82 protein-coding genes and 1 pseudogene (1 of these 83 cut by a window edge) are annotated in these 82,523 nt (G+C 67.1%); 30 read left to right on the top strand and 53 right to left on the bottom strand.

Features of this window, described 5'->3' with window-relative positions:
* A partial coding sequence (locus BMW75_RS02470) for a dihydrodipicolinate synthase family protein (protein ID WP_175493068.1) occupies positions 1-476 on the bottom strand: 476 nt, incomplete at its 3' end.
* A gap of 243 nt (positions 477-719) precedes the next feature.
* Between BMW75_RS02470 and garD the strand changes: the two genes are divergently transcribed.
* From garD to BMW75_RS02450, 4 genes are all read left to right on the top strand, one after another.
* Positions 720-2,288, top strand: coding sequence for a galactarate dehydratase (gene garD / locus BMW75_RS02465; protein WP_092576210.1), 1,569 nt, complete (start codon positions 720-722; stop codon positions 2,286-2,288).
* A gap of 60 nt (positions 2,289-2,348) precedes the next feature.
* Complete coding sequence (locus BMW75_RS02460; RefSeq protein WP_076520763.1) at positions 2,349-3,398, top strand: SMP-30/gluconolactonase/LRE family protein; 1,050 nt, start codon at positions 2,349-2,351, stop codon at positions 3,396-3,398.
* Between the two features lie 71 nt (positions 3,399-3,469).
* Positions 3,470-4,447: a Bug family tripartite tricarboxylate transporter substrate binding protein gene (locus BMW75_RS02455; protein ID WP_092576207.1), complete on the top strand. Its 978-nt coding sequence runs from the start codon at positions 3,470-3,472 to the stop codon at positions 4,445-4,447.
* Positions 4,448-4,596: 149 nt separating this feature from the next.
* Positions 4,597-4,950: a hypothetical protein gene (locus tag BMW75_RS02450; protein ID WP_254791921.1), complete on the top strand. Its 354-nt coding sequence runs from the start codon at positions 4,597-4,599 to the stop codon at positions 4,948-4,950.
* Between the two features lie 26 nt (positions 4,951-4,976).
* On the opposite strand, the gene BMW75_RS02445 is transcribed toward BMW75_RS02450, so the two are convergent.
* The 14 genes from BMW75_RS02445 to BMW75_RS02380 form a co-directional block, all read right to left on the bottom strand.
* Positions 4,977-6,476 (bottom strand): aldehyde dehydrogenase, encoded by a 1,500-nt coding sequence (locus BMW75_RS02445; RefSeq protein WP_092576205.1) that lies wholly within the window; start codon positions 6,474-6,476, stop codon positions 4,977-4,979.
* Positions 6,473-7,723 carry a Zn-dependent hydrolase gene (locus BMW75_RS02440; RefSeq protein ID WP_092576202.1) on the bottom strand — a complete coding sequence of 417 codons (1,251 nt, stop codon included), beginning with the start codon at positions 7,721-7,723 and terminating at the stop codon, positions 6,473-6,475. Before BMW75_RS02440 ends, BMW75_RS02445 begins: the two co-directional genes overlap by 4 nt.
* A gap of 18 nt (positions 7,724-7,741) precedes the next feature.
* Positions 7,742-9,454, bottom strand: a complete 1,713-nt coding sequence (locus BMW75_RS02435; RefSeq protein ID WP_092576201.1) for a thiamine pyrophosphate-binding protein — start codon at positions 9,452-9,454, stop codon at positions 7,742-7,744.
* Positions 9,451-10,380 (bottom strand): HpcH/HpaI aldolase/citrate lyase family protein, encoded by a 930-nt coding sequence (locus tag BMW75_RS02430; protein WP_092576198.1) that lies wholly within the window; start codon positions 10,378-10,380, stop codon positions 9,451-9,453. Before BMW75_RS02430 ends, BMW75_RS02435 begins: the two co-directional genes overlap by 4 nt.
* Positions 10,377-11,660: a TRAP transporter large permease gene (locus tag BMW75_RS02425; protein WP_092576195.1), complete on the bottom strand. Its 1,284-nt coding sequence runs from the start codon at positions 11,658-11,660 to the stop codon at positions 10,377-10,379. Before BMW75_RS02425 ends, BMW75_RS02430 begins: the two co-directional genes overlap by 4 nt.
* A 2-nt stretch (positions 11,661-11,662) precedes the next feature.
* A complete protein-coding gene (locus BMW75_RS02420) occupies positions 11,663-12,139 on the bottom strand; it encodes a TRAP transporter small permease (RefSeq protein ID WP_092576192.1) in 477 nt (158 codons plus the stop codon).
* The gene (locus BMW75_RS02415) at positions 12,139-13,134 is read right to left on the bottom strand and encodes a TRAP transporter substrate-binding protein (protein WP_092576189.1); all 996 of its coding nucleotides are present in this window, start codon (positions 13,132-13,134) and stop codon (positions 12,139-12,141) included. The genes BMW75_RS02420 and BMW75_RS02415 overlap by 1 nt, the downstream gene beginning before the upstream one ends.
* A gap of 67 nt (positions 13,135-13,201) precedes the next feature.
* Complete coding sequence (locus tag BMW75_RS02410; RefSeq protein ID WP_092576186.1) at positions 13,202-14,335, bottom strand: lactonase family protein; 1,134 nt, start codon at positions 14,333-14,335, stop codon at positions 13,202-13,204.
* Positions 14,332-15,144, bottom strand: a complete 813-nt coding sequence (locus tag BMW75_RS02405) for an ATP-binding cassette domain-containing protein (RefSeq protein ID WP_092576183.1) — start codon at positions 15,142-15,144, stop codon at positions 14,332-14,334. Before BMW75_RS02405 ends, BMW75_RS02410 begins: the two co-directional genes overlap by 4 nt.
* A complete protein-coding gene (locus BMW75_RS02400) occupies positions 15,141-16,139 on the bottom strand; it encodes an ABC transporter ATP-binding protein (protein ID WP_092576181.1) in 999 nt (332 codons plus the stop codon). The genes BMW75_RS02405 and BMW75_RS02400 overlap by 4 nt, the downstream gene beginning before the upstream one ends.
* 4 nt (positions 16,140-16,143) lie before the next feature.
* Entirely contained in the window at positions 16,144-17,013 is an 870-nt protein-coding gene (locus tag BMW75_RS02395) for an ABC transporter permease (protein WP_092576178.1), read from the bottom strand.
* Positions 17,010-17,927: an ABC transporter permease gene (locus BMW75_RS02390; RefSeq protein ID WP_076520778.1), complete on the bottom strand. Its 918-nt coding sequence runs from the start codon at positions 17,925-17,927 to the stop codon at positions 17,010-17,012. The genes BMW75_RS02395 and BMW75_RS02390 overlap by 4 nt, the downstream gene beginning before the upstream one ends.
* A 105-nt stretch (positions 17,928-18,032) precedes the next feature.
* Positions 18,033-19,538 carry an ABC transporter substrate-binding protein gene (locus tag BMW75_RS02385; RefSeq protein WP_092576176.1) on the bottom strand — a complete coding sequence of 502 codons (1,506 nt, stop codon included), beginning with the start codon at positions 19,536-19,538 and terminating at the stop codon, positions 18,033-18,035.
* Positions 19,539-19,744: 206 nt separating this feature from the next.
* Positions 19,745-20,479, bottom strand: coding sequence for a FadR/GntR family transcriptional regulator (locus BMW75_RS02380; RefSeq protein ID WP_092576173.1), 735 nt, complete (start codon positions 20,477-20,479; stop codon positions 19,745-19,747).
* A gap of 289 nt (positions 20,480-20,768) precedes the next feature.
* On the opposite strand from BMW75_RS02380, the gene BMW75_RS02375 reads away from it, so the two are divergent.
* Entirely contained in the window at positions 20,769-21,365 is a 597-nt protein-coding gene (locus tag BMW75_RS02375; RefSeq protein WP_092576171.1) for a DUF4202 domain-containing protein, read from the top strand.
* Between the two features lie 84 nt (positions 21,366-21,449).
* Here BMW75_RS02375 and BMW75_RS02370 read toward each other — a convergent pair whose 3' ends face one another.
* The 7 genes from BMW75_RS02370 to BMW75_RS02340 all read right to left on the bottom strand — a co-directional run bounded on the left by BMW75_RS02370 (position 21,450) and on the right by BMW75_RS02340 (position 28,058).
* A complete protein-coding gene (locus tag BMW75_RS02370) occupies positions 21,450-22,106 on the bottom strand; it encodes a ProQ/FinO family protein (RefSeq protein ID WP_254791920.1) in 657 nt (218 codons plus the stop codon).
* A gap of 113 nt (positions 22,107-22,219) precedes the next feature.
* On the bottom strand, positions 22,220-23,683 hold the full coding sequence (locus tag BMW75_RS02365; protein WP_092576165.1) for a hypothetical protein: 1,464 nt from the start codon (positions 23,681-23,683) through the stop codon (positions 22,220-22,222).
* A 218-nt stretch (positions 23,684-23,901) separates the two neighbouring features.
* A complete protein-coding gene (locus BMW75_RS02360; RefSeq protein WP_076520784.1) occupies positions 23,902-24,123 on the bottom strand; it encodes a hypothetical protein in 222 nt (73 codons plus the stop codon).
* Between the two features lie 8 nt (positions 24,124-24,131).
* Positions 24,132-24,521: a hypothetical protein gene (locus BMW75_RS02355; protein ID WP_175493067.1), complete on the bottom strand. Its 390-nt coding sequence runs from the start codon at positions 24,519-24,521 to the stop codon at positions 24,132-24,134.
* Positions 24,522-24,675: 154 nt separating this feature from the next.
* Positions 24,676-25,482 carry a 4-hydroxy-2-oxoheptanedioate aldolase gene (gene hpaI, locus BMW75_RS02350; RefSeq protein WP_092576159.1) on the bottom strand — a complete coding sequence of 269 codons (807 nt, stop codon included), beginning with the start codon at positions 25,480-25,482 and terminating at the stop codon, positions 24,676-24,678.
* Positions 25,483-25,505: 23 nt separating this feature from the next.
* Positions 25,506-27,029 (bottom strand): UxaA family hydrolase, encoded by a 1,524-nt coding sequence (locus tag BMW75_RS02345; RefSeq protein ID WP_092576156.1) that lies wholly within the window; start codon positions 27,027-27,029, stop codon positions 25,506-25,508.
* A gap of 6 nt (positions 27,030-27,035) precedes the next feature.
* Positions 27,036-28,058 carry a tripartite tricarboxylate transporter substrate binding protein gene (locus tag BMW75_RS02340; protein WP_092576153.1) on the bottom strand — a complete coding sequence of 341 codons (1,023 nt, stop codon included), beginning with the start codon at positions 28,056-28,058 and terminating at the stop codon, positions 27,036-27,038.
* Positions 28,059-28,203: 145 nt separating this feature from the next.
* Here BMW75_RS02340 and BMW75_RS02335 point away from each other — a divergent pair, with 145 nt between their 5' ends.
* Positions 28,204-29,142 (top strand): LysR substrate-binding domain-containing protein, encoded by a 939-nt coding sequence (locus tag BMW75_RS02335; RefSeq protein WP_076520789.1) that lies wholly within the window; start codon positions 28,204-28,206, stop codon positions 29,140-29,142.
* A 24-nt stretch (positions 29,143-29,166) separates the two neighbouring features.
* On the opposite strand, the gene BMW75_RS02330 is transcribed toward BMW75_RS02335, so the two are convergent.
* The 8 genes from BMW75_RS02330 to BMW75_RS02295 form a co-directional block, all read right to left on the bottom strand.
* Positions 29,167-30,195, bottom strand: coding sequence for a metal ABC transporter solute-binding protein, Zn/Mn family (locus BMW75_RS02330; protein WP_092576151.1), 1,029 nt, complete (start codon positions 30,193-30,195; stop codon positions 29,167-29,169).
* On the bottom strand, positions 30,192-31,097 hold the full coding sequence (locus BMW75_RS02325) for a metal ABC transporter permease (RefSeq protein WP_076520791.1): 906 nt from the start codon (positions 31,095-31,097) through the stop codon (positions 30,192-30,194). Before BMW75_RS02325 ends, BMW75_RS02330 begins: the two co-directional genes overlap by 4 nt.
* Entirely contained in the window at positions 31,094-31,864 is a 771-nt protein-coding gene (locus BMW75_RS02320; protein WP_092576148.1) for a metal ABC transporter ATP-binding protein, read from the bottom strand. The genes BMW75_RS02325 and BMW75_RS02320 overlap by 4 nt, the downstream gene beginning before the upstream one ends.
* Positions 31,861-32,811 (bottom strand): metal ABC transporter solute-binding protein, Zn/Mn family, encoded by a 951-nt coding sequence (locus tag BMW75_RS02315; protein WP_217646920.1) that lies wholly within the window; start codon positions 32,809-32,811, stop codon positions 31,861-31,863. The genes BMW75_RS02320 and BMW75_RS02315 overlap by 4 nt, the downstream gene beginning before the upstream one ends.
* A gap of 65 nt (positions 32,812-32,876) precedes the next feature.
* Positions 32,877-33,497 carry a DUF6162 family protein gene (locus BMW75_RS02310; RefSeq protein WP_092576145.1) on the bottom strand — a complete coding sequence of 207 codons (621 nt, stop codon included), beginning with the start codon at positions 33,495-33,497 and terminating at the stop codon, positions 32,877-32,879.
* A gap of 19 nt (positions 33,498-33,516) precedes the next feature.
* A complete protein-coding gene (locus BMW75_RS02305; RefSeq protein WP_092576142.1) occupies positions 33,517-33,843 on the bottom strand; it encodes a hypothetical protein in 327 nt (108 codons plus the stop codon).
* Positions 33,840-34,379, bottom strand: a complete 540-nt coding sequence (locus tag BMW75_RS02300) for a thiamine pyrophosphate-binding protein (RefSeq protein WP_092576139.1) — start codon at positions 34,377-34,379, stop codon at positions 33,840-33,842. The genes BMW75_RS02305 and BMW75_RS02300 overlap by 4 nt, the downstream gene beginning before the upstream one ends.
* On the bottom strand, positions 34,376-35,551 hold the full coding sequence (locus tag BMW75_RS02295) for a PepSY-associated TM helix domain-containing protein (protein ID WP_092576136.1): 1,176 nt from the start codon (positions 35,549-35,551) through the stop codon (positions 34,376-34,378). Before BMW75_RS02295 ends, BMW75_RS02300 begins: the two co-directional genes overlap by 4 nt.
* A 212-nt stretch (positions 35,552-35,763) precedes the next feature.
* On the opposite strand from BMW75_RS02295, the gene BMW75_RS02290 reads away from it, so the two are divergent.
* The 3 genes from BMW75_RS02290 to BMW75_RS02280 all read left to right on the top strand — a co-directional run bounded on the left by BMW75_RS02290 (position 35,764) and on the right by BMW75_RS02280 (position 38,042).
* Complete coding sequence (locus tag BMW75_RS02290) at positions 35,764-36,261, top strand: DUF2946 family protein (RefSeq protein ID WP_092576134.1); 498 nt, start codon at positions 35,764-35,766, stop codon at positions 36,259-36,261.
* Between the two features lie 72 nt (positions 36,262-36,333).
* Positions 36,334-37,740 carry a PepSY-associated TM helix domain-containing protein gene (locus tag BMW75_RS02285; protein WP_092576131.1) on the top strand — a complete coding sequence of 469 codons (1,407 nt, stop codon included), beginning with the start codon at positions 36,334-36,336 and terminating at the stop codon, positions 37,738-37,740.
* Between the two features lie 95 nt (positions 37,741-37,835).
* Positions 37,836-38,042: a hypothetical protein gene (locus BMW75_RS02280; protein WP_139208471.1), complete on the top strand. Its 207-nt coding sequence runs from the start codon at positions 37,836-37,838 to the stop codon at positions 38,040-38,042.
* A gap of 42 nt (positions 38,043-38,084) precedes the next feature.
* On the opposite strand, the gene BMW75_RS02275 is transcribed toward BMW75_RS02280, so the two are convergent.
* Together BMW75_RS02275 and ppk2 are read right to left on the bottom strand one after the other, a co-directional pair.
* The gene (locus BMW75_RS02275; RefSeq protein WP_092576127.1) at positions 38,085-38,339 is read right to left on the bottom strand and encodes a hypothetical protein; all 255 of its coding nucleotides are present in this window, start codon (positions 38,337-38,339) and stop codon (positions 38,085-38,087) included.
* A gap of 17 nt (positions 38,340-38,356) precedes the next feature.
* Positions 38,357-39,178: a polyphosphate kinase 2 gene (ppk2, locus tag BMW75_RS02270; protein WP_371466531.1), complete on the bottom strand. Its 822-nt coding sequence runs from the start codon at positions 39,176-39,178 to the stop codon at positions 38,357-38,359.
* A gap of 236 nt (positions 39,179-39,414) precedes the next feature.
* On the opposite strand from ppk2, the gene BMW75_RS02265 reads away from it, so the two are divergent.
* From BMW75_RS02265 to BMW75_RS02235, 7 genes are all read left to right on the top strand, one after another.
* Positions 39,415-39,663 (top strand): hypothetical protein, encoded by a 249-nt coding sequence (locus tag BMW75_RS02265; protein ID WP_092576122.1) that lies wholly within the window; start codon positions 39,415-39,417, stop codon positions 39,661-39,663.
* Between the two features lie 19 nt (positions 39,664-39,682).
* A complete protein-coding gene (locus BMW75_RS02260; RefSeq protein ID WP_076520804.1) occupies positions 39,683-40,075 on the top strand; it encodes a PRC-barrel domain-containing protein in 393 nt (130 codons plus the stop codon).
* A gap of 11 nt (positions 40,076-40,086) precedes the next feature.
* Positions 40,087-40,365 (top strand): hypothetical protein, encoded by a 279-nt coding sequence (locus tag BMW75_RS02255; RefSeq protein ID WP_175493066.1) that lies wholly within the window; start codon positions 40,087-40,089, stop codon positions 40,363-40,365.
* Between the two features lie 25 nt (positions 40,366-40,390).
* Complete coding sequence (locus BMW75_RS02250) at positions 40,391-41,359, top strand: non-homologous end joining protein Ku (protein WP_092576120.1); 969 nt, start codon at positions 40,391-40,393, stop codon at positions 41,357-41,359.
* Between the two features lie 2 nt (positions 41,360-41,361).
* Positions 41,362-43,905, top strand: a complete 2,544-nt coding sequence (gene ligD, locus BMW75_RS02245) for a DNA ligase D (protein ID WP_092576117.1) — start codon at positions 41,362-41,364, stop codon at positions 43,903-43,905.
* A 132-nt stretch (positions 43,906-44,037) separates the two neighbouring features.
* Positions 44,038-44,586 carry a cytochrome b gene (locus tag BMW75_RS02240; RefSeq protein ID WP_254791918.1) on the top strand — a complete coding sequence of 183 codons (549 nt, stop codon included), beginning with the start codon at positions 44,038-44,040 and terminating at the stop codon, positions 44,584-44,586.
* A 33-nt stretch (positions 44,587-44,619) separates the two neighbouring features.
* The gene (locus tag BMW75_RS02235; RefSeq protein WP_092576113.1) at positions 44,620-44,859 is read left to right on the top strand and encodes a hypothetical protein; all 240 of its coding nucleotides are present in this window, start codon (positions 44,620-44,622) and stop codon (positions 44,857-44,859) included.
* A gap of 46 nt (positions 44,860-44,905) precedes the next feature.
* Here the strand turns inward: BMW75_RS02235 and BMW75_RS02230 are convergent, their stop codons facing one another.
* Positions 44,906-45,118, bottom strand: a complete 213-nt coding sequence (locus BMW75_RS02230; protein WP_139208469.1) for a hypothetical protein — start codon at positions 45,116-45,118, stop codon at positions 44,906-44,908.
* Between the two features lie 266 nt (positions 45,119-45,384).
* Between BMW75_RS02230 and BMW75_RS02225 the strand changes: the two genes are divergently transcribed.
* Positions 45,385-46,824, top strand: coding sequence for an NAD-dependent succinate-semialdehyde dehydrogenase (locus BMW75_RS02225; RefSeq protein WP_092576111.1), 1,440 nt, complete (start codon positions 45,385-45,387; stop codon positions 46,822-46,824).
* Between the two features lie 281 nt (positions 46,825-47,105).
* Positions 47,106-47,678: a class I SAM-dependent methyltransferase gene (locus BMW75_RS02220; RefSeq protein WP_254791917.1), complete on the top strand. Its 573-nt coding sequence runs from the start codon at positions 47,106-47,108 to the stop codon at positions 47,676-47,678.
* 178 nt (positions 47,679-47,856) lie between these two features.
* On the opposite strand, the gene BMW75_RS02215 is transcribed toward BMW75_RS02220, so the two are convergent.
* On the bottom strand, positions 47,857-48,588 hold the full coding sequence (locus BMW75_RS02215) for a carbonic anhydrase family protein (protein ID WP_092576319.1): 732 nt from the start codon (positions 48,586-48,588) through the stop codon (positions 47,857-47,859).
* Positions 48,589-48,908: 320 nt separating this feature from the next.
* On the opposite strand from BMW75_RS02215, the gene BMW75_RS02210 reads away from it, so the two are divergent.
* From BMW75_RS02210 to ribA, 8 genes are all read left to right on the top strand, one after another.
* Complete coding sequence (locus tag BMW75_RS02210) at positions 48,909-49,142, top strand: LapA family protein (protein ID WP_092576106.1); 234 nt, start codon at positions 48,909-48,911, stop codon at positions 49,140-49,142.
* Positions 49,143-49,218: 76 nt separating this feature from the next.
* Positions 49,219-49,647: a hypothetical protein gene (locus tag BMW75_RS02205; RefSeq protein WP_092576103.1), complete on the top strand. Its 429-nt coding sequence runs from the start codon at positions 49,219-49,221 to the stop codon at positions 49,645-49,647.
* A gap of 37 nt (positions 49,648-49,684) precedes the next feature.
* Positions 49,685-50,182: an outer membrane lipoprotein gene (locus BMW75_RS02200; protein WP_076520816.1), complete on the top strand. Its 498-nt coding sequence runs from the start codon at positions 49,685-49,687 to the stop codon at positions 50,180-50,182.
* A gap of 154 nt (positions 50,183-50,336) precedes the next feature.
* Entirely contained in the window at positions 50,337-51,470 is a 1,134-nt protein-coding gene (locus BMW75_RS02195; protein WP_092576100.1) for a Fic family protein, read from the top strand.
* 54 nt (positions 51,471-51,524) lie between these two features.
* Positions 51,525-52,181 (top strand): response regulator, encoded by a 657-nt coding sequence (locus BMW75_RS02190; protein ID WP_092576099.1) that lies wholly within the window; start codon positions 51,525-51,527, stop codon positions 52,179-52,181.
* Between the two features lies 1 nt (position 52,182).
* Positions 52,183-53,589, top strand: coding sequence for an ATP-binding protein (locus BMW75_RS02185; protein WP_092576096.1), 1,407 nt, complete (start codon positions 52,183-52,185; stop codon positions 53,587-53,589).
* Between the two features lie 75 nt (positions 53,590-53,664).
* Positions 53,665-54,084, top strand: a complete 420-nt coding sequence (locus tag BMW75_RS02180; protein WP_092576093.1) for a YgiW/YdeI family stress tolerance OB fold protein — start codon at positions 53,665-53,667, stop codon at positions 54,082-54,084.
* Positions 54,085-54,339: 255 nt separating this feature from the next.
* Positions 54,340-54,921, top strand: a complete 582-nt coding sequence (ribA, locus tag BMW75_RS02175; protein WP_369825620.1) for a GTP cyclohydrolase II RibA — start codon at positions 54,340-54,342, stop codon at positions 54,919-54,921.
* 75 nt (positions 54,922-54,996) lie between these two features.
* Here ribA and folE2 read toward each other — a convergent pair whose 3' ends face one another.
* Positions 54,997-55,896: a GTP cyclohydrolase FolE2 gene (folE2, locus tag BMW75_RS02170; RefSeq protein ID WP_092576088.1), complete on the bottom strand. Its 900-nt coding sequence runs from the start codon at positions 55,894-55,896 to the stop codon at positions 54,997-54,999.
* A gap of 60 nt (positions 55,897-55,956) precedes the next feature.
* On the bottom strand, positions 55,957-57,129 hold the full coding sequence (zigA, locus tag BMW75_RS02165) for a zinc metallochaperone GTPase ZigA (RefSeq protein ID WP_305781737.1): 1,173 nt from the start codon (positions 57,127-57,129) through the stop codon (positions 55,957-55,959).
* Positions 57,130-57,160: 31 nt separating this feature from the next.
* Between zigA and BMW75_RS02160 the strand changes: the two genes are divergently transcribed.
* A complete protein-coding gene (locus BMW75_RS02160; protein ID WP_092576313.1) occupies positions 57,161-57,379 on the top strand; it encodes a hypothetical protein in 219 nt (72 codons plus the stop codon).
* A 204-nt stretch (positions 57,380-57,583) separates the two neighbouring features.
* Here BMW75_RS02160 and BMW75_RS29830 read toward each other — a convergent pair whose 3' ends face one another.
* The 5 genes and pseudogenes from BMW75_RS29830 to BMW75_RS02145 all read right to left on the bottom strand — a co-directional run bounded on the left by BMW75_RS29830 (position 57,584) and on the right by BMW75_RS02145 (position 64,296).
* The gene (locus tag BMW75_RS29830; RefSeq protein WP_256381711.1) at positions 57,584-57,718 is read right to left on the bottom strand and encodes a hypothetical protein; all 135 of its coding nucleotides are present in this window, start codon (positions 57,716-57,718) and stop codon (positions 57,584-57,586) included.
* 318 nt (positions 57,719-58,036) lie between these two features.
* Positions 58,037-58,283, bottom strand: a pseudogene (locus BMW75_RS29650) (IS3 family transposase); the annotation flags it as partial.
* A gap of 7 nt (positions 58,284-58,290) precedes the next feature.
* Entirely contained in the window at positions 58,291-59,772 is a 1,482-nt protein-coding gene (locus BMW75_RS02155) for a lipase/acyltransferase domain-containing protein (protein ID WP_092576085.1), read from the bottom strand.
* Positions 59,773-59,781: 9 nt separating this feature from the next.
* Positions 59,782-63,438: a CHAT domain-containing protein gene (locus BMW75_RS02150; RefSeq protein WP_175493065.1), complete on the bottom strand. Its 3,657-nt coding sequence runs from the start codon at positions 63,436-63,438 to the stop codon at positions 59,782-59,784.
* 582 nt (positions 63,439-64,020) lie between these two features.
* Positions 64,021-64,296, bottom strand: a complete 276-nt coding sequence (locus BMW75_RS02145) for an H-NS histone family protein (protein WP_092576080.1) — start codon at positions 64,294-64,296, stop codon at positions 64,021-64,023.
* Between the two features lie 94 nt (positions 64,297-64,390).
* Between BMW75_RS02145 and BMW75_RS02140 the strand changes: the two genes are divergently transcribed.
* Complete coding sequence (locus BMW75_RS02140; protein ID WP_092576077.1) at positions 64,391-65,371, top strand: helix-turn-helix transcriptional regulator; 981 nt, start codon at positions 64,391-64,393, stop codon at positions 65,369-65,371.
* 17 nt (positions 65,372-65,388) lie between these two features.
* On the opposite strand, the gene BMW75_RS02135 is transcribed toward BMW75_RS02140, so the two are convergent.
* From BMW75_RS02135 to BMW75_RS02080, 12 genes are all read right to left on the bottom strand, one after another.
* On the bottom strand, positions 65,389-66,372 hold the full coding sequence (locus tag BMW75_RS02135; RefSeq protein ID WP_076520836.1) for a hypothetical protein: 984 nt from the start codon (positions 66,370-66,372) through the stop codon (positions 65,389-65,391).
* Positions 66,373-66,381: 9 nt separating this feature from the next.
* Positions 66,382-67,164, bottom strand: a complete 783-nt coding sequence (locus tag BMW75_RS02130) for a bestrophin-like domain (protein WP_092576075.1) — start codon at positions 67,162-67,164, stop codon at positions 66,382-66,384.
* 67 nt (positions 67,165-67,231) lie between these two features.
* Complete coding sequence (locus BMW75_RS02125) at positions 67,232-69,739, bottom strand: fused MFS/spermidine synthase (protein ID WP_254791916.1); 2,508 nt, start codon at positions 69,737-69,739, stop codon at positions 67,232-67,234.
* 85 nt (positions 69,740-69,824) lie between these two features.
* Entirely contained in the window at positions 69,825-71,447 is a 1,623-nt protein-coding gene (locus tag BMW75_RS02120) for an arylsulfatase (RefSeq protein ID WP_092576070.1), read from the bottom strand.
* A 46-nt stretch (positions 71,448-71,493) separates the two neighbouring features.
* Positions 71,494-72,522: an HAD family hydrolase gene (locus BMW75_RS02115; RefSeq protein ID WP_076520840.1), complete on the bottom strand. Its 1,029-nt coding sequence runs from the start codon at positions 72,520-72,522 to the stop codon at positions 71,494-71,496.
* Complete coding sequence (locus BMW75_RS02110; RefSeq protein WP_254791915.1) at positions 72,522-73,916, bottom strand: hypothetical protein; 1,395 nt, start codon at positions 73,914-73,916, stop codon at positions 72,522-72,524. Before BMW75_RS02110 ends, BMW75_RS02115 begins: the two co-directional genes overlap by 1 nt.
* Complete coding sequence (locus tag BMW75_RS02105) at positions 73,913-75,421, bottom strand: VWA domain-containing protein (protein WP_092576067.1); 1,509 nt, start codon at positions 75,419-75,421, stop codon at positions 73,913-73,915. The genes BMW75_RS02110 and BMW75_RS02105 overlap by 4 nt, the downstream gene beginning before the upstream one ends.
* Positions 75,412-76,413, bottom strand: a complete 1,002-nt coding sequence (locus BMW75_RS02100) for a vWA domain-containing protein (protein ID WP_092576065.1) — start codon at positions 76,411-76,413, stop codon at positions 75,412-75,414. The genes BMW75_RS02105 and BMW75_RS02100 overlap by 10 nt, the downstream gene beginning before the upstream one ends.
* Entirely contained in the window at positions 76,400-76,891 is a 492-nt protein-coding gene (locus BMW75_RS02095) for a DUF4381 domain-containing protein (protein WP_092576062.1), read from the bottom strand. The genes BMW75_RS02100 and BMW75_RS02095 overlap by 14 nt, the downstream gene beginning before the upstream one ends.
* Positions 76,888-77,823, bottom strand: a complete 936-nt coding sequence (locus tag BMW75_RS02090; RefSeq protein ID WP_076520844.1) for a DUF58 domain-containing protein — start codon at positions 77,821-77,823, stop codon at positions 76,888-76,890. Before BMW75_RS02090 ends, BMW75_RS02095 begins: the two co-directional genes overlap by 4 nt.
* A 23-nt stretch (positions 77,824-77,846) precedes the next feature.
* Positions 77,847-78,806, bottom strand: a complete 960-nt coding sequence (locus BMW75_RS02085; RefSeq protein ID WP_092576060.1) for an AAA family ATPase — start codon at positions 78,804-78,806, stop codon at positions 77,847-77,849.
* A 45-nt stretch (positions 78,807-78,851) separates the two neighbouring features.
* A complete protein-coding gene (locus BMW75_RS02080; RefSeq protein WP_092576057.1) occupies positions 78,852-79,994 on the bottom strand; it encodes a formylglycine-generating enzyme family protein in 1,143 nt (380 codons plus the stop codon).
* A gap of 520 nt (positions 79,995-80,514) precedes the next feature.
* Between BMW75_RS02080 and BMW75_RS02075 the strand changes: the two genes are divergently transcribed.
* Positions 80,515-81,756 (top strand): urea ABC transporter substrate-binding protein, encoded by a 1,242-nt coding sequence (locus tag BMW75_RS02075; protein WP_092576052.1) that lies wholly within the window; start codon positions 80,515-80,517, stop codon positions 81,754-81,756.
* Between the two features lie 7 nt (positions 81,757-81,763).
* On the top strand, positions 81,764-82,523 hold the 5' portion of the coding sequence (locus tag BMW75_RS02070; RefSeq protein WP_076520848.1) for an ABC transporter permease subunit. It continues 110 nt past the right edge of the window; 760 of the gene's 870 nt are visible here — the first part of the coding sequence; the start codon lies at positions 81,764-81,766; its stop codon lies beyond the right edge, outside the window.

Genomic DNA, 82,523 nt, shown 5'->3' with positions numbered 1-82,523 from the left:
TCGGCCAGGCGAGCCAGGCTGTCGGCCGACAGGCGCGACTGGGCGCGGTTGTAGACGATGACGCCGATGTTGACGGACTTGCAGACCTGCTCGACGTGGGCGGCGATGCCGTCCTGCGAGGCTTCGGTCAGGTAGTGGGGCAGCAGCAGCACGCCCTTGGCGCCCTGGCGCTCGGCTTCCTGGGCGTAGGCGATGGCGGTGCGGGTGGGGCCGCCGGCGCCGGCCAGGATGGGCACTTTGCCCTTGCAGGTCTGCACGGCGGTGCGGATGACGTCGGAATATTCCTGGGGCGCGAGCGAGAAGAACTCCCCGGTGCCGCCCGCGGCGAACAGGGCGGTGGCGCCGTAGGGGGCTAGCCATTCCAGGCGAGCCGCGTAGCTCTTGGCGTTGAAGTCGCCGTTCTGGTCGAAGTCGGTCACCGGGAAGGAAAGCAATCCTTCCGAAACAATGCCCTTGAGTTCCTGCGGAGTCGTCATGTTGCGCTCATCCCTAAATGGCCGTCGCAGGCGGGAGGGGGTGCTTGCGAACGGGATGCGGTGGTAAAAGGTGAGTCATCGTACAACATCAAATTGCCGGATTCAAGGCGTGTCCCCATGAGACGCACCGTTTACAAGGGGAAACCCGAAATTCCTTTCTGAAGGCTTTCAGCGATATTCTCTTGGTTGTACGATAACGTACGGTGTCCGCAGCGGGACATCCATCAGGCAAAAGGATTCAACATGCAGGTTGCAGTCGAGCAGGCGCCAGTGCTTATCAAGATTCACCCCGACGACAACGTCGCCATCGTGGCCAACGATGGCGGATTGCCCGCGGGAACCGTTCTGCCCGACGGGCTCCAGTTGGTCGACGCGGTGCCGCAAGGGCACAAGGTCGCTTTGGTCGACCTGGCTGAGGGCGACGCGGTGGTGCGCTACAACGTGGTGGTCGGCTACGCGGCCAAGGCCTTGCCGCGCGGCAGCTGGATCAACGAGCGCGTCACGACCATGCCGGCCGCACGCACGCTGGAAGACCTGCCGGTGTCCACCCGCGTGGCGCCGCTGCCTCCGCTGGAGGGCTACACCTTCCAGGGCTACCGCAACGCCGACGGCACGGTGGGCACGCGCAATATCCTGGCCATCAGCACCACGGTGCAGTGCGTGCAGGGCGTCGTGGAACACGCGGTCGCGCGCATCCGCCGCGAACTGCTGCCGCTGTACCCGAACGTGGACGACGTGGTGGGCATCGAGCATACCTACGGCTGCGGCGTGGCCATCGACGCGCCCGGCGCGGCCATTCCCATCCGCACGTTGCACAACATTGCCCGCAACCCGAATTTCGGCGGCACGTCCATGGTCGTCAGCCTGGGCTGCGAAAAACTGCAGCCCGAACGCCTGCTGGCGCCCAACGCCATTCCCATCCGGGCGGGCGATGGCATGGCCGGAGAGGGCGTGGACACCATCGTCCTGCAGGACGAAGAGAACATCGGCTTTGAATCGATGATCGCGCTCATCATGCGCACCGCCGAGCGCCATCTGCAAAAGCTCAACGCCCGCCAGCGCGAGACCTGCCCCGTGTCCGACCTGACCGTCGGCGTGCAATGTGGCGGCAGCGATGCGTTTTCCGGCGTGACGGCCAATCCGGCCGTGGGCTTTGCGACGGACCTGCTGGTGCGCGCCGGGGGCACCGTGATGTTCTCGGAGAACACCGAAGTGCGCGACGGCATCGACCAGCTCACCGCGCGCGCCGAAACGCCGGAAGTGGCCGAGGCGCTCATCCGCGAAATGGCCTGGTACGACGCCTACCTGCAGCGCGGCATGGCCGACCGCAGCGCCAACACCAGTCCGGGCAACAAGAAGGGCGGCCTGTCGAACATCGTCGAGAAGGCGATGGGCTCGATCGTGAAGTCCGGCTCTTCGCCGATCCATGGCGTGCTGTCGCCGGGCGACCGCCTGACGCGCAAGGGTTTGATCTTCGCGGCCACGCCCGCCAGCGATTTCATCTGCGGCACGCTGCAACTGGCGGCCGGCATGAACCTGCACATCTTCACCACCGGCCGCGGCACGCCCTATGGGCTGGCGCAGGTGCCGGTCATCAAAGTTGCCACGCGCTCGGCGCTGGCACGCCGCTGGCACGATCTGATGGACGTGGACGCCGGGGTCATCGCCACGGGCCAGGCCTCGATCGAACAAGTGGGCTGGCAGCTCTTCCAGATGATGCTGGACGTGGCCAGCGGCAAACAGCAGACCTGTGCGGAAAAACTCAAGCTGCACAACGCCCTGGCGCTGTTCAACCCCGGCCCCGTGACCTGATCGGGGCCCCTTCGATCCGCAGTGCCATCGCAGAATAAAACCACCGAGAGGAGACAGCCGATGGAAATTGACCCCAAAGTCCAGGCCGGCCGGCGCCGGCTGCTGGGCGCCGCGCTTGCGCTGGGACCCGCCAGCCTGGTCCAGGCGCAATCGTTCAGCTTCACCCCGCAGCAGCGGTATCCGGACCCGTCGGTGCGGATCCTGGATCCGGAATTCACCAAGTACCGCATCTACAGCAGCAGCGTCGAGCAACTGGCCACCGGCTTTCGCTGGCTGGAAGGCCCGGTCTGGTTCGGCGACGGGCGCTATCTGCTGGTCTCGGATATTCCCAATAACCGCATCCTGCGCTGGGACGAGACCACCGGCCAGGTCAGCGTGTTCCGCCACCCGTCCAATTTCAGCAATGGCCTTGCGCGCGACCGCCAGGGCCGGCTGCTGACCTGCGAACACCTCACCCGCCGCGTCACGCGCACGGAATACGACGGCAGCATCACCGTCCTGGCCGACCGCTTCGACGGCAAGCGTTTCAATTCGCCCAACGACATCGTCTGCCAGCGCAACGGCGCCATCTGGTTCACCGATCCCCCGTTCGGCATCGGCGGGCACTGGGAAGGCGAAAAGGCCACCCCGGAACTGCCGCTCTCGGTCTATCGCATCGATCCGGCCAACGGCCGGGTGACGCTGGCGATCGGCGACATGGCCGCGCCCAATGGCCTGTGCTTTTCGCCCGACGAAAAAGTGCTTTACGTGGTCGAGTCGCGCCACCAGCCCCACCGCGTGGTCTGGGCCTTCGACGTGGGCGCGGACGGCGCGCTGTCCAACAAGCGCCTGCACATCGATGCCCAGGGACCCGGCGCCCTGGACGGCATCAAGTGCGACGAGGCCGGCAATCTGTGGTGCGGCTGGGGCAGCAACGGCTCGCCCGACGCCAAGCCCGAGGAGCTGGACGGCGTGATGGTCTTCAACCCGGCCGGCAAACCCATCGGCCACATCCGGCTCCCGGAACGCTGCGCCAACCTGTGCTTCGGCGGCGCCAAGCGCAACCGCCTGTTCATGGCCAGCAGCCATTCGCTCTATGCCCTGTACGTGGAGACGCGCGGCGCGGCATAGGCATATCCCGACCGCGGCCTCACGCGGCCGCGGAACACTTCAGCACACATACCAAACCGTGTGGAGACAGCATGAACCCGAGCAAAAGACAGTTCCTGGGCAGCGCCGCCGCGCTTTGCCTGACGCCGCTGGTGCCAGCATGGGCCCAATCGGCCGAGTGGCCGACGCGCCCCGTGCGCATCGTCGTGCCTTACCCGCCCGGCGGTTCGTCGGACATCATCGCGCGCATCCTGGCGCCCCGGCTGTCCGAAGCGCTCAAGCAGACCGTGGTCGTCGAAAACAAGCCCGGCGCCAACGGCAACCTGGGCGCGGGATTGGTCGTGCAGTCGGCGCAGGAAGGCCACACGGTGTTGCTGTGCGACGTGGGCGCGCTGGCGATCAGCCCGTCCGTCTACACCAAGCTGACCTTTGACCCGTCCAAGGACCTGCGCGCGGTGGGCATGCTGGCCTACTCGCCGCACGTGCTGGCGGTGCATCCGGACGTGCCGGCCAAGACGTTGCAGGACCTGGTCGAGCTGTCCAAGAAAGAGCGCATCAACTTCGCGGTCACTGCCATCGGCAGCGCGCCGCACCTGGCCGCCGTGGCCGTCCAGCAGGCCACGGGCGCGCAATGGGAGTATGTGCCGTACAAGGGCGGCTCGCAGGCGGTCACCGACACCATCGGCGGCCAGACGCAGATCATCATGAACGGTCTGCTGGCCACGCTGCCGCACATCAAGTCCGGCAAACTGCGCGCCGTCGCCATTTCCAAGAGCGAACGCATGAAGCTGGTGCCGGACATCCCGACCATCTCGGAGCAGGGCGTCAAGGGCTTCGAATCGGGCACCTGGCAGGGCGTGATGGCGCCTTCCACCATGACCGACCCGGTGGCCACGCGCCTGTCCACACTGATGGCGCAGATCATCAGCGAGCCCGAAATCGCCGCGAAACTGAACGAGCAGGGCGCCGAGATCGTCACCAAGAGCCCGGCCGAGCTGGCGCAGTTCTTCAACGGCGAGCGTGCCCGCTGGGCCAAGGTCGTGGCCACCACGGACATCCGTCTGGATTGATTTCCGCGGCTTCGATACACGCTGCAACTCCCCCGCCTTGCGAGGGGCGGGGGAAGGGCGCACACTGGGAATGAACCGGCCCGATCCGGGCGGACCCGACCGTTGCGGCCGGCGCCGACCCGGCCGGGCCGTCCCGGTGGAGCCTGCCGATGAAATCCCTGGTCGCCCTGGCGGCGCTGTCGGCAGCGGTCTGGTGCCATCCCGCGATGGCGCGTGATGCGCTGCCTGCCGTTCCCCAACCACCCGCATCCGCGCGCACCGTGCCCGACACCTGCCTGGGCACGGACTGTCCGCGCATCGTGGATCCGGGCAAGCTCAACCGCGACTGCCTGGGCACGTCCTGCCCAGGGTCCCGATATCCATCTCCGGCCCAGGCCTCCCCAAGACCGCAGGACCAGCCGGGCTTGAAGGGCGCGCCCAAATCGTGGCTGCCCCCCATGCCGCCAAGGCCGGGTCAACCGCCCATCGGGCCCCTGACGCCGGCGCCGGCGCTGCCGCGGTAGGCGACCCGAGCCGGCAATGGTCCGGCTCAAACCGTCAGGCTGATCCAGGTCGTCTTCAGGTCCGAGTACTTGTCCAGCGCGTGCAGCGACTTGTCGCGGCCAAATCCCGACTGCTTGACGCCGCCGAACGGCACCGAGATGTCGCCGTCGGCGTAGCAGTTGACCCAGACCAGCCCCGCGCGCAGCCGGCGCGACAGGCGGTGGGCGCGTGACAGGTTGGCGGTCCACAGCCCCGCGCCCAGACCGTAGACCGAGTCGTTGGCCAGGCGGATGGCGTCGTCTTCCGACGTGAAGCGCTGGGCCGCCAGCACCGGGCCGAAGATCTCCTCGCGCACCAGCGAACTATCCTGGCCGGCGCAATCGAAGATGGTGGGCTCGATGTAGTAGCCGCCGGTCGCCGCCAATACCTGGCCGCCGCCCATCCGCAGGCTGGCGCCCTCGGCCTTGCCTGCGGCGATGCGGTCCAGCACGCCGCGCATCTGGCGTTCGTCGACCATGGCGCCCATGGCGGTCGCCGGGTCCAGCGGGTCGCCGGGCTGCAGGCCCGCCGCGAAGGCGGCAACCTTCTCCATGAAGGCATCGTAGATGCCGTCTTGCACATACAGGCGCGATCCCGCGATGCAGACTTCGCCCTGGTTCGAGAAGATCGCCAGCGCGGCCGCCTGTGCGGCCCGGTCCAGGTCGGGGCAGTCGTCGAAGACGATGTGCGGCGATTTGCCGCCGCATTCCAGCCACACGCGCTTCAGGTTCGACTGGCCCGAATACTCCATGAAGCGCTTGCCGGTGGCGGTGGACCCTGTGAACGCAATGCAATCGACGTCCGGATGCCGTCCCAGCGCCTGGCCGGCGACCGCGCCCAGGCCGGGCACGACGTTGAAGACACCGGGCGGAATGCCGGCCTCGCTGGCCAGCGCGGCCAGCCGGATCGCCGACAGCGAGGCCTGTTCGGCCGGCTTCAGGATCACGCTGTTGCCCGCGGCCAGCGCCGGAGCGACCTTCCAGGCCGCCATCATCAGCGGGTAGTTCCACGGCACCACCGCGGCCACGACGCCTAGCGCTTCGCGCGTGATCGTGGCCAGGGCGTCCGGCCCGGTGGGCGCGATCTCGTCGTAGATCTTGTCGATGGCCTCGGCGTACCAGGCGTAGCAGCGCGCGGTTTCCGGCAGGTCGAAGGCCAGCGCGTCGCGGATCGGCTTGCCCATGTCCAGCGTTTCCAGCAGGGCCAGTTCTTCCTGGTTCGCCTCGATCAGCGCGGCCAGGCGCAGCAGGCGTTCCTTGCGCTGGCGCGGGGCCAGCCCGCTCCAGACGCCTGCCTCGAAGGCCCGCCGGGCGGAATGGACCGCCCGGTCCACGTCGGCGGGGCCGCAGGCCGCCACGTCGGCCAGCCTGCGGCCGTCGATGGGGCTGGTGGCGGGGAGCGTGGCGCCGTCGGCGGCGTCGCAATAGGCGCCGTCGATATAGGCCTGGCCGCCGATGGCCAGGGACGCGGCGCGGTCGCGCCAATAGGTGGCGTCGCGGGCGCTCATGCGCGCACCTGCGCGTCGTTGGCGCGCGCCACCATGGCGTCGAGCAGCACGTTGCAGCCGGCTTCCAGATCGGCGGGCTTGGCGTCTTCGATCTCGTTGTGGCTCACGCCGTCCTTGCAGGGCACGAAGATCATGGCGGTGGGCGTGACGCTGGCCATGTAGACCGCGTCGTGGCCGGCGCCGGTCACGATGTCCATCGCGGGCAGGCCGCGGCGGGCCGCGCCGTCGCGCACCTTGCCCACCAGGTCCGGATCGAAGGGCGTGGGCGGGAAGTACTGCACCTGCTTGACGTCCACCGTCACGCCGTGGCGTTCGGCGACCTCGGCGCAGACGGCGAGCCAGCGTTCGTCCATGCCGGCCAGCGTGGCCTCGTCCTCGTGCCGCAGGTCGACCGTGAAGCGGACCTGGCCCGGGATGACGTTGCGCGAACCCGGATGGGCGTGGATCTCGCCCACCGTGCCGCGCCCGTGGGGCTGGTTGTCGTTGGCGATGCCCACCACGGCCTGCAGCAGGAAGCTGGCGGCATAGAGCGCGTCGCGGCGGATCGGCATCGGGGTCGGACCCGCGTGCATTTCCATGCCGGTCACGGACACGTCGTACCAGCGCACGCCGAGCGAGCCGGTCACCACGCCGACCACCTTTTCCTCGTGTTCCAGGATGGGGCCTTGTTCGATATGCGCCTCGAAATAGGCGCCCACTGGGCGGCCGCCGACGGGGTCGGCGCCGGCATAGCCGATGGCGGCCAGCTCGTCGGCCACCGACTTGCCGTCGTGGTCGCGCGCGGACAGGGCCACTTCCAGCGGGAATTTCCCGGCGAAAACGCCCGAGCCCATCATCACGGGCAGGAAGCGCGAGCCTTCCTCGTTGGTCCAGATGGCGACCTCGAGCGGCGCTTCGGTGACGACGCCGTGGTCGTTCAGGCTGCGCATGACCTCCAGGCCCGCCAGCACGCCGTAGCAGCCGTCGAACTTGCCGCCGGTGGGCTGGGTGTCGATATGGCTGCCGGTCATGACCGGGGGCAGCTCGTTGTTGCGGCCGGCACGGCGCGCGAAGATGTTGCCCACCTGGTCCACGCGCAGCGTCATGCCCGCCTCGCGCATCCACCCCGTGACCAAGTCGCGGCCCTGGCCGTCGAGCGCCGTCAGCGCCAGCCGGCAGTTGCCGCCCTTGGCCGTGGCGCCGATCCGGGCCAGGTCCATCAGCGACTGCCACAGCCGCTGTCCATTGATAGAAATCGTGGTCGTCATGTCAAAAGGTCCGTGTGTTCATTGGCCCGAGCGGGCGATGCGGGCTTGCGCGGCCTCGCGGATGCCCATGAGGGTTTCGCCGGGCGCGATGCCGTTGGCGTCGTAGCGGATCTCCAGCAGCGCGGGCAGGCTCTCGCGTTCGGCGAAAGCCAGCGCGCGCTCGAAGGCCGGGCCGAAGTCGGCGGTGTTCTCGACCGCCTCGCCGTAGCCGCCGTAGCCGCGGATGATCTGGGTGAAGTCGGGGTTCTCGAAGCCCAGCGCGATGGCGCGGGCGGGGAACTCGCGTTCCTGGTGGGCGCGGATCGTGCCCCAGATGCCGTTGTTGAAGACGAGCACGACCACGCCCAGGCGGTACTGCATGGCCACGCCCAGTTCCTGCATGTTCATCTGGAAGCAGCCGTCGCCCGCGTAGCAGACCGCGGCGCGCTGGCGGTCTTCGAGCTTGGCGGAAATCGCCGCCGGCAGCCCGTAGCCCATCGACCCGACGGTGGGCGTGAGGCTCGTGCCCGGGCCGGCGTAGCGGCGGTAGCGGTGCGGATACAGCGCGTAATTGCCCGCGCCCACGGTGACGCAGGCGTTCGCCGGCAGGTGCGCGTCCACGTAGGCGGCGGCCGCGTCCAGGCTCATCGGGCCGGGCGAGGGCAGCGGCGCCAGGCTGTCGACCAGCTCCTGATGCGCGGCGCGCACCTTGTCGCCGCGCGGCGCGGCATGGCCGGGCTCAAGGCCCGCCACGGCGGCGGCGAAGCTCGCCACGTCGGCCACGATGGCCTGCGTGGGCGAAAACACGCGGCCCAGTTCGGCGGCGTCGGGATACACGTGGATGAGCTTCTGGCGCGGCAGCGGGCTTTCGAGCAGGGTGTAGCCCTCGGTCGTGGCCTCGCCCAGCCGCGTGCCCACGGCCAGCACCAAGTCGGCGTCGCGCAGGCGCTGGCGCAGCGCGGGCGTCATGGCCCAGCCGACGTGGCCGGCGGCGTTGGGGTGGCGCTGATCGAAGCACTCCAGGCGGCGCCACGCGGTGCCCACGGGCAATTCGAAGCGTTCGGCGAAACCGGCGATCTGGTCGATGGACGCCTGGCGCCAGCCGTTGCCGCCCACGAGCAGGAAGGGCCGCTCGGCCGCGTCCAGCAGTTCGGCCATGCGCGCCAGGTCGGCGGCGCCGGGGTGGCTGTGCACGCGCGGATAGCGCGGCAGGTCGGCCACGCGGGCGCGGCCCCACAGCGTGTCTTCAGGCAGCGCCAGCACCACCGGGCCGGGACGGCCGCTGGTGGCCACGGCGAAGGCGCGCGAGATGAACTCGGGGATGCGGTCGGTGCGGTCGATCTGGGCGACCCACTTGGCCATCTGGCCGAACATCCGGCGGTAGTCGATCTCCTGGAAGGCCTCGCGCTCGATGAAGTCGTTGCCGACCTGGCCCACGAACAGGATCATCGGCGTGGAATCCTGGAACGCGGTGTGCACGCCGATGCTGGCGTTGGTGGCGCCCGGTCCGCGCGTGACAAAGCAGATGCCGGGTTCGCCGGTCAGCTTGCCGTAGGCCTCGGCCATGTAGGCCGCGCCGCTTTCCTGGCGGCAGACGATCGGCTCGATCGCGTCGGTGTGCTCGTTCAGCGCGTCGATGCAGGGCAGATAGCTCTCGCCGGGAATCATGAATACGCGGCGCGCGCCATGGATGCGCAACTGCTGCATCAGGATCTGACCGCCGTTGCGTTCGGGAATTGCTGCTGACGTCATGCGCAGTCTCCTAGTTGCAGGGCGGCCTGCGCGCGGCGCTCGGCGGCCCATTGTTCGAATTGTCGGTGGCGCGCCAGCAGGCGGCGCGCGGTGTTGTAGACGGGCGGGTCGATGCGCTCGGCGTCCTGGCGGCCGGCGCGCTGCGCCTCGAAGCGCGCCACGCAGTCCAGCGCGGCGGAGACCTCGGCGGGCGCGGGGGTGAACACGGCGTGGATCACGGGGATCTGTTCGGCCACGGTGGCGCACTTGGACTTCAGGCCGATCCGGCGCGCCCAGCGCACGTCGGCTTCCAGCGCCGGCAGGTCGCGGTAGTTGTAGGGGCAGTCGATCGGCACGCAGCCGGCAGCCGTGCAGTCCACCAGGAAGCGGGCGCGCAGGTGGTGCAGCTCGATGCCGTCCTTGCCGCGCTCCGCGCCCAGGCTCGCCGTCAGGTCTTCGGCCGCCAGCAGGCAGGCCGACACCCGCGGGCTGGCGGTCAGGATCTCGTAGGCGCGGTGCACGCCCAGGGCGGATTCCAGCGTGGGGACGATCTCGGTGCCGCCGGCGGGCAGGCCCAGCTCCGTTTCGAGCGCGGTGATGGCCTGGTCCAGCGCGGCGATCTGCGCGGCGCTTTCCGCATGCGGCAGAAAGACGGCGTCGGGCGCGCCGGGCATCACGCCCCGCAGGTCCGCCAGGCCGTCCTCTTCCAGCTTGTTGATGCGCACGGCCGCCACCACGCCCTGGGCGCGGCAGTCGGCGAACAGCGCGGCAATGCGCGGGCGCGCGGCCGGGCGTTCGGCCGGCGCGGTGAACTCTTCCAGGTCGGCGACCAGGGCGTCGGCGCCGCTGGCCAGGCCCGCGGCCTGGGCTGCGGCATCCATGCCAGGCACGAACATCCAGCTACGGCGCAGGGCCGCCGGACGGCGCAGGGAGGAAACAGGGGTCATTGCACGTGCCTCGGCAGGAACAGGACGAGTTCAGGGACAAAGGTCAGCAGCAGCATCACGGCCGTCATGGCCAGCATCATCCACGACAGCGGACGCAGCGTCTGCATCATGTTGATGCCGCCGATCTTGCAGGCCGCCATCAGGTCCACGCCCACCGGCGGCGTATTGGCGCCGATCGCCATGTTGATCGACAGCAGGATGCCGAAGTGGACCGGATCGATGTTGTAGTGGGCCAGCACCGGCATCACGACTGGCGCGACGATGATGATGACGGGGATCGCCTCCATGAAAGTGCCCAGCAGCAACAGCACCACCGTCAGCACCAGCAGCACGGCGACGCGGCTGTCGGTCCATTCGACCAGCAGCGTGGACAGCGCCTGCGGCACCTGTTCGGCCACCAGCACCCAGGCGAACAGCCCCGAGGCGCCGATGAGCAGCAGGATGGAGGCGCTGCTTTCGCCGGTGGACTTCAGGTTTTCCCACAGCGAGCGCAGGCTCAGCGTGCGGTACCAGAAAAAGCCGATCAGCACGGCGTAGAGGATGGCGCTGGACGCGGCCTCGGTGGCGGTGAAGATGCCGAAGCGGATGCCGCCGATGATCAGGACGGGCACCATCAGCGCCGGCAGGGCGTCGACCGCGGCGGCGCGCAGCTCTTCCCAGGAGAACGGCTGGCCGCCCGCCCAGTTGTGCTTGCGCGATTGCCAGATGGCCACGCCGATCAGCGACAGCCCCAGCAGGATGCCTGGGATGATGCCGGCCATGAACAGCTTGCCCACCGATGTGTCGGTGATGGTGCCGTAGACGATCAGCACGATGCTGGGCGGGATGATGGTGGACGTGGCGCCCGCGCTGCCCACCAGCGCGCACGAGAACCCCTTGTCGTAGCCGCTGCGCGCCATGGCCGGAAGCAGCAGGCTGCCGATGGCCACCACGTCGGCCACGCCGGATCCCGACAAGGCTCCGAACATCAGGCAGGCCAGCACCGCGACCACGGCCAGGCCGCCCTTGATGTCGCCCACGATGGCGGCGCACAGCCGCACGATGCGCTGGGTCAGCCCGGCGCCGTTCATGAGCTGGGCCGCCAGGATGAAGAGCGGAATCGCCAGCAGCGTGAAGCTGTCCAGCCCCACCACGTACTGCTGCGCCGCCACCATCAGCGGCGCGGCATCGTAGACCGCCAGATAGGCCAGGCAGGACAACACCAGGCCGAAGGCAATGGGCATGTCGATCAGCACCGTGATCGTGAACACGCCCATCAGAAAGAGAGCACCCGAAGACATCGTTATTCCTTTACGGCGGGAGCGGGAGTGAACAGTTGCGCAAGGTGCACCACGACGGTGACCGCGCAGGCGAACGGCAACGCCAGGTACACCGCGCCGGCGGACACGTCGAGCGCGGGCAGGGTCTGGTCCATCGTCAGCTCGGCCAGTTGCCAGCCGGCGTAGCCCAGCGCCACCAGGCCCACGATGATCAGCACCTGGTTCAGGCGTTCGAATGCGTCGAGCACGCGCGGATTGCGCACCACGAAGGGCAGCAGGCCGGCCATCAGGTGCGAACGCTCGAAGCTGCACACGACCCCGCCGACGAAGGCGGACCACACCAGCACCAGGCGCGGCAGCTCCTCGGCCCAGTGCGGCGTCGTGTGGGTGACGAAGCGGGAAAACACCACGTAGGTGATCAGGATCGCCAGCAAGGCCACCGCCAGGGCGGCGAAGGCCTTGCTGATGCCCGACAGGATGGCGGACAGTCGGTTGAGCATTACTTGGCCTCGCGGTACTTCTGGACCAGCGCCATCAGTTCGGGGCCGTAGGTGACCGAGTAGGTCTTCCAGACCGGCTCGACGGCGGCGGCGAAGGCGGCCTTGTCCACCTCGTTGACCTGCATGCCCTTGTCCTTGAGCTGGGCGACGAGCTGCTGGTCGCTGTCGCTGATCATCTTGCGCTGGGCATCGCGCCACTTGTCGGCGGCGGCCTGCACGATCTTCTTGTCGTCGGCGGAAATGCGGTTCCAGACCGGCTTGGAAATGATCAGGCTGGCGGGGCCCCAGACGTGGCCGGTCAGCGACAGGTACTTCTGCACTTCGAAAAAGGACGAGGTGTAGATGATCGACAGCGGGTTTTCCTGCGCGTCGAACACCTTCTGCTGCAGGGCGGAGTAGAGCTCGCCGAAGGCCAGCGGGGCGGGGTTGGCGCCCAGCGCGGTGAAGGTGTCCAGGCGCATCTTGTCCGGCGTCACGCGGGTCTTCAGGCCGGACAGATCGGCGGGCTTGCTCACCGCGCCGCGGTTGTTGGTGACGTGGCGAAAGCCGTTTTCCCACCACGAGATGATGGTCAGGTTCTTCTTGTCGGCCAGCTTGGCCAGCGCCGCGCCCAGGTCGCCGTCAAAGGCCTTGTAGGCCTGCTGGGACGTGGACCAGGTGTAGGGCAGCTCGACCACGCCGAACTTGGGCTCGATCGGCTGCAGCGAACCCGAGCCGATGATGGCGGCGCCCTGGCTGCCGATCTGCAGGCCTTCCAGCATGGTTTTTTCATTGCCGAGCTGGCCGCTGGGGAACAGCACGAAGTTGACGCGGCCGTTGGTCTTTTCCTTGACCTCGGCGGCAAAGCCTTCGGCGGCCTTGTTCCAGCTATGGCTGGGAGCCAGCACGTGGCCCAGCTTGATGTCCAGGGCGTGCGCGGAAAGCGGGGCGAGGGCGGCGCCGGCGAACAGGGCGGCGCCGAGCAGGGAAGCGAGTTTTCGGTGGGCGAAGGTCATGGCAAGGCTCCAGGATCGGAAGATCGGAAAAGGATGGTGGTGGAGGGTCGGCGGGGTGCGGCCCCGCTCAATACGATTGCCCCCGCATCGAGGCGGGGTGGCCGGGCAGCGCGACGCGCGTCCCGGTGTCGGACAGGCCGTTGTCTCCCACGGCCAGGACCTGCATGCTGGCGTCGAGGAAATTCCCGACGTACAGAAAGCGGCTATCGGGACTGAAGGCGACGCCCTCGGGCAGCGCGCCGACCTCGATGGCGCCGGCGCGCGTCACGCGCAGCCCGTCGATGCGCAACAGCACGATCTGCCCGCGCGGATGATGGAACCAGGCGCTGGACGGATTGTTCGAGCCCTGCACGATGGCGACCGCCGCGTAGCGCCCGTCCGGGCTGATGGCGATGCCCTCGGGGCCGTCCTCGACCATCACGCGGTCCACCACGCGCGGCGGCGTGCTGGAAAGGTCGACCACGCTGACCGAATCGGCGTGGCCGTCGGAAGCGGTGGCGCTGCCCATGTCGACCACCAGGGCCAGCGCGCCATCGGGCGACACCACGAGATTGAAGGGCACCAGGCCGGTGGTCAGGTCTTCGGACGGGTCGTGGGAAACGCGCGGCGTCGGGCCGCTTTCATCGATATGCAGCACGCCCAGCCGGTGCGTGTCGGTCTTGACCACGAAGGCGCGCCTGCCGTCCGCCGCAAAGGACACGGCGACCACTGCCGTGCCCATGTCGACCTCGCCGCACACGTCGGCCCGGCCGCCGGCCAGGCGCAGCACCGACACCGATCGGCCGGCCTTGTTGGCCACCAGCGCCAGCGTGCCGGCGCGGTTGATCGACAGCCCGGAGGGCTGCAGGCCCGCCTGCAGGGTCTGCACGACGGCGGGCGGCGTGACGGCCAGGTCGATCACGTGGACGTCGCGGCCGGGCGCGGGCTGCCAGCCATTGCCGTCCGCGTGGGGCAGCCATTCCATCGAGTCGGCGATCAGCGCCAACCGTTGGTCGGGCGCCACCGCCAGGTTGACCGGGGGGCCGAACAGCGAGTTCGGCAGCGCCAGCGTCGCGACAAGCGCCGGCGCCGCGGGGTCGGCGTTTGCGTCGAAGATGCTGAGCGTGTCTCGGCCGGGCGCCAGGAAGCGGATCTGGCCGTCGTCCCAGGTGACTTTCTCGTCGTTGCCGACCAAGAGGAAATGCGGGGTGCGCGCGTTCATGCGGCCAGCTCCTGGACTTGCGGCACGGCCAGCGTGGCGCCGATCAGCTGCCGGGTGTAGGGATGCTGGGGCGCGAAATAGACCTGGCCGGCGTCGCCGCGTTCGACCACGCGGCCGCCTTGCAGCACCACGATGTCGTCGGCGATGTGCTGCACCACGGCCAGGTTGTGGCTGATGAAGAGGTAGCCCAGGCCGCGCTCGCGCTGCAGGGCCATGAGCAGGTTCAGGATCTGCGCCTGCACCGACACGTCCAGGGCCGAGGTGGGCTCGTCGCAGATCAGCAGTTGCGGCTCCAGCATCAGGGCGCGGGCGATGGCCACGCGCTGGCGCTGCCCGCCGGAAAGCTCGCGGGGATAGCGGCCGGCAAAGGCCGGCACCAGGCCGACCGCGTCCATCATCCGGCGCACCGATGCGGCGCGCGAGGCCGCATCGCCGATGCCGTGCACGCGCAGCGGCGCGGTCAGGATCTCGCTGATGGTGCGCCGCGGGTTCAGCGACGAATAGGGGTCCTGGAACACCATCTGGATGCGGCGGGCGCGGGTGCGCGCGGGCATCGCGGCCAGCGGCCCGCCGTCCAGCAGCGCCTGGCCGCGCGTGGGCGCCAGCAGGCCCAGCATCAGCTTGGCGATGGTGGATTTGCCGCTGCCGGACTCGCCCACCAGGCCGACGGTGCGGCCGGGTGGCACGTGCAGGTCGATATCGTGCAGGATCCGGGGCGCCGGACGGCGCGAGAACAGGCTGGCGCGGGCGTACTGGAACGACAGCGCATTCAGGCTGATGCCGGTGTGGTGCGTGGCGGGCTGGCTCATGCGGGGACTCCATGGCGCAGGGCGCCGGGTTTCACGCACAGGCAGCGGTGGCCGTCCTGCGTCCGCTGCGGGAAGGGCTGCGCGCAGCGCGGTTCCGCGACCGGGCAGCGTTCCCGGAAGGCGCAGCCGGTGATCGGGGTGTCCAGGGAGGGCACCGCGCCGGAGATCGTGGCCAGGTCGGCCCGGGGCGTCGTGCGCCCGGGCTGTGGAATGCAGTTGAGCAGCATCGAGGTATACGGATGGCTGGGGCGCTCCAGCACCTCGCGCACCGTGCCGCCTTCGACGATGTCGCCGGCGTACATCACGATGACGTGGTCGGCGATGCGCGCCACCAGGCCCATGTCGTGCGAAATGAACACCATGCCCAGGCCGAATTCGGCCTGGATGTCGCGCAGCAGGTCCAGCAGCTCGGCCTGCACCGTGACATCCAGCGCCGTGGTGGGCTCGTCGGCGATCAGCAGGTCCGGGCCGCACATCAGCGCCATCGCGATCATCACGCGCTGGCGCAGGCCGCCGGACAGTTCGAACGGGTACTGGCGCATGCGCTCGCCGGGGTTGGCGATGCCGACGCGGCGCAGCAGGTACTCGGCGCGTTCGGCGGCTTCGCGCCGGCTGACGCGCTTGTGGCGGCGGAGCACGTCGATGAGCTGCGTGCCGATGTTGAACACCGGATTGAGCGACGTCATGGGGTCCTGGAAGATCATGGCGATGCGCGCGCCGCGCAGCTGCGCCAGCGCCGCCGGCGTCAATGCGGACAGGTCCTGGCCGGCGAACTCCAGCCGCGCCACGCGGCGCCGCGCCGCGGCCGGCAGCAGGTCCAGCAGGGCCAGCGCGGTCAGCGACTTGCCGCAGCCGGATTCGCCCACGATGCACAGCGTCTTGCCGCGTTCCAGGGTGAAGTCCACGGCGCGCACCACGTGCTTGGTGTGCGTGGGGGTGTGGATGTCGATGTGCAGGTCCTGGACCCGCAGCAGCGGAGCGTGGGTGGCGGTCATCGGGTCACCCCTTCTTCAGTTGGATGGCGCGCAGGCTTTCGCCGGCGCGGTTCACGCACAGCACCAGCAGGAACAGCACAACGCTGGGAATCACCACCAGCGATGGCTGGAACAGCATGTTTTCCTTGCCCTCGGCGATCATCAGTCCCAGCGAAGGCATCGGCGCCGGCACGCCCAGGCCCAGGAACGACAGGGAGGCTTCCAGCGTGATCGCCATCGCGGCGTCCACCGTGCCGATGATGAGCAGGTTGCCGACCAGATTGGGCAGGATGTCGCGCCAGATGATTTGCAGGTGCGAGCACCCCAGCAGGCGCGAGGCGGTGACGAACTCGGCATTGCGCAGTCCGGCCGCCATGGTGCGCGCGACCAGGGCGTAGCGTTCCCACAGCAGCAGGCCCAGCACCAGCACCACCACGGTGAGCGAGGCGCCCACCACCGACACCACGGCCAGCGCCACCAGGATGATGGGCAACGCCAGCCGCGCCGTGATCAGGAACGAGACGACGCGGTCCACCGCGCCGCCGAAGTAGCCGGCCATGACGCCCAGCGTGGTGCCGATCAGGCCGCCCATCAGCGCCACCGACAAGCCGATCAGCGCCGACACGCGCACGCCGTACAGGGCGCGCGCCAGCACGTCGCGGCCGAGCTGGTCGGTGCCCAGGATGTGGTTCCAGTCGCCGCCTTCGGCCCAGACCGGCTCCTGCAAGCGCGCCAGCAGGTCCTGCGAGTACGGGTCGTGCGGAATCAGGTAGGGGCCGATCAGGCCGGCCAGCACCAGCAGCGCCAGCGCGGCCAGGCCCGCGTTGCGGCCGAAGCGGGCCAGGCGCGCGCCGCGCGGGGCGGCGGGCAGGGGGGAGGCAAGGGTATTGCTCATGACGCGACTCGCACTCGGGGGTCCAGCCAACCGTTGATGAGGTCGGCCGCCAGGGTCAGGACGATGTAGATCAGCGCAAAGATCAGGATCAGCGCCTGCATCGTGGGGAAGTCGCCGCGCAGGATGGACGTCCAGGCCAGCAGGCCGGCGCCATTGATGGCGAAGACGGTTTCGATCACCACGGAGCCGGCCAGCAGCGTGCCCATCTGCGCGGCCGCCAGCGACACCAGCGGGCGCAGCGCATTGCGCAGGGCGTACTTGCCCACCACGCTTGCGCCGCCCAGGCCCATGGCCCGCGCGGTGCGGATGTAGTCGGTGGCCAGCACCGACTCCATCTCGGACTTCATCAGCCGCAGCATCGCCGGCATGGCGAACAGGCCCAGCGCCACGACCGGCATCACGTAATGCTTCCAGGTGTCGAAGCCGGACGCCGGCAGCCATTGGTTGCGCACGCTGAAGACGATGATCAGCAGGAACGCCAGGCAGAAGGGCGGCATCGCCTGCGCGCAGGCGGACAGCATCATCGTGGCCCGGTCGATCAGCGACCCCTTGCGCAGCCCGGCCAGCACGCCCAGCGGAATGGCCAGCAATAGCGCAAACGCCATTGCGGCCAGGCCCAGCTTGGCGGTCGCCGGGAAATGCTGCGCCAGCAGCTCGGCAACGGGCCGGCTGAAGTACAGGCTGTCGCCGAAGTCGCCGCGCACGACGCCGGCCAGCCAGCGTCCGTACTGCGTCAGGATGGGATCGTCAAAGCCGTGCAGTTGCGACAGGCGGGCGGCGTCGGCCGCGCTGCCTTCGCCGGCCAGGCGCGCGGCGGGGTTGCCGGACGCGAACACCAGCGAAAAGCTGATCAGCGACACGAACACCACCAACAAGGCGGCGACGAACAAGCGGCGGAACAGGAATGCAATCATGGGTCAACCTTTGTCCTCTGGCGCGGGCGCGCAGCGCTCCGCCCGGACGCACGGAACGTCCGGATCGGAAGGGGCTATGCGCGCCGGCGCGGCCGGCAGGCCGTATCAGTTCCAGGCGGCCTTGTAGAAGCGCGGGAACTCGTCGCCGTCGACCGAGAAGTTCAGGTCCTTGGCCTGCACGGCGTTGAGCGAGTGGTTCCACAGCGGTACCCAGTAGGCCTGTTCGGCCACGATCTTCAGGGCCGCCGCGTAGTTCTTCGCGCGCACGTCGCGGTCCACGGTGGTGTCCGCGGTTTGCAGGTGCTTGATGACCTCGGGGTTCCTGGCCTGGTCGTCCGGACCGCCGCGGAAGAAGTTGCTGGTGGACAGCGCGGCGTCGGCGATGCCGTAAGAGCCCCAGTTGGACGACAGCATGGCGATCTTGCCGTCGCGCCAGTTGGTCATGGCGGTGCCGTATTGCTGCTCGACCAGGTTGAGCTTGATGCCGGCCTTGGCCATCTGCGCGGCGGCGGCGTCCAGGATGGCGCGCGGCGGGGCGGAGATCACCAGGTCCAGCGTGACGCCGTTGGGATAGCCGGCCTGCGCCAGCAATTGTTTGGCGCGGGCGGGATCGAACTTGTAGGTCTGGACGTCGCTCGCGCAGCCGAACTGGGCCGGATTGCAGGCGGCGTTGATGACCTTGGATGCGCCGCCGACCAGCGCCTTGCGGATCGCTTCGCGGTCGATCGCGTAGTTGATCGCCTGGCGGACTTCCTGCTTGGCCAGCGGCGACTTGCCGTCGTCAAAACGCGGATTCAGCGAGATGTAGCTGATTCGCATGATGCTGCTGCTCTTGACCGTGACGGACGGCGTCTTTTCCATGCGCTTGGCCACGTCAGGCGGTACGCGCCAGATCCAGTCCAGGCCGCCCGACAGCAGCTCGGCGTATTGCGTGTTCGCGTCCGGCAGCACCCGCACGACCAGCGTCTTCACGGCGGGCTTGGGGCCGAAGTAATCCTCGTAGCGCTCGTAGACGTAGCGGCTGCCGGGCTGGCTTTCCACCAGGCGGTAGGGACCGGTGCCGATGGGCTTGGCGCCCATGTCGGACTGGTTGGCCTCGTAGTACTTGCGCGGGTAGATCGGCAGGTTCTCCGACAGCATTTCCAGCGCCAGCGGGTAGGGCGTCTTCATCTTGATGCGTACCGTGTCGTCCGACGCCTTCTCGGCCTTGGCGATCCACGCCACCTGGTTCTGGAAGCGCGCCTTGTAGCCTTCCGAGGACACCAGGTTCAGCGTGTACAGCACGTCGTCGATGGTCAGGAGCGATCCGTCGTGAAACTTCACGTCCTTGCGGATCGGCAGTTCGATGGTCGTGTCGTCGATGAACTTGTAGCCGGTCGCGATGGCCGGCCCGAATTCGCCCGTGTCCTGGTTTTTCTGCAGCAGCCCCGAGAAGACCATGCGCGCGAGCGCCAGGCCGGGACGGTCCGATTCCTTGTACGCGTCCAACGTGGCGGGCGCCGCGTCAAAGGCGATGTTGAGGGAGTTGTCAGCCTTGTTGGCCTGGGCGGCATGGGCGCCTAGCGCCAATAGCGCCGCGCTTACGAGCTTCACGGTACGGGTCAGCTGCATGTTTTCACCTTGATATGTTTTAAGTATGTGTCTGGGACTTCGGGGACTGCGGGGACTGCTGGGACTGCGGGTGCTGCAAATCGACAGGCAAGCCGCTCCCCTGGCCGCGGGCGGCGCCATCAGGCGCCGGCGGTGCATGCACGGTCGGTGGGGAGGTCGCCGGCGCGTTCGCGCGCCGGGCTGCACAGGGTTAGCGGGGCGTCAGGTCATCGCATTCCGACGCTGCCGAAGTCTTCCCGCAGGCGCGCCAGGATGCCGACCAGATGGTCATGCATGGCGTGTCGCGCGCGGATGGGATCACGGTCGACGATGGCCGCGAGAATGCGTTCATGTTCCTTCTGGGCTTCGATCCACACCTTGGTGGTCACGAAGTGTTCTTCCAGGCGATGGAATACCGGGCTCAGCGTGCTGAGATGCCAGATATGCGAAATGGCGGCCGCCAGCGCGGCGTTGCCGCAGGCCGCCGCGATCGCGCCGTGGAAGGCGCGGTCGTGGATGCTGGGCGATTCGGTCAGCGACATGCCTTCATGCGCGGCGCGGATCGCGGCAATCTGGGCGGGCGACGCCTTCTGCGCGGCCAGCGCGGCGCATTCGGGTTCGATCAGCAGGCGCGTCTCAAGCAGGTCGAAGGGGCCGATGTCGGTGGCTTCGACGCCATTGGCTTCAGGCGGCGCCTCGCGCGTTTCGCGGTACTGGCCGTCTTCCCGCGCCGGGCAGACGAACACGCCCGTTCCCACGCGCACCTCGACATAGCCTTGGATCTCAAGCGCAATCAGCGCTTCGCGCACGGACGCGCGGCTTACCTGGAGTTGCTCGGCCAGTTCACGCTCGGCGGGCAACCGGCCGCCCGCGGGGAAGTCGCCCGCCTTGATGCGCGCGGCGATCTGGTCGGCAATCATGCGGTAAAGGCGGGTGGAGGCGACGGCCTGCAGAGATGTCATTGTCTTTGGATGAGGTTGAACTGGGGTGTAGAGCGTAATGGGTTCCGGGCCTCGGTGTCTTGCACGGCATTGCAGGATCGGTAAGGTGCCTGGATGCCTGATGGTCCAGTGGTCAGGCCACTGGACGCAATGTACCGGACGAGAACGGCGTTGGGAACGGGGCAAATGCGCTTTTCGGCGGTTTTCAGGGAAAACCACTAGCGCCGAATCGGCCCCGGTATGATGAATTCCCTCCAACCACAGAACCCGCGAACGGCGGCGTTTCGCCGTCCCATTGGAAGCCCCACGCATGAGAGACCGCCTGCAACAGACCCTGCGCCGCTTTGACGACTACAACGCCGCCGATCCCAATGCATTCGAATGGGAAGGCCACGCCTGTCCGCAGGAGCTGTTTCTTGCGCAGAAGCTGCACGAATGGGTGATGAAGCTGGCGCCGGAGGCTTCCGAAGCGCTGATCCTGGCGTCGCGCTGCCAGCACATCGGCCGCTGGGAGATCGCGCGGGACAGCTATCCCGAAGGCCGCGTGGGCTACCTGACGTGGCGCAAGGCGCTGGCGCGGCATCACGCGCACATTGCGCAGGCCATCATGAAAGAGACCGGCTACGCACCCGAGGACTGCGAGCGCGTAACGGCGATCCTGATGAAGCAGGGGATCAAGCAGGATCCGGACGTGCAGGTGATGGAAAACGCGCTGTGCCTCGTGTTCCTGCAGTATCAGTACGAGGCCTTCCATCCGGCCCACAAGGACAAGATCGTCGAGATCCTGCGCAAATCCTTGTTGAAGATGGATGACGCGGGCCACCAGCAGGCGCTGACGCTGCCGTTTTCGACGGTGGGGATGGGATACCTCAAGCAGGCGATCGCCGCGGTCGAAGCCGGGCGCTAGACGCCGCACCCACGCAAACAGGCCTGCGGCAGGCCGGGATGCGATTCCCGGCCTGCCGCAGGCCTGTCTTGCCGTTGGACCGGCTTATTCGGCGGGTGCTTCAGGCGCCGTGTCAGCGGGCGCGGCGGTGGCGGGTGCCTCGTCGGTGGATGCCGGCGCTTCGGCCGCAGCCGCCTGGGCCTTCTTTTCGGCGCGCACGCGCGCGGCGTTGCGCGACGCATTGCGCGATGCCATGCGCTTGGCGTGACGGGCCTCGTTGGCCGTCACGGCGCCGGCGGGTTCGCCGTTCAGATCGACGCGCGGGGCGTTCTCGACCATGCTGGTCCAATAGCGGCGGCCATCGCACCAGGTCTTGACCGCTTCCTTGATCTGCGCCTCGTCGAGCTGCAATTGTTCGGCATGTTGCACCAGGTCCGCCAGCACGCCGAGCTTGAGCGGAAGCTTGGGCGCGGGGTTCTTGGGGAAGGCCTTGGGAAAGTGGCGCTGCAGGCGCGAGATCGCGACCACGACGGGGTCGACCGGCGTGTCGCGCTTTTCGGGGCGCGGGGCGCGCTGGCCCTTGTCGCCGCCTTGCGCGCGCTGGCTCTTGTCGCCCTTTTGCGGACGCGGACCCTTGGCGGCGCCCTGCGGGCGGCGCGGCTTGTCTGCGTCTTGCGGACGCGATTCTTTCTTGGAGCCCGCCTTGTCAGGCGACTGCTTGATGAGCAATTCCCGGATGGCGGCTAACTGTTCTAGTCCCATGTGCTACACAAAAAAAAGGTTGAAGCCGCGAGCGTGTCCGCTACGCCGCCAGTTGTCGGCCTTCCAGCACCGTTAATGCCGGTACGGCGCTGGATTTCCGCCCAGGAAAACCGCTACCCGGCAACGACCACGAGCAGCGCCAGCGACAGCAAAATGCCGAACGCGGCCAGGGCAAACGGCAGTAGTAGAACATACACGCCGCGTTCCTGCCCCCGGCCATGGGCCAGACCGGCCGCTATCGACATCCGGACCGGCGAAAAAATCCCCATGGACGTGCCCGATACATGCAGCAGCGCGGCCGCTGCCGGCACGCTCAGGCCGGCCTGAAGCGCTAATGATAGCTGGGACGGCATGAAGAGGCTGTTCGGCGCATTGCCGCTGTTGGCCAGGATGCCGAAGGCGCCGGCCAGGAGCGGCGTGATCAGGATAGTCCAGTCGCGCAGGCTGGAAAATAGGCCGTTGGCATAAGCCTGCGAGATGCCGGCGCCCGCCAGCGCCTCGGCCATCATGGCGAACAGAAAGACCGACAGCACGGCATGGCGCCCCGTCATCCAGGCGGCGCGCGCCTGCGCGGCGAGCGCGCCGCGACCGGACTGCCATGCCGCCATGACCAGCGCGCCGGCGATCAGCCAGCTGCCGGCATGCAGGAAGGGCATCCAGGCGGGCAGGTCCGCATACGGGCGCAGGTCGGCCAGGCCGGCAAGGCCGCGATTGAGCGCCGTCAACAGGCGCGTGGCCACCAACCACGCAATGAGGACGATGTAAGGCAGCGCGCGGCGCGCCGCGGCCAGCGCCTGCGCGAAGTCGGGCTTGCGGTCGGCCAGGAAGCGCAGCACGATCAGCGGGCCGTATGCCGCCAGCAGGGCCGTCTCCGGCCCCAGCAATGCCGTCGCAGCGGCCAGCGCGGCCAGGCTCGCGGCCATCCAGCCGGCTTCGCGCCCCAGTTCCGAGGCAGGCGCATGTATTCCCGCGCGCTGGGCGGTGCGCCAGTAAAGCGCCATCCAGACCAGCATCAGCAGCGTCACGGGCGCCATGCTGTAGAGCGCGAGCTGCGTCGGCGGAACGCGCGCATAAGCCGATGCGAGCAGCGTGCCGCTGCCCATTGCGCCCCAAGGGATCAGGGTCTGGCTGAGCAGCGCGAACACCATGGTGTCGCGCGGCTTCAGGTCGAGCGGGCGGATCAGCATGACGGTGCCCAGCATGCCCACGCCAAAGCCGGTCGCGGACTCGGCGAACGGCCCGACCAGGAAACAGGCAAAGAACAGCAGCCTGCGACGCGCGATCGGATCGGGCCGCGCCGCCTCGCCCGGCCCGCCTTGCGGCGCACGTCCTTGCGCCGCCATCTGCCAGAACAGCAGGCCGCCCAGAATGTAGGGGGTAATGATCCACCCGATCCAGAGCCCGCGTTTCAACGCCTGGGCGAGCTGGGGCAGGTCGAACGGCGCGGGCGCGGCGAACAGCGCCACGGGCAGGGTCGCCAACAGGCCCAGCACCGCCGCGATGGTCGTGTTGACGCGCCCGCTGGCGATCGCCGCGATCACGGTCAACGCGGGAAGGGACCACAGTAGAACCATCATGGAAGTGACGCCTGCATCGCGTTGGGTGGGTTGGCGGCGCAAAGCGTAGCAGTCTACGCCGAGCGCGGGCAGGCGGACAGGCGGATTGGCGGGAGGCGGGAGGCGGGATACGGGATGCGGGATGCGTGGGGCGCACGCAAGACTCGGACAAAAAAACGCCGGCTGGCGCTTGTGCGCGAGCCGGCGCGTTGTTGGGGGAAGGAAGCGCGGCGGGTTTCTTACTGATTGGCGCCGCGGATGTTGCCCGCGATACCGCCGGCAGCGCCGCCGATCGCGGCGCCAGTCCATGCGCTGCCGCCCGCGATGGCGGCAATGCCGGCGCCCGCCGCGGCGCCCATCAGGCCGCCCGTGACGGTGCCTTGCTGTTCCTTGGTCATGTTGGTGCAGGCGGCCAGCGATGCCATCGCGATGGCCACGCCTATCGTACGAATCGTTTTCATGGCGGCTCCTAGGGGGTACGTTTCGTCTTCGTGGCGGGCATGACGATCTCGAACCAGATGGTCTCCACGACGGGACGATCCAATTGGCCCGGATTGGCCGCGTACCAGCGGTCCAGCGTGTCGCGCACCGAGTCCAGCGTCTGGTTCTGAAGCCCCATGGAGAACTTCGGCACCAGGGTCTGGGAGTCCGGCACGGCCCGGCGCTGCTGATAGGCCCGTTCGACTTCGAGGACGTTCGCCATGCCCAGCAAATAGGCCTTTTTGAGGTTGGCGTCCGATTCGGTCCAATGCTTGCCGGTGATGATCGGGGCGGGTTCGGAGGGGGCGGCCGTGACAGCAGCCCCGAACAGCATCGAGACGGCCAGGGTTGCTGGGCCAAGCAGGTGTTTTACTCGCATCGCATCGCTCCTTTGGCGGAACAAAAGATAGAAAAACAACCTTCGCGCGCGATCCGGGCGGACGAATCGTGATGGCCGATCGAAAAGCGGTACTGATCAATTTATGCCTGAATGCCTGGGCGTGCAAGACCAGATTGCAGGCCGGCCGGGGGGCTCAGTACGCGGCGGACGCGGCCGGCGCGGGGTCGCCGGGACCGGACGACAGGAAGCTGGCCGCGAGCCGGCGCGCGCTGTTTGCGTACAGCAGCACGTCCACGCCCACCGCCACGAATGCGCATCCCAGCTCCAGGTAGCGGAGCGCGAGCGCGGGGTCGGACGTCAGCGTGCCGGCCGCCTTGCCGCGCGCGATGATGACACGCATGGCGCGTTCGATGGCCGCCTGCACCTCGGGATGGCCCGGCCGGCCCCGGTACCCCATCGAGGCCGCCAGGTCGGCGGGGCCGATGAACACGCCATCCACGCCCGGCACGTCGCAGATTGCCTCCAGGTTGGCCAGGGCCTGCACCGATTCCGCCTGCACCAGCAGGCAGACCTCGTCATCGGCGACCTCCAGGTAGTCCGCACGGGCGCTCCAGCGCGACGCGCGGCCCACCGCGCTGCCGACACCGCGCACGCCGTGCGGCGGGTAGCGCGTGGCGGCGACCAGCGCGCGCGCCTGCTCGGCGGTGTCCACCATCGGCACCAGCAGGTTCTTCGCGCCGATGTCCAGCATCTGCTTGATGAGGGCCGTTTCGCCGCTGACCACGCGCACCACGGGCTGCGAGCGGTAGGGCGCCACCGCCTGCAAGGCGGCGAGCGTGCCGCGCAGGTCATTGGGCGCGTGTTCGCCGTCGATGAGCAGCCAGTCAAAGCCCGCGGTCGCGGAGACCTCGGCCAGATAGGGATCGGCCATGGAGAGCCACAGGCCCACCTGGGGCTGGCCAGCGACCAGGGCTGATTTGAAGGAATTGTGTGCCGGCATGCGGGAGGGTTCCTGATGTGGGATCAACTGACGATGCCCAGGTGCCAGGGCACGAACTCGTGGTTGCCCAGGCCCAGCGCTTCGCTTTTGGTGGGCGCGCCCGAGGCGGCGCGCAGGATGTGGTCAAAGATGCGCTGCCCCATCTGCCCGATGTCCAGTTCGCCATCGAGCACGGCGCCGCAATTGATGTCCATGTCTTCGTGCAGCCGCGCGTACATCGCGCTGTTGCTCGCAAGCTTGAGCGTGGGCGCGGGCTTGGAGCCGAACATCGACCCGCGGCCCGTGGTAAAGCAGATCAGGTTGGCGCCGCTCGCGATCTGGCCGGTGACGGCCACCGGGTCGTAGCCCGGCGAATCCATGAAGACCAGGCCGGCACAGTCGATCGGTTCGGCGTATTCGTACACGGCCTGCAGCGGCGTGGTGCCGCCTTTCATGGCCGACCCCAGCGATTTTTCGAAGATGTTGGCCAGGCCGCCTTGCTGGTTGCCGTGGCCGACGACGCCGTTGAACTGCGCGTTCTGGCCCGCGGTGTAGGTCTCCCACCAGGCCAGCCGGTCCAGCAGCTTCTGGCCAACTTCCGGCGTGACGGCGCGGCGGGTCAGCATGTATTCCACGCCGTGGATTTCCGGCGTTTCCGACAGGATCGCCGTGCCGCCGTGGCGCACCAGGATATCCATGGCGGCGCCCAGCGCGGGATTGGCCGTAATGGCGGAATACCCGTCGGAGCCGCCGCACTCCAGGCCGATCTTCAGATGGCTCGCCGGCACGTTGCTGCGCCGGGCCGCATCGGCCTGCGGCAGCAGCTCCTCGATGGCGCGGATGCCGGCCTCGATCGTGGCGCGCGTGCCGCCCGTCTCCTGCATCACCAGCGTGCGCACGCGCGCGTCGTCCGCCAGGTGCTGCGATTCGATCAATGAAGCGACCTGGTTGCGCTCGCAGCCCAGTCCCACGATCAGCACGGCCGCCAGGTTGGGATGGCGCGCATAACCCGCCAGCGTGCGCCGCAGCACGTCGAAATGCTCGCTGGGCGAAGACATGCCGCAGCCGCTCGTCTGGGCGAACGCCGCCACCCCGTCCACGTTGGGATACGCAGCCAGGCGTTCGGGCGTGAAATGCTGCGCGATATGGTGGATCACCGTCGCCGAACAGTTGACCGAGGCCAGGATGCCGATGAAATTGCGCGTTCCCACCCGCCCGTCGGCCCGCACAAAGCCCTGGAACGTGGCACGCTCGGCTTCGGGCAGCAGCGCGACTGGCCGCGCGTCGCGGCAGAACGCCGGGTCGCGCTCGAAGTCCGCCAGCGCAAGGTTGTGCGCATGCACGTGGTCGCCCGCTTCGATATCGCGGGCCGCCACGCCGATGATGGCGTCGTACTTGCGCACCGGGGTGCCGGCCGGGATGCGGCAGGCGGCGATCTTGTGCCCGCCCGGCACCTGCGCCCGCACGCGCAGCCCCAGCGCCGGGATGTGCATGCCCAGCGCCAGGGCCTGCCTGGCGACCAGGACATTGTCGTTGGCGTGCAGCCGGATCAAAGGGTTGGAATTCACCGTGGATCAGCCTTTCTGCAGCATTTCTTTCAGTTTCAGGCGCGCGATCAGCGCGGTCTCCTGCTGGTAGACGGCGGCGATGTAGGCCTGGTAGTCGGGACCGTCCAGGTACATCACCGGCGCATCGATCCGGTCGGCCACCTGCTTGAAGGCGTCGCTCTTGACCGCGGTGCGGAACGCGTCGCGCAGCTTTTGCTCGACGGCGGGATCCAGGCCCTTGGGCGCGCCGATGCCGTTCGGCGCCTCGACCACCACGCCGTAGCCCAATTCCTTGAGGGTGGGCGTATCCGGAAAGCGCGCCGTGCGCGACTCGCCCCAGGTCGCCAGCAGGCGCAGCTTGCCGGATTCGACGTGCGGCGCCCACGAACTGGAATCGGCCAGCAGATCGATCTGGCCGCCCAGCACATCCTGCAGCGCCGCTGCGCCGCCCTTGTAGGCAATAGCGTTAAAGCGCACGCCCGCCGCCATGGCGAATTCCTCCATGCCGACATGGGTCGCGCCGCCGATACCGGCGTGTCCGTAGGTCAGCCTTCCGGGGTTGGCCTTGGCATGCGCCACGACGTCCTTCAAGGTCTTGAAGGGGGATGTGGCCAGCACGGCGATGCCGAAGGTCTGCCCGGAGGTCCGGGCCAGATAGGTGAGTTCGCTGCGGGGATCGAGCTGCAGCAGTCCCAATTGCGAAAAGCGCGTGACCGAGATCGGAATCTGGCCGATGGTGTAGCCGTCGGGCTGGGCCTGCGACAGCGACTTGGTGCCGATCATGCCCGAGGCGCCGGCGCGGTTCTCGACCACGATGGATTGGCCCAGGACGCCTGACGCGACCTGGCACAGGGCGCGCATGGACTGGTCGGCCGTGCCGCCGACCGGCCAGGGACAGATGAAAGTGATGGGCCGCTGCGGATAGCCGGCGGCGCGGGCCGCCAAGGGCGTCAGCAGGCCGACGGCGCCGGTGCCGGCCGCCGCGCCCAGGCATGCCGCGCTGGCCAGAAGCCTGCGCCTGCGCAGGTCAGGGGTGGGGATGTGCCTCATGGTTTGTCTCCGGGTGTCGTTGTTATGGGGCTCGCCGGCCAGGCTTCAGGGGCGGCCTGAACCTATTCTCGTGAGCTTAAACATAACAATCCAATAGAATTGGCTCATCGCTTGATAACCCTAATGGTATGTATCGGGAGCCTGCATGGCGCACCTGGACCGTGTGTTTCGCTCGAACCTCAAATTGCGGCATCTGCAGCTGGTCGTGGCGCTGGACGAATTCCGGCACTTGGGCAGGACGGCCGAGTTCATGGCCGTCAGCCAGCCGGCCGTCTCGCGCATGCTGTCCGAGGTCGAGTCCATGCTGGGCCTTTCGCTGTTCGAGCGGTCCGTGCGCGGCACGGAACCGACGGAAGCGGGCGCCGCGGTGGTGCGCTTTGCGCGCGGCGTGCTGGCGCAGTACGCGCGGACCCGCGATGAGATCGATGCGGCGGCCAGCGGTGCCGCTGGCAAGACGCGGGTAGGGGCGATGGCGGTCGCGCTGCCGGTGCTGCTGGCGCGCGCGGTGCAGGCCCTGAAGGCGCGTTCGGCGCGCGCGACCGTGCAGATCGAGGAGGGGGACCTGACCCACCTGCTGCCCAAGCTGCGGCTCGGCGAGCTGGACCTGTTCGTGGGCCGGCTGGAGCCAGGCTATGCGGCGCCCGACCTGCAGACCGAGGCCCTGTTCGAGGAACCGATGGTGGTTGTCGCCGCGCCGGGCAGCAAGCTGGCGGGCGCGGCCGCGCCGGCATGGGCGGACTTGGCGGCGATGCCCTGCGTAATGCCGCCGCCCTGGGCGTCGTTGCGGGTGAAGCTGGAGCAGCAGTTCCACCGCCATGGCCTGGAGCCGTCGCCCGACCTGATGGAGACCTCGTCCTATCTCGCCACGCTGACCTTCGTGCGCGAGCGCAACGCGGTCGGATTTCTGGCCCGGTCTGCCGCGCGCAGCTTTGAAAGCCAGGGGCTGTGCCGGATTCTGGATGTGCCGTTGACGTTGGGGCTTCCGCCCGTGGGGATCATCACGCTGCGCGAAGCCGGCTTGCCGGCGGGCAGCGCGCAGTTGATCGAATGCCTGAGGCAAGCCGCGGCGGACGGCGCCGGATAGCCCGGCGCGCGTCCGCCCATGGCGTCACTTGGACGCCGTGGCGGCGGCGGCCGGCGCCAGGGCCTGGAGCAGGCGCTGCGCGTTGTCCTGCAGGTCGGCAATGGGGTCGGCGCCCTCGGTGGCCAGGACCACCGCCTGCGCGCCGCCTGCCTCGATCGCCTGCCGCAGTTCCGGCGTGGGCTCGCGATGCAGCAGCGCGGCGGCGGCGCCATTGTCCTTGAGCTTGGCGGTCAGCTCCGCCAGCGCTTGCGGCGTCCAGTCCCTGTCGTCGCGGGCGTCGGTGTCGATGAGGTCCAGGTTGAATTCCGCAATCAGGTAGGGCAGGCGCTCGGACAGGCTGATCACCGCCACGTTCTCGGCCTGGGCAAGCCCGGCCTGGCTCTTGGCGTTCAGTTCGACCAGCGTGCGCTTGATCTGGGCCAGGTTGTCGGCGATGCGTTTTTCGTCAGCGGGCGACAGGCGTCCCAGGTCGGCGGCGACGATGTCGGCCATGCGTCCGAGGTTCACGATGCTCAGCCAGGGATAGGCGCTGAACTGGCCACCGGGCCGCGCATCGCGCTGCAGGGCGATGCCGTTGAGCGCGCCATCCAGCGGACGCGCGGCGTCGATCTCGATGATGCGGATGTTGGCGCGGCGGGCATTCGGGTAGAGCGGATCGTCGGGCCAGATCGAGCGCAGGCCTACCGCCGCGTCCGCCGAAGCCGCCGCCTTATGCAGGGCGGCGCCGCCGCGCCCGCTGAAATAGGACGACAGGCGCGTGGGCGGCAGATTGGCAGGGGCGGCCCGCTCGACGCGGATGTGGGTGTCGCGGGCGAGGTTGCTGGTCAGGGCAAACACCACCGGGTGCGCGGCCAGCACGGTGGCGGCGGCGGGCGTGGCCGCTGCGGCGGACCCGGCTGCCGGCGCCTGTGCCTGTGCCTGTGCCGCGCGCGCCGCACGGCCGGTCGTGGCGGCTTCCTGTGCGTGGGCCGTGAGGGCGGCGCCCAGGGTGGAGGCCACCGCCAGCGCCAGGGCGGCCCGGCGCAAGGTTACGTATCCCGACTTCACACTCATGCTGCATTTCCTTTCAGGCCCGGCACCAGGCTGCGCGCCAGGGCCGAGATGGCAAACAAAATTCCCGCGACCAGGATGATGGCCGCGCCCGAGGGCACCGGCAGTTCCAGCTCGATGGGCAACATGATGCCGGCCAGCGTGCTGATCATCGCGAACAGCACCGACATCGCGAAAAAGCCCTTGAGCGACTGCGCCAGCATCCGGGCCGCCGCCGCCGGAATCACCAGCAGCGCGCCGACCAGGATGGCGCCGATCACCTTGACCGAGGCCACGGTGACCAGGGTCACCAGGATCACGAACAGGTAGTCCATGGCCTTGACGGGCACGCCGCGCACGGCGGCGAGCTGCGGATTGAAGCTGGCCAGCATCAGGCGGTTGTAGTTCGGCAGGGCCAGCGCCAGCGCCAGCAGCGCCACGCACGTCAGGACCGAGAGGTCGTTGCTGTTGACCGTCAACACCGATCCGAACAGCACGTTCTCCAGGATGTGGATGTTGATGCGGCCGGACAGCACCAGCAGCAGGCTCGCGCCCAGCGCCAGCGATACCGACAGGAACACGCCGATCAGCGTGTCGGGCGTGAGGCGCGTGCGGTTGCTCAGGAAATTGAGCAGGATGCCGAAGATCAGGCAATAGCTGAACAGGCTGCCGTAGGGGCCGGTATAGGGCTCGCCCAGCAGGATGCCGATCGCCACGCCGGTCAGCGCGGCATGGCCCACGGCCTCCGAAAAGAAGGCAAAGCGCTTGACCACCACCAGCGTGCCCAGGCCGCCCAACACCGGCCCGATGATCAGGCCGGCCAGCAGGGCATTGACCACGAAGCCATAGGCCAGCGATCCGGGCAGCACGCCGGACTCGGCGGCGCTTTGCACCAGTTGGCGCAGGTTGTCGAACAGGGCGTTCATGCGGCGCGCTCCTGGGTCAGGCTGGCGACGCGCGGCCGCGTGGAGAAGAGGGCCAGCAGGCGGTCCGGCGTCAGCACCTGCGCGGGCGGGCCGTCGCAGAGCACCTGGCGGTTCAGGCCCGTGACGCGATCGGCCAGGCGACCGACCGCCTCCAGGTCGTGCTCGATCCACAGCACGGTCACGCGCTGGGCTCGCCAGCCGTCCAGCAGTTCCTCGAACACGCGCACGCCGGCTTCGTCGAGCGCGGACATCGGTTCGTCCAACACCACCAACGCCGGGCTGGGCACCAGACCCTGGGCCAGCAGCACGCGCTGGCGCTCGCCGCCGGACAGGGCGCCCATGCGCCGGTTGCGCTTGTCCTGCATGCCCACGCGCTCCAGCGCGTGGGTGATCTCGGCGGCGCGCGCGCGCGACAGGCCCAGGAACGCCGGCTTGCGCTGGCACATCGCGGCCATGAAATCGTTGACCGTCATGGGCAGGCCGCGGTCGAACTCCAGCGCCTGCGGGATATAGCCGATGATGCCAGGCCGCTCGCCCGGCCAGGCCACGCTGAGCTTGCCGCGATGCGGCATCTGGCCCAGCAGCGTCTTTACCAGCGAACTCTTGCCACCGCCATTGGGGCCGACCAGCGCATGCACGCTGCCCGCCGCCACGGTAAAGCCGACGTCGCTCAGGATGTCGGTGCGGCCCAGGGTGAGGCCGATTCGGTCGAAGGTCAGCGTCGGCCCCAGCGCGCCGGCCGAGTGGGCCGCGACGGGGCCGCTCACGCGCCGGCCTCTTCGATGGCGCGCACCACGGTGGCCAGGTTCTGCTTCATTTCCTTTTCAAACTGCTCGGGGCTGTACTCGCCGTACGAAATGTGAGACAGCGCATACAGCTTCACGCCCGTCTCGCGCTGGATTGTCTCCACGTACGAGGACGGGAAGTTCAGTTCCGAGAAAATCACCTTGACGTCCGCGGCGCGCAGTTGCTCGATCGTGCCCTTGAGCTGCGCGGGGCTGGGCTCGATGCCGTGCGCGGGTTCAACGACGGCCGTCACCTCCAGCCCGAACTCGCGCAGCAGGTAATCGTAGGCGCCGTGGATGGTCGCGACGCGCAGGTCCGCGTTGGGCGCCTTGGCAAGCTGGCCCAGCGCGTCGGCGCGCAGCTTGCGCAGGCGCTGGCCGTAGGCGCGCGCATTGGCGGTGTAGGCCTGCGCATTGGCCGGATCGATGCGGCCCAGTTCGCGGGCGATGGTGTTGATCTGCGCAATCGACGCCGTGATCGACAGGAACGTGTGCGGATTGACGACCTTGCCCGAATCGCCGCCGCGCGCGGCCATGCCCACGGCGGCCAGCAGCGGCACCTGCGCGTTCGCTTCGATCACCGGGATCTTCGGCTTTTCGCTGGCGGCGATCATGCGGTCGGCGAAGTCATCGTGGCCGATGCCATTGAGCACCACCACGTCCAGCGTCCCGATGCGCTTGATGTCCTCGGCGCGCGGCTCGTAGGCGTGGGGATTGAAGCCCACCGGAATCAGCGGCACCACGTCGGCCTTGTCGCCGACGATGTTGGCGACGTAGCTGTAATAGGGATGCAGCGTCACGCCGATCTTCAGGCGCTTGGCCTCGTCGGCGTGGGCGGGCGCGGCCAGCGCGCCGGCCAGCAGCGCCAGCGCGGCCAGCGGCGCGGCGCAGCGGCGCAGGATCAGGGACAAAGACGAAAAGGCAGACATAAATCCGTAGGCTCGGGTCGAAGGACGAAGGGCGAAAGGCGGAAGGCGGAAGGCGAGGAAAACGGTCAGGGCTTGTTCTGGCGGGTCACGCCGGCGTCGAACTGCGCGACCACCTGGCGCCAGCCGGCGGCGGCCAGGGCGGCGTCGTCGGCGGGGTCGGGCACGCGGGCCGCGGCATCGCGGGCCAGCCAGACGTCGGGCTGGGCATCGTCCGCCTTGCCGTGGTAGTGGCCATGGTCATGGCCATCCTTGCCGCCCGCGCCTTGCGCGCGCAGCAGGAACGATCCGGCCAGGGCGGCGTCAGCGGTCTGGCCCAGGTACATGGCGTGGCCGGCCTGGCGCTGCAGGCGCCAGGCATGTCCGCCGCGCGCCGCCGTGCTGTTGTCGGCGACAAAGGGAGGAAGCCCCTGCGCGGCCAGGTCGGCCACCGAAGGCAGGGGTTCGCCAGCCTGCACGGCGAACGCGATCTCGTCGTAGGCCACGCGCAGGTCCGCGTAGATGCCTTGTTCGGCGGGCGTCAGGTCGCGCCGCGCGTCGATCTGCGTGGCGGCAAGCGCGGCGCTTTCGGGCGGCGCTTCGCGCAGGCCGATGTAGCCGGCGGCGGCCGCAACGATGGCGAGGCAGGCGCCCAGCACCGCGAGCGTTTCGTGTCCGGCGCCCGCGGGGCGGATGACTTGGGTGTGCATGGTGCGGGAGGGCCGGGGCTTACTGGATGTCGACGTGGTCGATTTCGACGACGTGGCCGGGGCCGGCGTCGAACAGCACGTAGAACTCGCCGTCGGGCCGCTTGAAGGTCATCTTGGAGTCCGCGTCCAGCTTGCCCGGCACGAGGATCTGCTCGTCATAGGAGATCACGTCCATGGTGACGCCCGCGGCGCCGCTGCCGTCGGAGAACCCGCCGGTGCACTGGATCTGTTCCTTGCCCTCGGCCTTGCATTCGGCCATGGGGTTGTGCGCCAGGGCGCCGGCGCTGGCCGTCAGCAGCGCGCCGAGCAGGCCCGCGCGCAGGGCTTTCGCGAAAAATGCATTCATCGGGATGCTCCTTGTTTCTTCAGCCACTCGACCGTGGCGGGGGAGGCCGTGGCAATGGGCCAGGGCGCCTGATGCACCGAGCCGTCCCAGCCTTCCGCCGTGATCCAGAGATCGGCGTCCGGGGCGGTGCGCGGCGGAATCGGCACGGTGGCGAAGGCCCGGTGGGGACTGCCAAAGAAGATCGAACCGGCGGCGCGCAGGCTGCGCGGCTTGCCCACGCGCAGGTAGACCGCGCGGATCTGGTCCTGGCAGCCGGCGCACTGGGCCATCGTGAAAGTCTTGACCATGCCGGCCGGATCGGACTTGGGCGGTTCGACCTTCCATTCGGCGAACTGCAGTTTCCAGGGGCCCACTTGCACGTCGCCCGCAGGCCGCTGGCCCAGGCCCATCAGCCCGCGCGACAGCGCCAGGTTCTCGAAGTAGCTCGGGACGTACACGATGGGCACGATGAGCAGCAGCGCGCTCAGGTGGAAGCGCCAGCGGCGCCAGAAGCTGGGCTTGGGAGCGGCCGGAGCCAGGGTAGCGGTCTTGCTCATTCGGTCACCTCGCGTGCGGCGGCGCGGTCGGCGCGGGCAGGGCGCAGGGCCTTGGCCGTGGCCTGCGCGGTGCGCTTGGTCCAGATCAACAGGCCGCTGAGCGACATCATCGTCAGCAGCAGGCCAAAGAAGAACCACACCAGTTTCAGCCAGAAGCCGCCAAAGTCGCCGGTGTGCAGCGGGCGCATGGATTCGGTGAAGAACTCCAGGCCATTGCGGTCAGACAGGCGGCGCAACTCTTCGACCTTGCCGCTGTACGGATTGATCTTGGCGTACTGGAACATCAGCGGATAGGCGCCGCGGCCGGCAATCGTGATCGGGTCGTAAGCGTTGCCCGGGAAGAACACGTGCTGCGTCTCCAGGCCGGGCAGTTCGCGCTCGGCGACCGCGACGATCTCATCCAGCGGCAGGCGCTTGACGGTCTGGCCCGGGGTCACCGTGGGCACTTCGTCGCGCGCCACGACGGCGGGCACGCCCTGCGTGGAGATGGTCGTGGCCGTGTCGGCCAGGACTGCCTGCACCAGGAACCAGATTGCGCTGACCGAGATCAGCAGGATGAACCAGACGCTCCACAGGCCCGACAGGCGGTGGAAATCGCCCCAGAAGATCCGCGCGCCCTGGCCGACGCGCAGGCGCGGCTTCTGGAAATAGGCGCGCCAGAAACGCTTGTAGACGACCAGGCCGGTGACCAGCGAGGCCAGCATCGGCAGCGACAGCAGCGAGACCAGGTACCAGCCCCAGCTATAGCCATTGGTAAACGGGATCAGCAGCCAGCCGTGCAGCGCGCGCATGAACTGGCGCAGGTCGAAGCTCAGGGCAGGGCCTTGCACGGCGCCGGTGTAGGGGTTGACGTAGATGGACGTGAAGCGCGCGCCGGGATAGCCGACGTTGGCGGACAGGGCGAACTGGGATTCCTCGGGCCAGGACAGGCGCTGCACCGAGGCCTCGGGCTCCTGTTTGGCGATGGCGTCCATCAGGGCCTGGTAGCCCATGCGCGGGGTGTCCGCATCGGGCGCCTGCGCGCGCACGGCAGGATTGATGAGCCAGACGATTTCCTGGCTGATGACGGCGATGGTTCCGGTCGCACAGATGAAGAAGAGAAAAATCCAGATTGGCAAGGCGAGCCAACTGTGGACGAGAAACCATAATTTGGAGCGCGATGGCTTTGCCATTCAAAAGCTGTCCGGTGAGCGATGGGAGGGAGCTGGTCCCGTAGATCTGGACCCAATTAAGGGGCGTGTCAGCCGGAATTCTAGCAATAATCGTTCTCAATTGTCTTTCTTGCTTGCGGAGCCGGCGAGGCGCGGCGCAGGGCGGGCCGCCGCGGCGGGATGTATAAAATGCCGGTTCGGCGCCGGAATCGGCCGGCGCCCGGAACGATTGCATGCGCGCTCGACCCTCCTGTCCGCCTTTCCGCCTGGACTGCGCCGCCACGCTGGCGCGGCTGATGCTGCTGGTTCTGCTGGCGGCCCGGGCGTTCGTGCCCGTGGGGTATATGCCCGACGCGCAGGCGCTCAAGCAGGGCCGCCTGGCGTTGGGCTTCTGTTCGGCGGGCGGCGGGGCCTTTCCCGGCATGGCCGGTCTGGCCGCGCCGTCCGGGCAGGCTGACGGGCACGCCGAAGTCCACGCCGAAGCCCACGCCGACGGGCTCCACGGCCATTCGGGCCACCACGACCCGTCCCAGCACGTCGGCGCCGGACAGGAATGTCCCTTCGGACTCATCGCGCACCAGGCGCTGGACCTGCCCACCGCCGTCGCGCTGGCGCCCGTGCTGCTGCGCGGGTTCGTGCAGGCGCCCCGGGTGGCCAACAGCCCGCGCCCGCCCATGCCGGCCGCCGGCCCGCCGCTGGGCCAGCGCGCTCCCCCTCGAATCACCGGATGACCGCCGTCGCCGTGCGCCCCGCGCGCACGATCGCCGCCCCCCGCGGGCGGCCTCCGTTGTTTCGAGATCATCATGTCCACGCAAACCCTGGATAGTCCCGCCGCGTCCGCGCGGCCGCGGGCGGCGAGCGGCAGCGCGCTGCTCGCCCTCATCACCCGCCTGCATTTCTACGTCGGCCTGTTCGTCGGCCCGTTCATCCTCGTCGCGGCGGTGACCGGCACGCTGTTCGTGCTGACGCCGCAGCTCGAAAGCGTCATCTACGCCGACCAGCTTCGCACCACGTCCACCGGGACGGCGCGGCCGCTGGCGGACCAGGTCGAGGCCGCGCAGCGCCGCATCGGCCCCGGCCCGCGACTGTTCGCCGTGCGCCCCGCACCCGGGCCCGGCCAGACGACGCGCGTCATGTTCACGCAACCCGGCATGGGCGATTCCGAAAGCCGCGCCCTGTTCGTGGATCCCGTCACGCTGGAGATCAAGGGCGACATGACCGTCTACGGCACCAGCGGCACGCTGCCGTTCCGGACCAAGCTGGATTACTTGCACCGCAACCTGATGCTGGGCGCCGTGGGCCGCAATTACAGCGAACTGGCCGCCTCGTGGCTCTGGTTCGCCACGGTGGGCGGCATGGTGCTGTGGTTTGCCCGGCGCGGCCGCGACAAGGCGGCGGCCGCGCGCAGCCCGCGGCTGCGCGCCCGTCGCTGGCACGCACTGCTGGGGCTGTGGGTGGGAATCGGCCTGATGTTTTTCTCCGCCACCGGATTGACCTGGTCCAACTGGGCCGGCGGGCGCGTGGACCAATTGCGCGCGCAACTGGGGTGGATCACGCCATCGGTGTCGCTCAAGCTGCCGGGGGCCGGCGGCATGGCGATGGCGCCGGGCGGCGAGCACGCGCATCATCATGGCGGCCAGCATGACCCTGCCGCCATGGCGCCGGCCGCGAACAATGTGCCCGCGGGCTTTGACCGCGTGCTGCAGGCGGCGCGCGCCGGCGGCATCGACAGCAGCCAGCTCGAAATCCGGCCGCCGCGTGCGGACGGCCAGGCCTGGCTGGTGCGCGAGGTGGACCGCTCCTGGCCCACGCAGGTCGACACCATCGCCGTGGATCCTGCCAGCTACGCCATCACCAGCCGCGCGGACTTCGACACCTTTCCGCTGATCGCCAAGCTGATCCGGTGGGGCGTCGACATGCATATGGGCATTCTGTTCGGCTGGCCGAACCAACTGCTCATGGCGGCCCTCGGCATCGCGCTCACGGCCATGATCGTCCTGGGCTACCGGATGTGGTGGCTGCGCCGGCCGGCCCCGGGCGCGCCGGGGCAGACGCTCACGCAGGCGTGGCGCGAACTCTCCTGGCCAGGACGCATGACTGCCGTGGGCGTCGCGCTGGCGCTGGGCTGGTGCCTGCCCGTGCTGGGCGTGAGCCTCGCCGTTTTCCTGGCGGTGGACATCGTGCGTTGGATGGCCGCCAACCGTCATTGACGGACGAAAGGCAACTCAGGAACACGAGGGCAGGGCTTGGGCACGCTACTTGCTGAAGACAGGATGCAAGGTCATTTCTTGTCTTATGGAGAAGCATGATGGAAGAGTTCAAGTACATGTCCACCTCGGCTACCCCCTCGCAACTGAGCAGCGGCGAACGCCGTGCGCTGCGCACCCTTGCGGCGGCGCAGCAACTGCTGCATCCGGAGCGCCCGCCGGCCGTGGTGATGTCCTCTGTCGAGGCCGAGCTGGCCAAGTACGTGCGCGAAGCCTACCGCCCGCGTACCGCGTCCGTGTGGTAACGCCGCAGAGCAGGGCGCCGCTCGGAGGGGGCGGCGCCTGTTTCACTCGATCGGCGCCCGCATGACGAGCGCCGTGACGGTATGGTTCTTCCAGAACACCTGGTTGACCCGGGGCAGCAGTGCCTGCAGCGCCGGTTCCGTCGCGCCGTCAAAGGTGACCGCGACCGCGGGGCGTGCGCCTTCGCTGGGCACGCGCTTGAACCCGTCGGGGGACGGGAATCCATACTTCATCAGGAAGTTCCGGATGTCCTCGTCGGAAGTCGAATCTTCCACGGGGGTGAGTAGCAGGGCCGCCATCGCCATTCCTCCACAGGTCAGAACTTTTCCGGCACGTACCGGTACGGGTGATCGGGCTCCTGATACCCCTTGGCTTTCTGCCGCTTGGGCAGCTTGATCTTTTCCCTGGGGCCGGCCGTGTAAGGAATATGTTCGAGCAGATGGCTGATGATGTTCAGCCGGACCCGCTTTTTGTTGTCGGAGCGTCCCACGAACCAGGGCGCAATCGCGGTGTCGGACGCCTTGAACATGTCGTCGCGCGCGCGCGAGTAGTCGTACCAGCGGCTGTAGGAATCCAGATCCATCTTGGTCAGCTTCCAGGTCTTGCGCTCGTCCTCGATGCGGGCCTGCAGCCTGCGGGTCTGTTCGGCTTCGCTGACTTCCAGCCAGTACTTGAAAAGCAGGATGCCCGAATCGACCATCACGCGCTCGACCAGCGGTATGGCCTTCAGGAAGGCGTCGACCTGGGCCTGGGTGCAGAACCCCATGACCCGCTCGACGCCCGCCCGGTTGTACCAGCTGCGGTCGAAGATCACGACCTCTCCGGCCGCGGGCAGTTGCGGCAGGTAGCGCTGCATGTACATCTGGGATTTTTCGCGGTCGGTGGGGGCGGGCAGCGCCACCACCCGGAAGATGCGCGGGCTGACGCGCTCCGTGAGGGCCTTGATCGTGCCGCCTTTGCCGGCGCCGTCGCGCCCCTCGAACACGACGCATACCTTGGCGCCCGTGGCCACGACCCATTGCTGCAGCTTGACGAGTTCGACATGCAGCAGGGCCAGCTCTTTGTCGTACTCTTTTCGGGACAGGCTGGCGGATTCGGACGCATCGGGACGGGTTTTCTGCTTTTTCTTGTCGGCCATCATCGCTCTCCGGAAATCCCGCGTCACGGATGAAAGGCGCAGTCCTGCGCCACCCTGGACTTTGAATATATTGCTGATCGGCCCCCTTTTGGGAACGCGTTACCAATGGAATTACGGTGCCGGAACCCCCGCTTTCATGGGCAAGGCATCCGGACGCGCACGTGGCGGGCACGACACTTGCTGTGGGGATTGACGGCCACGTTCCGCTGGCCGCAGCCAACCCCGAGGTGAGAAAAATGGAACCGAAGAATTCCGTTGGGCAGGCACCTTCCCAAGACAACGCCGTCGAAGCGACCTCCACGCCCGATGATCTGCCGGTGCGCCCGGCAGACCACAAGGGCGCTCATGCGCCCGTCCGGCCGTCGGACGCCAGCGACAACGCGCAGGGCGAAGAAGTCAGTGACGAGGTCAGCGACGAGGATCTCGAACCCTCGGACGCCACCGCCGACGATCCCGTGCCCGGCGACGCCAAGCGCACTTCCTGATTTGCCAAGGAGATTCGCCATGATTGCAAAGACCGCAATGTTGGGTGTGGCCGCCGTGCTGGGCGCGGCCTGCGCCACGTCGCCGGCGTGGGCGCAGGGCGCCCCGCAGTCCGTGACCGAAGTCCGTGTCGATGTCGCCAAAGTCGAGGCGGGCTATCGCGCCTCGAAAATCATCGGGGCGACGGTCTACAACGGTAAGAAGGACAAGCTTGGCACCGTGGACGACCTGATCATGGGCCCGCCGGACTGGGCCCCGTACGCCGTGCTGTCGGTGGGCGGACTGCTGGGCGTGGGCAACCATCTTGTGACGGTGCCCCTGTCGAAGATGCAGGTGGCCGCGGACCAGCTTCAGCTTCCGGATGCGACCAAGGACACGCTCAAGGCGCTGCCCGAATTCAAATACGCGAAATGACAGGAGACGCCATGCAGACAGAACCCGTTGCCGCAACCCCCCAGGCCGAATCCCGTGCGCCGTCGCTCTTGCGCCAGCTTAAGGATATCGACGCGCGCCGGCCGGATTTTCCAGGCGAACATCTCATCGTGTTTGGCGCGGGCGTGCTGCTGATGCTGGCCGGCATGCGCAGCCGCACGGTCTTGCGCCGCACCGTGATCACGGCCGCAGGCACCGCGCTGGTGGGCCGCGCGGCCAGCGGAACCGGGGGCATCGCCCGCGTCGCCCGCCTGGTCAAGCGCCTGGGCTGAGCCGGGCATCCCGCAGGAGACAGCGATGGCAGCACGTACCATCTGGAAAGGGGCGATCTCCTTCGGACTCGTCCACATCCCCGTGGGCCTGCACACGGCCACGACCGAATCCGGCGTCGACTTCGACTGGCTGGACAAGCGATCAATGGATCCGGTCGGTTACAAGCGCATCAACAAGCGCACGGGCAAGGAGATCGACAAGGACAACATCGTCAAGGGGGTGGAGTACGAGGACGGCCAGTACGTCATCGTGTCGCCCGATGAAATCGCGGATGCCTATCCCCGGACCACCCAGACCATCGAGATCCAGCAGTTTGTCGACGCGCAAGGCGTGCCCTTTGTCTATCTGGAGCGTCCTTATTACGTGGCGCCCATCAACAAGGGCCACAAGGTGTATGCCTTGCTGCGCGACACGCTGGCCAAGACCGGCAAGATCGGGATCGCCAAAGTGGTCATCCAGACCAAACAGCACCTGGCGGCCCTGATTCCGTCGGGCGACGCGCTGGTGCTGAACCTGATGCGTTGGGGCGACGAGGTCAAGTCGCTGGACGGCCTGGACCTGCCCAAAGCCGGCGCCCGCAACATGACGCCCAGCGCCGCCGAGGTGAAGATGGCCAAGATGCTGGTGGACGATATGTCCGGCGAATGGGATCCGTCGCAATACAAGGACGAATTCAAGGCCGCGGTGATGGATCTGGTGGAAAAGAAGGCACGCGCCGGCAAGACCGAGACCGTCATCGAGCCGCAGGAGGAATCGCCTGCCTACGCTGACAACGTCATCGACCTCACCGAATTGCTGCAGCGCAGCCTGAAGGGCGGCAAGGGCGGCAAGGCGCCCGCCAGCGCCGCGAAGAAGGCCGCCAGAGCGCCCGCCAAAAAGACGACGGCCCGGGCCGCCGGCAAGACGGCGAGCAAAAGCGCCAGCAAGACCGCAGGCAAGACAGCAGGCAAGACAGCAGGCAAGGCAGCGAGCAAAACCCGCAAGGCGGCGTGACCATGGCCGACCCCCTGAAGAAGTACCGCGAAAAGCGCAACTTCAACGTGACCTCGGAGCCCGCCGGCGGGGGCGAAGAGAATGCGCAGGCACGCGCCTTCGTCGTCCAGAAACACTGGGCAAGCCGGCTGCACTACGACTTCCGCCTGGAACTGGACGGCGCGATGAAGAGCTGGGCCGTGCCCAAGGGGCCGTGCTACGACCCGGCCGTCAAGCGCATGGCCGTCCAGGTCGAGGACCATCCGATCGCCTACAACCAGTTCGAAGGGCAGATTCCCGAAGGCCAGTACGGGGCGGGCAAGGTCATCATCTGGGACGAGGGCCAGTGGATGCCGGTCGGGGATCCGCGCAAAGGCTATCGCGACGGTCACCTGAAGTTCGACCTGCAGGGCGTCAAGCTGCAGGGGCGGTGGGCCCTCATCCGGCTCAAGGGCAAGGAATCCGAGAAGCAGCCGCCCTGGCTGTTGATCAAGGACCGTGACGATTGGGCGCGGCCCGAGCGCGAGTTCAGCGTGGTGGATGAAATGCCCGACAGCGTCGTGCCGCTGCGGCAGGCGCGGCACGGCGCGCACGGCGAAGCGGCCGGGGCCGCTGAGGCCGCCGAGGCCGCCGAGGAGGGTACCGAGGGCGCCGCCGGCCGGCTGCCGGGCGTGGCCTCGGCGCTGCCCGAGCGGCTCAAGCCCCACCTTGCCACGCTCGTGGACGGCGTGCCGCGGCACGCCCCGGACTGGCTGTACGAGATGAAGTTCGACGGCTACCGGCTCCTCGTGCGGATAGAGGGCGACGACGTGCGCCTATATACCCGCAACGGCCACGATTGGAGCGCAAAGTTGCCGCATCTGGTCCTGGCGTTCAAGGCGCTGCCCGCGAAGTGGGCCTGGGTGGACGGCGAAATCGTGATGCTGGACCGCGATGGAATGCCGAATTTCCAGTCGCTGCAGAACGCCTTCGATGGCCAGCGCACGCAGGACATTGTTTTCTATGCCTTCGATCTGCCCTTCATCGGCTGCCGGGACCTGCGCCAGGAGCCGCTGGACGTGCGGCGCGCGCTGCTGCGGCAACTGATGGACACCGCCCGGGACGACTGCCTGCGCTTGAGCGAACCGCTGGACGCCGCGCCCGCGGATCTGGTGGCGACGGCGTGCAAGATGGGACTGGAAGGCATCATGGCCAAGCGCCGGTCCTCGCCCTACGTTTCGCGTCGCAGCGACACCTGGGTCAAGGTCAAGTGCGCGCGGCGCCAGGAGTTCGTCATCGTCGGCTATACCGCGCCCAAGGGCAGCCGGGCCGGGCTGGGGGCATTGTTGCTTGCCGTCACGGAGTCCGACGGCAGCCTGCGCTATGCCGGCAAGGTCGGGACAGGATTCGATGACCAGAGCCTCGTTGCCCTGCAAAAGCGCCTGGCGGCCATCGAAACCGAACGCAAGCCTGTCTCGGGCGCGCCCGCCGCGGGCGGCGTGCGCTGGGTCAAGCCGACGCTGCTCGCGGAAGTGTCCTTTGGCGACTGGACCCATGGCGGCCATATCCGCCATGCGGTGTTCCGGGGCCTGCGCCAGGACAAGCCGGTGCGGGCTATTTCCAGGGAGAAGGCCGTGCCGGTCAAGGACATCGAGGACGCCGCCGCCATCGGCCAGTCCGCCAGAAAGTCATCGCCCGCTGCAAAAACGGGGCGTTCCAAGGGCGGCAAGCTTACGCACCCGGATCGCGTCATCGACCCGTCCACCCAGCTCACGAAACTGGATCTGGCCCGTTACTACGGGCTGATCGCGCCGCTGATGCTGGAGCACCTGAAAGGCCGTCCGGTGTCGTTCCTGCGCGCGCCGGCCGGCATCGAGGGGGAGTTCTTTTTCCAGAAGCACCTGGAAGCCGCCATGCCGGGCGTGAAGGCGCTGCCAGCGCGGCTGGATCCGGATCATCCGCCCTTGCTGGAAGTTCCGACGCAGGAAGCCATTCTGTCGGCCGTCCAGATGAATGTCATCGAATTCCATACCTGGAACGCCGTCAAGAACGCCATCGGCAAGCCCGACCGCATGCTGTTCGACCTGGACCCAGGCGAGGGCGTGGCGTGGCCGGCGATGCAGCAGGCCGCCGGCCTGGTGCGCGTGCTGCTGCGGGAAATCGGCCTGCAGGCCTGGCTCAAGACCAGCGGGGGCAAGGGGCTGCACGTGGTGGTGCCGCTGCGCAGGCAATACGGGTGGGACACGGTCAAGGCGTTTTCCCAGGCCATCGTGCAGCATCTGGCGCGCACGCTGCCGCAGTTGTTCGTGGCCAAGAGCGGGCCGAAGAACCGGGTGGGCAAGATATTCGCCGACTACCTGCGCAACGGCTTCGGCGCGACGACCGTCTGCGCCTGGTCGGCGCGGGCCCGCCCCGGGCTGGGCGTCTCCGTGCCGGTGGCCTGGGAAGAACTGGACAAGCTGACCGGCGGGGCGCACTGGACCATCCGCGACATTCACGGCCGGCTGGACGTGGGCAACGCGCCCTGGGCCGACTACGCCCCGCAGTCGCTGGGCCGCGCCATGGCCGCGATGGAGTTCAAACCATGACGCGCGCGCCTGGGGCGACGGCCGCCGCGCAGGCCGCTATTTCAATTCGTTGCATCCGGCCGAGGGGCCGTAGGCAAAATGCGCCAAGCATGATTACCCTTTTGCAGCACCCACGCCGCAAGGAGGCTTCCTATGCCACCCCCTGTCTCTCCCTCGGGCGTCATGGACCGCCCGGACGGCTACGGCGTTGTCAGCCGAAGCCTGCATTGGCTGATGGCCGCGCTGCTGGCCTGGCAGTTCACCAGCGCGGCGGTGCGGCAGCTCCTGCCCGAAACGCCGATCGAGGCGTTCTTCTGGTCCACCCACACCTCGCTGGGATTCCTGCTGCTGATCCTTGTGCTGCTGCGCGGGGTCTGGGCGCTGGTCAACCTTGGGCGACGGCCGGACAGCGGCCTGCTGGCGGGCCTGGGGCACCTCGTCCTGTACCTGCTGATGATCGCCATTCCCACGCTCGGGATACTGCGTGCGTATGCGCGCGGCCGGGGATATTCCCCGTTCGGCATCCCGGTTTTCAGCCCGCGCGACCAGGAGATCGAACCCCTGGTCGAGCTTGCCAATGCCTGGCACGGGCTCCTGGGCTGGACCCTGCTGGCGCTGATCGTCGGGCACATCGGCATGGCCTTCCTGCATCGCCGGGCGGACGGGCGGCGTGTCTTGACGCACATGACCAAAGGGTCGTGAAGGCCGGGCCGCCCCTATGCAAAGGAGGCAATCATGCAGCGCGATGAGCTGTTGGCCCTGATGATTTCGATTTCCGCGCCCGCGCCCCGGCTGGACGAATGGGACCGGGTGCTGTCGATGTACGCCGGATACCTGGAGGAGGTCGCCCCCAAACTGTCGGAAAAGGAACTGGGCAATTTGATTGGCGCCGGCGCCATGTTCTATCGGACGCTATGCCAGGCCAACGCCTATCGGCAGGAGTCCGTGTGGGGGCGGCGCAAGAAGGAGGGCTAGCGGGGACGGGCGACGCGCAGGGCGGTCGCCCGGGTGGCCTGGCCGCTCATGCGACCAGGCGGTACGCCACGCCCAGGCTGAACAGCAGCGCGGTGCCGAGCGCCCAGAACGCCAGCGACAGCCAGGCGCTCAGGGGGACGCGGGCCGACGGCTCCGCCTCGCCGGGATGGCGCGGCGACGGCGGGATCTCCTCGTTGGCCGCACTCGGGCAGGGCGCGATCGGTGCGGCGCCGGCCGGGCGAGGGGTTCCCAAAGACACCATCATATTTCCGACCTGGGTCGGGGCAAAAACGGGTTCCGGCGAGCTCATGGGGGTCCTCCGTAATCAGGGTTAGGTGACCAAAGGCGCAACCCCTTCAGCAAGTGGCGTGCCCGGCCGGTCGCCGCCATGTGGACGGTCCGGACGCCCGGCACTTCCCGTCTCCCCCTCAAACACTTACGATACCGGCAGGCGTCGGGCGGATTCCGCCGCGCTTGCCCGAATCGACTGACACGTGACGGCCGCATTTCAACCACGGAGCATTCATGAACGGTTACCCAGATACTCTTCTCCTGATCGACAACGAATGGCGCGAGGCCCGCGGCGGCGCGCGCATCGACGTCGTCAACCCCGCCACCGGCCAGAAGATCGGCCAGGTGGCCAGCGCCGGCCGCGAGGACCTCGACCTTGCGCTGGCGGCTGCGCAGCGCGGCTTCGAGACGTGGCGCGACACGTCCGCCCATGAGCGTTGCGCCATCATGCGCAAGGCAGCGGTCCTCCTGCGCGAGCGCGCGGACGACGTGGCGCGCCTGCTCACGCAGGAACAGGGCAAGCCGCTGGTCGAAGCGCGCGGCGAAGTCCTGGCCGGCGCCGACATCATCGACTGGTTCGCCAATGAGGCGCTGCGCGTCTACGGCCGCATCGTGCCGGCGCGCAACCCGGCGGCCCAGCAACTGGTCATCAAGGAGCCCGTCGGCCCCGTCGCCGCGTTCACGCCCTGGAACTTCCCGGTCAACCAGATCGTGCGCAAGCTGGGCGCGGCCCTGGCCACCGGCTGCTCCTTCCTGGTGAAGGCGCCCGAGGAAACTCCGGCCTCGCCGGCGGCGCTGCTCAATTGCTTTGTCGACGCGGGTATCCCGAAGGGCGTGCTGGGCCTGGTGTTCGGTTCGCCGGCCGAGATCTCCAGCTACCTGATCCCGCATCCGGTGATCCGCAAAGTCACCTTCACGGGCTCCACGCCGGTCGGCAAGGAGCTGGCCGCGCTGGCGGGCCGCCACATGAAGCGCCTCACCATGGAACTGGGCGGCCACGCCCCGGTGATCGTGGCCGAAGATGCCGACGTGGAACTCGCCGTCAAGGCCTCGGGCGGCGCGAAATTCCGCAACGCCGGCCAGGTCTGCATTTCGCCGACGCGCTTCCTGGTGCACAAGAACGTCAAGGCGGCGTTCGAGCAGGCGTTCGTCGCCCAAGCCGAAAAGCTCAAGCTGGGCGATGGCCTGACCGAAGGCACGACGCTCGGCCCGCTGGCCAACGACCGCCGCCTGGCGGCCATGGACAAGATCGTCAAGAACGCCAGCGAGAAGGGCGCACGGATCGCCACCGGCGGCAAGCGCGTGGGCACCGCGGGCAATTTCTTCGCGCCCACGATTCTCACCGACGTGCCGCTCGAGGCCGATATTTTCAACGAAGAGCCGTTTGGTCCCATCGCGGCGATCCGCAGCTTCGAGACGCTGGATGAAGCCATCCGCGAAGCCAACCGCCTGCCCTACGGCCTGGCCGCCTACGCCTTCACCCGCTCGTTCAAGTCGGTGCACGAGCTGTCGCGCCGCCTCGAAGTGGGCATGGTGTGGATCAACCAGCCCGCCACGCCGTCGGCCGAACTGCCGTTCGGCGGAGTGAAGGATTCGGGCTACGGCTCCGAAGGCGGCCCTGAGGCGCTGGAAGCCTATCTCGTCACCAAGGCGGTGTCGGTCGTCGGCGTCTGACCTCGTGTCAGGCCCGCGCGCCTGACCCGATCCCCCGCCGGCCTGGATCCGGCGGGGGATTCTTTTGGCCGATAGGCGCCCACTCGCGCCTGTCGCAAAATGGCGCAGCCCCTCGCGGCGCTCTCCAATTGATATGGGTGCTTACGCACCGTTGCCGATCCGGCCCTCCCTGCGCAGGTAAGGTCTCCCTGACAATGTCGACCCCGGAGATTCACGCATCGATGCTTTCCTTGCCGCCCACCAAGTCCCTTGCCCGGCACAGAACCTCAACCGGCCCGGCCATGAGCTGGCTGCAAGAACGCAGGCAGTTCGTCAAGGCGCTGCTATCCAATCCCGCGGCCGTGGGGGCGGTGGCCCCTTCGGGCGCGGCGCTTGCGGCGGCCATCACCGAAACGATCCAGCCCCAGGGCGGTAAAGTCCTTGAACTGGGCTGCGGCACTGGCGTGTTCACCCGTGAAATGCTGCGCAAGGGCATCGCGCCGTCCAGTCTGGTCCTGGTCGAGCAGGACTCCGAAATGAGCTCCAGCCTGCGCACCCAGTTTCCCGAGGCAGCCGTCCTGCAGGTGTCCGCGCAGGACCTGTCGCGGGACAGCCATCCGGAACTGCACGGCATCGGCGCGGCCATCTGCGGCCTGCCGCTGCGCAACATGAGCCACGTGCACCATCGCAAGCTGCTCACCGCGGTATTCGAGGCGATGCATCCGGACGGCGCCATGCATTTCTTCACGTATGGCGTGCGGTGCCCCATTTCTTCGCGTGTGCTGGAAGACTGCGGCCTGCACGCCCGGCGGGTGCGGTTTGTCCCGCTCAACCTGCCGCCGGCCTCGGTATACAGCCTCAGCCGGGCGCGATGACGCGGCAAGGACGGCGGATGGCCCGCGAACATCGTTTCGGGCCCGGAAACGCCACGGGTTTAAGGTAAGGATCTGTTGCCGTCCCATGCCCCATCGGGCGGGCAGGGCAGCGAGAGGCCGGCAAGCGTGTCGCCTGCCGGCCTTGCTGCTTGCGGAGCGGCAACCAGGCCGCCGCTGGCTAGGCCAGGAAAGTCAGCATGCCGTTGCTCAGGTCGTACATCGACCCGACGATCTTGATCTTTCCTTCCTTTTCCAGCCCCGCGAGGATGGGGCTGTTCTTGCGGATGGCCTCCACGGTGTGCAGGACGTTGGTCCGGGCCACGGCGTCGACGAACTCGGCATTCTTGCCGCTGCGATCGCCCGTGTACTTGGTCGCCTCGACTGCCGGCTTGATGACCTCAAGCAGCCCGGTCAGGTGACCTAGTTTCACGTTGTCGATGGCGCCGGCCACCGCGCCGCACGCCGTGTGTCCCATGACCAGGATCACTTTGGCGCCCGCCGCCGCGCAGGCGAACTCCATGCTGCCCAGCAGATCGTTGTTGGAAATGTTGCCCGCGATCCGTCCGTTGAAGGTGTCGCCGATCCCGGTGTCCAGGATGATCTCCGCCGGGGCGCGCGAATCGATGCAGCTCAGGATCACCGCCGCGGGGAACTGCCCCAGGGCGCTCGAGCGCTTCTGCGCGAGGTAGTCGTGCTTCTGGGGCTTGCCTTCGCGAAAACGCGCATTGCCCCGCTTCATCATGTCAATGACCTGATCCGGCGTCATCGCGTCGCGCTCGGCCTGCGTGAGCGACGCGGCTTCAGCCTTGGTGGGCGCAAGCGCCACGCCCGCCATCATCGCGGCCGTTCCTGCGCCGACGCCCGCCTTCAGCCAGACGCGCCGTCCCAAGTCCCGAGGGTGCCCTGCCATGCAACAATCTTTGATCGCTTCCATGAGGTGTCCTCTCTTTACAGCCCATGTAGACAGACCGCGGGACGCGGCTATTCATCGATGGGCCGGCCACAGCTTGCCGTTTGCACGGCGAAGGACATTCTCTTCCTGTTTTTCCCGGCCGACAACGTTTGGCCCGCGGGGCGCGGCGCCCTGGCGGCCGGGCGTCCTGCCGCCGGAAATCGCATGCGCCCCGGTTTTTTCTTGTTTTCCGCGTGCAGGAGTGGCATAGTTTTTTCGCACGATAAGCCCCCCGGCGGCCTCGGGGCGACTCAGCCAGCAGATACGAAAGGTGCCCCATGAGATACCTGTACATCGTATTAATTGTGTTGCTTACGGCGATCGTTCTCTCGTTCAAGGTCCAGAATTTCGATTCGGTCACCTTGACGCTCTGGACCTCCAGCTTCACCTTGCCTGTCTCGGTCCTGGTCATTGGCGTCTATATCCTGGGCATGTTCACGGGCGGGTTCCTCCTCAGCCTGTTGCGTTCCGCCTTTCGCGGCGCCAGCCGCCCGGCCGGCCCGACCACGTAGCACCGCTTCACTGCCCGCCTGGCCAGGCGCTGCGCGCCTTGCGTCCGGGCGCGAACGTACCCCTAGGAGCATCCCGATGAAACGGCTATTCCTTGTCCTGTCCACCTGCATGCTGGCCGGTTGCGCCGGCACCGTCGCGACCAAGAGCGATCTGGCCACGTACGGCACGCCGCCCAGCGACGACGACCTCTACCAGTACATGTCCACGCTGCGGGACGCCATGCCCCCGACGCGCTACGTCAGCTACCGCGACAAGGGATATGCGGAATCCGTGAAGAAGGCCACGGTCATCGGCGAGGACGGCAAACCGGTGTCCGGCTGGGAGTACGACTTCGAAGTGGCCGGCTATGACCAGATCGGCCCCGATCAGCCGCAATGGGCGGCGCGGCGGGTCCTGTTCTTCAATGGCCGTCCGATAGGCGGCTTCGACGCGAATGGGAAGTTCATGCGTACCAGCGCACAGCCGGCGGCGCCACAGGCGCCCGCGCCGGCGCAGCCGCGATAGGTCCGTTCCTCCCAACCCGCCGTACCGGAGAGCCATCATGCACAAGCATCTGCAGGCAGCCAAGCGCCGCCACCTCGACATCCTCGCCGCGGGCGCCATCATCGGGCTGGCCGCGGTCCTGGCCGGCTGCGCCAACCCGACGGCCTCATCGCGCGTCTACACCTTCGACCAGGCGCAGCGTGCGCAGACCGTCACCCTGGGGTATGTGATCGGGGTGCGGCCCGTGACGATCCAGGCCAGCCAGACCTCCGGCATGGGCGTCATCGCGGGCGGCGCCCTGGGCGCCGTGACGGGCAGCGCGATAGGCGGCGGCTCCGGCCGGCGCATCACCACGGTCGGCGGCGCGGTCGGCGGCGCCATGGCCGGCAACGCAATCGAGAACGCCAGCACCCGCAGGCAAGGCCTGGAGATCACCATCCGCCTGGACAGCGGCGACGTTCGCGTCATCACCCAGGAAGCGGACGTGCCGATTTCGACGGGACAGCGCGTCCAGGTCGTCACGCAGGGCGGCGTGAGCCGGGTGGTCGGTATTTGAGCGGTATTCTGCGGCGCGCGTGGCAAGGCTGGGGCAGGGCGGCGGGGCATCTCGCGGCCTGTTGCGGCCCGTTGCGGCGAATAGACGGCCCATTTACCGCATAATTTGCGGCGAATAGCTTGCTGACGCGGTGATTGGCGCGCATAATCTCCGCATGAAAAGCGGAGATTACCTCTACCTCTGGCAGGACGCGTATTGGCCCCACTGGCGCTTTGACCTCGCCGCGCTCGCCGGGCCGCTGGCCGACGTCAGCCGGGCGCAGGGCCTGCTCATGGGGCGCCTGCGCGACGTGGGCATGCCGCTGCGCGATCAGGCCAGCCTCAGCGCCTTGACCGAAGACGTCGTGAAGACCAGCGCCATCGAAGGCGAGGTCCTGAACGTGGAGTCCGTCCGTTCCTCCATTGCGCGCCGCATCGGCGTGGACATCGGCGCACTGGCGCCCGTGGACCGGCACGTCGAAGGCGTCGTCGAAATGGTCCTGGACGCCACCGCCAACTGCCACTCGCCCGTCACGCGCGACCGCCTGTTCGGCTGGCATGCCGCGTTGTTTCCCACGGGCTACTCCGGCATGTCCAGAATCAGCGTGGGCGCGTGGCGGACAGACGCCGACGGGCCGATGCAGGTCGTTTCCGGTCCGATCGGCCGCCAGCGCGTGCACTTCGAGGCCCCGCCGGCCACGCGCCTGGAGGCCGACACAGGCGCATTCCTGGCATGGCTGAACGACGCGCCGCACGGCGCCGGCCTGCACGCGATGCCGCCGCTGCTCAGGGCCGGGCTGGCGCATCTGTGGTTTGTCACGCTGCACCCGTTCGACGACGGCAACGGCCGCATCGCCCGGGCCATCGGCGATCTGCTGCTGGCGCGCGCCGACGGCAGTCCGCAGCGCTTCTACAGCCTGTCCGCCCAGATCCAGCGCGAACGCAACGCCTACTACGCCATCCTGGAGCAGACCCAGAAGGGATCCATGGACGTCACGCAATGGCTGGCGTGGTTTCTCGCCACGCTGCATCGCGCGGTCGATCAGGCGCACGGCGTGCTGGACGGCGTGCTGGCCAAAACCCGTTATTGGCAGCGCTGGGCGGCCGAGCCGCTGAACGAGCGCCAGTCGCGGATGTTGAACCGGCTGCTGGATGGCTTCGAGGGCAAGCTCACCACCCGCAAATGGGCCGCCATCGCCAAGTGTTCGCCCGATACCGCGCTGCGCGACATCACTGACCTCCTGAACCGGAATCTCTTGCGCAAGACCGACGCAGGCGGGCGCAGCACCAGCTACCAGTTGGCGGATTGAACCGGGCAGGGCGCGTCTTAAGATTCGCTTCATCCTGTCGCGTATAGTCGGCGCATGCGCATCCTACTGGCCGAAGACGATGTATCCCTGGGCGAGTCGATCGAGTCCTGGCTGGAACTCGACGGCTACGTCGTCGACCGCGTGACGCGCGGCGACCTCGCCGAGACGGCGCTGGCCACGCACGACTATCACTGCGTGCTGATCGACCGGGGCCTGCCCGGGCTGACCGGCGACGACCTCCTGCGCCGGCTGCGCGCCCGGCGCGACACCGTGCCCGCCATCATGATCACCGCCCGCGACGCGGTGCCCGACCGCATCGAGGGGCTGGACCTGGGCGCCGACGATTACCTCGTCAAGCCGTTCGACCTGGAAGAGCTGTCGGCGCGCATACGCGCCGCAATGCGCCGCCGCGACGGCCATGCCGAACCCGCGCTCAGCCATGGCGGCGTGACGCTGGACGTCGCCGCCAAGCAGGTCCAGTTCCAGGGGGCGCCCGTGGACCTTACCGCGCACGAGTTTGCCATCTTGCACGCGCTCATCCGCCGTCCCGGCCACATCGTGTCCCGGGCGCAGTTGGAGGAATCGCTCTACGGCTGGGGCGACGAGGTCGAAAGCAACACCATCGAGGTCCACATCTACAACCTGCGGCGCAAGCTGGCCCCCGATCTCATCAAGACGGTGCGGCGCCAGGGCTACCGCCTGGCGGACTGACATGCGACGGCCCAGGACCTCCCGGCCCGCGCGCGGCTATTCGCTGCGCCGGCGGCTGATCACCACGACGCTGGGCTCCAGCATCCTGGTGGGACTGGTCAGCACCTTGATCGTGCTGGCGATTGCGCGCAACGAGGTCAACGACGCCTACGACGACTGGCTGGAAGAGGGCGCGCGGCTGGTCCTGGCGCTGGGCGAGGGCAGCATCGGCCGCGATGCGGCGGAACCCCGGCCCATCGGCGCCCAACCCGCGCTGCGGCTGGACTACCAGCTCGTCTCGCGCAGCGGCGAGGTCCTGCTGCGCGGCGAAGACGCGCCCAAGCGCCCATTCGTGGACCCGGCGCGCCGCGGCGACCGCTATTACGACGTGCGCGCCGACGGCGAAGACTGGCGCGTCTACGTGCGCCACCACGACACATTGGGCTTTTCGGCGCAGGTGGGACAAGAACGGGACGACCGCAGCGATCTCATCTGGGACATGCTCGAATCGCTGGCGTGGCCGCTGGTCGGCCTGTGGGTGCTGCTCGGGCTGATCAACGGGATCCTGATCCGGCGCCTGCTCAAGCCGCTGCAGCGCATGACGCGCGGCATCGAAGCCCGGTCGCCGTCTGACCTTTCGCCGCTGGCCGACGACAGCCAGGCGATTGAAGTCCGGTCGATCACCGCGGCCCTGAACCAACTGCTGGGCCGCCTGGACCGTGCGCTGGAGGCCGAGCGCCGCTTCACCGCCGACGCCGCCCACGAACTGCGCACCCCGCTGGCCGCCCTGGCGTCGCGCATCCAGGTGCTGCAACGCAGCCATCCGGCCGACCAGGCGCCCGCGCTCGCGGTCCAGTTGCAGCGCCTGCGCGCCGACATGATGCGCGCGACCGCCCTGGTCGAAAACCTGCTCCAGCTCGCGCGGCTGGACCCCCAATCGGCCGACGCCTTGCCGCGCGAGCGCATCGCCGCGCAGGCGCTGCTGCAGGACGCCGCCGATGCCTGCGCGCAGGCGGCGGCCAAGCGCAACGCCGTCATCACGACCGACGCACGCGAAAGCGTCCTCTACGGCAACCGCGATGCCCTGTACACCGCCCTGCGCAACCTGATCCACAACGCGGTGTCCTATGGGCGCGACGGCGGCCAGGTGCGCGTCGCCGCGCAGCGCGCCGGCCAGCACATCGCGCTGACCGTCAGCGATGACGGCGAGGGCGTGGCGCCGGCGGACCTGGAACGGCTGACGCAGCGTTTTTTCCGGGTCCTGGGCACCAATGTCGCGGGAAATGGCCTGGGATTGTCCATCGTGGCCCGGGTGGCGCAGGTCCACGGGGCCGAATTGCGGTTCGGGCCGGGGCTGAACGGCCGGGGGCTGGGCGTGACGCTGCTCCTGCCGCTGGAAGGCGCGACGGCGACCGTGCGCGAAAGCTAAGGTCCGCTTCATCTTCGCGGCGTCAAATGGCGCCATGTTCAACAACGGCGCGCAAATCGCGCAAGGAGCCACGCCATGACCAAGACCCCTCGTCAATCGACCTTCGTTCGCACCTGCCTCGTGTCCGCCGCGCTGACCGCCGCCCTGTTCGCGGGCGGCGCCCACGCCCAAGGCTACACCGGGCCCAGCACCGGCAAACCGGCGGCCCAAGGCTACAGCGGCCCCAGCACCGTCGCCGTCACCACCGTCAAGGAACTCCTCGCCAACGGCCGCGACGACCAGAACGCCATCCTGCGCGGCCGCATCGTCTCGCACGATGGCGACGACCACTACACCTTCGATGACGGCACCGGCCAGATCCGCGTCGAAATCGATAACGACGACTTCCCGGCCGGCCAGAAGATCGACGACAAAACCCAGGTCGAACTGCGCGGCGAACTCGACCGCGACCGCAACAGCATCGAATTCGACGTAGACAGCGTGCGCGTGATGTAGGGCGCCGACCGGGTCGCGCGAAGGCGGGCGCATACGTTATCCTGTCGGGCTGGCGCAAGCATGGCGCAAACCGGCCTTGTCCCGGACGGTTCAGCCCATACTTGCACCAGGGCGCCTGATATCCCCATTCAGTCGTCGCGCCCGTCGCCCACCCGGCGACCCCGATCCGCCACCGAGTGCCTGTTTGTCGTGAACCCCGTTACACCCCAAGCCGCTGCCCCGCAGCCAGAAGCCTCCATCCGCGCCACCGTCCGGCTGCCCATCCGTCTTGCCGACGGTTCCGAGGCGCTCGCGCTGGCCTATAGCTTCCACGGCCTGGCCGATGGCCGCGACCATCTGGCGCTCAAGTTCGGCGAGCCGGGCGCAATGCCGCTCGTGCGCTTGCATTCCGAATGCATGACCGGCGACGTCTTCGGCTCGCTGCGCTGCGACTGCGGGCCGCAACTGCACGAAGCCTTGCGTCTGATGAGCAAAGAAGGCGGCTACCTGCTGTATCTGCGCCAGGAGGGCCGCGGCATTGGCCTTTACTCCAAACTGGACGCCTATCGCCTGCAGGAACTGGGCCACGACACCTACACGGCCAACCTGGAACTGGGGCATGGCCTGGACGACCGCGACTACACGCCCGCGGCCCAGATGCTCAGGGCGCTGGACGTGAACGATCTGGAACTGCTCACCAACAATCCCGACAAGCGCACGCAATTGGAGCGCATGGGCATTCGGGTCAGCGGCTGCCGCCTGACCGGGGTCTATCCGAACGAACACAACAAGGGCTATCTGCTGGCCAAAGCCTTGCGGACTCAGCATCGGCTGGAGCTTGGGCAGACGGAAGATTGACCTGGTAATCGCCGGCAATGGGCAGTTGATGTCCCTCGGCGTTAATAGCCAGGTAATCAGCATGCTGCGGGCCGCTCAGACGCCATCGGCCCACGCCACGGCGTCGTGAGGATGCAGGCTTTCCAGATGCCGCACGTGGGTGCGGGGGGCTTTGAACCGCGCGCGCAGCGCGGATTGGATCCGACGGGCGGCATCTTCGACGAACATCAGGTTTTGGCCGTTCAAGGCGGCAAACGCCTGTTCGTCCGCCCGCTTGACGGCCGTCTGTACGGGCGTCCCCAAGGCGTCCTCGATGGTATCGATCAGCGCCAACAGATTCCAGGTCTGCTCGTCGGGCGTCTGCGTTATCTCGACGCGGGCCTCGCTGCGCTGGCTGTGAGGGGTCGCAATGCTGGCATGCTGGCGCAGCCAGGCGGCCACTGCCTCGGGCGTGATGCTTTCCTGGTTTGCGAAGGCGCCAAGGAACGCTTGCTCAACCAGTTGCCGCGACAGGGCAGCCGAACAAGGGCAGGTAGAAGAGTAGGGGACCGTGACCTGAGTCTCAAGCGCATGGACGCCATCGCGTACCACCGCGCGCAACTGGACCGGGTAGGCCTTCCAGCCTGCCAGACCGTCGGACACCAGGGCGGAGCGGCGAACCAGCAGATCGAACGACAAGCGGACGCGCGCGCCCCGGCTTTCGCAGTCTTGATGGCTTGCCACCATGGCATCCAGCACGTTGCGCAGCGCGGCGGGCGTAAGGTCGTGAGGATCACTCAGGTGGTCCAGCTCCCGGTAGAGTCGCGACATGTGGATTCCCTTGACATGTCGCGCGGGAAGGTCCACTTGGACATCGGCGCGCGCATGGAGTATCCGGCGATAACCCGGCTCTGCCAGGACGACGGGCAGATCGATGCCTTGCATGCCCACCCATTCCAGGGAGCTCAAGCTCGGGGAAGACTCGTTGATTGAAACGTCGGGAAGTACGGTGTCCACAATAATGCTCGGAATTGCGTTGAATTGCCCCCCCACGCCACGCGCGGAGCGGCTAGTAGGTCAGGGCCAGTTTGGAAAGGGGTTCTTCCAGGTCTTCCAGACGTGCGGACCCTGGGCCATCTCTTGATCGGTGAGCAAACAGGCGTCAAAACGGGTTCGCAAGGCAGCCTCGTCCATATCCATGCCTATCACCACCAGCTCCTGGCGCGCGTCGCCTACGCCGTCGACCCAATTCTTTCGGATGATCGCCACGTACTCGGGGTCCTCGGGCCAACGTTCCGGGGGCATGGCAGCCCACCAGTAGCCGGCCGCCCCGTGGCGGGCCACCGCGCCGGCCTGCGACCAGGAGCCAGCCATCTCCGGATGGCTGGCCAGCCAGAAATAGCCTTTGGAACGCACAACGCCGGGCCATTCGCTCTCGACATAGGCAAAGAACCGTTCTGGATGGAAGGGGCGACGAGCCCGGTAGACAAAGCTTCGGATCCCATATTCCTCGGTTTCCGGCGTATGTTGCCCCCGCAGTTCGCGTAGCCAGCCCGGCGCCTTGGAGGCCTCATCGAAATCGAACAACCCGGTGTTCAGCACCCTGTCCAGGGGCACCTTGCCGAACTCGGCCGTTTCAATGCGGGCGCGGGGGTTGAGCTTGCGCAGGATGGCCATCAGCCGCTCGCGCTCATCGTCTGCGATCAGATCCACCTTGTTCAGCACGATGACGTCACAGAACTCGATCTGTTCGACCAGCAGGTCGACCACCGTGCGCTCATCTTCCTCGCCGAGGGATTCTCCGCGCTCCTGCAAGCTTTCGCGTGAGCTGTAGTCGCGCAGGAAGTGAAATGCGTCGACCACGGTCACCATCGTGTCCAATCGGGCAAGTTCACCCAGACAGCGCCCATCCTCGCCCTCGAACGTGAAGGTTTCCGCGACGGGCAAGGGCTCGGAAATTCCGGTGGACTCGATGACCAACTGATCGAAGCGGCCTTCGTTGGCTAGCCGTTCAACTTCGATGAGGAGGTCCTCGCGCAAGGTGCAACAGATACAGCCATTGCTCATCTCGACCAGCTTCTCGTCCGTGCGAGACAGCTCGGCGCCGCCTTCGCGTACGAGCGCGGCATCGATGTTGACCTCGGACATATCGTTGACGATCACGGCAACGCGCCGTCCCTCGCGATTGTTCAGGATGTGATTGAGCAGCGTGGTTTTCCCGGCGCCGAGAAAGCCTGAAAAGAAGAGCAAGCGGCCAGGCAAATGATGGGAAGCGAGCGAAATGATTCCTGAAACGTATGAACAGTGGCGGCACTGCATCGTCATCGAATGCGGCATTCCGCTAAGTCGAAGCTATGTGGCCGAGCGCATCGCGGCGTGGAATGACGAAGCCAGAGAAGAAACCGCGCGCTTCAGGCGGCTGTATGGTGATGCGCACTGGCGCAATGTGGCGAATTGGTTCGAACGGGCGGCTGTTGAACTAGGCTACGCGCAGGCGTGAATTGGCGGGGGTCGGTGATATAGGGTCCGGTAGGTCGATACGGACGTGCAGTTGCCGTTAGCACATTCGATATACGCATAATGTGTATTATGTAAAGTACATGGCAAGCCGAATTAACCGTATTCGCCCCAACTATTCCTTTGCGCAAAGGGGTAGCAGTATCACGTGATCAAACGCCCAGCCGTGTCCCGCCATCACCCCCTGTCACCCCCGCTCATCAGCTTCATCGGCAGCGGCAATCAGCGGATGAGCGACCAACCGCGCTTGTGCTGGTGTCAGTTCAAGCCCTGTGTTGCGCTGGATCTGCTCCTCTTGCCAATCCCACGCCATCAAGGACATTGCACCTATGTCCAAGTCTGTGCGAACTTTGACTGTCGCGGCGACCTAAAATTCTCTATGGGTTCGTAGGCCGTCATCAGGTCTGCGGAGATTCGTCCAGGTGTAGCACGATTTTCTGAAACACGGTCGCGTCTTGCCTGCCGAGGAACTCGTGATGCCCTCTTCCAGAGACCGTTAAGCCCTTCTTCGAAAGCCTTCCGGATATAACTCAGGGCATCGCGCGTACGCACTTCTTCGTGGGTTCGGGTCGTCCCCGTGATGTATCGCGGAGACGAATAAGCATCTGTAATGTGAGTCTGTTCGTGATGGCCTTGCAGCTGGCGACTGTTGTTCGTCAAAGTCGTGCCAGCGCCTTGGGTTGAAGAACATCTCGATGCAGTACGTGCTGCCTTGCTTCGTTGCGGATTGTATAGATTTTCCAGCGGATCCGTTCCCGCTTTAGCCGTTCGAAGAATCGCTCGCCGACGGCGCTATAGTGGCAGTTTCCACGCCGGCTCATGCTCTGCCCCAGATTGCACACTTGTAGGAAGTCCCGCCAGTGATAGTCGCTGGGTTGACTTCCCCTCGTCCGTTCAGGGCGACGAGGCATTGAGCACCACGCAGACGTCCTCCACCGTCCTTGATGAGAGCCCGCCCATGTCGACCAGCTCCACCACCACTCGGTACGTGCCTGCCGGTAGCTTGCCGATTTCTGCATCGTAAGTGCCATCTTTCGCCTGCAGCGCGCGCGGCGAGATCACAATTTTCCTAGAATACGCATCTTCGACGCGTGCAGACACTTGCGGTCGTCCGACAGCACCGCTATAGGTTCCGGCAAACCTGATGGTCTCGCTGGTCGAATAGGCGCCGCGAAGGCTCATCCCGAGTGGATTATCGCCCCTGAAGTTTTTCCAATCGATCTGGCCCGCCCGGATGACCCCGGCGATCTGCGTCAACACCTCTTTCGAGCTCTGCAACGACGAGTGCGTCTTTGAGACAAATAGCTCGCGCTGCTTCCCGGAGAGCTCCAGTGGCACGGCTGAGGGGACGGGTACGGTGCCGTCGCCGTCGCTATTCTGTCCCTTCAACAGTGTGCTGAACTGGAGACTGCGGCCAACGAGGGAAGCGCCTTGTGTCGTTGCTTGCGACCTTCCGACGATGGGCAGAATGACATAACCGCTGTGGTGGTAGTCCTCGAGCTTTTGATTGGCAGATTGGGCGTCCCGGATCTCGTCGTGGAATCGCTGCGCCGCCGCTACGCGAGCCACATCAATGTGATCGAGAGAGATTTCGCCGACACGTAGTAGACGCCCGTCGGGTGACTCGATACAGGGATAGGTCGGCAGGAGCTGGTAGACAGAAGTGAACGAACGGAACAGGTTCGAAAGATTTGCGAACTCAATGGGCCCCGCTGTCAACTCGATGCCATTTGCCAGCGTCGACAGTGCATTGAGAGAACCGCGGTAGGGCGTTCCGAAGGTGATCAACAGGCGTGAGCAGCGCCAGCCTTCCAGACACTCGAGGAAGTAGCGTGAAATCAGACCGCCCATAGAATGGGCTAGCAGGACGATCCTAGCGGAGGCATTGCCGGAGGTCGTACGCCAGCGGTGCAGCCACTCGCCGGAGAGCTTCGCAAGCTGCCGCGCAGCAACGCGGTTATCGCGGCGCCAGTCGTAGGGAAATTCGAAGTAGTTGAGTCCAGGCTGAAGGCCTTCTCTCTGCACTAGCATGGAGGAGATCTCCGAATAGCCGTCAATCTTCCACAGGCCGGGGATCAAATGGACATCTCTGACCAGGCCGTTTGCAGTAACGTCATCGCCCAAGGCGGTCGCATTCGGATCGTCGCTCCCGAGTGTCAGAGCATCAAGGCTCTTGCCGAGTGACAGGAGCGCCCGGCCGACCCCACTCGAGGAAGGAGCCCAAACATCCTTTCCGCGTACCGACAGGGTGCTTCCAGCGATACCGGGGATCAAAATAAAAAGGTCGGACCCTCGTGGTTGTGCGAAGGTCTTTGGCGTCGATATGATAATCGTCGCGCCCGCGACGCCAGAAAGGAAAGATCGTCTGTTGAGCATAGGGAGTAATCAGCGCGAAGTGGCCGTGACAACAAAGGGAGCCCAGTAACGCGGCTCGGTTGCCTTCGGCCCGCTTATGAAGGTGCGCTGAGTTTCCGCCAGCGCTTCGGCGAAGGTGAGTCGAGGGACTCGGGTGAGATTGCTGTAAAACGTCCGCATAAAGTCAGCTGTGGAGGCATCGGCCACTCGCCATAGGGTTCCAACCACGGCCTTGCTCCCACTCATATCGTGCAGGCGACGCGCCGCACTTTCGACGCGTGATTCACTCTCGATCAGTAGCGGCACGCCGGTGTTACATGCCGAAAGAACTAGAAGTTCTACATCCTCGAAGTTGAAGCCGCTCTCCAAGTCAGGTAAGAATATGCGATCGCCATTGCCGGCGAGCAAGTATGAGTCTTTCTCGGTCTCGCCGAGTACGAAATGGGTGGCGAAATGTACGACATTGGTTCGCGAGCGCAGGGCCGTGCGCAGGTTGTCTCGAGTAAATTCCTTATCCAGCCAGCGCTCTCCACTTAGCGCGCCGTCCGATTCGCCCATGCGACGGACGACAGACTTCAGCTCTGTCTCGACGCCGGGCAGCGGATCAAGGTTTCCGACTTGCATTGACACACCGAAGGCCGCGGCGCGCCAATGATCCGGCCTTCCCCCCTCGCTTCTGACCGCGGGCGCCGGGGTGAGCAGCGCGACCGCCATCTCTTCTATCAGGTACTGGTTGCCGGTGTGCAGTGCGCCGATTGGCAGATAGCTCAAACTGCGGTCCAGCGAAACCAAGAGCGTCTTGATGCCCAACTGGCGAAGTTCTGCCATGCTTTCGCCCAAAAGATTCGTATACAGGATTTGGCCCAGCTCAGTTGCCTCCTTGCTGTCATTGAGCAAGGCTTGGCGGTACTTGGCAACCAAGGTGGTGAGCTCATCGGCCCTGATTTCCCAGCGACTGAATGAACGGCCACTGGCGGTAACGACAATGACGGTGGTCCGCTCCGGAAGAACGAACGTCAATATCGCCGCGGCCGGCGCGCCGGCTGCCTCCGCAGCCGCCAACTGATCGCGCAAGGCATTGGACAGGGCTAGGCGTGGGTCTTCACGGGCATGGAACGCGACCACCTCGGTCGAGCTTTTCCATTCGGACATCGACGCGGAGATCTGGGTCACCTCCTGTTTGAAGCGGACGTACGCTTCTTCGTACTGCTGATTAAGTGCCTGCCACTCCGCCGATTCACGTTGCCCTATCAGTTCTCTGCGCCTAGCGGAGGCAAGAAGAATTCCCTGGCGAGAATTCGCCAATTTCTGCGTGACTGCCTCGCCACCGCTGACCTCGGGAAGTTGGGCTGTTGATCTCACTCCAGCTCGTAATCCGCGGACGTATTCGGTCGTTTTGAAGTCGTCAAGCATTGACAACACGCTTTCGGCTTCGGCTAGGCGACCCATCGCCACGAACAGGTCTGCCAACCACCTGTAGCGGTCTTCGTGCACGCGGAGAAAGCACTCCCGGACGTCGTGCGGAAGATCACCCAGGTACAGCCGTGCGCTCTGCAGGAGATTGACCGAGCGAATCGCATAGTAGAGCGCTGGCTGGAACGCTTTTAAATCGTAGAGCTTGCGACTAGCATCGCCATAGACGCAAGAGCGCCCGAGCAGTCTGAAATAGGGAAGACCTTGCTCGAACTGGAGGTCGAAGTAAGTCGCTTTGAATTCGGCCGCCAGTATGTGATAGCGAACGGCGTCGCGCTTGTCGTCGAAAACAGTGGCGAAGGTGGCTAGCGCCTCCGCCTTCGCGAGCATCTGATCGAGGCCACGGGTTTGATGCAATTCGGCATTGAAATTGCGAGCCATCTGCTCATACGCAGGACCGAGGACCATATCGATGGTTGCATCTGGGTTGATCCTTTTGGCTTTGGCCAATGCATTGCGCAGAACGGTATAGCCCCAATCTTTCGGTGCCGTGGACTTCGACAGCGCGGCACGGAACGCCCAGTAGATGGCTTCATGCTTGGTATGCGGACTTTTTGCAAGGTGACGCCCGAGCGCCTCTTGCGCCTCCGGATGGCCTCCTTCAGCCGCGCTGCGAAACAGTCTGATAGCACGCTGCTGATCTCGCAGGCCAATCGGGCCGGTAGCATAGATCGAAGCCAGTCCCGCAATTGCCGACGCATGGTTTTGCAGTGCCGATATGTAATACCAGCGGAGCTCGTCAAGCCCCGTGTCCTCCACCGTTTTAGGGGGCACTGAGAGGATTGCAAGGTTGCGCTGCGCCTGAACGTTGCCTCGCAATGCGGCTTGCCTCATTTGCCGCGAGGCGATCGACTCGTTTTCCAGGCGTTCGATCCGGCTTTCATATTCCGCGTTGAGTCTCAAGTGAGCGGAGTGGTTCAGTGCCACGTCGTCGTTGAACCTGACGCCGACCGCGATCCAGCGCTCGATTTCCTCCTGCATGTCGGTTCCAGGCTCCTTTAAGCGCGCGCAAAGCATCAGTTGCCAAAAGAAGGAAAAGCCGTTGTCGTAGTATGCGCGAAGCTGTTCCTCACTCTTGACATACCGGAATATCGAGCATGAATAGTCGCTTACGACCGCCGTGAACAAGCGGTTCATCGGAGTGTCTGTCCGGAACTGGGATAGGAGTTGTGGCCACGTATCGCGGATCTCGTCCAGCAGTGCGAAGGCTTGCGGATGCAGATCGGACAGAAGATAGAACTCGAACAGGTGCACTAGGGCAGCCGGGTTATGGCGCGTCGCCTGGAATGCCGTCACCAAGTCGTGCAGACTGCGCGAGCCGCGGCGAAGGTCTTCGAACAGGGAAACTATCTCTGCTTGCTGACGAGGAGATAGCTCCGCATTGCGGCGAACGCGGCCGAGGGTGGGCTCAAGCGAGGGGTTATACGTGGCGCAGGAGCGTAGCAGGTCTTGAAGCGTGACATCCCGCGTTTCATAACTTTCAACGACGGTGCGCAATCGTGCAGGCCAGCTGGACATATCTATGCCGGTCGAATCCGTCTTCGCGATAATCGCCAGCCGGACCATTGACCAATCGTCTCCCAGCTCCGCCGCGCGAAGATACCAACGGGTCGCCTTCGACATGTTGATCGGCACCCCCATCCCGCGTTCGTAGGCGAACCCAACCGCTGCCGCGCCGAGGTAGTAGCCATGCTCTGCGGCGCGCCAATACAGGTCGAATGCGCGCCGTTTGGCAGCCGGCTTGGTTGAACCGCTTTCTTGCAGAAATCCCAAGCTAACGAGGGCGGCGGGATCGCCGCGCGCGCTGGCCTTTTCGAAGTATTGCCGAGGGGCCTCCTCGTTGGCCTTTTTTAGGACATCACTGCTCATGAAGAACCCGAGTTGCGTGAATGCCGTCGGGACTCCCGCTGTTGCTGCGGCTTTCAATAGCTTTTCGGCTTGAACCGTCTTGCCCTGCTTTGCAAGCGCACGTGCCAGATGGACCGATCGCACCGTACTACGGCCCCGGTCTGGGGCACAAGCGGCCACGGCACGGTCTGCGTCCAATTCCAGCCAACGGACTCCAGATGAGCCGGACACGGGCGCTGCTAGCCTCGCGCATTCATCTTCGAGGGTAGATGTTGCGATCGGCTGGGCTGCAGCTGCTAGGCTACAAGCACTGACTGCCGCGATATAAACGATGGCCGCTCGGCTGGCACGCAGTGTAGGAAGCATGGCGCTCGCTCCTCCTGCTGGAGAGACAGGCTTGGCTTTTGCAAGACATGTGCCAGAGCAGTATGCCCGCATTGGCCGTCAGCACATAATTCGACCGATTTGATTGGGCCTTGGTGCGCAACTAAGCAACAGGCGTCGTCACTAATGGGGAGCGGCCACGACAGGTCGCAGATGTCGCCCTCCAGCATTGGTGGAGGTTAAATAGCTTCGCACTGCAATCAGCGTTGCATAATTCCAACTGCATTCCTTTTTAATTCAGAATGAACGAGGTTTTCAATCCCCTATATAGAGGATTGCGCGACTGCGCTGATAGTGGCACTGACCGTCTGAAGCCACAGCATCGCTTCTAAGAGGCAATTGCCTTAGCGAGTTCGCTATTCAGTGAACTGATTTATGCAAAGGAAACGCCGACCGCAACGCTTCGACAAGACGCCTCTCCCGGCTGGCACGTCGCGCGTCGTCCAGGCAGCCAAGGCAGCAGACACAAGCCGTTACTGACTTATCTGCCCAACGGGGCTCATGATGGCACCGTAATCGGTCGCGTTTCTGGAAACGCCGCACACCCGCAACTCCCTGAACGACTCAGACCACAAGGAAACGTTTGCGGTCTTGCCCTCGTATCCAGTTCGGCGGCCTGCCGATGCCGTTCCATGTCTGTCCCGTTTCGGGATGGCGATACCGCACCAAATCGGAAAGATCAGGGCCGAACAACTGACCTTGCGTGATTCCGTATTCCCGAATTTTCTGGCGAATGTCCGCCACTAGCAGCTGCAACGCCTGACGGCGCAAGTGTTCTGCCTCGACTTCGAGGCTGCGTATGCGCTCCTTGACCTGCCAGTAGTCTTGGTCTTGCTTCATGGATTCACCCGGTCTGAAGTTTGCAATCATTAAGAGAACCCGCCCCGTCTGTGGGGGGTTATCCGAAAAGCGAATTCTCCGAGGAGTTTTTGCAATGCCGATTCAAGCCGTCTACATGCAGCACGTCTATGCGGGGCTCGAGCCTTTGCAGGCTTTCGATGTCGTGTACGGCGGCAGCTTCGAGCACCGATTGATCTCGTCCAAGCTCGCGGAAATGGAGCATCAGCGATTGACGCTTGGCGAAGTGCGGCTGGAGACAGGCCGCTACGAATTCCCCGTGATCGCCCATGGCACCATGCCCACGGACGGGATCTGCATCGGATTCATGGCGGAAGGCGGCGAATGGACCCGCTGCAATACGGCCGCGATCCACTCCGAAGAGATACAGATCTATCCGGAAGGCATCGAGCTTCTGTATCACGCCAGCGGACACTCCCGCTGGGTGAACTTCACGGCGCCCGAAGGACGCATGCAGCAGATCGCGATTGCGCGTACGGGCCGGCCCTTGCGGCTGCGCAGGCATGGGCTGCATTCGATACATCTGCGCCGGGGCGGACGGCTGGCGTTGACCACGCTCACGAGCGATGCGCTGGGGCTGGCGCGGCGGCTTCAGGCCGATGGCGGCATGGCGCCGGCGCTGGCCGAAGAGGTGTGCGAGTCGTTGCTGACAGGCTACGTGGACGCCCTCTCCGCGGCGGCGCCGCCGGGCAAACCGGAAAAAATGGCCGTGGAACAACGCCATTACCATTTGATCGCTGCGTGCGAACGGCTGGTCCTGTCTGGCGAAGCCACCGACGTCGCGCTGACGGACGTGGCCCGGCGCAGCGGCTACACCCTGCGCTCGCTCGAGATGATTTTTCGCCGCAGCGTCGGCATGCCGCCCGGGCGGTGGTTCATGACGGCGCGGCTGAACGGCGCATTGCGCGATCTGCTGACTTGCGGCCCCGACGCCACGGTCTCCGACATCGCCTTGAAGTGGGGTTTTCGGCACATGTCGCGCTTTGCCGAGTACTACCGCAACACGTTCGGCGAGTTGCCCAGCGCCACCCTCGCCCGCTCGAGCCCCCGGCCCTGATTCTGTAGCCCCGTCCATCAGAAGCTCACCGCCAGCCCGACCGAGAAGCCGGACACGTTGTTGCCGAACACGTAGCGGCCCACCAGGCGCGTGCGGGTGATGAACAGGTTGTAGGCGCTTGAATCCAGTTCCAGGCCCGCGCCCACGGAAGTGAGGCGGTCAAACCCGAGGATTCCCTTTTGATCGCCCAGGAATTCGGAGTGGGTCAGTTCCAGCACGTAGCGCAGCGGCCGCTGCAGCGCGACGATGCCGGTGGGCGCCCGATAGCGCGCCCATAGATTGGCGGATTGCGCGATGGCATTGCCGCTTACCGCCGCGGAGCTGTCGAAGCTGCTCAGGCGGATATCGGAATAGCGCAATTCCACGTCCACCTCGTAGCCCGGCCGGTAGTGTTCGTAATCCAGCATGATGGAACCCCCCAGCCCATACGCGTTCAGGGAGCCCCGGTCCAGGAAGTCGACATCCCTGCCGGTGCGCTGCCCTACATACCAGCTTGCGGCGCGCAGGTCGCTGGTCACATTGCCCAGCGCGATGTTGAAGATGGGACGCAGCTTGAGTTCATCGGTCAGCTTGAAATCCCAGCCGATGCCTCCCGTGGCCGAGACGCTGTTCCATTTGGCGGGGATGCGCCGCGTTTCGGCGCCCTGCGAGGCGACGAAGGTCGGATCGTATCGGCTGCCGGCCAGCACGCCTTCCAGATAGATGGGTACGGAATCGGAAATCGTGTCCCCTCCCCCCAGCTGCGTCATGAAGAACTGGGTGGATCCCGAGGTCGAACCCCCGCCGCTGCCGATGTTGAGCGAGCTGGTCGTGATGTCGGGAACAATGGAGAACGACATCAGCGCCAGCACGCCGTTGGCGCGCTTCTGCAGGTCGTCATTGCTCAGGCGCACGCCCTCCTGGGCCCAGGCGGCGGCTGGCGCGCCGCACGCCGCCGCCAGCGTCCATGCCCCGAAACCTACGGCTGCCCGCTGCGCCAAGCGCTCGCCACCGGTGGCCATGGGCTTCTCCTAGCGCGTGCCGCCGTCGGGATCGACCATGGATTGCCGCTGCGACAGCAGCAAGGCATCGCTCTGGTCGATGCGTATCGTGCCGATACGGGGAAACTCGAAATCGATGATGATGTACAGGGCCGCCGTCATGACGACGGCGTACACCACCTGGTGCAGTAACGTCCCGCGCTTGGAAGCGCCGAGGTTCAGGCCGACCAGGCCGGCCGCCACCAGGGTCAGGAAACCCAGGAAGGCGTAGGTCGCCACGGGAGGATGCACTTTCTGCGCCACGGTCTGGGCGGTGGCGACATCGAACATTTCGTTGACCGCGCCGACGTAGGACGCGGCAAAGGGCGGCAGGCTAGCGCGCGCGGCCTGCATCGACGTGCCCCAGATTTCCTTTTGCAGCGCCCCGACGCGGCCGGCGACGACGTCGCGCTGCGCCACATCGGCCACGCTGCGATAGTAGTTGATGCGCTCGTCGACATAGCGGCGGAATTGATCGCGCAGACGCGGCTGGTCGGCCGCGTTGACCATGTCGATGCGCAGCCACGCCGTCCCGATGGCGTTGACCTCCTGGACCAGCAGATCGCGGCGGTCGGCCATCCGCTGGGCGGCGCCCGAGAACGTGAAGGCCACCAGCAAACCCAGCAGCGCGAAGACCGAGCCTTCGATGATGGAGACGCCCGAGGCGCCCTTCTCCTCGTTGCGTCGGCCCACCCATTTCCCGAGCTGCATGGCCGCCAGCAGCAATACGAAGAACGCGACTGCCAATCCGGCAAGAAGAAGCGAGTAGTTCATTCGGTCACCCGGTGCATCGTGATGGTTAACGGCGCAGGTTGCTGCTGGCGCCAGCCCTTTGGATTGCTCATCTGGTGTCGGTCCCTGCCATGAACCAGCGCAGATAGGGATTGTCCCGAGCCCGGTGCGCCAACGCGTCCGCATGCCGGCCCCACTCCTGCCGGTCCCCGCGGTAGGCGGCCAACGCGCTCCGATAGAACAGATCGAGAACGGCGCGTTCCTGCTTGATTTCGGAGAACAGCGCCGGGGCGCCGCCGCCCAGTGGCGGTTCCCCGCGCAGCGCCAGCAAGGCGGGCAGCGTATGCACGATCTCGCGCGGCCGGACCCAGGCGGCGTACTCGATGGCGGGACGATCGTCCGTTACGGGCGGTGTTTGCCCCGCAAAGCGCGCCAAACCTTCCCTGTCCGTCACCCACGTCGCCAGCAGCGCGGCGGGCGAACCGACGCCAACGTCCGCAAGGGCCTGGCGTAGCCGCGGGTCGGCCATGCGCCCTGCTATCCGCGCCGCGTCCAGGGGCATTGGCTGCAGGGAGCCGACCAGCAGCATCTCGTGCAATTCCGTCGTCCACAGCGTGGCATGGGGAAACACGGCGATGAAGCTGGCCACCAGTGCCCGGGTGTCGTCCAGGTTCTGCGTGGGAAGCGGCAGCCACTGCGCAACCACCCCTTGAGGATTCAGGCGCGTGGCCGCCAGTTCATAAAAATCCTGCGAATAGAGGTTGACCACGCCCGCGGCCGAGGGCGGCGGCGGTTCAAGCGTGATCAGGTCATAGCGCTCCTGGCTGGTGAGCAATTCGCGCCGTCCGTCGCGCAGACGGCGATCCAGGCCCGGATCGACTGCCGCGTCATAGCTGCCTTTGAACAGCGCGCCGGCCCGCAGGACGCCGGGCAGCAATTCCGCGACCACGCGCCGTTCCAGGCCCGGGTATCGCGACAAAGCCCCGGCCGTGATGCCTGTCCCATAGCCGATTACCAGCGCGGAGCGCGGTTCGCCCGCGTGGACGACGAGCGGCAGCAACGCCTGCAGCCGCATATAGCGCAGCGACGGCATGGCGTCGCCGGAGTTGGAAACGCCCTGGATGTAGAGCCGCCGGAACCGCTGCTCGCCTTCGCCTCGTTCCACGACCGCGACCGTGCCTCCCCGGCTTTCGTCGTAAAAGACCAGCTTGCCGTCTTTGGCCCCCGGCAGCCGCCGCGCCAGGTGATCCGCCGGCAGCGCCCAACCCAGGATCAGCACGGCGCCAAACAGGGCAACCGCCACCGCGCGGGTCATCGGCTCGCCGGTGCGCCAGACCGCCGCGATGCCGACGGCGCAGGCGGCTGCGGCCAGGACGGCGAGCGCGTGCACCGTGCCCAGGCGCGGCAACAGGACGAATGCCACAAGCAGGGTGCCGGCGATCCCGCCCAGCGTATTTCCCGCCAGGACCAGCCCCGCGCCCTGCCCTCGGCGGTCGGCAGGAACCGCGATGCGCAGCACGGCCGGAAAGGCCGCGCCGAGCAGCAGGGTCGGCAACAGCACTACCCAGGAGGCGACGACCGCGAACCGGGCGCTCATGCCGGCCAGGCCGCTGTCGCTCCATTGCCGCACCGCGGCCTCGGCCATCGACTGGGCATCGATGAGCCATGGGCCCAGCAGCACCACTTCCAACAGCGCCACCAGACCCGCGCCGGCGATCAGCAGCGCAAATACCCGCCAGGGGTCGCGCAGGCGATGCTCCCAGCGCGCGTATAACGCCGCGCCCAGCGCCAGTCCGGCCAGATAGACGGCCAGCACCACCGAGAACGCGAAAGCCCGGGTGCTCATGAAAGGCACCACCATCTGGGACCACAGCACTTCATAGCCCATCGCGATGGCGCCCGCCGCGCTGTACAGCCCGATGGCCAGCCAGGCTTCGCCCGACAAGGCCCGGGCAGGCGCGGTGGACGGGGCGCGCGGCGCGGGGGCCGGCGCGCGGCGCTGCAGCGCCCAGGCGCCGGCCGCGGCCGCAAGATTCAAGACGGCCGCGGCGCACGCCGTGCGCCCGACGCCGTAGGCGGGAATCAGCACGAAGGCAGGCAGCAGCGCGCCGGCAATGGCGCCCGCGGTATTGGCGGCATACAGAATTCCGCCGGCCCTGCCGACCTGGGCCGCGCCGCAGGCCCGCAACAGCACGGGCAGCGTCCCGCCCATCAGCATCGGCGGGATGGCCACCACGGCAAGCAGCGTCAGCCAGGCCCCCCAGGACCAGGCCTGTTCGGCGCGCGCAAACTGCGCCGCGCCATGCGAGAGCGCCCAGGTCACCCCCAGGGCAAGCAAGGCCACGCCCAGTTCGATGCCCGCATACAGCCGCAAGGGGTTGGCGCTGCGGTCAGCCACGCGTCCCAGCCAGGCGCTGCCCACGGCCAGGCCGAAAAAGAAGGCGCTGACGGCAAGGGCGATCGCATGAACTTCCACGCCCACGATCAAGGAGAGCTGTTTGATCCACAGAATCTGGAAGATCAGGGCAGCCATGCCGGAAACGACCAGCAGGACCGCCGGCGCCCACAGGCGGCCGCCCGCCCTCGCCCGCGCGCCGGCCGTTGCGTGGACCGGCATCTTTCGCACCGAAGCGTTCATAACCCCTCTGCCCTTCAACGTTGGCGATGCGCGGCGGCGGACATGACCGCCGCCGCGCCCCGTCCTACTTGGCCTGCTTCTTGGCCGCCTCTTCGAACTGCTTTTCGATCGCGCGATCCACTTCTTCCTGGACCTGGTCCACGCTGAACGTGGCAGGCCGCTGGCTGGGCGGATACTCGATGAACGTCTTGAGGAACTCCCCGGCCTTCATCGACGCAATGAGCGGCAGGTAATCGTTCTTCACGAGCCAGTCGTAATACTGGTTGGAGACGACATCCGCGCGTTCATAGGGGTCCATGCGCAGGTTGAAGAGCTTGGGCACACGCAGGCACACGAACGGGTCTTTCCACACCGCGAACCCGCCGGGCGCCTGCTGCTCGCAAAAGACCGCCTTCCAGTTCTGATACCGCATCGCGACCAACATGCCGTCGTCGTTGAAGTAAAAGAAGTCTTCCCGCGCGCTGTCGGGTGCCTTGCCTGTCAGGTAATCAAGCTGGTTGTAGCCGTCGAGGTGCACCTTGTAGCTCCGGCCGGCCCCGTCGGGGGTCCAGCCTTTCAGCAGGCGCTGTTTGACGTCCTGGTCCCCGATTGCCGCGAGCAGCGTGGGAAACCAGTCGAGCCCCGACACAATGCCCGTCTTGACTTCGCCGGCGGGAATGTGACCCGGCCAACGTATCATCGCAGGCACCCGGTACGCCCCTTCCCAGTTCGAGTTCTTCTCGTTGCGGAACGGCGTCGTGGCAGCGTCCGGCCAACTGAACTGATTGGGTCCGTTGTCGGTGGTGTAGATCACGATGGTGTTGTCCGCGATCCCCAGGTCGTCGAGCTTTTTCAACAGCTTGCCCACGTCCTGGTCATGCTCCCACATGCCGTCGGCATAGTCGTTGCCGGGCATGCCGCTCTTGCCTCGATGCTCCGGGCGGATATGGGTGTAGACGTGCATGCGGGTCGTGTTCATCCAGAGGAAGAACGGCTTCTCGGCCTTGCCGTGCTTGTCCAGGTAGTCCAGCGCCGCGCCCACGGTCTCATCGTCGATGGTTTCCATGCGTTTGGCGGTGAGCGCGCCGGTATCCTCGATCTTCCCGTCGGCACTGGCCTTGATGACCCCGCGCGGCTGATAGCTCTTGATGATGGGGTCGTTGGAGTTCTTGGGCCAATACGGGCGCTCGGGCTCTTCCTCGGCATTCAGGTGATAGAGATTGCCGAAGAATTGATCGAAGCCGTGCTTGGTGGGCAGAAACTCGTCCCGGTCGCCCAGGTGATTCTTGCCGAACTGCGCCGTGGCGTAGCCGTGCGATTTCAGCGCCTGTGCGATCGTGATGTCACGGTCCTGCAGGCCGACCGGCGCGCCGGGCATACCCACCTTGGAAAGTCCCGTGCGACGCGCGACCTGACCGGTGATGAACGTCGAGCGGCCTGCCGTGCAACTGTTCTCGGCATAGTAGTCCGTGAATATCAGCCCTTCCTTGGCGATGCGGTCGATATTCGGCGTGGTGTAACCGACCACGCCCTTGCCATAGGCGCTGATGTTCGTCTGACCGACATCATCGCCGAATATGACGAGTATGTTGGGCTTCTTGCCGGACTCCTGGGCTTTGGGCGGCGCGCTCTGGGCATGGACCCCGCCCGCCAGCGCGAGGCTGCTGGCGACCATCAAGGCCGCTCCCCACCATCGTCTTGCTTTCATCGCTGCTCTCCTTGCCCGCGCACGGGCACCTAGTCAACAGAAACAATCAAGGTTTTTCAGACGGGTAGATTCGCTTCCACTCCTTTTCCATATCAACAATCGTCCAACCCTGGACGCGCGCTGCGTCCAGGGCTTTGTCAAGGCGGCCGACGTGGGATTGGCGGTCATACGCCCATTCGCGTTTGGCGTCGGTGTGATGGACCAGGCCGGCAAAGCGCTTGCCGGGGCCGGCCATGGTCCACTGGAGCATCTGCAGATCGCCGTCCGAGTTGCCGAACGCCAGGATCGGCCGGCGCCCGATCTGGCGCTGGATCGCCACCGGCTTGCCGGGGCCGTCGTCGTTGAACTCCAGCTTGGGCTGACGCATGAGCTGGAACGTGGCCCCGTCGGACACGAAATCGGTAGCGAGAACGGTGCCGATGACCTGTTCCGGCGGGATGCCGTACGCGGCCTGCGTCCAAGGACGCATGAACTCGGTCTCGCCGCCAGAGACGATGTACGTCTTGAAATCGCGGGCGCGCAGGTAGTCCAGCAGCTCCCGCATTGGCAGGTACGTCATGCTGCTGTAGAGCATGCCGGTCTGGGGATGGTGCGCGGTCTGCCGCCAGCGATCGACGCGCTGGCTGAACTGGTCGACGCTCATGCCGGTGTGAGTGGCAACGATGATCTCCATCATGCCGTGCGAGCCCGACTTGGCGAGGGCGGCCTGGTCGTTCTGCAACGCGGCCTTGAACGGCTGGCGCACCTGCCATTCGGGATGGGAAGGCGCCTGCGCGCGGACCTCGTCCAATGCGAACAGCACCTCGAAGTACAAAGGCTGTTCGCTCCAGAGCGTGCCGTCGTTGTCGAAGACGGCGATGCGCGCTTCCGGCGCCACGAAATCCGGACTGCCCGGCTGTGTCACGGCCTTCACGAATTCGACGATGGCGTCGCGCGAGGGGCCGTCCGCCCAGGAAGGCAGGTCGGCATGCGTATGGGATTGCGGCGCCGCGCAGCCGGCCAGCAGGCACAGCGCCAGCAGCCACATCATTGCGAGCCAGCGCCGCACCGGTTCGAGTTCATTGAAACGCCGCATCAGCTTCTCCCCGTGCGCGGATCGCGCCCTTGGTTCACAGGATTGAGTTCCACAGGCAAGGCGTGGCGGGCCGGCGTGGACCGGCGCCAGGCTTTGCGCCATGCGCGGCTGCGCGAGGCCAGGCGAGCCCGCCAGCCGTCCCCGCCTGCGCCCGTTCCGTACACCTGGCGCAGCGTGGCTTGCGCAAACTCGCGGTCCCGCTCGTTCATCGGGGCCAGCGCCGCCCGCAGCGCCACCGCGCCGCCGCTGCGCCGCATCCATCGGTAGAAATCGCTCAGCACGGGGCGCGACGCGCGCGCCTCGCGGCGCCAGGCCCGCCAATAGCACGGTTCGCTTGCCCGCCAGCGTTGCCTGCCGCGCTGGACGGCGGCGCCCAGGGCCCGCGCCTGCCGTTTCCACCAGGACCAGCCCAGCCACAGCGCCAGTCCCACGGCGGCCAGGCCGGCCAGCACGGGCATCGCCCACGCTGGCAGCGCCCAGCGCGCGCCGTGGCGCAGCTTGGCAAGGTCCTCGCTCAGCGAAAAAGGCGGCGGGGCCGCGGGCGCGGCGGCCACGTCCACCTGGCGGCCGGGCAAGGTCTGGCTTTGCGCCGCGCCGCTGCGTCCGTCGGTCCAGTGCAATGTCAGCGGCGGCAACGCGAAGCTGCCCGCCTCCTGCGCCACATAATCGGCCCGGTCGATCCGTTGCGCGCCCACGAAGCCGCCGCGTCCGTCCGTCAGCGTGATGACCTCGGGCTCGCGCGGATAGCGCTTGAAATGCGGCACGTCCGCCAGCGGAGCGGGCGGCAGCAGCATGGGCTGCACGCCGTCCGCGCGCTGCGTGACGCTGCGCGTAATGCGGCCGCCCTGGACGAGGGGATCAGGGGCCAGCGCAAAGGACTGCGTCACGGTCAGTTCCCCCACGACCTTGTCTGGCTGGGCTTCGCCCGAAATCGCGATGGACAGCGGCACGCTCTCGGCCGTGGTGGCGGCGCCGCCCGGGCCCAGGTGGGCCGATACGCGCAAGGCCGGAATGTGCAGGGTGCCGGCGGACTGCGCACTGAGCAGGTAGGTGTAGCGCAAGCCGTTCAAGGCCACGCCGTCCCGTTCGTCGCGCACCAGTTCGCCCTGGCCTGACGGCGGGGTCACCATGACGCCGGGCAGCTCCAGTTTCGGCAACTGGGGCGGTTGGGTGAACCAGGTGCTGGTCATGACTTCGAGATGCAGCTCGACCGTGGCGCCTGTCTGGCCCTGGGCGGGCGCCTGGGCAGTCACACGCAGAACCGCCGTGTCCTGCGCGTGCAGCGGAAGCGGCAGCGCGATTCCCAGCACCAGCGCCAGCGCCACCGCCAACACCAGTGCCATCGACGCCGCCATCTCCGGCAGCAGGCCGCATCGGCAGGCCCGGCGCATCATGGCTGCCTCCCCGCGTCCTGGACCGCGAACTTGCCGCGGAGAAAGCGCGCGGGCGACAGGCTCAGCGTGCGCAGCCAGATGTCTTCCGACGCCGCCTGCCGGACCTGCACGGTGGCAAGTTGGCCTGCCTGGGCGGTCTTGTCGGCGATGGTCTGATCGGGGGGCTCGGCCTGGTCGCCCTGCTGCTCCTCGCTCATCGCGGCGAGCAGGCGCGCCACGATGCCGCGGTTCTCCACCGCTGCCGGCCACCCGGGCCGAAGCGCCAGCGCCCGGTCGTAGGCCGCCAGCGCCGCGTCATACCGGCGCAGCCGCACCTGCGTGTTGCCAACATAGAAATACGCCTCGGGCGTGGTCTGCTGCGAAAAGGCCGCCAGGGCGGCGGCATAATCGCCGGCCGCATAGGCCGCGCGCCCTTTCCAGTAAGGATTCTGGAAATGCCCGGCGGCCGCGCTGAAGTCGCCGCGGTCGAACGCCAGGCGGCCCTGCTGGTCGGGCGTGAGGAACGCGTCGGCCAGCCCGTTGGCGTGGACCTGCGGCGGCGCCGCAAAGGCAAACACGCCCGCCAGCACGCAGGCCTGCCACGGCACCCGCCAGCCGCGCCGCACGGCCAGCAGCGCGAGCAAGGCCAAGGGCCAGCACAGCCAATATCCCGCGTCTTTCCAGTGAGACGGACCGGCGCCGGCGTCCTGCACGGACTGGAAGTGCTGTTGCGCGTGCAGGGTGATCCAGTCCAGGTCGTCCGGGGTGGCGGTCAGGCTGCCCAGCGGCGCATCGGCGGCACGGGCCAGGTCGCGCAAGGCGGGCTCGTCGATGCCTCCCTGCGAGTCGGCCCTGCCCACCGCCATGACGAGAATCTGCAGATTGCCGGCGGCCTGCGCCTGCCGGCGGACCGGGTCGGCGGCGGACGCGCCGTCGGTCATCAGGAGCAACGTGCCGCCGGCGCGTTCGGTCGCCAGCACCTGCGCCGCCAGCGCGATGGCGCCCGGCACGTCGCGCCCGTCCCGTTCGATGAGGTCGGTGGACAGCGCCTGGATAAACAGGTCCAGCAGTTCCCGGTCGTCGGTGGGCGGGAGCACCAGGTGGCTGCTGCCGGCGTAGGCGATAAGGCCGGTCTTGGCGCCCGCCCGCCTGGCGGCCAGGTCGCGCAGCGTCTGCTTGGCGGCTTCCAGCCGCGAGGGGGGCACATCCGTGGCGTCCATCGTCGCCGACAGGTCGACCGCGGCGACCAGCGGCGCCACGTTGTCGAGGAAGTCGGGTTCGTCCCGTTGCCAGGCGGGTCCCGCCGCGGCCACCGACCCCAGCGCCAGCATCGCCGCCACCAGGTCCAGCGGCCGAGGACCGCGCGATCCGGCCGACCGCACGGTCAGATAGGGCAACAGATGGGGCGCGATTCCGCTGTCCCCCACCCCGCCCCGGTGCGCGCGGCCGGCCGCCCACAGGGCGATGGCCAGCGCAATGCCCAGCAGGAACCATGGCCGCAGGAAGTGAAAGGCGCTCAGGTCCACGATGCGCTCCCCCTGCCCTTGCCCGCGCCGACGTGCATTCGCAGGGCCGCGACGGCGTGCCAGAGCGCCAGCAAGGCCAGCGCCGCGGCCAGAGGCGCCCAGAAATACTCGTGCTTGGGCTGATGCCGCAGCGTGTTCACCTCTTGCGGCGTCAGGCGATCCAGTTCGGCGTAGACCTCTTGCAGCGCGGTCAGGTCGCCGGCGCGGAAGAACCGCCCGCCCGTCGCGTTGGCAATGGCCTGCAGCGCATCGAAGTCCACCCGGTCCTCGCCGCTGGCCTGGGGATCGCCAATGCCTATCGTATGCACGACGATGTGGTGCGAGGCGGCAAGCCGGGCCGCGCGCGGCGGCGGCACCGCGCTGGCGGTATCGTTGCCGTCGGTCAGCAGGATCATGACCTTGTCGCGCTCCCGGGCCGCGTCCAGCATGCGGATGCCCAGCCCGATCGCGTCGCCGATGGCGGTATTCGGCCCGGCCATGCCGACGGCGGTCTGGTCCAGCAGCAGGCTCAGGGTTGCATGGTCGCGGGTCAGCGGCGCCTGGGGATAGGCCCCCGTGCCGAACACGATCAGCCCCAGCCGGTCGTCGCCGCGTTTGGCGATGAAATCCGACACCACGTCCCTGACTGCCTGCCAGCGCGTGGCCGGCCTGCCCTGGGCATCGTGGAAATCGGCGCTATCCATGGATTGCGAGATGTCCACCGCCAGCAGGATGTCGCGCACCGGCTCGGTATGGGTCAGGGGCGGCTCGACCCATTGCGGGCGGGCAATCGCCAACAGCAGCAGCAGCCACACCGCCACGTTCAGCCATAGCTGCCCCGCGCCGGCCGCCACGCCGGGGCGCGTGGGCGACTTGCCCGTCAGCCTTGCCATGGTGTCGAAGAACGGCGTGCGCAGTGCGCTGCGAGCCTGCACATAAGGCGGCAGCCAGCGATAGGCGGCCCAGGCCAGCGGCGCCGCCGCCAGTAGCCAGGGATACTCAAGCCGCCACATGATGACGCTCCATCCAGTGCCGGGCCGCCGCCAGCAGCCGGCGCACCTCTGCCGGATCCAGGGTGCGCACGGCCGCGTCCGGCCCATAGGCCAGCGTCGCCAGCAGATGCGCGCCATCGCCGGGCAGCGGCGGGCCGTTGCGGGCCAGCCATGCCGCCCAGGCCTCGCCCGTCAGGGGCGCGGCCTTGCCCCCGGGCGCTTGCGCGGCCAGCGCGGTGCGCTTGAGGAGCGCGGGCAGGCCGCGCGCCGCCAGCGGATCGGACGCGGCGGCGGCCTCGATCTGTCCCAACTCGGAAAGCGCCTCGCGCCGGTAGCGGTTCCTGCGCCAGCGCCGCAACCCGCGCAGCGCCAGTCCGCCCGCCACCACCGCCAACAGCAAGGCCAGCACCGCCCAGCCCCAGGTCTGCGGCCAATAGGAAACCGGCGCGGGCAAAGGCAGCTCGCGCAACTGATCCAGGCCGGGCAGTTCGGCGTTCATGGCCGCCCTCCTGTGGCCCGCCGGCCCAGCTCGCTGCGCAACTGCGTGGCCTCGTCCTGCGCGGTGTCGATGGTAAGCAAGGGCACGCGGCTGCGGCGCAGCAGCTCGGCCACCTCGCGCAAACGGCCGCTGAAGAAATTGGCCAGCGGCTGGCGTTCGCGCTGACTTCCCACGGCGATTTCCAGGTGCAGCTCGCCCTGGGTCACCAGCAAATGGCCGCGGGCCGGAATGTTCTGCGCCATCGGGTCGAAGATCAGCGCCGCGACCACGTCATTGTGCGCCGCCAGCAGACGCAGGCTGCGCAAGGTGTCGTCGTCGGCGCCAGAGAAGTCGCTGACGATGCAGACCAGGCTATCGTGCGGCGCCTGCGCCAGGGCCGCGCGCAGCGCCGCGTTCAGGCCCCCCGTCCGGGGGCGGTCTGGACGCTCGGCCGACAGGCCCTGGTTGGCCCGGACCACTTCCGCCAGGAACGTGCGCACGCGGTCCCGGCTGCGCAGGGGTTTGATGCTGCGCTGGCCGTCATCGTCGAAGACGATGCCGCCGACGCGGTCACCAGCCCGCAACGCCATCCAGGCCGCCATCGCGGCGACGCGCGCGGCGACGGCGCACTTGAAGGCCCGCACCGATCCGAAATACATGCTCATGCGCTGGTCCGCCAGCACCAGCGTGGGGCGGTCGCGCTCCTCGGTGTAGGCGCGCACATAGGGTTTGCCGTAGCGCAGCGAGGCCCGCAGGTCCAGTTGACGCAAGTCGTCGCCGGCCACATAGCGGCGCAGCTCGGCAAAGTCCAGCCCTCGGCCGCGCAGCCGCGAGCCGTGCAGACCGGCCAGCACGCTGCCCAGCGGCTGGGCCGCATGAAAGGACAGCCCGGCGATCGCCCCTTCCAGGGCGACGAGCTCGTGCAGCGGCGGATGGACGGGGTGCGATTCCACGTTGGCGTCCCTTGGGCGGGTCCCTAGGCGGGCACCGCGACCGTGTCCAGCAGACGGTCGATCGCCGCACCGGGCGTCACGCCATCGGCCACCGCGTCGTAAGACAGGTGCAGGCGATGGCACAGCACCGCGTGGGCCACCTCGCGCACGTCGTCGGGCGAACTGAAGTCCGCGCCCGACAACCAGGCGTGCGCGCGCGCGGCGCGGTCCAGCGCGATGGCGCCGCGCGGACTGGCGCCCACCTGGATCCAGCGCGCCAACTCGGGGTCGCCCGGACGCCGCGTGTTGTTGACCAGGTCGACGATGTAGCGGTCGGTCGCCGCCGACACGTGGACGGCCGCGGCGTCGGCCCGGCAGGCGAACAGATATTCCTGGGACAGGCGCGTCGGCGCCGCCTTCGCCTCGCGCGGCTGGCGCAACAGCGCGAGCATCGCCGCCTCGTCGTCGGCCGCCGGATAATCGAAGCTGATCTTCATCAGGAATCGGTCCATCTGAGCCTCGGGCAAGGGATAGGTGCCCTCCTGCTCGATCGGGTTCTGCGTGGCCAGCACCATGAACAGCGGCGGCATGGCGCGCGTTTCGCCGCCGACCGTGATCTGCCGTTCCTCCATGGCTTCCAGCAGGGCCGACTGGACCTTGGCGGGCGCCCGGTTCACCTCGTCGGCCAGGATGAGATTGCCGAACAGCGGGCCCGGCTGGAAGGCGACCTCGTGCCGCCCTTGCGCGTCCTGCTGCAGGACGTCGGCGCCGGTGATATCCGACGGCAGCAGGTCCGGGGTGAACTGGATGCGGCGCATCTCGGCCGCAAGGTGCGCGGCCAGCGCCTTGACCGACCGCGTCTTGGCCAGGCCAGGCAAGCTTTCGAGCAGGACGTGTCCGTCCGCCAGCAGCGCCAGGATGATCTTGCGGATTACGGGTGCCTGCCCAAGCACTTCCCGGGACACCGCCTGTTCAAGCGCCAGAATGCCGTCACGATTCGCCATGCCTCTTCCCCCCACCAGGATAGGCCGCTCGCAAGGAGCGGATGATCAACGGCTGGCGATGCTGCCCTGCCGGGCCTTGGCCAGCTTCCATTGGTCCGGCGTCATGACGGTGCGAAAGCCCAGGTGCGACATGGGGTTGAGCGGGTCGGTGCCGCGCCGGGCGCTGGCGCGGTAGCTGATGCAATAGGTATCGCTGCAGAGAAACGAGCCGCCGCGGGTAACGCGCTTGGGCGCCGCCGCCGGCACGCTGCGATCGTCGGGGTCGAAGCTGTCGGCAGGTCCCGCAGGGTCCTGCGGGGGCTGGCGGAATTGCGCCTGCACCTGGAACGCGTCCGCGCGATACCAATCGGCCGTCCATTGCCAGACATTGCCAGCCATGTCGTACAGGCCGTATCCATTGGGCGCATAGCTGCCGACCGGCGTCGTGCCCACTTGCACCTTCTCATCCTTGACCACGGGAAACGGTTGCTGCTGCCGGGTGTCCCAGATGTTGGCCATGGCCTTGCCGTCGGGCTGCAGTTCATTGCCCCAGCTATAGGTCGCCTGTTCCAGCCCGCCTCGCGCGGCGAACTCCCATTCGGCCTCGGTCGGCAGACGTTTGCCGGCCCATTTGGCATAGGCCTGCGCGTCTTCGTATGACACTTGCACGACCGGGTGTTCATCCTTGCCGTCGATATTGCTGCCGGGCCCCAGCGGATGACGCCAGTTGGCCCCGGGCACGAAGCGCCACCATTGCGAGAAATCGCGCAGCGAGACTTCGGTTTCGGTGCCGATGAAGACCATGCCGCCCGGCACCAGCGCGCTGTCGTCCGGGCGCGGCGTGCCGGGCGGCAGCTGCGGACGCAGGTCTTCCCAACGCGGTTTTTGCTCTGCGGTGGTGACATAGCCGGTGGCGTCGACGAAACGGCGGAATTGCGCATTGGTGACGTCGTTAACGTCCATCCAGAAGCCGCTTACCCGCACCTTGTGCGCGGGACGTTCGTTGGGCTGCGACATCTGATGGTCGTTGCCCATCAGGAATTCGTTCCCGGGGATCCAGGCCATGCCTGCCGGGCCGCTTTTGCCGTCGCCCAACTTGGCGACAGTGGCTTGGGGTGTGGTGAAGGTTCCCGCCACATAGGCGCCGATTGCGGCCGAAGCCCCAAGAATCGCCGCCACGGTCAATCCGATCTTCAGCTTCTGTCTCACGTTCGTTCTCCGACATGGGGGGCAAGGCGGACGATGGTGTGTCAGGAATTGAGAAGTCTCTTATTGCGCTGAATCAAAAATAGTTCCTGATTGGGCCAGGCGCTATCCGAAATGCGAAAACCGGGGGAAAGTTTTTTCATGCAGCGTCGGTGCGCGATCGGTGCGCCATCGGTGCGCCATCGGCGCGCGACGGATGTGCCCACAGCCGCGGGACGTCATGCCCTGCCCCGCGCAAACCAGCCTAGGGAAATCCCGGGGCTATTCCGCGCCAAATCCTTCCCCTAGAATTCGCCTTGTCCTCTTCCCCGAGGACCGGCCGGGCAAGTTCCAAAGGCGCAACTGCCAACAAGGCCGCTCAGTTTTTCTCGTCGACAACGGCGTCGACATCCAGCCGACTTCTCGGCACATCCAAACACCTACACACGTCTACGCGACTTTCGGCGTTGGCCCCTGCTCGTCCCTGTCTTTTGCGCCGGGCGTGGGTCCGTGCGCGCCGCAAGCGCTCAAGGGGCCTACCAACATGAGCATGAACCGCCGTCAGTTCCTCTCGTCCACCGCTGCTACCGCTGCCTCCGCCACCCTGATGGGGCTCTCCGGCACGCGCGCGTTTGCGGCCGGCGAGGAAAAAATCAATGTCGCCGCCATCTACGATCTGTCGGGCGGCCTGGATATCTACGGCAAGCCGGTGATGGACGCGCTGCGGTTTGCGGCCGAAGAGATCAACGCCAAGGGCGGCCTCTTGGGCAAGCCGCTCAACTTCATTGCGTACGATGCGCAGTCCAACATGCAGCTGTATGCCCAGTTCGCGCAGCAGGCCGCGCTGCGCGACAAGGCGGCCGTGGTGCACGCGGGCATTACGTCGGCTTCGCGCGAGGTCGTGCGCCCGGTGCTGAACCGCTATCGCACGCTGTACTTCTACGACAACCAGTACGAAGGCGGCGTGTGCGACCGCAACTACTTCGCCGCCGGCGTCACGCCTGCGCAGACCGTGCAGAAGCTCGCGCCCCACGCGGTCAAGAAATGGGGCAAGAAGGTCTACATCGTGGCGGCCGACTACAACTACGGCCAGATCGTGTCCAACTGGGTGCGCAAGTACGCCGCCGACGTGGGAGGCAAGACCGTGGCGACCGAGTTCTTCCCGCTGGACGTCACCGACTTCGGCGCGGCGATTTCGAAGATCCAGGCCGCTTCGCCGGACTTCATCTGGTCGGCGCTGGTGGGCGGTGCGCACATGTCGTTCTATCGCCAATGGAAAGCCACCGGCATGACGGGCAAGATCCCCCTCGCCTCCACGACCTTCGCCGGCGGCAATGAGCACATTGTGTTGTCGCCCGAGGAATGCAACGGCTTCCTGGTCTGCCAGAACTATCTGCAAGAGCTGCCCGGCGCGGTCAACGCCGACTTCGTCAAACGCTTTCATGCCCGCTACGGCGCCGACTATCCCTACATCACGGAACTGGCCATGGGCGCCTACCAGGGCTTCATGCTCTGGGCCGAAGGCGTGCGCAAGGCCGGCTCGGTGGACCGGATGAAGGTCATCGACGCGCTGGAATCCGGCATTGCCATCGATGCCCCCAGCGGCCGCGTGACGCTGGATCCGGCAACCCACCACTGCACCCTGGACGTACACATTGCCGAGGTGCGTGACCGCAAGCTCAATCTGGTCGAGAGCTTTCCCCAGCAGCAGCCCGGCGACACGGCCGCCGTCTGCGACCTGATCAAAAACCCGGCGGACAACCGTCAGTACGCCATCAAGTTCTGAGCGATCCATGGATATCGTTGTCATCTATGCCATCGATATCCTGGGTGCGATCGCCATCCTGGCGCTCTTGAGCGTCGGTTTGGCGGTGGTATTCGGGATGATGAAGATCATCAACCTCGCGCATGGCGAGTTCATGATGCTGGGCGGCTATGTCGCCATCCTGGCCACCAATCAATGGGGCGTGCCGATCTGGATTTCCATGCTGGTCCTGGCGCCGCTGGCCGTCGGCCTGTTTGGCGTGCTGGTTGAACACCTGCTGGTGCGTCACCTCTATGGGCGCATGATAGACACCATGCTCGCCACGTGGGGGCTGTCGCTGGCGGTCATCGGCCTGGCCACCATGGTCTTCGGCAACACCACCGTCGGCATCTCCTCGCCCTTGGGCGGCGTTGCCATCGGCACGCGCCAGGCCAGCGGCTACACCCTCTTTCTGATCGCGTTGGCCGCGGGCGTCATGGTGGCGCTGTGGTGCTTGCTGCGCTTTACGGACTTCGGCCTGCGTGCGCGCGCCTGCATGCAGAACGCGGCCATGGCCAACGCCCTGGGCATGAACCCCAATGGCGTCTACAAGCTGACCTTCGGCCTGGGCGCGGCCTTGTCCGGCATGGCCGGGGCCGTGCTGGCGCCGCTGACCGGCGTCATCCCGACCATCGGTGCGGCCTATATCGCCAAAGCCTTCATCACGGTGATCAGCGGGGGCAGCGCGGTCATCGCCGGCACGGTAAGCGCCTCGGGCTTTTTCGGCGCCATCAGCCAGGGCGTGACGT

Origin of the sequence: Achromobacter sp. NFACC18-2 (assembly GCF_900108985.1) — a bacterium.
In the GTDB taxonomy this organism is placed as follows: domain Bacteria; phylum Pseudomonadota; class Gammaproteobacteria; order Burkholderiales; family Burkholderiaceae_B; genus Achromobacter.
Note: the sequence above shows the minus strand (reverse complement) of the source record. Positions and strands in the feature narration are given on the sequence as shown.

Bases quoted from the DNA above. Each gene is read 5' to 3' on its own strand.
- garD (WP_092576210.1), top strand. From the start codon at position 720: ATGCAGGTTGCAGTCGAGCAGGCGCCAGTGCTTATCAAGATTCACCCC.
- BMW75_RS02460 (WP_076520763.1), top strand. From the start codon at position 2,349: ATGGAAATTGACCCCAAAGTCCAGGCCGGCCGGCGCCGGCTGCTGGGC.
- BMW75_RS02455 (WP_092576207.1), top strand. From the start codon at position 3,470: ATGAACCCGAGCAAAAGACAGTTCCTGGGCAGCGCCGCCGCGCTTTGC.
- BMW75_RS02450 (WP_254791921.1), top strand. From the start codon at position 4,597: ATGAAATCCCTGGTCGCCCTGGCGGCGCTGTCGGCAGCGGTCTGGTGC.
- BMW75_RS02445 (WP_092576205.1), bottom strand. From the start codon at position 6,476: ATGAGCGCCCGCGACGCCACCTATTGGCGCGACCGCGCCGCGTCCCTG.
- BMW75_RS02440 (WP_092576202.1), bottom strand. From the start codon at position 7,723: ATGACGACCACGATTTCTATCAATGGACAGCGGCTGTGGCAGTCGCTG.
- BMW75_RS02435 (WP_092576201.1), bottom strand. From the start codon at position 9,454: ATGACGTCAGCAGCAATTCCCGAACGCAACGGCGGTCAGATCCTGATG.
- BMW75_RS02430 (WP_092576198.1), bottom strand. From the start codon at position 10,380: ATGACCCCTGTTTCCTCCCTGCGCCGTCCGGCGGCCCTGCGCCGTAGC.
- BMW75_RS02425 (WP_092576195.1), bottom strand. From the start codon at position 11,660: ATGTCTTCGGGTGCTCTCTTTCTGATGGGCGTGTTCACGATCACGGTG.
- BMW75_RS02420 (WP_092576192.1), bottom strand. From the start codon at position 12,139: ATGCTCAACCGACTGTCCGCCATCCTGTCGGGCATCAGCAAGGCCTTC.
- BMW75_RS02415 (WP_092576189.1), bottom strand. From the start codon at position 13,134: ATGACCTTCGCCCACCGAAAACTCGCTTCCCTGCTCGGCGCCGCCCTG.
- BMW75_RS02410 (WP_092576186.1), bottom strand. From the start codon at position 14,335: ATGAACGCGCGCACCCCGCATTTCCTCTTGGTCGGCAACGACGAGAAA.
- BMW75_RS02405 (WP_092576183.1), bottom strand. From the start codon at position 15,144: ATGAGCCAGCCCGCCACGCACCACACCGGCATCAGCCTGAATGCGCTG.
- BMW75_RS02400 (WP_092576181.1), bottom strand. From the start codon at position 16,139: ATGACCGCCACCCACGCTCCGCTGCTGCGGGTCCAGGACCTGCACATC.
- BMW75_RS02395 (WP_092576178.1), bottom strand. From the start codon at position 17,013: ATGAGCAATACCCTTGCCTCCCCCCTGCCCGCCGCCCCGCGCGGCGCG.
- BMW75_RS02390 (WP_076520778.1), bottom strand. From the start codon at position 17,927: ATGATTGCATTCCTGTTCCGCCGCTTGTTCGTCGCCGCCTTGTTGGTG.
- BMW75_RS02385 (WP_092576176.1), bottom strand. From the start codon at position 19,538: ATGCAGCTGACCCGTACCGTGAAGCTCGTAAGCGCGGCGCTATTGGCG.
- BMW75_RS02380 (WP_092576173.1), bottom strand. From the start codon at position 20,479: ATGACATCTCTGCAGGCCGTCGCCTCCACCCGCCTTTACCGCATGATT.
- BMW75_RS02375 (WP_092576171.1), top strand. From the start codon at position 20,769: ATGAGAGACCGCCTGCAACAGACCCTGCGCCGCTTTGACGACTACAAC.
- BMW75_RS02370 (WP_254791920.1), bottom strand. From the start codon at position 22,106: ATGGGACTAGAACAGTTAGCCGCCATCCGGGAATTGCTCATCAAGCAG.
- BMW75_RS02365 (WP_092576165.1), bottom strand. From the start codon at position 23,683: ATGATGGTTCTACTGTGGTCCCTTCCCGCGTTGACCGTGATCGCGGCG.
- BMW75_RS02360 (WP_076520784.1), bottom strand. From the start codon at position 24,123: ATGAAAACGATTCGTACGATAGGCGTGGCCATCGCGATGGCATCGCTG.
- BMW75_RS02355 (WP_175493067.1), bottom strand. From the start codon at position 24,521: ATGCGAGTAAAACACCTGCTTGGCCCAGCAACCCTGGCCGTCTCGATG.
- hpaI (WP_092576159.1), bottom strand. From the start codon at position 25,482: ATGCCGGCACACAATTCCTTCAAATCAGCCCTGGTCGCTGGCCAGCCC.
- BMW75_RS02340 (WP_092576153.1), bottom strand. From the start codon at position 28,058: ATGAGGCACATCCCCACCCCTGACCTGCGCAGGCGCAGGCTTCTGGCC.
- BMW75_RS02335 (WP_076520789.1), top strand. From the start codon at position 28,204: ATGGCGCACCTGGACCGTGTGTTTCGCTCGAACCTCAAATTGCGGCAT.
- BMW75_RS02330 (WP_092576151.1), bottom strand. From the start codon at position 30,195: ATGAGTGTGAAGTCGGGATACGTAACCTTGCGCCGGGCCGCCCTGGCG.
- BMW75_RS02325 (WP_076520791.1), bottom strand. From the start codon at position 31,097: ATGAACGCCCTGTTCGACAACCTGCGCCAACTGGTGCAAAGCGCCGCC.
- BMW75_RS02315 (WP_217646920.1), bottom strand. From the start codon at position 32,811: ATGTCTGCCTTTTCGTCTTTGTCCCTGATCCTGCGCCGCTGCGCCGCG.
- BMW75_RS02310 (WP_092576145.1), bottom strand. From the start codon at position 33,497: ATGCACACCCAAGTCATCCGCCCCGCGGGCGCCGGACACGAAACGCTC.
- BMW75_RS02305 (WP_092576142.1), bottom strand. From the start codon at position 33,843: ATGAATGCATTTTTCGCGAAAGCCCTGCGCGCGGGCCTGCTCGGCGCG.
- BMW75_RS02300 (WP_092576139.1), bottom strand. From the start codon at position 34,379: ATGAGCAAGACCGCTACCCTGGCTCCGGCCGCTCCCAAGCCCAGCTTC.
- BMW75_RS02295 (WP_092576136.1), bottom strand. From the start codon at position 35,551: ATGGCAAAGCCATCGCGCTCCAAATTATGGTTTCTCGTCCACAGTTGG.
- BMW75_RS02290 (WP_092576134.1), top strand. From the start codon at position 35,764: ATGCGCGCTCGACCCTCCTGTCCGCCTTTCCGCCTGGACTGCGCCGCC.
- BMW75_RS02285 (WP_092576131.1), top strand. From the start codon at position 36,334: ATGTCCACGCAAACCCTGGATAGTCCCGCCGCGTCCGCGCGGCCGCGG.
- BMW75_RS02280 (WP_139208471.1), top strand. From the start codon at position 37,836: ATGATGGAAGAGTTCAAGTACATGTCCACCTCGGCTACCCCCTCGCAA.
- BMW75_RS02275 (WP_092576127.1), bottom strand. From the start codon at position 38,339: ATGGCGGCCCTGCTACTCACCCCCGTGGAAGATTCGACTTCCGACGAG.
- ppk2 (WP_371466531.1), bottom strand. From the start codon at position 39,178: ATGGCCGACAAGAAAAAGCAGAAAACCCGTCCCGATGCGTCCGAATCC.
- BMW75_RS02265 (WP_092576122.1), top strand. From the start codon at position 39,415: ATGGAACCGAAGAATTCCGTTGGGCAGGCACCTTCCCAAGACAACGCC.
- BMW75_RS02260 (WP_076520804.1), top strand. From the start codon at position 39,683: ATGATTGCAAAGACCGCAATGTTGGGTGTGGCCGCCGTGCTGGGCGCG.
- BMW75_RS02255 (WP_175493066.1), top strand. From the start codon at position 40,087: ATGCAGACAGAACCCGTTGCCGCAACCCCCCAGGCCGAATCCCGTGCG.
- BMW75_RS02250 (WP_092576120.1), top strand. From the start codon at position 40,391: ATGGCAGCACGTACCATCTGGAAAGGGGCGATCTCCTTCGGACTCGTC.
- ligD (WP_092576117.1), top strand. From the start codon at position 41,362: ATGGCCGACCCCCTGAAGAAGTACCGCGAAAAGCGCAACTTCAACGTG.
- BMW75_RS02240 (WP_254791918.1), top strand. From the start codon at position 44,038: ATGCCACCCCCTGTCTCTCCCTCGGGCGTCATGGACCGCCCGGACGGC.
- BMW75_RS02235 (WP_092576113.1), top strand. From the start codon at position 44,620: ATGCAGCGCGATGAGCTGTTGGCCCTGATGATTTCGATTTCCGCGCCC.
- BMW75_RS02225 (WP_092576111.1), top strand. From the start codon at position 45,385: ATGAACGGTTACCCAGATACTCTTCTCCTGATCGACAACGAATGGCGC.
- BMW75_RS02220 (WP_254791917.1), top strand. From the start codon at position 47,106: ATGAGCTGGCTGCAAGAACGCAGGCAGTTCGTCAAGGCGCTGCTATCC.
- BMW75_RS02215 (WP_092576319.1), bottom strand. From the start codon at position 48,588: ATGGCAGGGCACCCTCGGGACTTGGGACGGCGCGTCTGGCTGAAGGCG.
- BMW75_RS02210 (WP_092576106.1), top strand. From the start codon at position 48,909: ATGAGATACCTGTACATCGTATTAATTGTGTTGCTTACGGCGATCGTT.
- BMW75_RS02205 (WP_092576103.1), top strand. From the start codon at position 49,219: ATGAAACGGCTATTCCTTGTCCTGTCCACCTGCATGCTGGCCGGTTGC.
- BMW75_RS02200 (WP_076520816.1), top strand. From the start codon at position 49,685: ATGCACAAGCATCTGCAGGCAGCCAAGCGCCGCCACCTCGACATCCTC.
- BMW75_RS02195 (WP_092576100.1), top strand. From the start codon at position 50,337: ATGAAAAGCGGAGATTACCTCTACCTCTGGCAGGACGCGTATTGGCCC.
- BMW75_RS02190 (WP_092576099.1), top strand. From the start codon at position 51,525: ATGCGCATCCTACTGGCCGAAGACGATGTATCCCTGGGCGAGTCGATC.
- BMW75_RS02185 (WP_092576096.1), top strand. From the start codon at position 52,183: ATGCGACGGCCCAGGACCTCCCGGCCCGCGCGCGGCTATTCGCTGCGC.
- BMW75_RS02180 (WP_092576093.1), top strand. From the start codon at position 53,665: ATGACCAAGACCCCTCGTCAATCGACCTTCGTTCGCACCTGCCTCGTG.
- BMW75_RS02160 (WP_092576313.1), top strand. From the start codon at position 57,161: ATGATTCCTGAAACGTATGAACAGTGGCGGCACTGCATCGTCATCGAA.
- BMW75_RS29830 (WP_256381711.1), bottom strand. From the start codon at position 57,718: ATGTCCTTGATGGCGTGGGATTGGCAAGAGGAGCAGATCCAGCGCAAC.
- BMW75_RS02155 (WP_092576085.1), bottom strand. From the start codon at position 59,772: ATGCTCAACAGACGATCTTTCCTTTCTGGCGTCGCGGGCGCGACGATT.
- BMW75_RS02150 (WP_175493065.1), bottom strand. From the start codon at position 63,438: ATGCTTCCTACACTGCGTGCCAGCCGAGCGGCCATCGTTTATATCGCG.
- BMW75_RS02145 (WP_092576080.1), bottom strand. From the start codon at position 64,296: ATGAAGCAAGACCAAGACTACTGGCAGGTCAAGGAGCGCATACGCAGC.
- BMW75_RS02140 (WP_092576077.1), top strand. From the start codon at position 64,391: ATGCCGATTCAAGCCGTCTACATGCAGCACGTCTATGCGGGGCTCGAG.
- BMW75_RS02135 (WP_076520836.1), bottom strand. From the start codon at position 66,372: ATGGCCACCGGTGGCGAGCGCTTGGCGCAGCGGGCAGCCGTAGGTTTC.
- BMW75_RS02130 (WP_092576075.1), bottom strand. From the start codon at position 67,164: ATGAACTACTCGCTTCTTCTTGCCGGATTGGCAGTCGCGTTCTTCGTA.
- BMW75_RS02125 (WP_254791916.1), bottom strand. From the start codon at position 69,739: ATGCCGGTCCACGCAACGGCCGGCGCGCGGGCGAGGGCGGGCGGCCGC.
- BMW75_RS02120 (WP_092576070.1), bottom strand. From the start codon at position 71,447: ATGAAAGCAAGACGATGGTGGGGAGCGGCCTTGATGGTCGCCAGCAGC.
- BMW75_RS02115 (WP_076520840.1), bottom strand. From the start codon at position 72,522: ATGCGGCGTTTCAATGAACTCGAACCGGTGCGGCGCTGGCTCGCAATG.
- BMW75_RS02110 (WP_254791915.1), bottom strand. From the start codon at position 73,916: ATGATGCGCCGGGCCTGCCGATGCGGCCTGCTGCCGGAGATGGCGGCG.
- BMW75_RS02100 (WP_092576065.1), bottom strand. From the start codon at position 76,413: ATGTGGCGGCTTGAGTATCCCTGGCTACTGGCGGCGGCGCCGCTGGCC.
- BMW75_RS02095 (WP_092576062.1), bottom strand. From the start codon at position 76,891: ATGAACGCCGAACTGCCCGGCCTGGATCAGTTGCGCGAGCTGCCTTTG.
- BMW75_RS02085 (WP_092576060.1), bottom strand. From the start codon at position 78,806: ATGGCGAATCGTGACGGCATTCTGGCGCTTGAACAGGCGGTGTCCCGG.
- BMW75_RS02075 (WP_092576052.1), top strand. From the start codon at position 80,515: ATGAGCATGAACCGCCGTCAGTTCCTCTCGTCCACCGCTGCTACCGCT.